This is a genomic window from Plantactinospora sp. CNZ320 (assembly GCF_002846275.1).
This window is the reverse complement of record NZ_PJMP01000001.1, coordinates 1,898,419-2,010,000: the sequence shown is the minus strand read 5'-3', so window position 1 is coordinate 2,010,000 and position 111,582 is coordinate 1,898,419. Positions and strand designations below refer to the sequence as shown.

General features: G+C 70.1%; 84 protein-coding genes, 1 tRNA gene, 2 rRNA genes and 7 pseudogenes (2 of these 94 cut by a window edge). 69 read left to right on the top strand and 25 right to left on the bottom strand.

The annotated features are described in order from the left end of the window. The 4 genes and pseudogenes from CLT71_RS08635 to CLT71_RS08620 form a co-directional block, all read left to right on the top strand. A 23S ribosomal RNA gene (locus CLT71_RS08635) occupies window positions 1-1,848 on the top strand; it begins 1,263 nt to the left of the window's first position. 92 nt (window positions 1,849-1,940) lie between these two features. Continuing rightward, window positions 1,941-2,057: ribosomal RNA gene (rrf, locus tag CLT71_RS08630) — 5S ribosomal RNA — on the top strand. A 1,777-nt stretch (window positions 2,058-3,834) separates the two neighbouring features. Continuing rightward, a pseudogene (locus tag CLT71_RS08625) lies at window positions 3,835-4,537 on the top strand (tetratricopeptide repeat protein); the annotation flags it as partial. 424 nt (window positions 4,538-4,961) lie between these two features. Next, a complete protein-coding gene (locus tag CLT71_RS08620; protein ID WP_101366647.1) occupies window positions 4,962-5,993 on the top strand; it encodes an HAD-IIA family hydrolase in 1,032 nt (343 codons plus the stop codon). A gap of 59 nt (window positions 5,994-6,052) precedes the next feature. Here the strand turns inward: CLT71_RS08620 and CLT71_RS08615 are convergent, their stop codons facing one another. Further along, entirely contained in the window at window positions 6,053-6,391 is a 339-nt protein-coding gene (locus tag CLT71_RS08615) for an alkyl sulfatase C-terminal domain-containing protein (RefSeq protein WP_101366646.1), read from the bottom strand. A 118-nt stretch (window positions 6,392-6,509) separates the two neighbouring features. Between CLT71_RS08615 and CLT71_RS08610 the strand changes: the two genes are divergently transcribed. From CLT71_RS08610 to CLT71_RS08500, 23 genes and pseudogenes are all read left to right on the top strand, one after another. After that, window positions 6,510-7,232 (top strand): histone H1-like repetitive region-containing protein, encoded by a 723-nt coding sequence (locus CLT71_RS08610; RefSeq protein WP_101366645.1) that lies wholly within the window; start codon window positions 6,510-6,512, stop codon window positions 7,230-7,232. Beyond that, on the top strand, window positions 7,229-7,495 hold the full coding sequence (locus tag CLT71_RS08605) for a hypothetical protein (RefSeq protein ID WP_101366644.1): 267 nt from the start codon (window positions 7,229-7,231) through the stop codon (window positions 7,493-7,495). Before CLT71_RS08610 ends, CLT71_RS08605 begins: the two co-directional genes overlap by 4 nt. A 24-nt stretch (window positions 7,496-7,519) precedes the next feature. Further along, window positions 7,520-8,356, top strand: coding sequence for a TlyA family RNA methyltransferase (locus CLT71_RS08600; RefSeq protein WP_101366643.1), 837 nt, complete (start codon window positions 7,520-7,522; stop codon window positions 8,354-8,356). Further along, window positions 8,353-9,237, top strand: a complete 885-nt coding sequence (locus CLT71_RS08595) for an NAD kinase (RefSeq protein WP_101366642.1) — start codon at window positions 8,353-8,355, stop codon at window positions 9,235-9,237. Before CLT71_RS08600 ends, CLT71_RS08595 begins: the two co-directional genes overlap by 4 nt. Before the next feature lie 218 nt (window positions 9,238-9,455). Next, window positions 9,456-11,213 carry a DNA repair protein RecN gene (gene recN, locus CLT71_RS08590; RefSeq protein WP_101366641.1) on the top strand — a complete coding sequence of 586 codons (1,758 nt, stop codon included), beginning with the start codon at window positions 9,456-9,458 and terminating at the stop codon, window positions 11,211-11,213. Window positions 11,214-11,393: 180 nt separating this feature from the next. Continuing rightward, window positions 11,394-12,572, top strand: a complete 1,179-nt coding sequence (steA, locus tag CLT71_RS08585; RefSeq protein ID WP_101366640.1) for a putative cytokinetic ring protein SteA — start codon at window positions 11,394-11,396, stop codon at window positions 12,570-12,572. Between the two features lie 51 nt (window positions 12,573-12,623). Next, window positions 12,624-13,559, top strand: a complete 936-nt coding sequence (locus CLT71_RS08580; protein ID WP_101366639.1) for a copper transporter — start codon at window positions 12,624-12,626, stop codon at window positions 13,557-13,559. After that, window positions 13,556-14,431, top strand: coding sequence for a hypothetical protein (locus CLT71_RS08575; protein WP_101366638.1), 876 nt, complete (start codon window positions 13,556-13,558; stop codon window positions 14,429-14,431). Before CLT71_RS08580 ends, CLT71_RS08575 begins: the two co-directional genes overlap by 4 nt. Before the next feature lies 1 nt (window position 14,432). Next, on the top strand, window positions 14,433-16,172 hold the full coding sequence (murJ, locus tag CLT71_RS08570) for a lipid II flippase MurJ (protein ID WP_101366637.1): 1,740 nt from the start codon (window positions 14,433-14,435) through the stop codon (window positions 16,170-16,172). A 44-nt stretch (window positions 16,173-16,216) separates the two neighbouring features. After that, window positions 16,217-17,341 (top strand): annotated as a pseudogene (locus tag CLT71_RS08565) (glycosyltransferase family 4 protein); the annotation flags it as partial. 143 nt (window positions 17,342-17,484) lie between these two features. After that, complete coding sequence (locus tag CLT71_RS08560; RefSeq protein WP_486483149.1) at window positions 17,485-19,746, top strand: hypothetical protein; 2,262 nt, start codon at window positions 17,485-17,487, stop codon at window positions 19,744-19,746. A 135-nt stretch (window positions 19,747-19,881) separates the two neighbouring features. Beyond that, window positions 19,882-21,615: pseudogene (gene pyrG, locus CLT71_RS08555) on the top strand (CTP synthase); the annotation flags it as partial. A 130-nt stretch (window positions 21,616-21,745) separates the two neighbouring features. Next, window positions 21,746-22,354, top strand: coding sequence for an NUDIX hydrolase (locus CLT71_RS08550; protein WP_486483148.1), 609 nt, complete (start codon window positions 21,746-21,748; stop codon window positions 22,352-22,354). 313 nt (window positions 22,355-22,667) lie between these two features. After that, window positions 22,668-23,783: an alanine dehydrogenase gene (ald, locus tag CLT71_RS08545; protein ID WP_101366635.1), complete on the top strand. Its 1,116-nt coding sequence runs from the start codon at window positions 22,668-22,670 to the stop codon at window positions 23,781-23,783. After that, window positions 23,780-24,787 carry a site-specific tyrosine recombinase XerD gene (locus CLT71_RS08540; protein ID WP_101366634.1) on the top strand — a complete coding sequence of 336 codons (1,008 nt, stop codon included), beginning with the start codon at window positions 23,780-23,782 and terminating at the stop codon, window positions 24,785-24,787. Before ald ends, CLT71_RS08540 begins: the two co-directional genes overlap by 4 nt. Window positions 24,788-25,034: 247 nt before the next feature. Then, window positions 25,035-25,964 carry a ParA family protein gene (locus CLT71_RS08535; protein ID WP_101366633.1) on the top strand — a complete coding sequence of 310 codons (930 nt, stop codon included), beginning with the start codon at window positions 25,035-25,037 and terminating at the stop codon, window positions 25,962-25,964. 93 nt (window positions 25,965-26,057) lie between these two features. Further along, on the top strand, window positions 26,058-27,107 hold the full coding sequence (locus tag CLT71_RS08530; protein ID WP_486483147.1) for a segregation and condensation protein A: 1,050 nt from the start codon (window positions 26,058-26,060) through the stop codon (window positions 27,105-27,107). Further along, a complete protein-coding gene (gene scpB / locus CLT71_RS08525) occupies window positions 27,104-28,123 on the top strand; it encodes an SMC-Scp complex subunit ScpB (protein WP_101366632.1) in 1,020 nt (339 codons plus the stop codon). Before CLT71_RS08530 ends, scpB begins: the two co-directional genes overlap by 4 nt. After that, complete coding sequence (locus CLT71_RS08520) at window positions 28,110-28,859, top strand: pseudouridine synthase (RefSeq protein ID WP_101366631.1); 750 nt, start codon at window positions 28,110-28,112, stop codon at window positions 28,857-28,859. The genes scpB and CLT71_RS08520 overlap by 14 nt, the downstream gene beginning before the upstream one ends. Before the next feature lie 151 nt (window positions 28,860-29,010). Continuing rightward, window positions 29,011-29,694: a (d)CMP kinase gene (cmk, locus tag CLT71_RS08515; protein WP_101366630.1), complete on the top strand. Its 684-nt coding sequence runs from the start codon at window positions 29,011-29,013 to the stop codon at window positions 29,692-29,694. A gap of 103 nt (window positions 29,695-29,797) precedes the next feature. Then, window positions 29,798-31,201 carry a ribosome biogenesis GTPase Der gene (gene der / locus CLT71_RS08510; protein ID WP_101366629.1) on the top strand — a complete coding sequence of 468 codons (1,404 nt, stop codon included), beginning with the start codon at window positions 29,798-29,800 and terminating at the stop codon, window positions 31,199-31,201. 256 nt (window positions 31,202-31,457) lie between these two features. Next, a tRNA-Pro gene (locus CLT71_RS08505) sits at window positions 31,458-31,531 on the top strand. Window positions 31,532-31,647: 116 nt separating this feature from the next. Then, window positions 31,648-32,604: a tyrosine-type recombinase/integrase gene (locus CLT71_RS08500; RefSeq protein WP_143743414.1), complete on the top strand. Its 957-nt coding sequence runs from the start codon at window positions 31,648-31,650 to the stop codon at window positions 32,602-32,604. Between the two features lie 356 nt (window positions 32,605-32,960). Here CLT71_RS08500 and CLT71_RS08495 read toward each other — a convergent pair whose 3' ends face one another. The 6 genes from CLT71_RS08495 to CLT71_RS36415 form a co-directional block, all read right to left on the bottom strand. Beyond that, window positions 32,961-33,416, bottom strand: a complete 456-nt coding sequence (locus CLT71_RS08495; protein ID WP_486483146.1) for a hypothetical protein — start codon at window positions 33,414-33,416, stop codon at window positions 32,961-32,963. An 85-nt stretch (window positions 33,417-33,501) separates the two neighbouring features. After that, window positions 33,502-34,062 (bottom strand): hypothetical protein, encoded by a 561-nt coding sequence (locus CLT71_RS08490; protein ID WP_486483145.1) that lies wholly within the window; start codon window positions 34,060-34,062, stop codon window positions 33,502-33,504. A gap of 329 nt (window positions 34,063-34,391) precedes the next feature. Further along, complete coding sequence (locus CLT71_RS08485; protein ID WP_101366627.1) at window positions 34,392-34,988, bottom strand: helix-turn-helix domain-containing protein; 597 nt, start codon at window positions 34,986-34,988, stop codon at window positions 34,392-34,394. A 248-nt stretch (window positions 34,989-35,236) separates the two neighbouring features. Further along, a complete protein-coding gene (locus CLT71_RS08480) occupies window positions 35,237-38,275 on the bottom strand; it encodes a TIR domain-containing protein (RefSeq protein WP_101366626.1) in 3,039 nt (1,012 codons plus the stop codon). 66 nt (window positions 38,276-38,341) lie between these two features. Next, window positions 38,342-38,932, bottom strand: a complete 591-nt coding sequence (locus CLT71_RS08475) for a hypothetical protein (protein ID WP_101371262.1) — start codon at window positions 38,930-38,932, stop codon at window positions 38,342-38,344. A gap of 4 nt (window positions 38,933-38,936) precedes the next feature. Next, window positions 38,937-39,119, bottom strand: a complete 183-nt coding sequence (locus CLT71_RS36415; RefSeq protein WP_143743413.1) for a hypothetical protein — start codon at window positions 39,117-39,119, stop codon at window positions 38,937-38,939. A gap of 543 nt (window positions 39,120-39,662) precedes the next feature. Between CLT71_RS36415 and CLT71_RS08460 the strand changes: the two genes are divergently transcribed. After that, window positions 39,663-40,538, top strand: coding sequence for an IS5 family transposase (locus CLT71_RS08460; RefSeq protein WP_199187880.1), 876 nt, complete (start codon window positions 39,663-39,665; stop codon window positions 40,536-40,538). A 19-nt stretch (window positions 40,539-40,557) separates the two neighbouring features. Here the strand turns inward: CLT71_RS08460 and CLT71_RS08455 are convergent, their stop codons facing one another. After that, a complete protein-coding gene (locus tag CLT71_RS08455; protein WP_486483144.1) occupies window positions 40,558-40,941 on the bottom strand; it encodes a hypothetical protein in 384 nt (127 codons plus the stop codon). A gap of 19 nt (window positions 40,942-40,960) precedes the next feature. On the opposite strand from CLT71_RS08455, the pseudogene CLT71_RS08450 reads away from it, so the two are divergent. Next, window positions 40,961-42,167, top strand: a pseudogene (locus tag CLT71_RS08450) (IS256 family transposase). 784 nt (window positions 42,168-42,951) lie between these two features. Here CLT71_RS08450 and CLT71_RS08445 read toward each other — a convergent pair. Continuing rightward, window positions 42,952-44,229 (bottom strand): poly(ethylene terephthalate) hydrolase family protein, encoded by a 1,278-nt coding sequence (locus tag CLT71_RS08445; RefSeq protein WP_486483143.1) that lies wholly within the window; start codon window positions 44,227-44,229, stop codon window positions 42,952-42,954. 216 nt (window positions 44,230-44,445) lie between these two features. After that, entirely contained in the window at window positions 44,446-46,884 is a 2,439-nt protein-coding gene (locus tag CLT71_RS08440; protein ID WP_101366622.1) for a non-reducing end alpha-L-arabinofuranosidase family hydrolase, read from the bottom strand. Between the two features lie 779 nt (window positions 46,885-47,663). Here CLT71_RS08440 and CLT71_RS08430 point away from each other — a divergent pair. Both CLT71_RS08430 and CLT71_RS08425 read left to right on the top strand, forming a co-directional pair. Continuing rightward, a complete protein-coding gene (locus CLT71_RS08430; RefSeq protein ID WP_101366621.1) occupies window positions 47,664-48,044 on the top strand; it encodes a PPOX class F420-dependent oxidoreductase in 381 nt (126 codons plus the stop codon). Window positions 48,045-48,486: 442 nt separating this feature from the next. After that, window positions 48,487-50,727 (top strand): S8 family peptidase, encoded by a 2,241-nt coding sequence (locus tag CLT71_RS08425; RefSeq protein ID WP_101366620.1) that lies wholly within the window; start codon window positions 48,487-48,489, stop codon window positions 50,725-50,727. A 418-nt stretch (window positions 50,728-51,145) separates the two neighbouring features. Here CLT71_RS08425 and CLT71_RS08415 read toward each other — a convergent pair whose 3' ends face one another. Next, window positions 51,146-51,478, bottom strand: a complete 333-nt coding sequence (locus CLT71_RS08415; protein WP_101366618.1) for a winged helix-turn-helix transcriptional regulator — start codon at window positions 51,476-51,478, stop codon at window positions 51,146-51,148. 133 nt (window positions 51,479-51,611) lie between these two features. Between CLT71_RS08415 and CLT71_RS08410 the strand changes: the two genes are divergently transcribed. Both CLT71_RS08410 and CLT71_RS08405 read left to right on the top strand, forming a co-directional pair. Next, window positions 51,612-52,481 carry an MBL fold metallo-hydrolase gene (locus CLT71_RS08410; protein WP_101366617.1) on the top strand — a complete coding sequence of 290 codons (870 nt, stop codon included), beginning with the start codon at window positions 51,612-51,614 and terminating at the stop codon, window positions 52,479-52,481. Continuing rightward, window positions 52,478-53,362 (top strand): alpha/beta hydrolase, encoded by an 885-nt coding sequence (locus CLT71_RS08405; protein ID WP_101366616.1) that lies wholly within the window; start codon window positions 52,478-52,480, stop codon window positions 53,360-53,362. The genes CLT71_RS08410 and CLT71_RS08405 overlap by 4 nt, the downstream gene beginning before the upstream one ends. A gap of 251 nt (window positions 53,363-53,613) precedes the next feature. Here CLT71_RS08405 and CLT71_RS08400 read toward each other — a convergent pair whose 3' ends face one another. Together CLT71_RS08400 and icmF are read right to left on the bottom strand one after the other, a co-directional pair. Beyond that, the gene (locus CLT71_RS08400; protein ID WP_101366615.1) at window positions 53,614-54,771 is read right to left on the bottom strand and encodes an acyl-CoA dehydrogenase family protein; all 1,158 of its coding nucleotides are present in this window, start codon (window positions 54,769-54,771) and stop codon (window positions 53,614-53,616) included. A 217-nt stretch (window positions 54,772-54,988) separates the two neighbouring features. Further along, the gene (icmF, locus tag CLT71_RS08390) at window positions 54,989-58,207 is read right to left on the bottom strand and encodes a fused isobutyryl-CoA mutase/GTPase IcmF (RefSeq protein WP_101366613.1); all 3,219 of its coding nucleotides are present in this window, start codon (window positions 58,205-58,207) and stop codon (window positions 54,989-54,991) included. A 67-nt stretch (window positions 58,208-58,274) separates the two neighbouring features. On the opposite strand from icmF, the gene CLT71_RS08385 reads away from it, so the two are divergent. Next, window positions 58,275-58,772 carry a MarR family winged helix-turn-helix transcriptional regulator gene (locus CLT71_RS08385; RefSeq protein WP_486483142.1) on the top strand — a complete coding sequence of 166 codons (498 nt, stop codon included), beginning with the start codon at window positions 58,275-58,277 and terminating at the stop codon, window positions 58,770-58,772. 43 nt (window positions 58,773-58,815) lie between these two features. On the opposite strand, the gene CLT71_RS08380 is transcribed toward CLT71_RS08385, so the two are convergent. From CLT71_RS08380 to CLT71_RS37880, 3 genes and pseudogenes are all read right to left on the bottom strand, one after another. Further along, a complete protein-coding gene (locus CLT71_RS08380; protein ID WP_101366611.1) occupies window positions 58,816-60,444 on the bottom strand; it encodes a thiamine pyrophosphate-binding protein in 1,629 nt (542 codons plus the stop codon). A 3-nt stretch (window positions 60,445-60,447) separates the two neighbouring features. After that, window positions 60,448-61,221, bottom strand: a complete 774-nt coding sequence (locus tag CLT71_RS08375) for a TRAP transporter large permease subunit (protein WP_101366610.1) — start codon at window positions 61,219-61,221, stop codon at window positions 60,448-60,450. A 58-nt stretch (window positions 61,222-61,279) separates the two neighbouring features. Then, window positions 61,280-61,732, bottom strand: a pseudogene (locus CLT71_RS37880) (alpha/beta hydrolase fold domain-containing protein); the annotation flags it as partial. Between CLT71_RS37880 and CLT71_RS37875 the strand changes: the two are divergent. The 21 genes and pseudogenes from CLT71_RS37875 to CLT71_RS08270 all read left to right on the top strand — a co-directional run. Next, complete coding sequence (locus CLT71_RS37875; protein ID WP_486483141.1) at window positions 61,673-61,981, top strand: hypothetical protein; 309 nt, start codon at window positions 61,673-61,675, stop codon at window positions 61,979-61,981. The pseudogene CLT71_RS37880 and the gene CLT71_RS37875 overlap by 60 nt on opposite strands. 867 nt (window positions 61,982-62,848) lie before the next feature. Next, a complete protein-coding gene (locus CLT71_RS08365; protein WP_101366609.1) occupies window positions 62,849-63,547 on the top strand; it encodes a GntR family transcriptional regulator in 699 nt (232 codons plus the stop codon). Window positions 63,548-64,165: 618 nt separating this feature from the next. Then, the gene (locus CLT71_RS08360) at window positions 64,166-65,281 is read left to right on the top strand and encodes a hypothetical protein (protein ID WP_101366608.1); all 1,116 of its coding nucleotides are present in this window, start codon (window positions 64,166-64,168) and stop codon (window positions 65,279-65,281) included. A gap of 13 nt (window positions 65,282-65,294) precedes the next feature. Then, entirely contained in the window at window positions 65,295-65,843 is a 549-nt protein-coding gene (locus CLT71_RS08355) for a UGSC family (seleno)protein (RefSeq protein WP_101366607.1), read from the top strand. A gap of 63 nt (window positions 65,844-65,906) precedes the next feature. Beyond that, on the top strand, window positions 65,907-68,378 hold the full coding sequence (locus CLT71_RS08350; RefSeq protein ID WP_143743411.1) for a CoA transferase: 2,472 nt from the start codon (window positions 65,907-65,909) through the stop codon (window positions 68,376-68,378). Continuing rightward, complete coding sequence (locus tag CLT71_RS08345; RefSeq protein WP_101366605.1) at window positions 68,375-69,976, top strand: AMP-binding protein; 1,602 nt, start codon at window positions 68,375-68,377, stop codon at window positions 69,974-69,976. The genes CLT71_RS08350 and CLT71_RS08345 overlap by 4 nt, the downstream gene beginning before the upstream one ends. Next, on the top strand, window positions 69,973-70,377 hold the full coding sequence (locus CLT71_RS08340; protein WP_101366604.1) for a Zn-ribbon domain-containing OB-fold protein: 405 nt from the start codon (window positions 69,973-69,975) through the stop codon (window positions 70,375-70,377). Before CLT71_RS08345 ends, CLT71_RS08340 begins: the two co-directional genes overlap by 4 nt. Then, on the top strand, window positions 70,374-71,627 hold the full coding sequence (locus CLT71_RS08335) for a thiolase family protein (RefSeq protein WP_101366603.1): 1,254 nt from the start codon (window positions 70,374-70,376) through the stop codon (window positions 71,625-71,627). The genes CLT71_RS08340 and CLT71_RS08335 overlap by 4 nt, the downstream gene beginning before the upstream one ends. 52 nt (window positions 71,628-71,679) lie before the next feature. Then, window positions 71,680-72,900 carry a TRAP transporter substrate-binding protein DctP gene (gene dctP, locus CLT71_RS08330; RefSeq protein ID WP_101366602.1) on the top strand — a complete coding sequence of 407 codons (1,221 nt, stop codon included), beginning with the start codon at window positions 71,680-71,682 and terminating at the stop codon, window positions 72,898-72,900. Between the two features lie 66 nt (window positions 72,901-72,966). Next, window positions 72,967-73,497 (top strand): TRAP transporter small permease, encoded by a 531-nt coding sequence (locus tag CLT71_RS08325; RefSeq protein ID WP_101366601.1) that lies wholly within the window; start codon window positions 72,967-72,969, stop codon window positions 73,495-73,497. Further along, window positions 73,490-74,977 carry a TRAP transporter large permease gene (locus CLT71_RS08320; RefSeq protein WP_101366600.1) on the top strand — a complete coding sequence of 496 codons (1,488 nt, stop codon included), beginning with the start codon at window positions 73,490-73,492 and terminating at the stop codon, window positions 74,975-74,977. Before CLT71_RS08325 ends, CLT71_RS08320 begins: the two co-directional genes overlap by 8 nt. A 67-nt stretch (window positions 74,978-75,044) precedes the next feature. Further along, complete coding sequence (locus CLT71_RS08315; RefSeq protein WP_101366599.1) at window positions 75,045-76,184, top strand: amidohydrolase family protein; 1,140 nt, start codon at window positions 75,045-75,047, stop codon at window positions 76,182-76,184. Next, window positions 76,181-76,564: an iron-sulfur cluster assembly protein gene (locus CLT71_RS08310; RefSeq protein ID WP_101366598.1), complete on the top strand. Its 384-nt coding sequence runs from the start codon at window positions 76,181-76,183 to the stop codon at window positions 76,562-76,564. Before CLT71_RS08315 ends, CLT71_RS08310 begins: the two co-directional genes overlap by 4 nt. Before the next feature lie 2 nt (window positions 76,565-76,566). Further along, a complete protein-coding gene (locus tag CLT71_RS08305) occupies window positions 76,567-77,358 on the top strand; it encodes an N-acyl homoserine lactonase family protein (protein ID WP_199187556.1) in 792 nt (263 codons plus the stop codon). 1 nt (window position 77,359) lies between these two features. Then, entirely contained in the window at window positions 77,360-78,586 is a 1,227-nt protein-coding gene (locus tag CLT71_RS08300; RefSeq protein WP_101366597.1) for a CoA transferase, read from the top strand. A gap of 38 nt (window positions 78,587-78,624) precedes the next feature. Then, complete coding sequence (locus tag CLT71_RS08295; RefSeq protein WP_101366596.1) at window positions 78,625-79,500, top strand: HpcH/HpaI aldolase/citrate lyase family protein; 876 nt, start codon at window positions 78,625-78,627, stop codon at window positions 79,498-79,500. A gap of 1 nt (window position 79,501) precedes the next feature. Then, entirely contained in the window at window positions 79,502-79,933 is a 432-nt protein-coding gene (locus CLT71_RS08290) for a hypothetical protein (protein WP_101366595.1), read from the top strand. Further along, window positions 79,933-80,265 (top strand): FmdB family zinc ribbon protein, encoded by a 333-nt coding sequence (locus tag CLT71_RS08285; RefSeq protein ID WP_101366594.1) that lies wholly within the window; start codon window positions 79,933-79,935, stop codon window positions 80,263-80,265. The genes CLT71_RS08290 and CLT71_RS08285 overlap by 1 nt, the downstream gene beginning before the upstream one ends. Window positions 80,266-80,594: 329 nt before the next feature. Continuing rightward, the gene (locus tag CLT71_RS36405) at window positions 80,595-82,328 is read left to right on the top strand and encodes a cellulose binding domain-containing protein (protein WP_143743410.1); all 1,734 of its coding nucleotides are present in this window, start codon (window positions 80,595-80,597) and stop codon (window positions 82,326-82,328) included. Between the two features lie 25 nt (window positions 82,329-82,353). Beyond that, window positions 82,354-82,579, top strand: a pseudogene (locus CLT71_RS08275) (YgaP-like transmembrane domain); the annotation flags it as partial. Further along, window positions 82,576-83,404, top strand: a pseudogene (locus CLT71_RS08270) (sulfite exporter TauE/SafE family protein); the annotation flags it as partial. The pseudogenes CLT71_RS08275 and CLT71_RS08270, both read left to right, overlap by 4 nt. Before the next feature lie 267 nt (window positions 83,405-83,671). Here the strand turns inward: CLT71_RS08270 and CLT71_RS08265 are convergent. After that, a complete protein-coding gene (locus CLT71_RS08265) occupies window positions 83,672-84,943 on the bottom strand; it encodes a cellulose binding domain-containing protein (RefSeq protein ID WP_101366593.1) in 1,272 nt (423 codons plus the stop codon). 1,115 nt (window positions 84,944-86,058) lie between these two features. On the opposite strand from CLT71_RS08265, the gene CLT71_RS08260 reads away from it, so the two are divergent. Then, window positions 86,059-87,432, top strand: coding sequence for an extracellular catalytic domain type 1 short-chain-length polyhydroxyalkanoate depolymerase (locus CLT71_RS08260; protein WP_486483140.1), 1,374 nt, complete (start codon window positions 86,059-86,061; stop codon window positions 87,430-87,432). A gap of 48 nt (window positions 87,433-87,480) precedes the next feature. Here CLT71_RS08260 and CLT71_RS08255 read toward each other — a convergent pair whose 3' ends face one another. From CLT71_RS08255 to CLT71_RS08230, 6 genes are all read right to left on the bottom strand, one after another. Then, window positions 87,481-88,266: a MaoC/PaaZ C-terminal domain-containing protein gene (locus CLT71_RS08255; RefSeq protein WP_101366592.1), complete on the bottom strand. Its 786-nt coding sequence runs from the start codon at window positions 88,264-88,266 to the stop codon at window positions 87,481-87,483. Continuing rightward, entirely contained in the window at window positions 88,266-89,555 is a 1,290-nt protein-coding gene (locus tag CLT71_RS08250; RefSeq protein WP_199187555.1) for a thiolase family protein, read from the bottom strand. Before CLT71_RS08250 ends, CLT71_RS08255 begins: the two co-directional genes overlap by 1 nt. After that, window positions 89,489-90,316: an SDR family oxidoreductase gene (locus CLT71_RS08245; protein ID WP_101366591.1), complete on the bottom strand. Its 828-nt coding sequence runs from the start codon at window positions 90,314-90,316 to the stop codon at window positions 89,489-89,491. Before CLT71_RS08245 ends, CLT71_RS08250 begins: the two co-directional genes overlap by 67 nt. Further along, window positions 90,313-91,950, bottom strand: coding sequence for a long-chain-fatty-acid--CoA ligase (locus tag CLT71_RS08240; RefSeq protein ID WP_101366590.1), 1,638 nt, complete (start codon window positions 91,948-91,950; stop codon window positions 90,313-90,315). The genes CLT71_RS08245 and CLT71_RS08240 overlap by 4 nt, the downstream gene beginning before the upstream one ends. A 3-nt stretch (window positions 91,951-91,953) precedes the next feature. Continuing rightward, complete coding sequence (locus CLT71_RS08235; RefSeq protein ID WP_101366589.1) at window positions 91,954-92,364, bottom strand: acyl-CoA thioesterase; 411 nt, start codon at window positions 92,362-92,364, stop codon at window positions 91,954-91,956. A gap of 114 nt (window positions 92,365-92,478) precedes the next feature. After that, entirely contained in the window at window positions 92,479-93,393 is a 915-nt protein-coding gene (locus CLT71_RS08230) for a PaaX family transcriptional regulator C-terminal domain-containing protein (protein WP_199187554.1), read from the bottom strand. A 258-nt stretch (window positions 93,394-93,651) separates the two neighbouring features. Here CLT71_RS08230 and CLT71_RS08225 point away from each other — a divergent pair, with 258 nt between their 5' ends. The 6 genes from CLT71_RS08225 (at window position 93,652) to CLT71_RS08200 (ending at window position 99,856) form a co-directional block, all read left to right on the top strand. Then, window positions 93,652-94,842, top strand: coding sequence for an ABC transporter substrate-binding protein (locus CLT71_RS08225; protein ID WP_486483139.1), 1,191 nt, complete (start codon window positions 93,652-93,654; stop codon window positions 94,840-94,842). After that, on the top strand, window positions 94,839-95,612 hold the full coding sequence (locus CLT71_RS08220; RefSeq protein ID WP_486483138.1) for an ABC transporter ATP-binding protein: 774 nt from the start codon (window positions 94,839-94,841) through the stop codon (window positions 95,610-95,612). The genes CLT71_RS08225 and CLT71_RS08220 overlap by 4 nt, the downstream gene beginning before the upstream one ends. Continuing rightward, window positions 95,609-96,265 carry an ABC transporter ATP-binding protein gene (locus CLT71_RS08215; protein ID WP_101366587.1) on the top strand — a complete coding sequence of 219 codons (657 nt, stop codon included), beginning with the start codon at window positions 95,609-95,611 and terminating at the stop codon, window positions 96,263-96,265. The genes CLT71_RS08220 and CLT71_RS08215 overlap by 4 nt, the downstream gene beginning before the upstream one ends. Beyond that, on the top strand, window positions 96,262-97,122 hold the full coding sequence (locus CLT71_RS08210) for a branched-chain amino acid ABC transporter permease (RefSeq protein WP_101366586.1): 861 nt from the start codon (window positions 96,262-96,264) through the stop codon (window positions 97,120-97,122). The genes CLT71_RS08215 and CLT71_RS08210 overlap by 4 nt, the downstream gene beginning before the upstream one ends. Then, complete coding sequence (locus CLT71_RS08205; RefSeq protein ID WP_101366585.1) at window positions 97,122-98,102, top strand: branched-chain amino acid ABC transporter permease; 981 nt, start codon at window positions 97,122-97,124, stop codon at window positions 98,100-98,102. Before CLT71_RS08210 ends, CLT71_RS08205 begins: the two co-directional genes overlap by 1 nt. A gap of 374 nt (window positions 98,103-98,476) precedes the next feature. Next, window positions 98,477-99,856 carry an RICIN domain-containing protein gene (locus tag CLT71_RS08200; RefSeq protein ID WP_101366584.1) on the top strand — a complete coding sequence of 460 codons (1,380 nt, stop codon included), beginning with the start codon at window positions 98,477-98,479 and terminating at the stop codon, window positions 99,854-99,856. A gap of 164 nt (window positions 99,857-100,020) precedes the next feature. On the opposite strand, the gene CLT71_RS08195 is transcribed toward CLT71_RS08200, so the two are convergent. Continuing rightward, complete coding sequence (locus CLT71_RS08195) at window positions 100,021-100,767, bottom strand: FadR/GntR family transcriptional regulator (protein WP_486483137.1); 747 nt, start codon at window positions 100,765-100,767, stop codon at window positions 100,021-100,023. A gap of 181 nt (window positions 100,768-100,948) precedes the next feature. On the opposite strand from CLT71_RS08195, the gene CLT71_RS08190 reads away from it, so the two are divergent. The 6 genes from CLT71_RS08190 to CLT71_RS08165 all read left to right on the top strand — a co-directional run bounded on the left by CLT71_RS08190 (window position 100,949) and on the right by CLT71_RS08165 (window position 107,098). Beyond that, entirely contained in the window at window positions 100,949-102,214 is a 1,266-nt protein-coding gene (locus CLT71_RS08190) for an extracellular solute-binding protein (RefSeq protein WP_101366582.1), read from the top strand. Between the two features lie 4 nt (window positions 102,215-102,218). Then, window positions 102,219-103,169 (top strand): carbohydrate ABC transporter permease, encoded by a 951-nt coding sequence (locus tag CLT71_RS08185; protein WP_101366581.1) that lies wholly within the window; start codon window positions 102,219-102,221, stop codon window positions 103,167-103,169. After that, window positions 103,169-103,996 (top strand): carbohydrate ABC transporter permease, encoded by an 828-nt coding sequence (locus CLT71_RS08180; protein ID WP_101366580.1) that lies wholly within the window; start codon window positions 103,169-103,171, stop codon window positions 103,994-103,996. Before CLT71_RS08185 ends, CLT71_RS08180 begins: the two co-directional genes overlap by 1 nt. Before the next feature lies 1 nt (window position 103,997). Further along, window positions 103,998-105,215: a mandelate racemase/muconate lactonizing enzyme family protein gene (locus tag CLT71_RS08175; RefSeq protein WP_101366579.1), complete on the top strand. Its 1,218-nt coding sequence runs from the start codon at window positions 103,998-104,000 to the stop codon at window positions 105,213-105,215. 96 nt (window positions 105,216-105,311) lie between these two features. After that, window positions 105,312-106,340 (top strand): alcohol dehydrogenase catalytic domain-containing protein, encoded by a 1,029-nt coding sequence (locus CLT71_RS08170; RefSeq protein ID WP_101366578.1) that lies wholly within the window; start codon window positions 105,312-105,314, stop codon window positions 106,338-106,340. Further along, window positions 106,337-107,098, top strand: a complete 762-nt coding sequence (locus CLT71_RS08165) for an SDR family oxidoreductase (protein ID WP_101366577.1) — start codon at window positions 106,337-106,339, stop codon at window positions 107,096-107,098. The genes CLT71_RS08170 and CLT71_RS08165 overlap by 4 nt, the downstream gene beginning before the upstream one ends. A 168-nt stretch (window positions 107,099-107,266) precedes the next feature. Here CLT71_RS08165 and CLT71_RS08160 read toward each other — a convergent pair whose 3' ends face one another. Further along, window positions 107,267-110,812, bottom strand: a complete 3,546-nt coding sequence (locus tag CLT71_RS08160) for a ThuA domain-containing protein (protein ID WP_101366576.1) — start codon at window positions 110,810-110,812, stop codon at window positions 107,267-107,269. A 522-nt stretch (window positions 110,813-111,334) separates the two neighbouring features. Here CLT71_RS08160 and CLT71_RS08155 point away from each other — a divergent pair. Next, window positions 111,335-111,582: the beginning of a sugar ABC transporter ATP-binding protein gene (locus CLT71_RS08155; protein ID WP_101366575.1), read on the top strand. The gene runs 1,264 nt beyond the window's last position; only the first 248 of its 1,512 coding nucleotides appear in the window; it begins with the start codon at window positions 111,335-111,337; the stop codon falls past the right edge of the window.

Genomic DNA, 111,582 nt, shown 5'->3' with positions numbered 1-111,582 from the left:
TTCGTGTAGGTCTTTCGGGATTTGCATGCAGGTGTGTGGATGGGTAGGGGAGCGTCGTGCCGGGGGTGAAGCAGCGGGGTGACCCAGTTGTGGACGCGGCACGAGTGAGAATGCAGGCATGAGTAGCGAAAGAAGGGTGAGAAACCCTTCCGCCGGATGACCAAGGGTTCCAGGGCCAGGTTAATCCGCCCTGGGTGAGTCGGGGCCTAAGGCGAGGCCGAGAGGCGTAGTCGATGGATAACGGGTTGATATTCCCGTACCCGTGTAGGAGCGCCCGTGATGAACCTCGTTGTGCTAACCACCCGAACCTGTGGCGGTCTTCGGACCTCTGTGGGGGAGCGTGGGAACCTGGCGGGTAGTAGTCAAGCGATGGGGTGACGCAGGAAGGTAGCTGAGCCCGGCCGGTGGTTGTGCCGGGGTAAGCGTGTAGGCCGGTGTGTAGGCAAATCCGCACGCCATGTGGCTGAGACGTGATGCCGAGCCGATTCAGGTGAAGTCAGTGATCCTATGCTGCCGAGAAAAGCCTCTAGCGAGTTCCGAGCGGCCCGTACCCTAAACCGACACAGGTGGTCAGGTAGAGAATACCGAGGCGATCGGGTGAACTGTGGTTAAGGAACTCGGCAAATTGCCCCCGTAACTTAGGGAGAAGGGGGGCCGGAGACGTGAAGCCACTTGCTGGTGGAGCGTTGTATGGCCGCAGAGAGCAGGGGGAAGCGACTGTTTACTAAAAACACAGGTCCATGCGAAGAAGTAATTCGATGTATATGGACTGACGCCTGCCCGGTGCTGGAACGTTAAGGGGACCGGTTAGTCTTTCGGGGCGAAGCTGAGAACTTAAGCGCCAGTAAACGGCGGTGGTAACTATAACCATCCTAAGGTAGCGAAATTCCTTGTCGGGTAAGTTCCGACCTGCACGAATGGCGTAACGACTTCCCCACTGTCTCAACCACAGGCCCGGCGAAATTGCAGTACGAGTAAAGATGCTCGTTACGCGCGGCAGGACGGAAAGACCCCGGGACCTTTACTATAGCTTGACATTGGTATCTGAATTAGCTTGTGTAGGATAGGTGGGAGCCGGTGAAGTCCATACGCCAGTATGGGTGGAGGCAATCTTGAAATACCACTCTGGTTGGTTTGGGTATCTAACTTCGGGCCCTTATCGGGTTCAGGGACAGTGTCTGGTGGGTAGTTTAACTGGGGCGGTTGCCTCCTAAAATGTAACGGAGGCGCCCAAAGGTTCCCTCAGCCTGGTTGGCAATCAGGTGTTGAGTGTAAGTGTATAAGGGAGCTTGACTGTGAGACTGACGGGTCGAGCAGGGACGAAAGTCGGGACTAGTGATCCGGCACTTGCGTGTGGAAGCGGTGTCGCTCAACGGATAAAAGGTACCCCGGGGATAACAGGCTGATCTTCCCCAAGAGTCCATATCGACGGGATGGTTTGGCACCTCGATGTCGGCTCGTCGCATCCTGGGGCTGTAGCAGGTCCCAAGGGTTGGGCTGTTCGCCCATTAAAGCGGTACGCGAGCTGGGTTTAGAACGTCGTGAGACAGTTCGGTCCCTATCCGCCGTGCGCGTAGGATACTTGAGAAGGGCTGTCCCTAGTACGAGAGGACCGGGACGGACGAACCTCTGGTGTGCCAGTTGTCCCGCCAGGGGCACGGCTGGTTGGCTACGTTCGGGAGGGATAACCGCTGAAAGCATCTAAGCGGGAAGCCTGCTTCAAGATGAGGTATCCCACCCCGTAAAGGGGGTAAGGCTCCCAGTGAGACGACTGGGTTGATAGGCCGGAGATGTAAGCCAGGTAACTGGTTCAGTTGACCGGTACTAATAGGCCGAGGACTTGACTACGAAGCTGCTACGCGTCCACTGTGTGATTCACAGCAAACGAACAACGGTTCCCGCGTGTGGGTGGGATGTGTTGTTTGTGTTGTTGATAGGGTTACGGCGGTTATGGCGGAGGGGAAACGCCCGGTTACATTCCGAACCCGGAAGCTAAGCCTTCCAGCGCTGATGGTACTGCACTCGGGAGGGTGTGGGAGAGTAAGACGCCGCCGGACATCTTAGTTTGCAGGGCCACCCCGGTCGGGGTGGCCCTGCACTGCGTGTTGCGGCGATCTCGCCATAAGGAAGGATGTACCCGTGAGTTCAGGAGCGCACGGCGGAGACCGTCCGCGCCGTCGAGACGACCGTCCGGATCGCCAAGGCGGCCGTGACGCCTCTACGCGCCGGGACGGCCGTCAGCAGCCCTATCGCGGGGACCGCGATTCCTCCGGCGCCTCTGGCGATCGGGGCGGCTACTCGGGTGGCGGCGGACGTCGGACCGAGGGTCGTGCGGGTGACCGCCGCGACCGCCCAGCTCCGCGCGACGGCGCCGGCCAGCGGGACGGTCGCCCGGGTGGCGGCTACCGGTCCGGTGCTGACGACCGGCGTGGCGGCGGCTTCCGGGACGACCGGGAATCCCGGGGAGGTCGCGACTTTCGCGGCGATCGCCCCAGCGGCGGTGCGCGTTTCGGCGACGACCGGCGCTCCGGGGGCTACCGGGACTCCGGCGGTGACGGGACCAGGGGCGGCGGTTACCGCGGCTACGGGTCCCGGGACGGCGATGCGGCCTCGCGGCCCGGTGGCGGCGGCTACCAGCGCGGCGGTGACGCCCGGCAAGGTGGCTACCAACGCGGTGGCGACGATCGGCAGGGCGGCGGCTACCGTGGCGGCGGCCGTCGAGACGACTTCGGCCGGGGTGGGGAACGCCAGGGCTACCGTTCGGCCGGAACCGGCCCGCGTGGCGGCGATCGGGACGCCGGCTACCGCGAGGGCGGGTTCCAGTCCGGCGGACGGGACAGCTCCGGCCGTGGCGACCGTGACCGTGGACCTCGTAACGACTACGGCCGGGGCGGTGACTTCCGGGGCGACCGGCGGGGCGACCGTGACTCCGGCGGTGGTGGTTACCGTGACGACGCCCGGCGCGGCGACGACCGACGTACCGGCGGCTACCGGGGCGGGGGCTCCGACGGTGACGACCGGCGCGGCGGCTACCAGGGCCGGAGCGGGGGCTCCGGTGGCGACGACCGACGTACCGGCGGTTACCAGGGCCGGAGCGGAGGCTCCGGTGGCGACGATCGGCGCGGCGGTTTCCGGGGCGACAGCGGTGGTTTCCGGGGCGGTTCCCGGTCCGGCTTCGGCGGCGACCGACGCACTGATCGGGACTCGCGTACCGGTGGCTACCGTGCCGACACCTCGCGTCCCGGTGGCTATCGGGACGGCGCGCGGGGCGGTGACGACCGGCGGGACGGCGGTCACCGGGGCGACAGCGGCGGTTACCAGGGTCGTCCAGCTGGGGGTTCAGGTGGCGACGCCGGGCGCGGCGGTGGCTACCGGGGTGGATCGTCGGGCGGCGGCGACCAGCGCGGCGCAGGCCGGGACAGCGGGCGACGCTTCGGCGACGACGCGGGTCGCCCCGGCTTCGACGGCAGCCGCCGGGAAGGCTTCCGGGGTTCGGGTCGCGACGGTACCCGTGACGGCGATCGTGGCGGTTTCCGCCGGCCGGATCGCGATGCTCGCGGCGGTGGCGGGCGGGAGGGCTTCCGGTCGGGCGGCGATCGCACCGACCGTGGCCGGGCAGACGAGGGCCGGCGGGACTGGAAGTCCCGGCAGGAGACTGGTGGCCGGTCCGGCCGGGAGGGTGCCGGCGCGGGAGCGGGTGGCTACAACCGCTCCGAGGGTACGGATCGACGCGACCGCTCCGGGCGGCCGGGCGACCCCGCCCGGGAAGCCTCCGGTCCAGCTCTGCCGGAGGAGATCGTCGCCACTGATCTCGACAGCGCGGTACGGGCCGAACTGCTCTCGCTGGCCAAGCCCGTCGCGGAGACGGTCGCCCGGCATCTCGTCGCGACCGGAACGCTTATCGACGACGATCCGGAGCTGGCGCTGAAGCACGCGCTCGCGGCCCGGAGCCTGGCGGCCCGGATCGCGCCGGTACGGGAGGCGGTCGGGCTGGCGGCGTACCGGGCGGGTGAGTGGCAGACCGCACTCGCCGAGCTGCGGACGTACCACCGGATGAGCGGGCGGCAGACCCACCTGGCGGTGCTCGCCGACTGTGAGCGGGCGCTCGGGCGCCCTGAGCGGGCGATCGACCTCTATCGGGGCGCCGATCGTGAGTCGCTGGACCCGGCCGGAGCGGTGGAGTTGCTGATCGTGGCGGCTGGAGCCCGTGGCGACATGGGCCAGCGCGACGCCGCGGTGGCGATGCTCCAGGTACGCGAGCTGACCGCCGCGCCGGCCGAACCGTGGACCGCTCGGCTGCGTTACGCGTACGCCGACGCGCTGCTCGCGGTGGACCGGCGGGAAGAGGCCCGGGAGTGGTTCGCCCGCGCCGCCGAGGTGGACGAGTTCGGTGAGACCGATGCCGCCGAGCGGTTGTTGGAACTCGACGGCGTCGTCCTGGAGGGCGACGAGGGCGAGGACGACGAGACCGTCGAGGGCGGTTCGGACGAATCCGAGCCGGTGGCGGACGCCGATGTCGACGCTCCGGAGGACGAGCCCGATCCGGAGGACGACGAGGACGGGTACAACGACGAGGTCGCCCGTACGGATCGTGACGAGGACGAGTTCGACGACCCCGACGAGTACGACGACGCGGACGACGAGGACGCGGACGAGCCGCTGGCGGCCGTCGAGGTGACCGCGGTGGACGCCGAGGCGGGAGTCGACACGGACGAGGACGCCGGGACAGAGGCGGCCGAGACGGAGGCGGTCGAGGACGCGAAGCCCGATTCGGCTGACGCCGAGGCGCTCGAGAGCGAGCCGGCCGGTGCGGCGGAAGCTGCCGAGACGGCGGCACCGGAGGCGGCGGCTCCCGAGACCGGGTCTTCCGGGCCGGAAGCTGTTGCGGCCGAGGGTGCTGCGGCTGATGCTCCCGGGGCCGAGGCCGAGCCGGGTACCCGCCCGGAGCGTGGCGCCGAGTCGTGACCGAGTCCTCGGCGGGTGACCGGCTGGTCGACGCGTACGACCTGGTGATCTTCGATCTGGACGGCGTGGTGTACCTCGTCGACCGGCCGATCGAGACGGCGGTCGCGGCGATCGGCCGGCTGCACGCCGAGGGCAAGCCGCTGGCGTACGCGACAAACAACGCCTCCCGGCGCGCGGACGAGGTTGCCGCGCTGCTCACCGGGATGGGGCTCGCTGTGCGGCCGCAGGAGGTGCTCACCTCCGCGGCCGCCGCGGCGGAACTGCTGGCGCACCGCTTTCCGCCGGACTCCCCGGTGCTGGTGGTGGGTGCGGAGGCGCTCCGGAACGAGATACGTGACGTCGGGCTGCGCCCGGTCTCCCGGCTCGAGGACGAGCCGATCGCGGTGGTCCAGGGCTATGGGCCGGAGGTCGGCTGGGCGGATCTCGCCGAGGCGGCGCTGGCGGTACGGGCCGGTGCCGACTGGTTCGTCACCAACACCGACCGGACGTTGCCGACCGCCCGTGGTCCGGTACCCGGGAACGGTTCACTTGTCGCGGCGGTGCGTACCGCACTGGCGCGGGACCCCGACGTGGTGGTCGGCAAGCCGGAGCCGGCCCTGTTCACCGCCGCCGCGCGGCGGTTCGGTGCGGCCCGCCCACTCGCGGTCGGCGACCGGCTGGACACCGACATCGAGGGTGCGGTCCGGGCGGGAATGGACAGTCTGCTGGTGCTGACCGGGGTGTCGGCACCGATCGACCTGCTGCACGCGGCGCCGTCCGCCCGCCCGAACTTCGTGGCGAGCGATCTGGGCGGGCTCTTCGATCCGGCCCGGGTCGCCCGGTTGACCGCCGAACGCGCCGGCAGCGCCGGTGCGGGCTGGCAGGTGGCCGACGGCGGTGGCCGGACGGTGCTCACCGGGGAGGGGTCGAGCCTCGCCGCGCTGGCCGCGCTCTCTGCGGCGATCTGGTCGGGAGCATCGGTCGACGGCATCGAGCCGGGCTCCGAGGCGGCCCGGAAGGCCCTCGAAGAACTCGACCTGCTGCGCTGACCCGCCGCGCAAACGGTTCGGACGCCTCGCCGACGAGAGCGGGCCGACCGTCCGCGTGCTCAGAGCATCTTGCGGAGCTTGAGCAGGTCGAACGGGTTGGCGTTGATCGACATCTGCCGGGAGGCGAGTGCCTTCGGCACGTCCAGTTCGCCCCGCACGAGACGGATCAGGTCGTCGCTGGTGGTGCTGAGTGCGATCTTCGCGTTGGGGTCGTCACCGTCGGCCAGGTCGACCAGCCGTCCGCCGGTCAACCGGCCGTGGAAGGCGGTCTCCAGATCGGTGATCCGGCACGCCAGCGTGCGGTCGAGATCGACCTGCTTGCGCACCTTGTCGGCGTTGGCGTCCATTCGGGCCGCCAAATCGTGCAACGCCTGCCGGCACTCGTCCACGGTCGCCATAGTCGTGCCCCCTCGCATCACGCCACGCCCGTCCCCGGGCACCGTACCGCACTGGGCGGGTCGGGGCGCCCGGTAGCGTGACAACCTGAACAGTCAGCACGCGCGAAAGGACCGAGGTATGCAGGATGCGTGGCGGGCCTACCTTGAGCTGGCCCTCGGGCTGACGGAGGCGTCGAAGAAGCGCGCTCAGGCCGCTGCCAGGAAACTGGTCGGCTCCAGCGGCGCCACCGCCGGCCAACTGCAGACCATGGCCGAGGAACTGGTCTCCACAGGCATGGCCAACCGGGAGGCGCTGATCCGGATCATCCGCGTCGAGATCGACCGTACCCTGGCCGCCCTCGGACTGGCGACGGCGGACGAGGTCACCGCGCTGACCGACCGGATCGCCCGGCTGGAGCGGGAACTCGCCGCGGCTCGGACGGGCACGTCGGGCGGCGCCGCTGGCCCGGCGACCGCCGGTGCTGCCGACGGCGTACGGCCTCCGGCGGCGGACGGGCCGGCCGGGACCGCCGCGCCGGTCAAGAAGGCCGTCGTCAAGAAGGCCGTCGCGAGGACGACGGTCAGCGAGACGACGGTCGGCGAGACGACGGTCGCCAAGAAGGCCGTCGCCAAGAAGGCCGTCGCGACGAAGGCGGTTGCCAAGAAGACGGTGGCGAGGAAGGCCGCTGCGCCCGAGGCGGTCGGCAGCCAACCGGTCGCCAAGCAGGTGGCGAAGAAGACTGTCGCGAAGAAGGCGGTCGCGAAGAAGACCGTGGCCGGCAAGGCGGTGGCCACCAGGAAGTCGACTCCGGGCAAGGCCGTGGCCAAGCGGTCGGCGGCGCCGGGCGGCGATGCGGCATGAGCCAGGTACCCGTACCGGGGCCGTTCCGGCCGGCTCCACCCCCCTCGGCGGCGGCCCGGCCCGTTCCTGGCCCGGCAACCGCAGGCGGATCGAGCGGGCCGACCGGCCCGGGCGACGGCGGCGGCTCCGGCCATCCCGCCGTGGACGCGGTACTCCAGGCGATGGCGAACGCCGCGAACCTGGCGCCGGCCGACCAGATCGCCCAGTACGAGGCGGCGCACCAGACGCTGCGGGAAACCCTCGCCACCATCGACCAGGCGTGAGCCCACCCCTCTCGGAGAACTGCGATGGCACGTCGTACCCGGCTCGACGCCGAACTCGTCCGCCGCGGCCTGGCCCGGTCCCGGGAACAGGCCGCCGCGCTGGTCGAGGCCGGGCGGGTGCAGGTCCGCGGGGTACGGGCCCAGAAGGTCGCCGCCATGGTCGACCCCGCGGACCCGGTGCGGGTACTCGGTGACGACCCGAACACCGAGTACGTCTCCCGGGGCGGCCACAAGTTGGCCGGCGCGCTGGCGGCGTTCACCCCCGAGGGGCTGGACGTCGCCGGCCGGCGTTGCCTGGACGCCGGGGCGTCCACCGGCGGCTTCACCGACGTGCTGCTCCGAGCCGGGGCAGCCGAGGTGGTGGCGGTGGACGTCGGCTACGGCCAGTTGGCCTGGCCGATCCGTACCGACGAGCGGGTCCGGGTATTCGAGCGCACGAATGTGCGTACCCTGACGCCCGACACCATCGGCGGCACCGTGACCCTCACCGTCGCGGACCTGTCGTTCATCTCGCTCCGTCTGGTGCTGCCGGCGCTGGCCGGCTGCACCGCGCCGGACGGCGACCTGGTGTTGATGGTCAAGCCGCAGTTCGAGGTCGGAAAGGAACGGGTGGGCAGTGGCGGGGTGGTGCGCGATCCGCAGGCGCGGGTCGAGGCGGTGCTCGCGGTGACCGGGGCGGCCGCCGAACTCGGGCTCGGCCTGGCCGGCGTGGTGGCGAGCCCGCTGCCGGGGCCGAGCGGCAACGTGGAGTTCTTCGTCTGGCTGCGCGCCGGGGCGCCGCCGCCGGACGAGGCGGCGGTGGCGGCGGTGGTGACGGCCGGGCCGACCGGTCCGGCCGTGGCGCGGGAGGGAGCCCGATGACCCGGACGGCGCTGCTGGTCACGCACACCGGACGGCGGCGGAGCACCGAGCACGCCCGTACCGTCGCGGCGGACCTGATCCAGGCCGGTTTCGAGGTACGGGTGGTGGCCGAGGAGGCCGACGACCTGGAACTGCCCGGGGTCACCCCGGTGGGCCTGCTCGGGGCGGCCGAGGGCGCGGAGATCGTCTTCGCGCTCGGCGGTGACGGCACCTTCCTGCGCGCCGCCGACCTGGCCCGGCCGGCGAAGGCTCCGCTGCTCGGCATCAACCTCGGCAAGGTCGGCTTCCTCGCCGAGGCCGAGATCGACGACCTGGACGTGGCGGTCCGGGACGTGGTGGACCGGAACTACACAGTGGACGAGCGGCTCACCCTCGACGTGCGTGCCGAGTTCGAGGGCGGGCCGGTGATCGAGTCGTGGGCGCTCAACGAGGTGAGCGTGGAGAAGGGCGAGCGGGCCCAGATGCTCGAGCTGCTCGTCGACGTCGAGGGCCGGCCGCTGTCCCGGTACGGCTGTGACGGTGTGGTCTGCGCGACTCCGACCGGCTCCACCGCGTACGCCTTCTCGGCCGGTGGGCCGGTGGTCTGGCCGGAGGTGGAGGCGCTGCTGCTGGTGCCGATCAGCGCACACGCGCTGTTCAGCCGGCCGCTCGTCACCGCGCCGACGTCGACCTTCACCATCACGGTGGACCCGTTCACCACCCTGGCTGTGCTCTGCTGCGACGGCCGCCGGGTCTACGACCTGCCGCCCGGTGCCAGGGTCACGGTGCAGCGGGGTGCCCTGCCGGTCCGGGTGGTACGGCTGCGCGCCCGGCACTTCACCGACCGGCTGGTGGCCAAGTTCGGCCTGCCGGTACACGGCTGGCGAGGCAACCGCCGCTGACCGCGATCGGCGCCGCCAGTTGACCGCGACCAGCGCCGCAGTTGACCGCGCCGGCCTGCGGGTCGGGCAGGTGGTCGGGGTCCACCTGGCCGGCCGCCGACGGTCGACCGCTACCGGTGTCGACGGTGTCGGGGAGTGCCCGGGGCGTGTGCCGGATACCGATCAGGTCGCGTGCCCGGGTGGTCAAGTGTCGGGGCCCGCTACTACTGTCGGTGGCTGTGCTGGAAGAGCTGCGCATCACCGGACTGGGCGTCATCGAGGACACGACGCTGCCGCTGACCGGCGGCATGAACGTCATCACGGGCGAGACCGGCGCTGGCAAGACGATGGTGGTGACCGGGCTCGGCCTGCTCTTCGGCGGGCGGGCCGACGCCGGCCGGGTGCGGGCCGATCCCGGCCGGGCCGTGGTCGAGGGACGGCTGCGGTTGACCGGCGCCGCCGCGACGGCGGTGCACGCCCGGGTGGTCGACGCTGGCGGTGAGCCGGACGACGACGGTTCGGTGCTGCTCAGCCGTACGGTCACCGTGGAGGGGCGGTCACGGGCGCATGTGGCCGGCCGCAGCATGCCGGTGTCGATGCTGGGCGAGGTGGGCGAGCAGGTGTTGGCCGTGCACGGCCAGTCCGACCAGCTCCGGCTGCTCCGACCGGCCGAGCAGCGGGCCGCGCTGGACCGGTTCGGCGGGCCGGAGCACGAGAAGCTGCTGGAGAGCCTGCGCGAGTCGTACACCCGGTGGCGGCGGGTCTGCGACGACCTCGCCGACCGGCGACGCAACGCGCGGGAGCGCAACCAGGAGGCCGACCTGCTGCGGCTCGGCCTGGACGAGATCACCCGGGTCGATCCGCAGCCGGGGGAGGACGAGGAGCTGAAGGCCGAGGCGCAGCGGCTGGAACACGCCGAAGGCCTGCGTACGGCGGCACAGACGGCCCAGCTCTGCGTGGCGGGCGCGGCCGAGCCGACCGACGAGATGGCCGACGTGACGACGCTGCTCGGGCACGCCCGCCGGACGTTGGAGGCGCAGGCCGGCGTGGACCGGACCCTCGGCGATCTCGCGGTGCGGCTGGAGGAGGTCGCCACGCTTGTCGGCGACGTCGCGGCCGAGCTGTCCGGCTATCTCGCCGCGCTGGACGCCGATCCGGCCCGGTTGCAGGTCATCTACGAGCGTCGGGCGGCACTGCGTGGCCTGACCCGCAAGTACGCCGACGACGTCGACGGGGTGATCGCCTGGGCGGACCGGGCCCGGACCCGGCTGGCCGAGCTGGACAACTCCGACGAGCTTCTCGACGAGCTGGACCGGGAGCGGCAGCGGCTGGCCGGCGAGGTGGCCGAGCTGGCGGGCCGGCTCTCGGCGGCCCGTCGCGAGGCGGCCACCCGGTTCGCCGAGCAGGTGACTGTGGAGCTGGCCGGACTGGCGATGCCGCACGCCCGGATCGAGGTGGCGGTGCTGCCCCGGCCGGTCGGCAGGGCCGAGCCGTCGCTCACCGTCGACGGGGTCGAGGTGGGGGTCGGTCCGGACGGGGCGGACGAGGTGGAGCTGCGGCTGCTGGCCCATCCGGGTGCACCGTCGCTGCCGCTGCAACGCGGCGCCTCGGGTGGTGAGCTGTCCCGGGTGATGCTCGCCATCGAGGTGGTCTTCGCCGGTTCCGGCGGCCCGCCCACGCTGGTCTTCGACGAGGTCGACGCCGGGGTCGGCGGGCAGGCGGCGGTGGAGATCGGCCGCCGGCTGGCCCGGCTGGCCCGTAGCCACCAGGTGTTGGTGGTGACCCACCTGCCCCAGGTGGCGGCCTTCGCCGACCGGCATCTGGTGGTGGCCAAGGACACCGGGGGGGCGGTGACGACCAGCGGGGTGCGGGTGGTGGAGGACACCGACCGGGCCCGGGAGCTGGCCCGGATGCTCGCCGGTTTGCCGGATTCCGATCTGGGTATCGCCCATGCGGAGGAACTCCTGGCGGTGGCTGCCCGGGAACGCTACTCCTGAGCTGCGGCGGCGCCGCGTACGCAGCGGAGCGTGACCCCGACGGCCACGATCCGTGGTACCGAATCGACGGTGTGACGCCGACCACACCCGGCCGGGCATCCATGTGGTTCCCTTGGGGTGGCGGCCCTGCTCAGGCATGTCGCGACAGAAAGCTCTGCCTCACATGCCAGGATGGTTGGGATGCGTTTACCCACGTTGCGTCGGGCCCGGAGCGCGGAACCGGGCAAAGTCGTCGGCACCGCGCGCCTCGACCGCCGGACGAAGCGCCTGGTCAGCCGGCTGCGTCCAGGTGACATCGCGGTGATCGACCATGTCGATCTGGACCGGGTGGCGGCCGACTCGCTGGTCGCGGTCGGCGTCGCCGCGGTGCTCAACGCCAAGCCGTCGGTCTCCGGCCGCTATCCGAACCTCGGCCCCGAGGTGTTGATCAAGGCGGGCATCCCCCTCGTCGACGACCTGGGCGAGGGCATTTTCCAACAGATCCGGGAGGGCGACACCGTCCGGATCGACGGCAACACCGTGCTGCTCGGCGACGAACCGGTCGGGCACGGCAGCCGCCAGGACGCCGAGTCGGTGGCGAAGGCGATGTCGGACGCCCGGGAAGGGCTGTCGGTGCAGTTGGAGGCGTTCGCCGCCAACACCATGGAATACCTCAAGCAGGAGCGGGAGCTGCTGCTCGACGGTGTCGGTGTGCCGGACGTCGAGACGCCGATCCGGGGCCGGCACTGCCTGATCGTGGTCCGGGGCTACGACTACAAGGCCGACCTCGACGTGCTGCGCCCGTACATCCGGGAGTTCAAGCCGGTGCTGATCGGCGTGGACGGCGGCGCGGACGCGCTGGTGGAGGCGGGCTACACCCCCGATCTGATCATCGGCGACATGGACTCGGTCACCGACGACGTACTGCGGTGCGGGGCCGAGGTGATCGTGCACGCCTACCCGGACGGGCGGGCGCCGGGACTGGCCCGGGTGAACGGGCTCGGGGTGACCGCGCAGACCTTCCCGGCCGCGGCCACCAGCGAGGACCTGGCGATGCTGCTCGCCGACGGCAAGGGCGCGTCGTTGATCGTCGCGGTCGGCACCCACGCCACCCTTGTCGAGTTCCTGGACAAGGGGCGCGGCGGCATGGCCTCCACCTTCCTGACCCGGCTCAAGGTCGGCGGCAAGCTGGTCGACGCCAAGGGGGTGAGCCGGCTCTACCGGCAGAGCATCTCCGGGTCGTCGCTGTTGCTGCTGGTGCTCTCCGCGCTGGCCGCGATGGCGTCGGCGGTCGCGGTCTCCACCGTCGGAAAGGCTTACCTCGGGGTCGCCTCCGAGTGGTGGGACAATGTCGTATTCCAGCTTGGACAGCTCTTCTAGCCCCGTGCTGCTGTCCTACCGGCCCCGAATGATGATCAAGAGGCTCTTGTCGTGATCAATTTCCGGTACCACGTGGTCTCGCTGACCGCGGTGTTCCTCGCCCTGGCGATCGGTCTGGTCGTGGGTACCGCGGCGCTGAACGGTCCGGTCGCCGACTCGCTGAAGGATCGGGTCAACGCGCTGGGCAAGCACAACGAGCAGCTCCGCGAGTCGGTGAACAACCTGGAGACCGAGGTCCAGCGCGAGGAGGACTTCGTCCGGGAGGCGGCGCCGCACATGCTCAAGGGCACCCTCGCCGGCCGGCGCGTGCTGGTCCTGGTGCTGCCGAGCGGGCAGGACCAGGTCGACGGGGTGGTCGAGATGCTCCGGCTGGGCGGCGCCTCGGTCACCGGGCGGATCGACGTACAGGAGAAGTTCCTCGATCCGGACAGCAGCGTCCTGCTACTGGGCGTAGCGGCCAAGGCGGCCAGACCCACCGTCCCGGACGTCGGGCTGCCCAGCAGCGAGGGCGTGGAGAAGTCCAGCGCACTGCTGGCCAGCGCACTGCTCGACCGTCCGGAGGGCGGCTCGCCGGTGACCGACGCCGACCGCCGCTCGGTGCTCGACGACTACAGCGAAGAGGGCTACCTGAAGGTGCCCGACAAGATCACCGGCTCCGCCGAGGCGGTGGTGGTGGTCAGCGGGCAGCCGTACGTCGACCGGGACGCCACCCGCAAGGACCGCTCGGTGGTGCAGCTCGCCGAGCAGTTCGACAAGGCCGGGGCGATCGTGGTCGCCGGCAACGGCAGCAGCGGCGGGAACCTGGTCGCCGAGGTACGCCGCGATCCGGCACTCTCCAAGACCATCTCCACCGTCGACAACGCCAACACGGTGCAGGGGCAGCTCGTCACCGCGCTGGCGCTGATCCGGCAGATCACCGAGAAGCAGGCCGGGGCGTACGGCGTCGGTGCGGGTGCCGAATCGCTGCTGCCGGAAATGCCCGAGTGACCGCCCGACCCAGGGGCGCCCGGGTCCGGGCGCTCGGCGTCGGCGTACTGCTCGCCGGTGTCGCGCTGCGTGGCGTACTCGCCGGTCCGTGGGCCGCCGGGCTGCGCCGTACCAACTTCCGGGGCCGCACCGTCACCCTCGCCGCAGGCCCGGCGCTCGCCGTCGGAGCCGCCGCCGGTGCCGCCGCGGGCGCGCCGAGCCGGCCGGCCGGGGGCGCCGCCCTGGTCGCCGGGCTGGCCTGCGGGGCGGTAGGGCTCTACGACGACGTGGTCGGGGCCCGGCCGGAACAGAAGACCGCCAAGGGCTTCGCCGGACACCTCGCCGCGCTCCGCCAGGGGCGGGTGACCAGCGGTGTCGTCAAGATCGCCGGGGTCGGCGCCGCTGGCCTGGCCGCCGCCGCCCTGCTCGCCGCCGACCCGACGGTCCGGTCCCACCCCGGCCGCGGCCGCACCGGACGCGCCGCCGGCACCCTCGACCTGCTGCTCGGCGCGGGCGTCATCGCCGGTACCGCGAACCTGGTCAACCTGCTCGACCTGCGACCGGGGCGTGCGCTCAAGTCCGGCGTACTGCTCGGCGCGCCGCTGCTGCCCGGCCCGACAGGTGGACTCGCCGCCGGACCGATCGGTGCCGCCGCTGCACTGCTTCCGGCCGACCTCGACGAGCGCGTCATGCTCGGCGACAGCGGTGCGAACGCCCTCGGCGCGCTGCTCGGCGTCGCGCTGGCCGCCCGTACCGGGCCGGTGGGACGAGCCGGGACACTCGCCGTGATCGCCGCGCTCACCGCCGCCAGCGAGAAGGTCAGCTTCACCCAGGTGATCCAGAACACTCCGGGCCTGCGCGAACTGGACGCCCTGGGCCGGCGACACTCCTGAGGTGGGCAGGCCGGCACCCCTCGCCGGCGCCGGGCGGGTGGCCGGCGCCGCTACGCTGATCGCCGTACTCACCGTGGCGAGTCGACTTGCCGGGTTCGGCCGTACCGGCGTCTTCACCTGGATGATGGGGGACGCAAGCGACCTCGGCGGCATGTACGTGGTGGCGAACAGCGTTCCGAACATCGTCTTCGAGATCGTCGCCGGTGGGGCGCTGGCCAGCCTCGTCGTACCCCTGCTGGCCGGTGCGGTCGCCACGGGTGACCGGGCGGCGGTGGCGGCCACCACCGGGGCGCTGCTGACCTGGACGGTGAGCCTGCTGGTGCCGCTCGCGGTCGCGGTGGCGCTGCTCGCCGAACCGATCGTCGGGCTGATCTCCGACCACCGCAGCGCCGCCGAGATCGAGGCCGGGGCGCGGATGCTCCGGGTCTTCGCCCCGCAACTGCCGCTCTACGGCATCGGCATCGTGCTGACCGGGGTCCTCCAGTCCTACCGGCGGTTCGCCTGGCCGGTGATCGCCCCGCTGCTCTCCAGCGTGACCGTGATCGGGGTCTACCTGGCGTTCGCGGCCGTCGAGGGGGTGCACCCGACCATCGCCGAGGTCGGCCGGGGCGGCGAGTTGATCCTCTCCGCCGGTACCACCCTCGGGGTGGTGGTGCTCTCGCTGTCGCTGCTGATCCCGCTGCGCCGGCTGCACCTGCGGCCCCGGCTCGGGTACGGCTTCGCCGCCGACGCCCGGGCCAGGCTCGGCGGGCTCGCGCTGGCCGGCGCGGTGACGGTACTCGGCCAGCAGGTGGCGCTGCTGGTCAGCCTGCGCCAGCTCAGCGGCGGACCGACCGGTGCGGAGATCGTGTTCAACCTGGCCCAGACGGTGTACCTGCTGCCCTGGGCGGTGCTCGCCGTACCGCTCGCGATCGCGGCTTACCCGACGCTGGCCGCCGCGCACGCCACCGGCGACGAGTCGGGGTACCGCCGGACGCTGGCCCCGACCGTCCGCCGGGTGCTGCTGTTCAGCTGCCTCGGCGCGGCGGCGCTGGTCGGCACCGCCGAACCGGTGGCCCGGTTCTTCTGGCCCGGCAGCGGGGCACCCCAGGTCGCCGCCGTCGCCGGGTTCGCGCCGGGGCTGCTCGGCTACGGCCTCTTCGCGGTGCTCACCCGGGCCCTCTACGCGCGCGGCGCCACCCGCCGGGCCGCCACCGCCACCCTGGCCGGCTGGCTCGTCGTGCCGTTCGCCGCCGTCGGCTTCTCCGCCGCCTTCCCGGTGGACTATCGGGTGTTCGCGGTCGCGGCGGCGAACTCGGTCGGCATGCTGGTGTTGGGGGTCCTGCTGGTCCTCGCGGTCCGGCGCAGCGCCGGCCCGGCCGGGCTGACCGGATTGACCAGGGCAGCCCTGGTCGGGCTGCTTGCCGGGGCGGTCGCGGCGGCGATCGGCGCGGCCTGCGCACACTGGCTGCCCGGCCTCGGTGGTGGTACCCCGGCGCGAGTCGACGCACTCGTGCAGGGCATGCTGTCCGGAGTCGCCGTGGGCGCGGCCTTCGTCGCGGTCGCCTACCCGCTGGACCGGCACGACCTCCGGCCGCTGCTGGCGACGCTGCCCGGACGGCTGCGCGGAATGCTGGCCCGCCGCGGTGGGCCGGCGGCGTCGCGGCGACGGGACGCAACGGAGACGGAGACGGGACGCGCGGACCGGCCGGACGCGGCCGACCCGGGCGAGGACGACGGGAAGGAACGGGTGTCGCGGTGAGCGAGCTTGGGCCGGCTCGACCGGGGGACCGCGCCGAACCGGACGTGCCGGAGCCGACGGCCGCCGTCGGGCGTACCAGGGCGGTGGCCCTGGTGCTCGCCTCCAGTACCGGCGGCGTCGGTCAGCACGTCTCCTCGCTGGTCCGGGGACTTGTCGGTACCGGGCTGGCGGTCACCGTCTGCGGTCCGAGCGCCACCGAGGAACAGTTCGGCTTCACCGCCGCCGGTGCCCGGTTCGTGCCGGTGGAGATCCCGGCCAACCCCACCCCGGCCGACGCGCGGGCGGTCACCGTACTGCGCCGGACACTGGCCGGGGCACCGGTCGACGTCGTACACGCGCACGGACTGCGGGCCGGCCTGGTGGCGGTACTCGCCCGTCCGGCCGCCCCGGTCGTGGTGACCTGGCACAACGCGGTACTCGTCGGCGGGCTGCGCGGGCGGCTCTCCCGGCTGGTCGAGCGGATTGTCGCCCGGGGGGCCCGGGTCAGCCTCGGTGCCTCCGCCGACCTGGTCGAGCGGGCCGTCGCCCTCGGTGCCCGGGACGCCCGGCTCGCCCCGGTTGCCGCACCCACCCTGCCGGCACCCCGCCGCAGCCGCTCGGCGGTACGGGCCGAGTTCGGCGTCGCCCCGGACCAGCCGCTGATCCTCTCGGTCGGCCGGCTGCACCCACAGAAGCGGTACGACGTGCTGATCGACGCCGCCGCGCGGTGGCGTGAACTGGAACCGCCGCCCGCGGTGGTGATCGCCGGCAGTGGCCCGAGCTATCTGCCGCTGGCCGCGCGGATCTCGGCCGCCCGGGCCCCGGTGACGCTGCTCGGGCACCGGACCGACGTGGCAGACCTGCTGGCCGGAGCCGACCTGGCCGTGGTCACCAGCGACTGGGAGGCACGGCAACTTTTCGCGCAGGAGGCGTTGCGGGCCGGCGTACCGCTTGTGGCGACAGCCGTCGGCGGGGTCCCGGAACTGGTCGGCGAGGCGGCCGTACTGGTTCCGCCGGACGACGTGGACGCGGTGGACGAGGCGGTACGGGCACTGCTCGACGATCCCGACCGGCGGGCCGCCCTGGCCGGGCTGGCCACGGTACGGGCGGCGCAGTGGCCGACCGAGCCGGAGACCGTCGCCGCCGTCGCCGCCCTCTACGCCGAACTCGGCGCGGCGCGGCCCACCCCGGCCCGACCCGTGGAGCAGGTGGCCGACGCCGCCGATCCGGGTTCGGCGGGGTCCGGCGCGACAGCGGAGGAGTCCGACCGGTCCGGTGGCTCCCGACCGCCCTCCGCCGGCCGGGAGACGGGCTCGTCGGCGGGGCGCGGCTGATGCTGCGCCGGCTGGTGCCCGCCCTGTTGACCGTGGCGGTGGTGGCTCTCGGAGTCACCGCGCTCGTCGTCCGGCCGGCCGCCCGGACGCCGGCGCAGACCGCCGACTACGTGCTGCTGGCCGGGGTACCCGGACTGCGCTGGGACGATGTCGATCCGCAGACCACCCCGACGCTGTGGCGGATGGCCGAGGGCGGTGCCATCGGCTCGCTGTCGGTGCGGTCGGCCCGGCAGCCGACCTGTCCGGTCGACGGCTGGCAGACCCTCGGCGCCGGCAACTTCGCCGCCTGGGACGCCAGGGTCGTCGCCGAGGAGTGCCCGCCGCTGGACGTCACCGTCGAGCAGCCGGACGCGATCAGCGCCAACCTGCCCGACCAGCGGGCGACTGTCACCCACAACCAGGACAGGTTGCGCTGGGGCACCGTCCCCGGGGCGCTTGCCGAATCGGTCCGCTGCACCGTGGCGGTCGGCCCGGGAGCGGCGGTCGCCGCCGCCAGGCCGTTCGGGCGGGTCGACAGGTACGCCGCGGAACTGCCGCCGGATCCGACCGGGCTGCTCGACGACTGCGTACTCGGCATCATCGACCTCGGTACCGTCAGCGGCGACGATCCCGCCGTCCGGGCCGCCGCCGCCCGCCGCGCCGACGCCGCCCTGGCCCGGGTGCTGGCCGCCAGACCCGAACGTTCCCTGGTGGTGGTGGCCGGGCTCGCCGACACCGACCGGTCGTCCCGGCTGCACGTCGTGGTGGCGGACGGTCCGGGCTGGGGACGTGGCTGGCTGACCTCGCGCAGCACCGGCCGGGACGGCTACCTGCAACTGGTCGACCTGGCACCCACGGCGCTGGCGGCGCTGGGCAGGCCGGCGCCCGAGCGGCTCTTCATCGGCCAGCCGGCGGCGGTGGTCGAGGGCCGCCCGGCCGACCTGCCCACGGCGATCGCCGCCCCCGCCGACGCCGACCGGGAGGCCCGGGCGCAGCAGCAGGTGGCGAAGTGGTTCTTCCTGCTGCTGGCCGGCCTCCAGTGCCTGCTCGCGGTCGCCGTGCTGCCCCTGCTGCGGCGGGCGCGACGCGACGCCGGTCCCGCCGGACCGGCCCCGGCGCCCCGGCGGGTGGTCGCGACGGTCGAGGTACTGCTGATCGCCGCCGCCCTGGCGATCCCGGCCGCGCTCGTCGCGGACGCCGTCCCGTGGTGGCGGGGTGAGCACGCCGGCGTCTACTTCGGGCTGGTCACGGCGATGTTGCTCGGCCTGGCCACCGCCGCGGTGCGACTCGCCCGGGCCTACCAGCGCACCCTCTGGCCGCTGGGCAGCGTGGCCGCGCTGGCCGCGTTGGTCGTCGGGGTCGACGTGGTCACCGGGGCGCGCCTCCAGCTCAACGGGGTGACCGGATACTCGGCCCTGGAGGGCGGCCGGTACGCCGGCCTCGGCACCGTCGGGCTCGGGGTCTTCATCGCCGGCACCCTGCTCGCGGCGGCCTGGCTGGCCCAGCGGGTACGCCGCAGCTGGCGGCCGGCCGTGGTGGTGCTGGTCGGCGTCCTCGGGGTGATCGTGGTCGGCAGTCCCTACCTGGGTGCCGACGCGGTCGGTGCGGTCGCGCTGACCGCCGGGGTGAGCATCGCCGCCGCGATCAGCACCGGTGGCTGGCTCAGCCTCGGCCGGCTCGCCTGGGCCACCGTCGCCGGCCTGGCGGTGACCATCGGGTTCGTGGTGATGGACCTGCGCCAGCCGATCGACCAGCGGGGCAGCCTCGGCCGGTTCCTCACCGCCGTCGGCGACGGCACCAGCGGGCTGACCGTGCACCGCTCCGGTGCGGCGAACCTGGCCGCCCTGGCCGGAAGCCCGCTCACCGTCCTCGCGCTGCTCGGCGCGGTGCTTGTGTGGTTCGCCCTGCTCCGGCCGTGGGGTGGGCTCAAGCGGCTCTTCGGGATCTACCCCGCCATGCGGGGCGCGATGGCGGGTATCCCGGTGGCCGCGGTGATCGCCGGCCTGCTCGGCGGCTCCGCCCTGAACGTCGCGGGTGCGGCGGCGGCGCTGGCCGTGCCGATGGCCGCGCTCGCCGCGCTGCGGGTGCTCGACCACGCCACCGACCGGACCATGCCGGCGACCGCGCCCTGCCCGGACGAGCCGACCGAGCCGGCCCCGACCACCGCCGGCACGGATCCGGCACCCGACCCCGCCGGTGGCGCCGCGCCGCTCTCCGTCACCGTCCGCAGCGGGGTGGAATCCGGGCCGGCGCGGCCGTCCGCCGAGGTACCGGCGGGCTGACCGGCACCGGAAGCGGGTGCCCCCGGCAGCCCGGCCGGGGTTGGTGTTACCGTGGAATCCCGTGGATCGCGTGGATCACTCAACTGGTCCGAAACCGGTTCGCACGACCGCGACAGACGACCACGGGAGCAGGCCTTGGCCCCTTCAGTTCGGACGACCAGGCATATTTTCGTCACCGGTGGGGTTGCCTCCTCACTCGGTAAGGGCCTGACCGCCTCCAGCCTCGGAAACCTCCTCACGGCGCGGGGCCTTCGGGTCGTGATGCAGAAGCTCGACCCCTACCTGAACGTCGACCCCGGCACCATGAACCCGTTCCAGCACGGTGAGGTCTTCGTCACCGACGACGGCGCCGAGACCGACCTCGACGTGGGGCACTACGAGCGGTTCCTCGACCGCGCCCTCTCCGGCAAGGCGAACGTCACCACCGGGCAGATCTACTCGGAGGTGATCGCCAAGGAGCGCCGGGGGGAATACCTGGGGGACACCGTGCAGGTGATCCCGCACATCACCAACGAGATCAAGTCCCGGATCCTGGCCATGGCCGACCCGGACGAGGACGGCCGTACCCCGGACGTGGTGATCACCGAGGTCGGCGGCACGGTCGGCGACATCGAGTCGTTGCCGTTCCTGGAGGCGATCCGGCAGGTACGCCACCACCTGGGCCGGGACAACTGCTTCTACCTGCACGTCTCGCTGGTGCCGTACCTGGCGCCGTCGGGGGAGTTGAAGACGAAGCCGACCCAGCACTCGGTGGCCCAACTGCGCAACATCGGTATCCAGCCGGACGCCATCGTCTGCCGGTCGGACCGGGAGATTCCGGACAAGCTCAAGCACAAGCTGTCGCTCTACTGCGACGTGGACCGGGAGGCGGTGATCGCCGCCCCGGACGCGCCGAGCATCTACGACATCCCGAAGGTGCTGCACCGGGAGGGCCTGGACGCCTACGTGGTGCGCCGGCTCGGGCTGTCGTTCCGGGACGTCGCCTGGTCCAGCTGGGACGACCTGCTGGAGCGGGTGCACCACCCGCACCACACCGTCCGGGTCGCGCTGGTTGGCAAGTACGTCGACCTGCCCGACGCGTACCTGTCGGTGAGCGAGGCGATCCGGGCCGCCGGGTTCGGCCACCGGGCCCGGGTGGAGCTGCACTGGGTACCGAGCGACGAGTGTGTCACCGCCTCCGGAGCGGCGGCAGCGCTGGCCGGGGTCGACGGCATCGTCATCCCGGGCGGGTTCGGGGTACGCGGCATCGAGGGCAAGATCGGTGCCGCCCGGTACGCCCGGGAGAACAGCATCCCGATCCTCGGGCTCTGCCTCGGGCTGCAGTGCATGACAATCGAGGTGGCCCGGCACCTCGCCGGACTCGACGGGGCCAACTCGCTTGAGTTCGACGAGAAGGCGAAGCACCCGGTGATCGCCACCATGGCCGACCAGGAGGACATCGTCGCCGGCCGGGGTGACCTGGGCGGCACCATGCGGCTGGGCGCGTACCCGGCGCGGCTGACCGAGGGCTCGCTGGTCGCGCAGGCGTACGGCGGCACCGAGGTCAGCGAGCGGCACCGGCACCGGTACGAGGTGAACAACGCCTACCGGGACGCGCTGACAAAGGCCGGCCTGCACATCTCGGGTACCTCCCCGGACGGTCGGCTGGTCGAGTTCGTCGAACTGGACCGGTCGCTGCACCCGTTCTTCGTGGCGACCCAGGCGCATCCGGAGCTGAAGAGCCGGCCGACCCGGCCGCATCCGCTCTTCGCCGCGTTCGTCGGCGCCGTCGTGAAGTACTCGGCCGCGGACCAGTTGCCGGTGGAGCTGGCACCGGCCGCCACAGGTGCCTCCGCCGCGGGCAGCGCCGGCAAGCCGGCCACGGATGCGCCCGAGCCCGCCGGGGCGACGGATGCCGCCGAGTCGACCGACTCGGCCGGGCGCAACGGGCAGGTCCGGTCGGCGAAGGCGGGTTCCTCGTCGTGATCGTTGGCAGTCGGGCCGGCACGGCGGTGCGGGCGTGAACGGTCGGGCCGGCGGGCACGGCTACGAGGTACGTGAACGGCGGGAACGGTTCCGGGGCAAGGTCTTCTCGGTGGTGACCGACCAGGTCGCGATGCCGGGCGGCCGGGTGGTGCCCCGGGACTACGTACGGCACGTCGGGGCGGTCGCCGTGCTCGCCCTGGACGAGCGGGGGCGGGCGGTGCTGATCCGGCAGTACCGCCACCCGCTGCGCCGGGTGCTCTGGGAGCTGCCCGCCGGGTTGACCGACGTCGCGGGTGAGGCGCTGCCGGCGGGCGCGCTACGAGAGTTGGCCGAGGAGGTGGATCTCGTCGCGGGCCGGCTCGACCTGCTGGCGGATGTGCACACCTCACCCGGGTACTCCGACGAGCTGATCCGGATCTTCCTCGCTCGGGACCTCTCCGAGGTGCCGGTGGAGCAGCGGCACGAGCGGCGCGACGAGGAGGCCGGGCTGGAGGTGGTCCGGGTCGACCTGGACGAGGCCGTCTCGATGGTCCTGGCGGGCGAGATCACCAACGTGGCCTGTGTCGCCGGGGTGCTCGCGGCGGCCCGCGCCCGGGACGGGGGCTGGGCCGGGCTCCGCCCCGCCGACTCGCCGCTGCCCTGACCGCCGCCCACCCGATGCCGCCCGCCCGACGTCCCGCCTGTGCGGTGCTGCCCGCCCGTGCGGTGCCGTTCGCCTGGCAGTCCGCCCGTGCGGTGCCGCCGGTTCGGCGGTTCCGGTCCGGTCCGCCGATTCGCCGGTCCGGCGTGGCTGACATACCGTCAAGGTTGCCGGTTACCCGCTGTCACAATGCTGGCTGCCGGTGCACCGCCCCGGTCCTAGACTTCCGCGGGCGGGACGGTGGACCGCGGTGGCAACGGAGCCACCGCGCGTCGCGCGGCCGGGGTGGACAGCCCCGGAGGAAGGTGTCGGAATAGTGAAGGTCGGAATTCCGCGCGAGGTCAAGAACCGCGAGTACCGGGTGGCCATCACCCCGGCCGGGGTGCACGAGTTCGTCCGTGCCGGTCACGAGGTGTACGTGGAGTCCGGCGCCGGGGCTGGCTCCTCGATCACCGACGCCGAGTTCGCCGCCGCCGGGGCCACCATCCTCGGTGACGCCGACGAGGTCTGGGGCGTCGCCGAACTCGTTCTGAAGGTGAAGGAGCCGGTCGCCGAGGAGTACCACCGGATGCGCGAGGGGCAGGTGCTCTTCACCTACCTGCACCTGGCCGCCTCGAAGGAGTGCACCGACGCGCTGCTCGACCGCAAGGTGACCGGGATCGCATACGAGACCGTCGAGTTGCCCGACCGGTCGCTGCCGCTGCTCGCCCCGATGTCCGAGGTGGCCGGTCGGCTCGCCCCGCAGGTGGGCGCGTACCACCTGATGCGCTCCGGCGGCGGTCGCGGCGTGCTGATGGGCGGCGTCTCCGGGGTGTACGCCGCCAAGACCGTGGTGATCGGCGCCGGGGTCTCCGGCCGTAACGCCGCCGCGATCGCGCTCGGTCTGCAGGCCGAGGTGCTGTTGCTGGACCGGGCGGTCGGCCAGCTCCGCCAGGCCGACGCGATCTACCGGGGGCACCTCCAGACGGTCGCCTCGAACACCTACGAGATCGAGCGCGCCGTCCTCGACGCCGACCTGGTGATCGGTGCGGTGCTGGTACCCGGTGCCAAGGCGCCGACCCTGATCAGCAACGAACTCGTCTCCCGGATGAAGCCCGGCAGCGTGCTCGTGGACATCTCGATCGACCAGGGCGGCTGCTTCGAGGACTCCCGGCCGACCACCCACGACGATCCGGTCTACCCGGTGCACAACTCGCTCTTCTACTGCGTGGCGAACATGCCCGGTGCGGTGCCGCACACCAGCACGTACGCGCTGACGAACGTCACCCTGCCGTACGCCCTCGAACTGGCCAACCACGGCTGGCGGGAGGCGCTGCGCCGCGACCAGGCGCTCGCGCTCGGCCTGAACACCCATGCCGGCCAGGTCACCTACGGCCCGGTGGCCGAGGCGCACGGCATGGGCACCCTGTCGCTGGCCGACGTTCTCGACTGAGGGGAACCGGCCTGAGCGGACAGCCGCAGCCGGCCGGTGACGGGCCCGAACCGTCACCGGCACTGCGTCGTGCGGTGCGCGGCTACCTCGACCACCTCACCGTCGAGCGCGGGCTGTCGGCGAACACGCTCACCTCGTACCGGCGGGATCTGGAACGGTATCTGGCGACGCTGGCCGCCGGCGGCGTCGAGGACCTCGCGGCGGTCGGGCCGGCCGAGATCGCGGCGCACGTGGCCCGGCTCCGGGCCGGCGCGGACGGCCACCCGCCGCTGGCGGCGGCGTCGGCGGCCCGGGCCGCCAGCGCGGTCCGTGGCCTGCACCGGTTCGCGGTCCGGGAGGGGCTGGTCGGCCAGGACGCGAGCCGGGACGTACGCCCGCCGGTCCCGCCCCGGCGGCTGCCCCGGGCGCTGGAGGTCACCGAGGTGGTCAAGCTGCTGGAGACCGTCGGCTCGGTCGACGCCACCGGCCCCCGGGCCGCGCTGGAGTTGCGGGACCGGGCCCTGCTGGAATTCCTCTACGGCACCGGCGCGCGGATCTCCGAGGCGGTCGGCGCGGCGGTCGACGACCTCGACCTGACCGACGGGTCGGTGCTGCTGCACGGCAAGGGCGGCCGGAGCCGGCTGGTACCCGTCGGCGGGTACGCCGCCGAGGCGGTGCGGGCCTATCTGGTCCGGGCCCGGCCGACGCTCGCCGCCGCCGGCCGGGGCGTGCCGACGGTCTTCCTCAACGCCCGGGGCGGGCCGCTGTCGAGGCAGAGCGCCTGGACGATCCTGCGCCGGGCCGCCGCCCGGGCCGGACTGCCGGTTGACGGCCCACGGGCGGTCTCCCCGCACACACTGCGGCACTCGTACGCCACCCACCTGCTCGACGGTGGCGCCGACGTACGGGTGGTGCAGGAACTGCTCGGGCACGCCTCGGTGACCACCACCCAGGTGTACACGTTGGTCACCGTCGACCGGCTCCGCGAGGTGTACGCCACCGCGCACCCCCGGGCGCGCGGCTGACCGGTGCGATCCCGGTCCCGCCACCGGCGGGGTACTGTCGGGCGGGCGGGTGCGCTTCCGGTCCGCCCGTGGTGGTCAGCGGCCGGTTCGACACGCCGAGACGGTGCCCACTACGGTGCTGCGACGTGGCGTAGAGTCGGGTTCTGGCGCGGCCTCGTGGGGCGGCAATCGAGGTTCGCGGCGGCGCCGCACAGGACACCGTTCGGCTCCGACGCCGGGCAGTCGTCGGGAGGGGGCGTACGAGGACATGGCTGGAAACGCTGACCGTGCCGAGGCGTGGACCTCTAGCCTGCGCGAGCAGCAGTCCGCCCTCGACCTCGGCGCCGAACTGGGGCCGGCCGACCCGGCCGCGTACACGATCCGTAAGCCGATCCCGGAACCGATGCCGACCGACCAGCACGGGCCGGCCCGGATCATCGCGATGGCCAACCAGAAGGGCGGGGTGGGCAAGACCACCACGACCATCAACCTCGGCGCCGCCCTGGCGGAGTACGGCCGTCGCGTGCTGCTCGTCGACTTCGACCCCCAGGGTGCGCTCTCGGTCGGTCTCGGTGTCAACCCGCACAACCTCGACCTGTCGGTCTACAACCTGCTGATGCAGGACGACGTCACCGCCGAGGATGTGCTGATCAAGACGGATGTCGCCGGGCTGCACCTGCTGCCGGCCAACATCGACCTGTCGGCCGCCGAGATCCAGCTGGTGAACGAGGTCGCCCGGGAGATGGCGCTGGCCCGGGTGCTCAGGTCGATCCGCAAGGAATACGACTACGTCCTGATCGACTGCCAGCCGTCGCTGGGCCTGCTCGCCATCAACGCCCTCACCGTGGCGGACGGCGTGCTGATCCCGCTGGAGTGCGAGTTCTTCAGCCTGCGTGGCGTCGCCCTGCTGCTGGACACCATCGACAAGGTCCGGGAGCGGCTCAACTTCGACCTGGAGCTGGAGGGCATCCTCGCCACCATGTACGACAGCCGCACCACGCACTGTCGGCAGGTGCTCCAGCGGGTGGTGGAGGCGTTCGGCGACAAGGTCTACCAGACCGTGATCACCAAGACGGTCAAGTTCCCCGAGTCCACGGTCGCGGGTGCGCCGATCACCACGCTCGATCCGGCCTCCTCCGGAGCCCGCAACTACCGCCAGCTCGCCCGAGAGGTGATCGCCGCGCAGGCCGAGCGGTAACCAGGTGGGCGGTTCCGGCCGACGACGTTCGGCGGTCTCGCGTTTCGTTTGTCCGGGCCCGGTTCTGGAGCCCGCCGGGTCGAGGATCATCGGGTGAGTGACGGTACCGGGGCGACGCTGACGGCTGACGGTCCGGAACCCGTGGACTACGGTCGTCGGGTGAGTTCCCCGCCCACCTCCCCGGTCACGCCGGACCCGGTGCCCGCCGCCTCCGGTCCACCGCCGTCCGGTTCACCGCCATCCGGTCCAGCGCCGTCTGTGGCCGATGCCGCGCCCGCCGAGGGCGAGGCCGGGGCCGAGGCGGCGGCTGGCTTCACCGTACGGCTGGCGAACTTCACCGGCCCGTTCGATCTGCTGCTGCAACTCATCGGCAAGCACAAGCTCGACGTGACAGAGGTCGCCCTGCACCGGGTCACCGACGAGTTCATCGCGTACATCCGGGCGATGGGGGACGACTGGGACCTGGACGAGGCGAGCGAGTTCCTGGTCGTCGCCGCGACCCTGCTCGATCTCAAAGCCGCCCGGCTGCTGCCGGCCGCCCAGGTCGAGGACGAGGAGGATCTGGCCCTGCTGGAGGCCCGGGACCTGCTCTTCGCCCGGCTGTTGCAGTACAAGGCGTTCAAGGAGGCGTCGGGGCACATCGCCGAACTGGAGGCGGTCGGCTCCCGCCGCTACCCCCGGGCCGTCGCCCTGGAGCCGAGGTACGCCGAGGCGTTGCCGGACCTGGTGCTCGGGATCGGACCGGACCGGCTAGCCGCGCTGGCGGTCAAGGCGATGACCCCGAAGAAGGCACCGGTGGTCTCCATCGACCACGTGCACATGGTCCGGGTGAGTGTCCGGGAACACGCGGCGGTGCTACGCGACCGGCTCCGTCGGGCCGGTATCGCCACCTTCCGGGTCCTCTGCGCGGACTGCGAGTCGACGCTGGAGGTGGTGGCCCGGTTCCTGGCCCTGCTGGAGCTCTACCGGGAGGGTCTGGTCGGCTTCGCCCAGGTGGAGGCGCTCGGCGAGCTGACCGTACGGTGGACCGGTCCCGAGGACGGCGGCGCCGAACTCGACATCGACGAGTACGCGGGCGCGCCGGCACCACCGGAGCCTCCCGTGGGCACCACCGGGGACGAGACACAGGAGGAGACGCGGTGACCAGCGACATGCGACCCGACTCGCTGGCCGAGCAGGCGGCGGCCTGGGTGCCACCGTGGGAGCGGCCGACCGGGACCGCGTCGCCGGAGACTTCCACCGATTCCGCCAGCGGGTCCGCCGTTTCTTCCGGGGCGGTCCAGGAGCCTTCGGCTCGGGACGAGCCGGCCGAGGAGCAGCCGTCGGGTGAGCAGCCGTCGGGTGAGCAGGCGTCAGGTGAGCAGCCGTCGGGTGAGCAGCCGTCGGGTGAGCAGGCGTCAGGTGAGCTGTCGTCGGGTGAGCTGCCGGGGCGGGTCGAGGACGGTTCGGTCACCGATCAGACCGGACCGGACACCGGCGCCGGGGAACGCGGGCCGGAGCCGGGCGAGGCGGTGGGCGTACCCGAGGATGTCGCAGCGGAGCCGGAGGGTGTGCCGGCGGCGGCGCCGGTGCCCGGCGGGGCCGGCCGGCGGGCCGCGACGCTCGCCCTGATCGACGAGGACGAGCTGCGCGGAGCCCTGGAGGCCATCCTGCTGGTGGTGGACGAGCCGGTCACCGAGATCCTGCTGGCCCAGGTGCTGGAACAGCCGACCGAGCGGGTCGCGACCATGCTGGAGCGGCTGTCCGCCGACTACACGGCGGCCGGACACGGCTTCGAGCTGCGCCGGGCCGCAGGTGGCTGGCGGCTCTACACCCGGCCGGAATACGCGGCCTACGTCGAGCGGTTCGTGCTGGACGGGCAGTCCGTCCGGCTGACCCAGGCGGCGCTGGAAACACTGGCTGTGGTCGCATACAAACAACCGGTGACCCGGTCGCGGATCTCGGCCATCCGGGGTGTCAACTGCGACGGGGTGATCCGTACCCTGGTCACTCGCGGGCTGGTGGAGGAGTGCGGCACCGAACCGGAGAGCGGAGCGTTCCTGTACCGGACGACGACGCTGTTCCTGGAGAAACTCGGCCTGGACACCGTCGCCCAGCTGCCGCCGCTGGCCCCGTTCCTGCCCGACGACGTGGAAGAGATAGCCGATGCCCCGCGATGACAGTTCCGATGCCCCAGGCGTGGAGCGCCTCCAGAAGGTGCTCGCCGCCGCCGGTGTCGGCTCCCGCCGTGCCTGCGAGGACCTGATCTTCCGGCGCCGGGTCACCGTCGACGGGCGGGTAGCGCAGCTCGGCGACAAGGTCGACCCGGCCACCGCCGTGATCCACGTCGACGGTGAGCGGCTCGTCACCGACACCCGGCTGGTCTACCTGGCGATGAACAAGCCGCGTGGCGTGGTCTCGACGATGGCGGACGAGAAGGGGCGCACCGCGCTCGCCGACTTCCTCGGTCGGGTGGAGGAACGCGTCTACCACGTCGGTCGGCTCGACGCCGACAGCGAGGGACTACTGCTGCTCACCAACGACGGCACGCTGGCACACCGGCTGATGCACCCGTCGTACGGGGTGCAGAAGACCTATCTGTGCGAGGTGGCGGGGCCGCTGTCCCGCAACGCCGGGCGGCGGTTGAAGGCCGGTGTGGAACTGTCCGACGGCATCGCCCGGGTGGACGAGTTCCGGCTGGTGGACACGCTGGGGCGTACCGCCCAGGTGGAGCTGACCCTGCACGAGGGGCGCAAGCACATCGTCCGGCGGCTGCTGGAGGAGGTCGGGCATCCGGTGTCCCGGCTGATCCGTACCGCCATCGGACCGATCCGGCTCGGCGACCTGCGGCCCGGTCGTAACCGCCGGCTGACCAACGCCGAGATCGCCGCACTCTTCAAGGCGGTGGGGGACTGACCCCGGTCGCCTGGCTCTGATGTCGGACGCGGGCCGGTCCGGCGGACGGGGCATGATGGACAACGACACGCGGCGGGGCCGCCACGGCCGGCTGCCCGCAGAATCCGGCAGTGCCGGGCGTATCGCCCAAGGGATCGGTGAAGGAGGAACGGTGGCGGAAAAGGTACGGACCGGGCGATGTGTGGTTGCCGTGGACGGCCCGTCCGGTTCGGGGAAGTCCACCGTCTCCCGTCGACTGGCCAACGCGCTCGGCGCCCGATACCTCGACACCGGTGCGATGTACCGGGCCGTCACCTGGGCGGTACTCCGCTCCGGGGTCGACCCGCAGGACTCCGAGGCGGTGGCGAAGGTGGCGGGGGAGACCGACCTGAAGATCGGGGTGGACCCCGAGGCGCCGAGCGTGACAGCCGACGGTGTCGCCGTCGACCGGGAGATCCGGGGCGCCGAGGTGACCGCGGCGGTCTCGGCGGTGTCGGCCGTACCCGCCGTCCGGAAGCTGCTCGTCGCGCAGCAGCGCGAGATGATCGCCGCAGCCGGCCGGATCGTGGTGGAGGGCCGGGACATCGGCTCGGTGGTGGCGCCCGACGCCGACCTCAAGGTCTACCTGACCGCCTCGGCCGAGGCGCGGGCGCTGCGGCGCAGCACGGAGAACGCCGCCGATCTCACCGCCACCGCCGCCGACCTGGCCCGGCGGGACCAGTTCGACTCCACCCGGGCCGCGGACCCGCTGCGGCAGGCCCCGGACGCCGTGGTGCTGGACACCACCGCCCTGGGCATCGACGAGGTCGTCGCCCGGCTACACGACCTGCTCACCGACCGGCGGTCCGACCAGTGACCCGGCGAAGCGGCGGGACCGGTGGGTTGGTGGACGACCGGGGTAGCACCCGGCGGGGCGACACCGTCATGGTTCGCCCCGGTGCTGCACTTGAGGAGGCGGCGTGAGCGCGGGGGATGGTTGGATCGAACTGCGGGAGCCGGACGTCGAGGAGGGTGAGCCGACCGGTCCGGTGCCGGTGGTGGCCGTGGTCGGGCGGCCCAACGTCGGCAAGTCGACGCTCGTGAACCGGATCATCGGCCGCCGGCAGGCGGTGGTGGAGGACACGCCCGGGGTCACCCGAGACCGGGTCCCGTACGACGCGCAGTGGTCGGGACGGCAGTTCACGGTGGTCGACACCGGCGGCTGGGAGCCGGACGCGAAGGACCGGGCCGCCGCCATCGCCGCCCAGGCCGAGAACGCCGTCGCCACCGCCGACGTGGTGCTCTTCGTGGTCGACGCCACGGTCGGGGCGACCGACGTGGACGAGGCCGCCGTACGCATGCTCCGGCGCAGCGCCAAGCCGGTGCTGCTGATCGCCAACAAGGCCGACAACACGGCCGTGGAGCTGGAGGCCACCTCGTTGTGGTCGCTCGGGCTGGGCGAGCCGAGGCCGGTCTCCGCGCTGCACGGCCGGGGTGCCGGCGACCTGCTCGACGCGATCCTGGAGGCGCTGCCGGACGCGCCGCCGATCAGCGAGGGTGGCCCGCGCGGGCCGCGTCGGGTGGCCCTGGTCGGCCGCCCCAACGTCGGCAAGTCCAGCCTGCTCAACCGGCTTGCCAAGGAGGAGCGGGCGGTCGTCGACCCGGTCGCCGGCACCACAGTCGACCCGGTCGACAGCCTGGTCGAGATCGGCGGCGAGGTCTGGCAACTGGTGGACACCGCCGGGCTGCGCAAGCGGGTCGGCAAGGCCAGCGGCACGGAGTACTACGCGAGTCTGCGTACCGCTGCGGCGATCGAGGCCGCCGAGGTGGCAGTGGTGCTGCTCGACGCCAGCGAGCCGATCAGCGAGCAGGACCAGCGGATCCTCACCACGGTGACCGAGACCGGCCGGGCCCTGGTGATCGCCTTCAACAAGTGGGACCTGGTCGACGCGGACCGCCGCTACTACCTGGACAAGGAGATCGAGCGGGAGCTGCGGCGTATTCCCTGGGCGATCCGGATCAACGTCTCGGCGAAGACCGGACGGGCGGTGGACAAGCTCGCCCCTGCGTTGCGTACCGCCCTGGCCAGCTGGGAGACCCGGATCCCGACCGGGCAACTGAACCAGTGGCTCACCGCACTGGTGCAGGCGACGCCACACCCGGTGCGGGGCGGCCGGGCACCCCGGGTGCTCTTCGCCACCCAGGCGGGTACCTGCCCGCCGCGGTTCGTACTCTTCACCACCGGCCCGCTGGACGCCGGGTACCAGCGCTTCGTCGAGCGGAAGCTCCGCGAGGAGTTCGGCTTCGAGGGCAGTCCGGTGGAGGTTTCGGTACGTCCCCGTAAGAAGATCGGTGCCGGCGGGCGGGGCAAGGCGCACGGCTGAGCGCCCGACGTCAGGTGGGCCGCCCTCGATGAGCTTCGCCTGTCCTGTTCCGTCCTGTTCCGTTCCATCCCGTTCCGGTCTACCGGAGCGGCATGGCTCCCGCTCCAGTTAATGACCTATCTTCCTAGGATGGATTAGGGAGTATGACAGGTGTGGCAACGTGAAGCGGGCGGCAGGGGACGGTGGGCCGCTGCACGTACGAAACCGGCCTGCGCTACGCTGTACCGGCCGTCGCGCGGCGCAGGCCGGGCGAGGGCGGGACGTGGCGCAGTTTGGTAGCGCACTTGACTGGGGGTCAAGGGGTCGTCGGTTCGAATCCGGCCGTCCCGACAGCGAGAGGGTTTCCACAGGTCAGAGCCTGTGGAAACCCTCTTTTTTGTGTTCACGGTGGTTCGTCGAGGTCGAGCACGCCGCTTATCGACCCCTTGACTCGACGGGTGACCGACATGGCTCTACTGGACCTCACCAAGCTCACCACCGACCTGTCCTCGACCTGGGCGGGATACCTACGCGACTGGGACCGGACGCTGCGGGCGGGCAACTACCCGGAGACGACCCGGTACAACTACCTTCTCGCCGCGGCGCAACTGGCCCGCTATCTGGCGGAGCACTCGCCGGACCCTGATGCCGCCGACGCCGCGGAGGACCCCACCGAGGTGACCCGGGGGCACGCGGAGGCGTTTCAGGCATGGATGATCGAGACCCGGTCCGCGTCGACCGCGCTGAACAAGCACAAAGGTCTGCAGCAGTTCTTCAAGTGGTTGCTGGTCGAGGAGGACATCGACCGGTCGCCGATGGATCGGGTCCGACAGCCCAAGACGCCACAGAAGCTGATCCCGATCATCCGGGACGAGGACACGAAGAAGCTCCTCGACGCCTGCAAGGGCAAGACCTTTCCGCACCTGCGCGACGAGGCGATCATCCGCCTGTACTACAACACCGGTGCGCGGCTGTCGGAGGTCGGCAACCTACTGCTCGATGATGTTGACCTGAACACGGAGTCGGTGCACTACCACGGCAAGGGTGCCAAGGACCGCCGGGTGCGGTTCGGGCCGAAGACGGCCCGGGCCATCAGCCGCTACCTACGCGCGCGAGGCAAGCACAAGGGATCGGAACTGCCGGATCTGTGGCTCGCCGACCGCGGCGGGCGGAGGTTGGCGGCCAACGGCATCAAGATTCGCCTGAAGCGATTGGGTCTCGCCGCTGGCGTGGCGAACGTGCACGCCCACCGCTGGCGGCACAACTTCGCTCACGAGTGGAAGCGCGCCGGCGGGAACACGGGCGACCTGATGCTGCTGTTGGGTTGGACCTCGGAGGACATGCCCCGGCACTACGGCGCGAGCGCGGCGGCCGAACGCGCCCAGGAGATTCAGGTGCAACTGGGCATCGGGGAAGGGGTGTAGACGTCGGCAACGCTGTCGGCCGGTCCGAGTACCTTGGCCGACCGCGTTGCTCTCGTCGTCGATCGGCGGGCCCGAGTCGAGTCAGGCTGGATTCGGCTCACTGGCTCCGGTGCAGATTTCGGTACGACCGGTTGTACACAGCAGCATCCGAGTAGCCGGCCTAATGCTGATCGGCATCCATGACGCCTGTAGGACCGGCCGACGGTCCGATTGCTGACGTTGCATAAGGGTGACCTACCAGTGACGGGCGGCTCGGCGTTCGGATCTGCCGAATTGAGTGTGTGTCACCAAACGACCCCTCTGGGCTGGCCTCGTGGCCGAGGTTAGCCAGAAGCGCAAGGCCCGGGCTCATGCCATCAATCGAGGCAGTGGACGTGGACGACGATGTGCTGTGGCTGACCGCCCGTGTCTCGGTGTAGGACCTCAAGCTCGACTCGGTGCCGGTCCTCTGAGACGGGGTCGCCCTTCTCGCCGGCCAGGCAGGTTGGATAGGTACCGTCGCCGTGCAGTGTCCCGCTCACGTCCTGCCAGCTTTCGGCGATCACTGAATAGATCGTGTCGCCATCGAGAGGGCCCCGTCGGGCCCCGTCTTCCTCAAAGGCGACGGACCTGGTCTGCTCGTTCGACCAGGTGACGGTCCCAACGAGCAGCTCCGGCTTGGCGGTGTGCGGATCGTCGGCAAGCTTGGCCGCCACGAAGCCGCCGACCAGCCCTACGGCGACCAGCGCTAGGGAGAAGGCAATTGTTGCGAGGCGACGATTTGGCGGGGTAGCTACCGCAGCTTGCAGCGCGTCGGCGGATGCCACTGGCATGCCTGCAAGGTACGCGATTGGCGTCCACAGGGCTGGCCCCAAAGCGCACTCTTCTGCCGCGAAGTGCTCGTGTCATGGACCTACGTCAGAGGCGAATGGCCGGCACGCGATTGTCGGCTGGCCGCCGCACCTGGTCAACGGTGCCGCCGCGGACACCGAGGCTGCCTCGCGCGGCGCGGTAGAAGCCGTCACGAGTCTCATCGGCGCGCCGAACCAGTTCGGTAAGGTCATCGGGCGGGTCCGGTAAGGAACGCGCGGCCTGCTCCAGAGCCCGCACCGCGTGACGCCATGCGGAGGCCGCCCCTACGGTGACCTCATCACCGAGCAGCAGAACCGCCTCCCATGTCAGTGTGTGCCGCACATCCGCCTCAGCCAACCGCGCCAACCCCTCCTCGCCGTCAAGTGCAGGGGTACGGGCGCCGGGCCGGTGGGCGCTGAGCATTCCCAGCGCCAGCAAGTGGATCTCCTTCACGGCACGCGTGAATTCGGCATAGGCGTCCAGCCGCCGCTCGTCCCATCGCACCATTTGACTGCGCCGCCACCGAGCCCGCTCGGCCACTGTCGTGGCAATGATCGTGCCGACAGTGCCGACCACCACGCCGATCAGCGCCGCTACCTGCGGCATCATCGTCTCCAGCAGTCTCATCGACGTCCCCTCGCCGTGGTTGGACCCAGCCCGTCAGCCATGACTTGCACTACCGTCAGTTGCCATGCCGGCGGCGCCGGCCGCGCTGCCGGTGGCATCCACGCCGGCCGACTGACGAATCCGGTGACAGTGGGCCCCTGTTGTTGTCGCGATTGTCTCCGTTGGAGGGACCATCGTGGTGGAGTGCTTCACCGGCGCGCCGCTTCGTTCAGGCGTCGCTGCCGAGGAGGATCTCCCACCGCGCCGATGGGAAGCGCGACGCTACAGTGTCGCGCGCGTCGGAGACCGGATCCCGCTCGGTCACGGTGTCTCATGCTGTGTCCGGCGACCTACACCCAGCCTTGTTCCCGCGCGAGCAGCATCGCCTCGGTACGCCCGCCAACGCCCAGCCGAGCGTAGAGGTCCCGCAGCAGCCGGAACATCATCCGTTCGGAATAGCCGGATGCAGCCGCCACCCTTGCCACCGTCGCTCCGCCCGCGAGCATCCGCAGCCAGCCCAATTCGCGGTCGTCGAGGTGCACGTCGTCGTCCCAGCGGGCGGCGTGGCGCAGCAGTTCGCGGACGGTCGCGGCGGGCAGCACGGATTCGTCGCGGCGGACCGCCCGGCAAGCTTCGAGCAGACGTTCTGCGGTCACGTCACGGGGGAGCACTGCGGTGGCGCCGGCCCGGACGGCCCGTGTGGCGGCGGCCGCATCTGGCAGTAGGGCGACGATTCTCGCCGCCGGACGGGACCGGCCGAGGTCGCTGAGCAGCTCCCACTGAGCCGGAGTGGTCAGGCCGATGACGACGAGGACCGGTGCCTCGTCGGCGCACCAGGCCAGCAGGTCGGCGGGTTCGTCGACCGGATGGCCGTCCCGGCGAAGGGCGGCTGCGATGCCGGTGCGCAGCAGTGGAAGCGGATCGGAGATTGCTGCCCGCACCATCATCGGCAAACTGTGCCGCAGTCTTCGAGGGTCGTCGCGCAGGCGCGCCTGATCTGGCGTCAGACCCTGCCACGGCAGGCTGGGCGCGGTACCGATGCGTCATGGACCGCTTGCGAGCCGCTGTTTACCGTCGGGTCGGAGGAGGGCTGATGACCGACGAGACCAACATTCCGCCGAAATCTAAGGTCCGCCTGCCCAAAACGATCAAGAAGTTGCGCAAGCGGCTGCGGGGCCGCAAGAAGAAGGGCACCTCAGTCGGCAAGAAGTGAGGCGGCCGCTGCCCTGGCGCGGTCGACCACTGGCGATGGCAACGCTGGCGCAACCTGGTCGATCAGGAGCTGTACCCGGCCCACCGCGCCGGATGCGCTGGTCAGGCGACGCGCGTTCTGAAAGGCCTCGATCATGCGCTCCTCGTAGGTGAGCGGATCGTCGATCGCACGCACCAGCAGCACGATGCCGAGTAGGTCGTGGACCTCGAAGCTCTGCTTTTCGAGGCGTAGGTAGTCGTCCGCCAACCGATAGGCCTTGTCGAGGCTGGCGTCGGCGTTCGGGTCGCCCAGGCGGTACTCGACCAGTCCCCGTAGCGTGAACGCCGGCAGCCCGGTGTGCCGCTGCTCGACAGTGGTGGCGAAGCGCGCCTCTTCGAGGGCGGGTGCCAACTCGTTGCGGCAGAGCAGCGCGAGAACGATGCGATTCTTCGCCTCACGCAGCACGCGATTGTCGTTGCGCAGCGCCGCGCAGTCGATCGCCCGCTGGGCTGCAACGTAAGCGGCGTCGAATCGGCGAAGGTCAAGGTCTCGGGCGGACTGGGCGCAGTAGGTCCAACCCAGCAGAGTCGTGTCGCGATGCCGCCCGTCGCGGCTGATCTTCCGGGCGGCCATGTAGCAGCTCTCGGCGGCGTCGGTGTCGCCCTCAAACCCCCGCAGCCACGCCTCGTTCAGCCACAGCTCCCCGGATAGCAGGGACTCGCCGTCATGGTGCTTGATCAGCAGGTCGCGGGCAGCACGGATGTGACTGCCGGCGCCCGGAAGGTCGCCCGTGCGAGTGGCGCAGATGGCGAGTCCCGACCGCGCCTTGACGGCCTCGTGCCATTGGTCGTCGCGGGTGGTGTGGGCGAACGCGTCGGCATAGTGACCGGCGGCCGCCTCAACTCTCTTGTGCTGGTAGTTGATGCTGCCCGCCTGGAGGTGGAACTCAACGACGCGATCGACCGGCAACGACTGCACCAGCTCGGCCGCCGTGCCGATGCGGCTCGTCGCCTCGGCGAACTCGCCCAGCTGGAGGTGTCCGTTAGCCAGCATGGACAGCACTGGCACCTGCATCTCAGGCTCGGTGAACCCTCCTTCCAGCCGGCGCAGCCACGGTGCGAGCAGGTAGGTCTGCCCCCATCCGAAGAGCCATCCGTCGTCCATAGCCTCGATCGACTGCACCGCGCCCCGCAGATCACCGGCCTGGATCCGCAGCTCGACCTCGCTGAACTGCGGCCCCAAATCCTCGACGCGCTGCGGATCCTCCCGCGCCACCGAGATCTGATACTCGGCCGCCCAGACGCTGAGGTCGAGCAAAGTCCAGTGAAACGACTCCTCGTCGTACTCGTCGATGTCCCCGGCCGGGATGCCGCCCAACACGATAGCGGCGTCGTCCGCGGATGGGACGAAGTACCGGTCACCGTCGGCACGTATGACGCGTCGCGCGCTAAGCAGCTGCAATGTGCTGGCGCTGCGGACCTTGGGGCGGTAAGGGCCGAGCAGGAAGTCGACCGCCACCGCGGGGACCGGCTGGCCGAAGACGGCGAGCGCGGTGAGGACCATGCGGTCCAGGTCCGGCAGGACGTCGAGGATCCGGTCCATCAGGTACGCCGCGGGCGTCGCGTCGCCCAGCTCGGTCTCGAGCGACTCGATCAGCGACGCAACCGTGCATTGGGCATCGCTATGTAGCAGGGCGGTCACGAGCTCCAGCGTGCGTGGGTGCCCCTGCGCGAGGTAGGAGAGGAATCGGCGTTCGGCATTCGTGGCGGTGCCGAGCCCGCGGCGGTCCTGCGCGTCCATCGCCCTGAGGAGTTCCGCGCCGAAGATGTCGTCCAGGCCGACATCGAGTTCGATCCGAGCGGCCGGCGACCGGCGGAGCGGCAGCTCGATCGGACGCGACGAGGCGAGCACCAGGACGATGGACTGCTGTTCGCGGCGGTGGATGGTTTCGATGAGTCGTCCCAGCTCGGTGTCGGTCAGCCGTCCCTCGGTGTCGACGATCCGCTCCACGTTGTCGAGTACCAGCACCACGCGGCCGGGCCGGAGGCGATCCAGGATTTCGCCGGCCGCGCTGCGCCAGCTGACGTCGCCGTCTCGCAGCATCTCCTGACAGCGGCCGTCCTCACGGTCGTCGTCTGCCATACGGGCGAGCGCACCCAGCACCGTCGCGGGCGACACCCCCAGCTGGCCGAACGCCGGCAGGTAGGCGAACCACCGCACCTCGTCGTCCGAACCGTCCAAAGCGTCCGCCAGCTTGGACAGCATCGCCGTCTTGCCGCTGCCGGCCTTACCGGTGAGCAGGACGACGAGCGGGCTCTTGGCGTCCCGGACGGCGTCCAACAGCGCGGCCCGCTCGGTCACGCGATCTTGGAACTCGCTCGGCGGCACAGCCGGCGGCCTACTCAGAAAGCGGGTTCCCGGTCCGGATGTGCTGCGTGGTCGGCGCCGGGCCGCGCGTTCGGCGGCCAGCTCGGTTTCGAGTTCGGCGTCGTCGTCGGCGGCGTCGAGCTCGAGACGGCGCTGCTCGTCGGCGATCTGCCGGTCGGCGAGCTCGAAGAAGTCGTCATCGCCGGGGTGGTGCCGCGCCCAGAGTTCGCGTTCCCTCAGGAGCTGGGTGCGCTGATACTCAGGCGATGAGAGCTGCGTTAGCTGCTCAAGCAGAGCGGCCCAGTCGGGTGCGCGGGCTGTGGAGAGATCGAGCCGAGTGATCTGACTCAGTTGCAACGGCGTCGCGGCCTTTGGTGTCATCCGCAGGGGGATGACCGGCCGATTCAGCTCCCGGGCCTTTCCGACCTCCTGCGCGCAGACAACGCTGGTATCCGCCGCGTAGCCCGGAGTCATCAAGGCGAGCAGGACGTTGCACTCGCGGATCGCCCGCTGGATGACGGTGGGAAAGTGCTCACCCGGCGGCCGCTCGGTAAAGAGGAACGGGCTCGCGTTCATCGTGGTGCGCAGCCAATGCGCCAGCCGGGCGGCGTGCGGCTTGCCGTCGCGGCTTGAGAATGAGACGAAGACCTTCAGGTGGTCGACCGGTGGAGACACGGCGACCTCCCCACGCCGGAATCACATCCTGTGCTCAGGCAGTTTCGCAGTGCGACCATGGCGGGGTCAAGACACCGATGGCATGGTCCCGCCGGCCTTGCCGCCGAGCAGGCGGGCCTGCTCCTTCTTGAGCGTCGCGAAGCCGTCCCCCACGTACGTGACGAACGGCTCGCCCGGGTGCGCGATCAACGCCCGCCGCGGCGGCGACCCCGCCGGCCGGGCCAGATGCACCTCATAGGACGCCACGTGCGCGCAAAAGTCCTGTAACGGCACGGGCACGTCATCCTCGGCGATTAGGTCGGCGTGCTTGACGATGAGGTCCCGCATCTGCTTGTTCGCCGGCATCAGCCCTTGCTGCAGCCACCGGGTCCACTGTTCGGACTCGTCGACCGTCATCGCGCCGGCGTGCCGATCTTCCCGCTCCGGCAGGTGTGATGCTCGCATGGTGCGCCATAGATGCTCGTTCACCGACACGAGTGCGTACAGCGGCCCATACAGCTCACGCAACTGATCGCTGACCCGGGTCAGGCGCGCTTTGCGCCGCTCGTTACGCAGGGACGCGAGCTGGTTCGCGACGAAGACGATCACCGCGATCACGACGCTCGCCGAGGCGGTGATGACGGCTGGTTCGATGCTCTGTGTCCCGGTGGCGGCCATGGCGTCATCGTCGCCGAGCGGCGAATCGCCGGTCAATCGCCGGTTTGCCGCCTGTGGATTCGGCCAGCGAACGACCAGAGTGGAACCCACCACCGAGGCGAGCGGGGATGCGCGAAGGTGGCGCGGTGCGGCCGTTGATCCAGACGCCGACGAGATGCACGTCGCTGGTGAAGAGCTCTTTTGCCATGCCGATCCCTGTAAGTCACGGCGTACCTGCCTATCCACTCGGATCTGTACGCCGACGGCGGGACTTGCGGGACCGTTCCGCCAGCTGCAACATGTATGCCGTCCTGGCGTGTCGTGCCATTTCCGCGCGTACATCTGGGTCGAGCAGTCCCTCGGGATCGACCTGTCGTTCGAAGCGATCGAGGAAGCCCTGCGTCCCAGCTGCCGTGCGGGCGCGACGGTCGGTCGTCTTGGCCCAGGATGCGTGGGCAGCTATGCGTGCCCGGCGTCGACGTTGCTCCGGTGTCAGCCCCGTCGACCCGGCTGTCCGTTTTTCGGGCTCAGACACGCTCACCGATCCCGACACGGGATTGGCTTTCCTGGGCGCGTTCGGCGGCTGCGCTGGCGCCGTAGTGCCGGGGCATGTCGTCTGAGAGCCTGGTAAATAAGGGCTTCGGAGGCTGGCGAGGGTGACGATCATGGAGTGCGGCGTGGCGTCGTGACATAGGGATGGGCCTTCGGTACGAGCGAAGGTGACTAAACCAGCACGACCGAAGGCCCAACCCTGTCTGTATACCTTGTCGCCGGTGTCGCCTCGTACGCCACCCCGGCCACCCTCGATGCGCACCTGCCCACCGCCCGGCCACGGCACTACCCGTCGGACACCACCGACGCGGAATGGGCCGTCATCGCCCCGCACGTTCCGGCCGGGACCGGACGCGGCCGCCCGATCGCCTACCCGCGGCGCGATGTCGTGGACGCGATCCGTTACCTCGATCGGACCGGCTGCCAGTGGGCCGCGTTACCGGCGGACTTCCCGCACCACAAGTTGGTCTACCACTACTTCAAGACCTGGACCGCGGACGGGACGTTGAATCGGATGCACAATAGCCTGCGCGAACAGGTCCGCACCCAGATCGAGCACCGGGACCGGCAACCGACGGCCGCGTTGATCGACTCCCAGTCGGTACGCGGTGCGGAGACCGTCGGGCGACCGAGCCGCGGCTACGACGCGGGGAAGAGGATCAACGGCCGCAAGCGGCACATCGCCGTGGACACCTGCGGTCTGCTCCTGGCCGTCCTGGTCACCGGCGCAGGCGTCCAGGACCGCGACGCCGCCCGACCACTGCTGTGGGCACTACGCGCGTGCTTACCCGGCATCAGCCTGGTCTGGGCCGACAGCGGCTACACCGGCAAGGTCGTCACCTGGGCCGCGACCCACCTCGCCATGACCGTGCAGATCGTGGCCAAACTCGCCGGACAGACCACCTTCGTCGTCCTACACCGCAGATGGGCGGTCGAACGGACCTTCTCCTGGATCAACCGGTGCCGCCGCACCGTCCGTGACTACAAACGCCTAACCGAACACCACGCCGCGATGGTCCAATGGGCCATGGTCATCGTGATGGCCCGCCGCCTCGCCCGCCACCAACACCCCTGAACCCCTTATTTACCAGGCTCTAAGGGTTACCGCCGCTGACGTTGTCCTTGTGGTAGTGGTCGGGCGCGACGGGCAGTAGGAATGGCACGTGCTGCTCTTCTCGCCACGCCTCGATCTCTTCCGCGAAGTACTTGCGGATGTCGCTGTCCGGGTAGCGGGAACCCGACAGCTCCAGCACGAGCGGGTCAGCGGCTGCTGAGCTGGGCCATTGCGGGTGCGTCCCGACCAGCCATACGTCGCCCACGATGCGGATCCACGACGACAGCACCATCGGGAGAGGACCGAGACGCTGTTCGGGACTGTACAAATAACGGCTGATCGACCGATCAAGGGAGAGACGCCAGATGACGACCGAGACCACCGTGGGACAGGAGCCGGCCGGCGGGCCGGTGGGTGCGGTCACGGATGAGCAGTTGATCGCGATGCTGGTCGATAGGGCTCGTGGTGACGGGCTGCAGCTGACCGGTGAGGGCGGGCTGTTGCAGCAGCTGACCAAGCGGGTCCTGGAGTCGGCGTTGGATGGTGAGATCACCGATCACGTCGGCTACGACAAGCACGACCCGGCGGGTCGGGGCAGCGGGAACACGCGTAACGGCAGCCGCACCAAGACGGTGCTGACCGACGTCGGCCGGGTCGAGGTTCGGGTCCCGCGCGACGCGGCGGGCACGTTCGAGCCGCAGATCGTGCGGAAGCGGCAGCGGCGCCTGTCCGGGGTCGATGACATGGTGTTGTCGTTGTCGGCAAAGGGGTTGACGCACGGCGAGATCGCCGCCCATCTGGCCGAGGTGTATGGCGCCGAGGTGTCCAAGCAGACCATCTCCACCATCACCGACAAGGTCATGGACGGCATGGCCGAGTGGCAGAACCGGCCGCTGGACCGGGTGTATCCGGTCGTCTTCATCGATGCCATCAACGTCAAGATCCGTGATGGTCAGGTCGCGAACCGGCCGATCTACATCGTCATGGCGGTCACCGTCGACGGGCACCGCGACATCCTCGGGATTTGGGCCGGCGACGGTGGCGAGGGCGCGAAGCACTGGCTGCACGTACTCACCGAGCTGAAGAACCGCGGCGTTCAGGACGTGTTGATGCTCGTCTGCAACGGGCTCAAGGGCCTGCCGGACGCCGTCGCGACGGTCTGGCCACTCACGATCGTGCAAACGTGTGTAGTTCACCTGCTACGCAACTCGTTCCGCTACGCCGCGAGGCAGGACTGGGACAAGATCGCGAAAGCGCTCAAGCCGGTCTACACCGCTGCGACCGAGGACGCCGCGACCGAACGGTTCCTCGAGTTCGCTGAGGCCTGGGGACGTAAGTACCCGGCGATCGTCAGGCTGTGGGAGAACGCCTGGGCCGAGTTCGTGCCCTTCCTCGCCTTCGACGTCGAGATCCGCAAGGTCATCTGCTCCACGAACGCGATCGAGTCGGTCAACGCCCGCATCCGCAAGGCCGTCCGCGCCCGCGGACACTTCCCGAACGAGGCCGCAGCACTCAAGTGCGTCTACATGGCCTTGATGAGCCTCGACCCCACCGGCGAGGGACGCCGCCGATGGACCATGCGCTGGAAGGCACCCCTTGAACGCGTTCCAGATCGCCTTCGAGGGCCGGCTCACCCCGGCCAACGACTGACCACCTCAACAACCAAGATCAGCCGTTAACTTGACACTCCCCGATCGAATGGCTGGAGGAGCCACACGCGGTGCGCAGGCAAGGAGTTCGTCCGGACTGCCCGGCATGGCAGGCGCTTGACGATCCGCGGTAACAAGCCCGGTAACAGAGGAGGTCGCAACGGGCGGATGTGGCGGTGAGCCACGGCATGGACCGGCATTTGAGAACGTCGTTCTTGCCCGTTTCTATGGACGTTTCATCCTATCCTGGCACTGCGTGACAGAATCGTTGTAAAACTGGGGGTCAAGGGGTCGTCGGTTCGAATCCGGCCGTCCCGACAGCGAGAGGGTTGCCGCGGGTCAGAGACTTGCGGGAACCCTCTTTTCATGGCTTGAAATGAATGTTCGGTCTAGCGCGTCGCTGTTGGACTCCTCGACTCGGGCAGGTTGCCATATGCCACTATTGGATCTTCAAAAGCTCACCCGCGACTTGACCGTTTCTCCAGCGGACGCTGCGGATGCTGAACTCGGACACGAAGCGCCACCGGCGCTACGCGTCGCTGCGGTGTTCAGCGAGCTCGCCCGAGCGATCTGATTTCCGACCGGCAGACGCGGTTCGACGTCTCTACCGATTCGGGAACGCAACAGCCCACTCCTGGTGCCGATGCTTCCGCTGGGTCTGCCCCCGCATTCGCAGGAGACGAACGCGGTCTACGTCGCACGACGGTGACGGACGGGAGTCACGAGTCTCTCCGGTCGGGTGGCACTTGATCAGCGATCAGACCCAACCCGACCGGAGAGCAGCGCTATCTCGACACGAGCCTGAATTGCTGGTTGGTCTGTCCGTGGCAGTCGTACAACTGGACCTGGGCCCCGTTGGCTGTGCTCCAGACGTCCAGGCACCGCCCGGACTGCACACCACTGATGGTGCCGTTGGAGTTGACGTTCCACTGCTGGTTGGTCTGACTGTGGCAGCTGTAGATCTGGACCGCCGCGCCGTTACCGGAACCCGCCGCATCGAGACACATGTTGCCGGACACCTGGAGTTGCTTACCCGAGGTGTACGTCCACAACTGGTTGGACTGCCTGTTGCAGTCGTAGAGCTGCACCCGGGTGCCGTTGTTACGTGAGGGCGCGTCGATACACCGGTTCGACTGAGCGCCGACGATCTCACTGGCGGAACCGGGCGGAGCGGTGGGGGTGGACGGAGGCGTGGTCGGCGGGGTCGTCGGGTTGCCGGAGGGGGTCGGCGTCGGCGTGCCGGTCGCCGGCGGGGGCAGCAACGGGCACGTGCTGCGGTAGGTGACCACGCCGCTGGAGTCCAGCAGCGGGCAGAGGAACTGGCTGTACCGGGCATCGTTGTCGATGAACATCTTGACGAACGGCAGCATGGTCCGGATCATCACCGGGTTCGACCGACCGACCATGAAGCCATGATCCGCACCGGCGACCTCCAGGTAGACGCTCTCCGTCGTGGCCGGGAGGCTGTTGTACAGGCCGGTGGCGTAGGACGGGGTGACCACCGTGTCCGCCTGCCCAGAGAAGATCATCGTGGGCACCCGATCGTTGGCCAGGTTCGACGACGGCGAGTACGGCGCGATGCCGACCACTGCCTTCAACGACGAGCGCCGGATGGCTGCGCTCAACGCCCCACCGCCGCCCATGGAGTGACCGGACACGGCGAGCCGGTTCGGGTCCACCCGGTCGCGCACCGGGCTCTGCTGGGTCAGGTAGTCCAACGCGGCGAGCAACTGGGTTCCTCGGGCCGTGTCGAAGTCGTTACGGCTGTTGGTCTCGATGCCGATCACGACGAAGCCGTGCGAGGCCAGCCACGGCCCCATCCAGGCCAGCTCGGCCGAGAACAACGCGGTGTAACCCGGCGAGATCGCGATGGCCCCGAAGGTGCCCTGGCTGGTGTCGGTCGGGTAGTAGATCCTGCCGCCGTTGAAGCCGTACCCGGTCGGGACGCTGACCGACGTGTTGGCGAAGGGGCCCCTTTCGGCCGTGACACTGGTGCGGGTGGGGTCCGGGCCCCGCTGGTACGGGTTGTCGGCGGCCGACGCTGACCCGGTCGTCACCACCATGGCGAACAACCCGACGGCGGCTACGATCCCGGCCGCGGTGAGCGTGAACAGCCTTCCCCGAAAGCCGGGGGACCTTCGGTCAGCATGGGTGTCCCCCGATGGCGTGGGGTGGGGTGTGTGTCCTCGCACTGTCGGTACCTCCTGGTGATGGGGTAGGTGAGGAGCGGGCGGGCTCGGTACCGTGCCCAGCCCGCCCGCTCCGGCGTTCTCCGATCGTTAGCGCTGGAGGGTCAGCAGACCCGGTCGGTAGGGCAGGAGGCCGTAGTCGCCGCCGGAGTTGGGGGAACGCCCCTGGTAGAGCAGTTGCAGGTTGCAGGCGTTCACGGTCATGGTCTGGTCGGCGTTGCTGCGGATGAGTTCGCCATGGCTGATGTCGTTGGTCCAGGTGGCGCCGCTGTTGGCCTTGCCGGCGAACGGGTTGCTCTCACTCGTCGCCTGCGGCGTCCAGGAACCACCCAGGCTGGTGGCGGTGAACGAGCGGAAGTAGCGCCCGTTCGCGCCGATCGCCTCGACGAGCATCAGGTACCGGTTCTCGCCCTGGAGCTTGTAGACCTGGACGCCCTCGAACAGGTTGTTGGTCGAGTCGGTCATGATCGTCGTGTAGTTCGAGCCGAAGCTGCCGGGGAAGTTCCCGATCGGCATGCTGGACCGGTAGATCCGGCCGTTGTCTCCGGCGAAGAACAGGTACATGTTCTGGTCGTCGCCGATCAGTGCCTGGTCGATCGGACCGGTGCCGGAGTCGGAGATGCTCGCGGTGGAGAGGGTCTGCTGCGCCGACCATCCGTTCGCGTTGGTGGGGTTGCTCGACGTGCGGTAGGAGAACGCGGTCCCACCCCACTGGTAGGCGAGCACCCAGATGTTGCGCGGCGCGAAGTAGAACAGCGACGGTGCGACGGTACTCGACGACATCGCGTTCTGGCTGGCCGAGCCCATCTGGGACCAGTCCGAGAAGAGGCCGAAGTTCATCGAGCCCCACGTCGTTCCGGTGTCGTGCGTCGTGGCGTAGACGAGGTGCTGGCCGTTGTACGGGGCGTAGGTGAAGTCTTTCAGCGACACCCATCCCGACCTCGGCTGCGCCAGCGCGCCGGTCGACGACCAACGGTACGTCGACGGAAGCTGGCAGTTGGCGCCCGTCGGCGTGGGCGTGGGCGTCGTACTGGCCGTCGGCGTCGGCGTAGGCTGCTGGGTGGGACCGCCGAGCGAGACGAGCCTGAATTGCTGGTTGGTCTGTCCGTGGCAGTCGTACAACTGGACCTGGGCCCCGTTGGCTGTGCTCCAGACGTCCAGGCACCGCCCGGACTGCACACCACTGATGGTGCCGTTGGAGTTGACGTTCCACTGCTGGTTGGTCTGACTGTGGCAGCTGTAGATCTGGACCGCCGCGCCGTTACCGGAACCCGCCGCATCGAGACACATGTTGCCGGACACCTGGAGTTGCTTACCCGAGGTGTACGTCCACAACTGGTTGGACTGCCTGTTGCAGTCGTAGAGCTGCACCCGGGTGCCGTTGTTACGTGAGGGCGCGTCGATACACCGGTTCGACTGAGCGCCGACGATCTCGCTCGCGGAGCCGGGCGGAGCGGTGGGCCCCGGCGTGGTCGGGTTCGGCCCCGGCGTGGTCGGGTTGGGGGTTGCGCTGTTCAGCGCGGCGAGCACCGCGTCGTACGCCGACTTCTTCTGGCCACTTCCGTTGAACAGCAGCGGGTTTTCGCTGGAGCGCCACGAGTCCGAGTCGCGGATGCCCCACACCGTGATGCCCGTGCACCGGGAGACGGCAAGGCAGTCGTTGGTCACGTTGCGGTACGCGTCGACCGGCGCGTTACGGATGTCCAACTCGGTGACCTGCACGTCCACGCCGAGGGCGGCGAAGCTGGACAGCGTGGTGCGGTAGTTACTCGGGTAGTTCGACCCGCCGGTGAAGTGCGTCTGGAAACCGACGCAGTCAATCGGCACGCCGCGCTGCTTGAAGTCACGCACCATGTTGTAGACACCCTGGGTCTTGGCGTCGTTCCAGTTGTCGGTGTTGTAGTCGTTGTAGCAGAGCTTGACGTTGGGGTCGGCGGCGTCGGCGGTGCGGAACGCCACCTCGATCCAGTCGTTGCCGGTGCGCTGGAGGTTGGAGTCACGCCGGCCTCCGCCACCGCCGTCGGCGTAGGCCTCGTTGACGACGTCCCAGGAGTCCAGCTGGCCCCGGTAGTGGGTGACCACGTTGGTGATGTGGTCGATCATCGCCTGCCGCAGCGCGCTACCGGACAGCGACTGCATCCAGCCCGGCTGCTGCGCGTGCCAGGCCAGGGTGTGTCCCTTGACCTTCATGCCCCGGGAACGGGCGTGGCTGACCAGCCGGTCGCCGTTGGTGTAGTTGAACTGTCCCCGGTTCGGCTGAAGCGCGTCGGGCTTCATCTCGTTCTCAGCCGTGACCTGGTTGAACTCACGGTTCAAAATTGTCGTGTAAGCACTGTCGTTCAGCTTGTTCACGGCAACGGCGGTACCGAAGTAGCGACCCGACTGGGCCGCGGCCGCGCCCAGGGTGGCCTCGGCGGCATGAGCGAGATTGGGTAGCAGGGAGACGGTGAGAGCCACGGCGACCGCGGCGGTCCCGACAACCGACAGCGTTCGAAGTCGACGCCCGGCGGGACGGGTTCGGGAGACCATACGGATCCTCCAACGATCGAAATGAGACTTTCTAGTGCGGTACGGGCGAAGCGGAACTTGCGATGAGTGGTCCAGTCGCCCGGCCGGCAGGGTGGTGGCTAAGGGTGCTGGGCCGTCCAGTTAGTCGACGCGCGCACCTCCCGGTGGTTGGGGATGATCGTTGCGGGCGCACACCGCCTCGGTTCAGGGGTTGGTTGGCATGCGCGGGTGTCAACGATGGGCTTGAGGCTTCTGTGGGCGACCTGACGGGTTCATCGACAGTGTTAACGCTCACACTCTTCGATGGATCCAGGCTTACAGGAAGTTGCGGGTTTATCAAGCGATAGTTTCGGGCGTTGACCGATAGTTTCGGGATCGTGGCAGAGCGAAGGCTCGAGCCCGATCGGCGCATACCGGCTCAGAGCAGACGGCCCGGCCGGGTGCGGCGAGATCTCACCGCACCGGGCCGGGCCGTGATCCTCCGTCACCTTGTGCCTGCCGAAAACGTCGTCCGGGCAGGTCAAGCGGCATGCTCGTACTCGCGGAAGGGCAGCATTCGCGGCCGGTCGGCATCACGGGCGATGCGTCGGTGAAGATGCCTTCCTTGCTCCAGGCGACGAAGTAGCCGTAGACCGTGGCGTGGGGTGGGAAGTCGTGGGGCAGGTAGCGCCATGTGAACCAGACACGATTGCGGGGCGAAATGCGCCATTTCGCCGGGCTGTTCCAGCGGCGCCGGATCCGTCGATCTCGGCTACATCCAACTGTCCTGACGCGGCTCTGCTGCCAGCTACGCTGACACGATGACCGCGGCCGACGAGATCTTCCGTAGCCGGTACGTCAGTCTGACCACCTACCGCAAGGACGGCACCCCGGTGGCCACGCCGGTCTGGCATGTACCGCACGGTGCTGAACTCTGGATCGTGACCGAAGTGGGTTCGGGCAAGGTCAAGCGGATCCGGAACAACCCGCACGTGTGTGTGCAGCCGTGCTCCTTCCGCGGGACGGTGGCGCCGGATGCGCCGAGCGTGACGGGAACGGCCCGGTTGCTGGACGGCGATGGGACGGTGCAGGCCCGCCAACTGCTGGCCCGCCGATACGTCATGTCACGGGCGGGGAACTGGTTCGCTCGCATGCTGCGACTACGCCGCCCCCCGATGGTCGGCGTTATCGTGTCGTTCTGATCAACCAGGATTTCAACCGGAACGCCTGTCAGCTCCGCCTCCATCCAGGTTGTCTTACCCCCACGTAGGGACGCCGCAGTCCTGCCAGTACTCCTGGTGGCCAGCCCGTCAGGCGGCGATCGAATCGTGCCCTCAGTCTCAGCCCGAGCGTGATCGCGGTCCACGTCGCCGAGCCGGCTGACATGCGCCCGCTACCCCCGACGACCGCAGGAGTGACCGGGCGGATCGAATCGCGGATTTTGTTGACAGCGAAAAATTCCCCGACGCATCATATCGACATAGGTCACTCTGTTGTCCGGGATGGACCACCGTCGGCCGACGGGTCACCACCTCCCATGCCGGGCCAGCTGGCCAGCGATTTCGGTGGTCGTCCGCAGAGCAGCGTCGGGGAGTCCAGCTCGGTCGGTCCCGGGCGTGTCGCTCTCGTCAGGAAGGAAGCCCCATGACATCGACAGGATTAGGCAGACTTGCCCTGTTCCGGTCCGGCATCGTTGCCGCGGCAGCAGTGCTGGCGCTCACCGCGAGCACCATGCCCGCGCTGGCCGCCCCGGCCGAGGGTGAGATCCTCGCCGCCGGCGGCCGGACCGCCGTGGCCGGCTCCTACATCGTCGTGTTGCGGGACTCCGTCGTCACAGCCACCACCGTGGACAGCACCGCACGATCTCTCGCCTCGCGGCAGAGTGGCGGTGTCGGCCTGGTCTACCGGCACGCCCTGCGCGGCTTCGAGGCCCGCCTCTCCGAGCGGGGTGCCCGCCGGCTCGCCGCCAACCCGGCCGTGGCGTCGGTGACGCAGAATCACACGGTGTCGGTGACGGACGTGCAGAGCCCGACCCCGTCGTGGGGCCTGGACCGGATCGACCAGCGGACGCTGCCACTGGACAACTCGTTCACCTACCCCCGCGTGTCACCCGGCGTGAAGGCCTACATCATCGACTCCGGCATCAACCTGAGCCACAGCGAGTTCGCCGGGCGGGCGGTATCCGGCTGGGACTTCATCGACAACGACGCCAACGCCTCCGACTGCTACGGCCACGGCACCCACGTGGCCGGCACGGTCGGCGGCACCACCTACGGAGTGGCCAAGAACGTGCAACTGGTGGCCGTGCGGGTGCTCGGCTGCAACGGCGGCGGCAACATCGCCCAGGTGATCGGCGGGATCGACTGGGTGACCGGCGATCACGACCCTGGTGAGGTGGCCGTCGCGAACATGAGCCTCGGTGGCGGGGTGTGGCCGCCCCACGTCGAGGCCGTGAGGCGGTCGATCGCCGACGGCGTCACCTACGTGGTGGCGGCGGGCAACGAAAACGGCGCCGACGCGTGCAACTACAGTCCGGCCGGTGTCCCGGAGGCGATCACGGTCGCCGCCACCGACGCCAACGACGCACGTGCATCCTTCTCCAACATCGGTACGTGTGTGGACATCTTCGCGCCGGGCGTCGACATCACCTCGGCGTACGTCGGCAGTGACACGGCTACCCGCACCGCCTCCGGAACGTCGATGGCTACCCCGCACGTCACCGGGGCGGCCGCGCTGATCCTGGCCAACAACCCCACCTACACCCCGGCGCAGGTGACCCAGGCGATCTTGGCCGACGCCACACCCGGCGTGGTGACCAATCCGGGCGCCGGCTCACCGAACCGGCTGCTCCACGTTGACCCCACCACCCCCGACAACGACTTCATCCTGACCACCACCCCGAGCGATGGCACCGTCACCGTCGGCGGCAGCATCTCCACCATCGTCACCGGCACCGTCACCAGCGGCGCGGTTCAACCGGTCTCGCTGACGGCCATCGGCGCGCCCGACGGCGTTACGGCCACCTTCACGCCGGCGAACATCTCCTCCAACGGCAGCTCCACGCTGACCATCAACATTGGCCCGGCAACGCTGGCCGGCGACTACACCATCACGGTGATCGGCACCGGGACCGAGGCCACCCGCCCGGCGGCGTTCCAGTTTCGCGTCAACGACGTGCCCGGCTGTGTCGGCACCAACGGCACCGACACGTCGCTCTCCCGAGACGGTGGCGTCGAGATCCCCATCACGATCACCGACTGCCCCGGCGCCGCCGCCAGCAACAGCACCGTCGAGGTACACATCGACCACACCGGCATCGAGGACCTCGACATCAGGCTGACCGCACCCGACGGCACCTGGTACTACCTGCTGTTCCGTACCGGCTACGGTAATCATCACATCGGCTACACCTTCACCTACAACCTGTCGTCGAAGACGGCGAACGGCACCTGGAAGCTGTACGTCAGCGACGCCGGCCCCATGGGCTACGGAACCCTGGACTCCTGGCGGCTCAATCTGGCCGGCGCCAATCTGCCGGCACCGGCCTGCGGTGGTATCGCCACCGCCGACGTACCCATCCCGGATTCCGGCGTAGCCACCTCACCGATCAACGTGGCCGACTGCGGCCGGGCGCCGTCCACCCTCAGCTATGTCGAAGTCCACGTCCGTCACGGGTGGGCCCCGAGCCTCCACCTTTCCCTGATCGCACCCGACGGGCAGACATACCTGCTCCAGGACTTCCTCTGGATGGGGGTCGCGAACGCCTACCGGACCTTCATCGTGGACCTGTCCGGAAAGCCGAGCGGCGGCACCTGGCGGCTGCGGGCCGAGGACAACAGTTGGGGCAACGAGGGCCTGATCGAAGGCTGGAAGCTGACCCTCTGACAGTGATGATGTGGGAGCGGGTCACCCGGCCCGTTTGACTCACCCTCTGACTGACCGCGGTGTCTTCTAGGGGATTCGTCGGCGTGTCCGGGTGACCCGTTCCTGCACTCACCCGCTGGGCGTTCGTGACCTGATAGGAGCCTGTGCAAGAGGTCCCGTCACTGTCCTGTCCGCCCGTCCCGGCGGTGCGTGCCGACCCTGTTCGGCGCAAGCGAAAGGGACGACGGTTCCAGCACGGCAGCCAAGAAGCGTCAGGTCACAGGGTGTCGACACCCACGGCAAGACCCATCACGCCGCCGCCGTCGACGGTGCCAGCCGGGTCCTGGGTGACCAGGAGTTCCCCGCCTCGGCGGCGGGCTACCGACACTCCATCCCCAAACCCACACGTACGTCCAACCACGGCTGACGAATGGCCCAGTCAGGTCGTGTTGTTCTCCGTCGCCCAGGCACAGATGGCGGCCAGCGGTTCCTCGAGCGTCCTGCCCAGGGCGGTGAGCGCATACTCGATGTGCTGCGGCGGTGTCGCCTTCAGTACCCGTCGTTCCACCAACCCGTCACGCTCCATGTCGCGCAGCGTCTCGGTCAGGACCTTCTGGGTGATTCCCGCGATTCGACGGCGCAACTCGGCGTGCCGCTGAGGGCCGGCGAGCAGCGCGTAGATGAGCAGGACCCGCCACTTCGAGGCGAGCCGCTCGATCGCCTGCCGCGTCGTGCAGCCCTCCTCCAGCACGTCCGGAACCACGAGCGCCATCGAGTTACCTCCTGAAATCGACAGCACGGTCCGGGCCCGTCGAAAGGGCACCGCGAAGTGCCTTCTGTCCGTCCGCCGGTGTGCGACCTAGCGTCGAGGCCCAACAGTAAACGTTGAGAGGAACACCGCCGAGATGGCCGAGCGTACGTCCGAGTACCGTGTCCACACCTATACCGCCGCCGAAGCCGGCCTGCTCGTCAACAGCTACCTCGTGGAGGCGGACGAGGGCGTCGTACTCGTCGACGCGAGCCTGCTGCTCTCCGATGCGCGCGCTCTGGCCGCCCGTATCGCGGCGCTGCGCAAACCGTTGCTCGGCGTTTTCGTCACGCACGCTCACCCGGACCACTTCAACGGATTGCCTGTGCTCGCCGGCGACGATGTACCGGTGTTCGCGGCGGCCGATGTGGCCGACACGATCGCGCGGATCGCTGAGGAGAAGCGTGCGCAGTGGCAGCCGGTGTACGGCGACGAGTGGCCCGACCGGCACCGGGTCCCGGACCGGCGACTGAGCGCAGGAAGCGTGGTGGAGCTGGCCGGGCTACGTTTCACAATGCACGCCGTCGGCGCCGCGGAGAGCCACGCCGACTCCTACCTCACCCTCGACGACCGAGCGTTCATCGGCGACCTGGCATTTCACGGCACCCACCCGTACACCGCGGATGGGCACACCGGCAGCTGGCTCACCGTGTTGGACACGCTCACCACCGCGCTCGACGGCACCGTCCTCTACCCAGGGCACGGCGGGCCGGGCGACGTCGGCATGCTGGCCGACCAGCGGCGCTACCTCATGATGTGCCGCGAGACGGTGCGCCGCCTCGCGGCCGGGGCGTCGGTGCTGACCGACCCGCAGCGCGCGGAGCTGACCGACGTTATGACCCGGTTCCTGCCCGGTGCGCCGCTGACCTGGATGATCGGCCTCGGCGCGGACGCGGTCGCCGCGGAGTTGGCCGCCGAACCGGCGCATCGGGCAGGCGCGGTGCCGGACGAGGCGGTGGCGGCGTGAACACCCAGCGCGTGACGTTCACCGCCGACGGGGTCACGTTGGTCGGCAACCTCGCCGTGGCCGGCGACGGGGCGCCGGCCGTCGTGCTGACCGGGCCGTTCACCGGGGTCAAGGAGCAGGTCACCGGCACGTACGCCCAGCGGCTGCACGAGCGTGGGCTGACCACACTCGCCTTCGACCACCGCGGCTTCGGGGAGAGCGGCGGGCGTCGCGGACACGAGGACAGTCAGGGCAAGCTCGCCGACCTCCGCGCGGCGGTGAGCCTGCTCGGCGCGCATCCGGCTGTGCACCCCGCCCGTGTTGCCATCGTCGGTATCTGCATCGGTGGCGGTTACGCGGTCCGCGCCGCCGCCACGGATCCGAGAATATGCGCGGCGGTGGGCATCGCCGGCGGGTACAACAGCCCGACCCGGTTCAGTGCGGGTGACCCGGACGGTTATCGCCAGACCCTCGTTTCCTTCATCGAGCGCTACGACGAGGAACTGCCGGCGGTCGCGCGGGACGGTGCGACCGCGGCGATGGGTGGCGACGAGCCGTTCGCCTACTACGGCAGCCGGCGTTCCGTCGCAAGACACTGGGAGAACCGGGTCACCTACGGGTCCTTGCACACACTCATGACCTTCGACGCACTCGGTGCGGCGCCGTTGCTGGCGGCCACTCCACTGCTGGTCGTGCACGGTCGCACCGACGACTACTGCGCGCCCGCGCTCGCCGAGGCGCTCTACGCCGACGCCACAGGTCCGAAGGAGCTTGTCTGGCTCGACGCGGCGCGACACATCGACCTCTACGACGTCGAGCCTTACGTGACGCAGGCCGCCGAGGCCGCCGCGACCTTCCTGCACCGTCACGCCGCACGGCCAACCTCGCGGCAAGCGCGGTAGCACCGGGCTGAGCCCAGCAACATCCGTCCCGCCGAAGCCGCTGTACGGCGGCGAAGTACAGCAACCGATCCCTGGGTATCGAGGGGGCATCGGTCCGCATCCGGCCGTCCCGACATCGAGAGGGCTTCCGCAAGCCAGAGACTTGCGGAAGCCCTTCTTACTGCCAGAAATGAACGCCGGTCTGGTCCGTCGCTGTCGGACTCCTTGACTCGGGCACGGGTTGCACCCCAACTACCGGGTCCAGGTCCGGCTCAGCCGGCGGCGAGGATCTGGCGGGCCATGACCACCCGTTGGACCTGGTTGGTGCCCTCGTAGATCTGGGTGATCTTCGCATCCCGCATCATCCGCTCCAACGGGAATTCGCGGCTGTAGCCGTATCCACCGAGCAGCTGCACCGCGTCGGTGGTGATGTCCATCGCCGCGTCGGACGCAAAGCACTTGGCCGCCGCGCCCGCATAGGTGAGGCCGGCATCGTCGCGTTCGGACATTCCCGCCGCCGCGTACGTCAACTGGCGGGCCGCGGCCAACCGCATGCTCATGTCGGCGATCATGAACTGGATGCCCTGGAAGTCGGCGATCGGCCGGCCGAACTGGTGTCGCTGTTTGACGTACCCGAGTGCGTGGTCCAGCGCACCCTGGGCTATGCCGAGCGCCTGCGCCGCGATCGTCACCCGGGTGTGGTCGAGGGTCCGCATCGCGGTGGCGAAGCCGGTACCGGGCGCACCGATCATGCGGGTGGCCGGGATCCGCACGTTGTCGAGGTAGACCTCGCGGGTGGGCGAACCCTTGATGCCGAGCTTCTTCTCCGGCGGGCCGAAGCTGACACCGGCGTCGTCCCGGGACACGACGAAGGCCGATATACCGCTGGCGCGTCGGCCCGGCTCGGTGACGGCGAAGACCGTGTAGAACCGTGACTCGCCCGCGTTGCTGATCCACCGCTTGACCCCGTTTAGCAGGTACCCGTCGCCGGTCGCCTCCGCGCGTGAGGTGAGCGCGACCGCGTCGCTGCCCGCCTCGGGCTCGGAGAGGCAGTACGAGAACATCGCCTCGCCGGCCGCCACCGGTGGCAGGAACTCCCGCTTCAACTCCTCCGAGCCGGCCAGCAGCAGCGGCAGGGTGCCGAGCTTGTTGACCGCTGGGATCAGCGACGACGCGGCGCAGGCCCGGGCCACCTCCTCGATCACGATTGCGGTGGCGAGCGCGTCCGCGCCAGCGCCACCGTACTCCTCGGGGATGTGCGGCGCGTGGAAGTCGGCCGCCCGCAGCGCCTCGTACGACGCGGTCGGGAACTGGGCGGACTCGTCCGCAGCGGCCGCATTCGGGGCCACCCGGGCGTCGCAGACCTGGCGGACCGCGGCGCGGATCGCCTCGTGCTCCGCCGATAGCCGAGCGATGTCGGTGATGTTCACGCGGCACCACCGCTACGCCGGGAGTCGAGGCTCCCGGCCGTGGCCCGGTCGCGGCCGAGCCTCTCGACGAGAGTTGCCGCGGCGTGGGTGCACGGCGCCGCGATGGTTGTCGCGGCGTGGGCGCGCGGCGCTGCGATGGCGGTGCCAATGACACCCCAGCCCGTCACCCCGACGCTGTCGATCACAGTGGACCTTCCTGATCCGGTCATCGCCACCCCTACACGTTCCGTCGGTACTGACCGCCGACCTCGAAGAAGGCGTCGCTGATCTGGCCGAGAGTGCAGTGCCGGACGGCGTCCATCAGGGCGTCGAAGACGTTCCCCCCGCTGACGGTCGCGTCCTTGAGCCGGGTGAGCGCCGCTTGGGCCTCCCCGGCGTGCCGGGCCTTGAAGTCGGCCAGCCGGTCGATCTGCGATCGCTTCTCGTCCTCGGTTGCGCGGGCCAGTTCCAGCTTGGCCGGCGGTTCGTCCTCGTTCGTCGGCTCGGCGAGGAAGGTGTTGACGCCGATGAGCGGCAGTGACCTGTCGTGCTTGCGCTGCTCGTAGAGCATCGACTCGTCCTGGATCCGGCCCCGCTGATAGCCGGTCTCCATCGCGCCGAGCACCCCGCCGCGCTCGGAGATCCGGTCGAACTCCGCGAGTACGGCCTCCTCGACGAGCTCGGTCAGCGTGTCGATGATGTACGAGCCCTGTAGGACGTTCTCCGTCGCGGACAGGCCCCACTCCTGATCAATGATCATCTGGATGGCCAGTGCGCGGCGTACCGAGTTCGCCGACGGCGTCGTCACCGCTTCGTCGTACGCGTTCGTGTGCAGGCTGTTCGCGTTGTCGTAAATGGCGCAGAGCGCCTGCAGGGTGGTGCGGATGTCGTTGAAGTCCATCTCCTGCGCGTGCAACGACCGGCCGGACGTCTGGACGTGGTACTTCAACTTCTGCGCCCGGTCGTCGGCGCCGTACCGGTCCCGCATGGCGATCGCCCAGATCCGGCGGGCGACCCGGCCGATGACCGTGTACTCGGCATCCATCCCGTTCGAGAAGAAGAACGACAGGTTCGGCGCGAACGCGTTCACGTCCATGCCCCGAGCCAGGTACGTCTCGACGTAGGTGAATCCGTTCGCGAGCGTGAACGCGAGCTGGCTTATCGGGTTGGCGCCCGCCTCGGCGATGTGGTAGCCGCTGATGCTCACCGAGTAGAAGTTGCGCACCCGGTTGGCGATGAACCACTCCTGGATGTCCGCCATGCAGCGCAGCGCGAACTCGGTCGAGAAGATGCAGGTGTTCTGGCCCTGGTCCTCCTTGAGGATGTCCGCCTGCACCGTGCCTCGGACGGTGGACAGGGTCCTGGCCCGGATCTCGTCGCGCTCGGCATCGTCGGGAGTCCGGCCGGACGCGGCGGTGAACGCCGCGATCTGCTGGTCGACAGCCACGTTGAGGAACATCGCCAGAATGGTCGGGGCCGGGCCGTTGATGGTCATCGACACAGACGTGCTGGGATCACAGAGATCGAAGCCGGCGTAGAGCTCGCGCATGTCGTCGATGGTCGCGATGGACACCCCGGAAGTGCCGACCTTGCCGTAGATGTCCGGCCGCCGGTCGGGGTCACGGCCGTAGAGCGTTACCGAGTCGAACGCGGTCGACAGGCGGGTTGCCGGCTGTCCCGCGCTGAGCAGGTGGAACCGGCGGTTGGTGCGGAACGCGTCGCCCTCCCCGGCGAACATCCGCGCCGGGGCCTCGCCGGCCCGCTTGAACGGGAAGACGCCTGCCGTGTAGGGAAAGGAGCCCGGAAGATTCTCCGACCGGAGGTAACGTACCAACTCACCATCGTCGCCGTCGCGCGGCAACGCGACCCGTGGCACCCGGATGCCGGAGAGGGTCTCCCGGGTCAGCGGTGCCCGGATCTCCCTGTCCCGGACCCGGTAGACCAGATTGTCGCCCGCGTACGCGTCCCGGGTCGCTGGCCACCTGGCCAACTGGTCGCGTACGTCCTCGTCGAGTTCGCCGTCTGCCTCGGCAAGCAGATCGGCGACCGCCGCGTCGTCGGGGAGCAGGTCGCGCGTGGTGGCCAGGTGCTGGCGCCGCCGGGCAACCGCACTCTGGGCGGCGGTTCTCGTGTGGTAGCCCCGGATGGTGTCGGCGATCTCGGAGAGGTACCGTTCGCGTCCTTTCGGCAGGGCCGAGGTCAACCCGGTGGAGACCCGGCCGGCCACCGGCGCGAGCACGCTCGGGAAATCGGGCAGTCCACGAGCGATCAGCTCCGCCTTGAGGTGGTGGTAGAGCGCGGTGACGCCGTCGTCGCCGTACCGGGCCGCGCTGGTGCCGAAGACCGGCATCTCCGACCACGGCCGGCCGAACTCCTCGCGGTTGCGGACCAGTTGACGGGCCACGTCGCGGCGGGCGTCCTCCCCGCCCCGGCGCTCGAACTTGTTGATCGCCACCACATCGGCCAGGTCGAGCATGTCGATCTTTTCGAGCTGGCTGGCCGAGCCGAACTCCGGGGTCATCACATAGAGCGACAAATCGGCGTGATCAGCTATCGCCGCGTCGCCCTGCCCGATGCCCGGGGTCTCGACGATCACCAGGTCGTTGCCGGCGGCGCGGCAGGCGGCGACGATCTCGGTCAGATGGACGGGCACGGTGCCGTCCTGCCGCCGAGTGGCCAGGGATCGGAAATAGACCAGCCCCGGGGCGATGCTGTTCATCCGGATCCGGTCGCCGAGCAGGGCGCCTCCGCCGCGGCGCCGGGTCGGGTCGATGGCGATGACCGCCACCCGTAGCTTGTCCTCGCCGTCCCGGCGCAGCCGGCGGACGAGTTCGTCGGTGAGGGAGGACTTGCCGGACCCACCCGTGCCGGTGATGCCCAGCACCGGCACAGGTCGCCGGGCGGCCGCCTCGGTGACCGCGGCGGCCAGCGCGTCGTCGGCGCCGGCCTGCAGCACCGTGATGGCCCGCGCCAGCGCCGTCTCGTCGCCGCTCAGGAGCGCGTCGAGGTCGACCCGGGTGGCGTCGGCGAGGTCGGTGTCGCAGTTCCGGATCAGCTCGTTGATCATTCCCGGCAGGCCGAGTCGTTGGCCGTCGTCCGGGCTGAATATCCGGACGCCGCGCTCGGCGAGCAGGCCCACCTCGCTCGGGACGATCGTGCCGCCGCCTCCTCCGTACACCCGGACGTGCCCGGCGCCCCGTTCGGCGAGGCGCTCCACCAGGTAGGAGAAGTATTCGACGTGTCCGCCCTGGTAGGAGGAGACGGCCACGCCCTGGACGTCCTCCTGGACGGCGGCGGTCACCACGTCGTCGACGGAGCGGTCATGGCCCAGATGCACCACCTCGGCGCCCTGCGCCTGCAGCAGCCGCCGCATCACATTGATCGCCGCGTCGTGACCGTCGAACAGGCTCGCCGCGGTGACGAATCGGACCGGGTGAACCGGAACGTGGAGGCTCATGGGGGAGACACTAGGACGCCCAACTATCGGATGTCCATCATCCGTCCTGCCGATTACAATGACTGCCGTGCCCGGCCTGCCACTCGACCCGATCGCCGAGGCCCGTCGCCTCTGGACGGAGCACGGCTGGGGCGACGCGGCCGCCGGCATGGCCGCCGTGACGTCACTCATGCGGGCGCACCAGATCGCCCTCGCCCGGGTCGAGGCGGCGCTGCGGCCGCACGGCATCACCTTTGCCCGCTACGAGGTGCTGATGCTGCTCCGGTTCAGCCGCAAGGGCTCGTTGCCGATGGCGATGATCGGTGAGCGGCTACAGGTCCATCCGACAAGCGTGACCAACGCAGTCGACCGGCTGGAGGCGGCCGGCCTGGTCCGGCGTACGCCACACCCGGCCGACCGTCGCTCGACCGTGGTCGAGTTGCAGCCGGCCGGCCGGGCGGTCGCCGACGCTGCCACCATCGACCTCAACAACCGGGTGTTCGCCGCACCGGGCATCAACGAGGACGAGGCCGACACCCTGATCGCGATCCTCACCGAGATGCGGCGGGCCGCCGGGGACTTCTGACCGACCGCTCTCATCGGGCTCAGCCGAGCATCCGTGCAGCGAATCAGCCGAGCATCCGTGCGGCGAACCAGTCGGCGACCTCGTCGAACGGCAGCCGGACGTCGACCAGCAGCGGGCCGTCCCGGGCCAGGTCGTACCCGGCAAGCCGGCGCAGTCCGTCGAAGGGAGCCTGCGCCCGTACCGCCCGGATGCCGAGCGCTTCGGCAAGCAGAGTGAAGTCCGGATTGTCGAACAGGGCTGTCTGCGCTGGCCAGCCCCGATGACGGAGCAGATGCACCTCGGCGCCGTACGCCCCATCGTTGAGGACGACTACGAGAACGGGCAACCGGTACCGGCCGATCGTCTCCAGCTCGGGGAGGCCCATCGACAGCCCACCGTCTCCGACGAGCAGGACCGTCGGTCGGTCCGGGCGGGCGTAGGCGGCGCCGACTGCCGCGCCCAGCCCCAACCCGATCGAGCCGAAGTCCGCTGTCCACACGAAGAAGTCGGGTGCGGGAACGGCGAGCGACGTGCTGGCGTACCCCATGAAGTGCCCCGCGTCCAGGACGAGGGTCCGGTCCCGGGGCAGGACCTCGTCGAGTATGGCCAGCGCGCGTTGCGCGGTCGACCGCGTGCCGGCCGGCCAGCTGTCGGCCAACGATCGGGCCACCGCCGCCTCGATCTCCGCCCGGCCGGGCCGCGCGCCGGTATCGACGCGGATGACGGCGTCCAGCAACGCCTCGGCGACCACCCTGGCGTCCCCGACGAGCGCCGTGTCGACGGTCGTGTTCGTGCCGATCGCGGAGGCGGCGAGGTCGCAGTGGGCGAGCCAAGCCTGGGGAAAGAGCCTGCCGTCCATCATGGTGGCCGCGTTGAGCCCTGCCCCGAACGCGACCAGGCAGTCCGCCCCACCGAGCATCGCCCGGACCGGCGGCGCCGCGAAGCCGCCGGCTATACCCGCGTTCAACGGGTGCCCGAGGAACAGGTCCTTGGCCTTGAGCGAAGTCACCAGGACGGCGCCGAGGTGCTCGGCGAGCAGCGTGATGGCCGCGCGCGCACCCGACCGGACGGCACCCCGGCCAGCCAGCAGGACCGGTCGCCGGGCGTCGACGAGTCGCTCGGCGACCTCGCGAACCGCCGCGTCGTCCAGGGACACGTCCGCCGCAGGCGGCGGGGTGACGCGGGTGACGGCGTGCCAGGGTGATCGCTGCACGTCCGTACCGGCGTTGAGCACGACGGGGCGCCCTCGGACCCGGATGGCCTGGTCCAGTGCTGTCCGGGCGTCCGTGGCGGAGTCGAGGTCGACGAAGAGCGCACCGGACGGGGCGATGACACCGGGCTGGTCGACGGCCTGCTCGTCGTGCCGGCGCCGGCCGACCGGGACATCGCCACTGATCAGGATGATGCTGGCCCTCGCCTTCGCGGCCGTGGTCAAGGCGGTCAGGGCGTTGGTGAGCCCCGGGCCCTGGGTGACGGTGCAGGCGCCTGGTCCGGCCGTCACCGACGCGTACGCGGACGCCATCGCCACGGCACCCGACTCGTGCCGTGCAGCCACGTATCGCAAGGCCCGGTCGTGGGTCCAATGGCCGATCAGATCCATGTTGCCGTCGCCCATCACCCCGAAGAGGGTGTCGATGCCCGCGTCCACCAGTGCCGAGGCGATGGCTTCGTAGCCGAACTGCACCCTGGACACGGGTCAGCCCAGCCCGGCTTGTCGCGGCAGCCAGGTGACGATGTCGGGTACGGCGAACAGCAGCGCGGTGAACGCGATGTCGAGCAGGATGAACGGCACCACCTTGCGAAACACGGACTGCACGGGCAGTCCGACGATGCCGGCGATGATGTAGACGTTGATGCCCACCGGTGGCGTGATCAGGCCGATCTCGATCATCTTGATCATCAGGATCCCGAACCACACCCCGTCGAAGCCGAGTTCGACGACGATGGGTACGACGATCGGCGCGGTCAACAGCAGGATGGACAGGCCGTCGAGAAACATCCCCATCGGCAACAGGATCAGCAGGAACAGCGCGACCAGCAGGGTCGGCGGGACGGGCAGATCCACCACCCACTCGGTGATCGCGATGGGGACACCGGCCGAGGCCACGAAGTAGGTGAAGATCGCGCCACCTATGATCAACAGGAAGATCATGCTTGTCACGTCGGTCGCTTCGCGCAGGGACGCGACGAAGATCTTGGGGATCGACCGGCGCCCGGTACGGCTGATGATCACCGCGATCACCAGGGCCGCGAACGCGCCCACGGCACCCGCCTCGGTCGCCGTGAAGATCCCGCCGTACAGCCCACCGACGACGATCGCGAACAGGATCCCGGGGTACGCCAGACCGACGAACTCGTGCCGGGCCGACATCCGCCTGCCGGTCGGCGGCATCGGTGTCGCCCCGGCAGTCGCCTCCTGACCGGCCAGCGCGACGGCGCCCGGGTCCTCCTTCGACGGCGGGTACACCATCGCCGACCGCAACGAACGCCGGTGGCAGCCCGGACAGGTCGACGGCCCGGGCCGGCGCCGCGTATGGCGACACCGCGTCCGCCCCTGCCTGCCCGGCGAGGTAGCAACCCCAGCCGATGGCGTTCAGTTCCCGGTTCCAGAGTTGGGGCTCGGTAACCATCTGACTGGACGGGGTCGCCGCCCGGTCATCGATCATCGGATAGACGAGTAGCTGATAGCAGATTGCCACCTCGCCGCGGTCACGGGCGAGCAGCGCGAGGCCGGCAGCCAGCCCGCCGCCGCCGCTCTCCCCGCCCACCGCGATCCGGGAGCGGTCGATGCCGAGTTGCTCCGCGTGCTTGAACATCCAGACGAGCCCGGAGTAGCAGTCGTCCATCGGTGCCGGAAACGGGTGCTCGGGCGGCAGGCGCCAGTCGACCGACGCGACCACGCAACCTACCGTCCGGACGAAGTGCTCCGCCATCAGATCGGTCTGATCGACGGAACCGAGGCAGTGGCCACCACCGTGTATCCAGTAGAGCCCCGGGCGGGCGCCGACGTGATCGCGGTGGTGGTATGTGCGGACCCGGACCTGCGGCGCACCGTGTGCGCCAGGGACCAGGTGATCCTGGCGCATGATCAACGGATCGGGAGTCAGGTAGGAGTTCTTCTCTTCGAGCATCGCGAGCATGACCTGGCGGGCCTGCGGAATGTCACTGAGGTCGAGCACTGTCAGGCCCGGGAAGGCGGCTGCCAGTTCGGGATCCATGCGACTGACTAGGTCCACGGCGTGACCTCGTTTCTCGACCGGAGGGGCCAGCCGGACGCCATCTCAGCCGTACTGCAATACTTGATACTCTATCGAGTATTGCCTGCGCTGCCTGACGTTATATCACCGCTGGTGGGGGGCGGGTGCTGGCCGATCGGGTGATCTTCGCCGGCCCAATCGGCATCTGGCCGGTGGTGGAAGCGCGGCGCCGGGCCGATCCGTCGGGCGGATCCCCCGACGGCGCCGGCGAACAGCGCCCGTCAACGCGCGTCGGGGTGGCACCGGTCCCGACCAGGCAACTTGACACTCTATCGACTATCGAGCATCCTGGCCCTTGGACGCGCAGCGCGAGAGGCGGCGCGACCGCTTACAAGGTGGCCGCGGCCCCGGCGAGGTCCGGCGGCCGGTGGTGCGACGCCGCCTTGTCCGCTGGACCGGGCAGCCCAAACGCGAGCGCCAATGCCGATCGGTGCTCTCGGGATGTCGGACGACGAGTTGGCCATGCTCGGTGCAAAGGGCGTGGTCTGGTGCGCGTGAAGGAGGGGCGGTAAGGCCCGTACAGAGCTGCGGGCTGCTGCGCGACCTCGTGGCCGCCGGCCTGACCTACGGCCGATCACGTACGTCCGTCGACGGGCTGGGATACGAGTCCTGGCGGTAGGACGGATCGGTGGCGGCGGGCGTGCAGGGTGTGGTGCCGGCGAAGGCCGAGTCGCCGGGACAACTCGCAGGGTTGGCGGCTGAACTGACCGCTGTGCCGCGAGAGCATGGGGCCAAGGGAGGTCGACCGCGGTCATCGCGACACCGAGTCGGCCAGCGGGCGCTGCGCCGTTCGGCTCGTCGTTACACTCTATCTACTATCCGATCCCATAAGGACGTCCCATGGCCTCGCCTGCCCCACCCAACCTGCGGGTGATCACTCACCAGACCAAGACCGAAGCGGCGGTCGGAGCGTTGCGCGATGCGCTGCTGCGCGGTGAGATCCAGCCGGGGGAACGCGTGCTGGCTGCGAGTATGGCTCGGGAACTCGGAATGAGTGCGACGCCGGTCCGGGAGGCGATCCGCATCCTGCAGACCGAAGGCCTGCTGACGATGGAGCCGCACCGCCCCGGCATGGTCGCCACGCTCGACCCCTCGGAGGTCGAGGAGTTGTACCTACTGCGGTCGCTGCTCGAGGGCAAGGCCACCGAAATGGCCACCCGGTCCGCCAGCCCACGACAGATCCAGGATCTGGAAGCCATGCACCAGGCGCTGGTGAGGTCGCTGGCAAAGGGGGGCAACAAGCGGTTCACGACCATCAACGCGGATTGGCACTTCGCCATCTACACGATGTCGAACACGCGTTGGTTGCGCGAGTTCATCGTCCGGCTGTGGATCCGGGTGCCGTGGAACCAGATCTACGTCGCGCCCGGGCGGTGTGAGGTTTCGGTCAGGGAACACGAGACGATTCTCGAAGCGATGCGTGCGGGCGACGCCGAACGAGCCGGGCAATTGATGAGCGATCATGTCGGCAGTGGACTGCGGACGCTGGAGCAGCTGCTCGGTACGGAGTCCGGCTACAGCGCTGACCTTGATCGGTGAGGTTCCCGAAGACCGGACGCCCAGATCTCGTGCGGTGAGGGTCGCGCTCGGGAGCCGCAAGTCAGCGCCTTCGTTCTCTCCTCTGCTGGCAACGGCTGCTGGCAGCGGCGCCCCGGGCGTAGTACCGGATTCGAACCGGTAGCCGATTCCCTTCGGTCTCCCGGTCGTCGTCAGGCCGTACGGCATCAACACCGCTCGTGACCTCTGCGCTGGGTGACCCCGACCGGCCGGAACCTGGTCGTCTCCCTGCCGCTCTGTGCCGCCATCACGGTGCCGGCCGGCACCATGGCGATTCGCCCCCCGGGCGGGGGTAGTGGGAGTCGACGTGGTGCGAACGTGAGCCGGCGCCGCTGTATCGCGCGCCGTGGCGGTGCCCACCCGATGTGCATGTGACCGCTGGAAGCGCCATGGCGCCGCTGGCGCGACATCCCCTCGATGCCGGTGATGGTGCCCCGGCTCAAGGGGCCAGGTGGTCCCTTTCGAGTATCCGCGTCCCTGCCCGACGAACGGGATGACGATCTCGGTACTTGACACTCTATCGAGTATCGAGCATCCTGTGTCGGACTCGCCAGACCGCGCTTGACCTGCGCGGACAGGCCATCCCGGGCAGGGGGTTCCATGCCGAAACTGATCACGCTGGATGAGACGACCGCCCTGGAACACTTCTTCGACGAGGGCTGGACCGATGGCCTTCCTATCACCCTCCCGACTCCCGAGCGGGTGACCGCGATGATCGGCGACTCCGGCTACGACCCGTCGGACGTACTCGGCGGGATCGCCGTACGGCGGGTCGAGGTGACCGCCGAGGACGCGGCCGTCGCCGCGGTGATGGCAGGTTGTCGACCGGTGCACTACCCGCTGGTGGTCGCCGCCGTGTCGGCGATGCTGGACCCGCGGTTCAACCTCGCCGCCGTGCTCACCAGCACCGGTGGAGCGGCGATCGTCGCGCTCGTCAGCGGCCCGATGGCGGAGACCGCAGAGATGAACGCCCGGGGCAACGTCTTCGGTCCCGGCAACCGGGCCAACATGACGATCGGACGGGCGCTGCGACTGCTCTGCATCAACGTGTTGGGCAGCCGGCCGGGGGAGACCGACCTGTCCTCGTTCGGGCATCCGGGCCGGCTGTCGTTCTGCTTCGCAGAGGATTCGCCGCGCGGCTGGGACCCGATCCGGATCGATCTTGGCTACGCCGCGGAGGACACTACCGTCACGGTCCTACCGGGAGAGTCGCCACGGCAGGTGGCGAACCACCTCACCGACGACCCCGAGCTGATCCTGCGGACCATCGCCTCGGCGCTCGCCGGCCCGTGGCACTTTCCGGTGGGCAAGGGCTTCCAGGCGTACGTCGTGCTGGGGCCGGAGCATGCGGACGCGGTGATCGGCGCCGGCTGGAGCCGTCGCGACGTGCAGACGTTCCTCTTCGAGGCCAGCCGTGTCACGCAGGACGACATCACCCGTTGGGGCGTGCTGATCGAGACCGGCGGACTGCACGACATGACCCCGGGACCGGACGGCAAGCTGCCGTCACTGGCCACGGCCGACGACGTCGTGGTGGTCACCGCGGGCGGCGCCGGTCCGGGTTGGTCGGCGGTCATTCCCTGCTGGGGTACGAAGCACCAGCGGGCACACATCGTCACGCGCCGGGTACGGCCGCCAGGGGAGGCGTTGCCGGAGTGCGGCCCGGACGGCTGCTCCATCGCCCACCGGCACACCTACCTGCAGCACCAGCACTGAGGAGGGCCTCCGGATGACCGACATCGTCGTGCACTGCCCCGTGCCGGATCGGCCGGTGGCCAACTCGCGCCCGGTCGCGCCACGCCGCGCCGTCCCCACCGGTGGCGGGCGGCTGGTGCTGGTGGACAACGGCAAGCCCAAGGCCAAGGAACTGTTGCGGTTGCTGGGCGACGCCCTCACCGAGCGGCTGGAACTGGCCGAGGTGGTGCTGGTGTCCAAGGCGTCGACCGCCGTCCCGCTGAGCGACGACGAGGCGACCGGGCTCGCCACCGCGTACGACCTGGTCCTCACCGGGCTCGGTGACTGCGGTGCGTGCAGCTCCGGCAGCGTGGAGGATGCGCTGGTGATGGAGTCGCTCGGGGTTCCCGCGGTGGCGGTGGTGAGCGAGCCGTTCCAGGGTCTGGCGGCGGCCGTCTGCCGGCGGATGGGCTTCCCGGGCCAGCATTTCGTGGTGGTCCGGCATCCGGTGTCCACCCTGGACGACAAGCGGTTGGCGGCCCTGGCCGACGACGCGGTCGATTCCGTGGTGACCCAGCTCGCCGGCGGTCCCGCCACCGACTGAGCACCCCCCGTGGCCGGGCGGATCCCGGCCGGACCAGACGTGGTTAGTCGATAGACTATAGAGTTGGGAGAAGCAGTCATGGGCCCACTGGCCGGGGTACGCGTCGCGGACTTCAGCGTGCGTTCGACGCCGGCCGCCCTGGCCACGATGCTGCTCACCGATCTCGGCGCTGACGTGCTCCGGATACAGCCGCCTGATGGCGATCCGCTGAGCGCGCTGCCGGGCACCGCCGTCTGGTGGCGCGGACAGCGGATCGTCAGCCGGCTCGACGCCCCACCCCCGTCGACGTTCGATGTGCTGATCGACACGGCGCACGCCCGGCACGACCCGCCGGAGTGGAACGACCGGCCACCTCGGCAGATACGGGCGCTGATCACCGCCACACCCTGGTCTCCGGTCGACCACCCGGCGCCGACCGGTACCGGAGCCGTCTACGGCGAACTCGCCGAAGCCTACTGGGGGCTGCTGCACCTGCAGGACGGAGTCCGGCCCGGGCCGGTGTTCCTCGGCTGGCCGCACGCCGGCTTCGGCGCGGGCTGGCTGGCCGCCATCGGCATCGTGGCGGCGCTCTACGAACGGGAGCGGTCCGGTCTCGGCCAGGTGGTCACCACCTCGCTCGTCGACGGACTCGCCATCCACAGCACCTCCCGCTGGATCGGCGGCGACCGCCTCGACCGGCTCGACCAGCCCCGCAGCACGATCGGCCGGATGGGTGACGAGCGCGCGATCATCTCGCTCTTCCAGTGTGCCGACGGCGGGTGGATCCACGTGCATACCGGACCACGCGGCGCCTTCGACCGGCTGATGGCCCTCCTCGACCTGGCCGACCTGGTGCCGCCGGCCGCCGGTGCCGGCCTGTTCGGCCGACCGCTCCCGACCGACCTGGCGGACCGGATGTGGGCGGAGGTCACCGCCACGTTCCGCAGCCGACCGGTGCAGGACTGGGTCGAGCTGCTCTCCGCCGCCGAAATCTGTGTCATGCCGATCCTGGCGCCCGGCGAGGCGCTCGGGCTGGCACAGGTGCGGGCCAATGAGCTGGCGGCCACCACGGACGGCGGGATCGAACGGCTGCACCGTTGGGCGCTGTTCGACCGGACCCCGATCCGGTCGACCGCAGGTCTCGACAGGTCACCAGCCGCAGGTCTCGACAGGTCGCCGGCCGCCGTGCCGGACCCGTCGTCGACCGCGACGCCCAGCCCGCCTCCGGCCACGATTCCCGACAGCCGCCGTCCGGCCGAGCCCGTACCCGCAGCCCACTCGGGACCGCTGGCCGGGGTGACCGTACTCGACCTGGGCATCTTCATGGCCGGCCCGTTCACCACCCGGATCCTGGCCGACCTCGGAGCCCGGGTGATCAAGGTGGAGGAGCCGGCCGGCGATCCGATGCGTCACCCGCTCGGCGCGTTCTCCGGGGTGCAGCGGGGCAAGGAGAGCATCGCGCTCGACCTGAAGTCCGACGCCGGCAGGGCGACCATGGGCCGGCTGCTCGACACCGCCGACGTACTGGTCAGCAACCTGCGGCAGGGCGCGCTGGCCCGGCTCGGCCTCGACCCCGCCACCGCCGCCGCCCGCAACGACCGCCTCGTCTACTGCCACACCACCGGGTACGGCAACCGGGGCCCGTGGCGGGACCTGCCCGCGTTCGAGCCGCTGCACTCGGCTCTCTGCGGGCTGCTCGGCCGTGCCGGCGGCCCCGGCAACCCGCCCGCCCACTATCTGTCCCACATGGATTTCGGCTGTGGCCTCACCGCCGCCACCGCGATCCTCGCGGCACTCTACGAGCGCGAGCGCTCCGGCCTCGGGCAGCACGTGGAAGTGCCGCAACTCGCCGCCGGTCTGATCGCGATGTCCGATGTGCACCGCCGCGACGGCGTCACGTACGACTCCTTCGCGCTCGACCGGGAACTGCGCGGGCACGCCCCGACCAACGGCCTGTACCGGCTTGCCGACGGCTGGATCGTGATCGCCTGCGGCGACGACACCGAGTGGAACGGACTGCGTGCCGCGCTCGACCTGACCGGTGTCGACTGGCCGGCCTACGCCACCGCGCGGCTCGCCGGGCGCGGGGCGGCACCGGCCGCCGCGATCCAGTCCCGGCTGGCAGGGCTCACCGTCGAGGCGGCCGGACCGTTGCTCGACGCCCACCGGGTGCCGTGGGCGCTGCCCCGGCCGGTCGAGTCGGCCCGGGTCGACCGGGAGCCTGGCCTCACCGGCCCAGGAATCGTGGTGACGACAACGCATCCGACGGCCGGCGAGATCTTCGAGGTCGGCCACACCGTCCGGTTCTCCCGCACCGTGGCGTGGCACCGCCGCCCGGCGCCGACGCTCGACCAGCACCGCGCCGCGATCCTCGCCGGCCTTGCCGACACGACCAGCGCTGCCGGGCTCACCGATTCGACCAGCGCTGCCGGTCTTGTCGATTCGACCGGCGCTGCCGGTCTTGCCGACTCGACCAGCGCTGCCGGGCTCACCGATACGACAGGCACCGCCGGCCGCACCGGCAGCGCCACCGACGACGGGAGGAGGGCCGGATGACCGCGAGCGGCTGGGATTCCGTACGGCCGAGCCGGGCGGACTACGCGTTCCCTGATATCCCGCGCACCGAGCGGACCGTGCCCGCGGTGTGGCGTCGGGCGCTGCGCTGGGGACCTGACCGGCCGTTCGTCTCGTTCGAGGGCGGCGACTACCTCAGTTACGGCCAGGTCGACGCCCAGGCGCGGTACTGGTCCGCCGTGCTCCGCGGCCGAGGGCTCGGCGCGGGGAGCCGGGTCGCGGTCATGCTGCCCAACACCGCCGAGCACCTCGCGATCTTTCTCGGCGCGCTGCGTGCCTCGATCGTGGTCGTCCCGGTCAATCTCGCCTTCCGGGGGGAGATGCTCCGGCACATCCTCGTCGACAGCGGGGCGACGGTGTTCGTGACCACCGCCGAATTCGCCGACCGGATCGCCGGCTGGAACCTGCCGGACCTCGCCGAGGTGGTGCTGGTCGACGATGCCCCACCGGCCGTCGGAGCCGTGGTGGAGGCCGTGACCGAGCCCGGTCCGGACGACATCGCGGCGGTGCTCTACACCAGCGGCACCACGGGCCCGTCCAAGGGCGCCCTCGTCAGCCACCAGTACTTCGTCTACTTCTCCTGGGGCTTCGCGCACGCACACGACGACACCGCCGACGACGTGCTGTTCACGGTGCTGCCGATGTTCCACGTCAACCCGTACGTCTGCACGCTGGTGCCGGCCATGATGACCGGTGCTCGGGCGGTGGTACATCGCCGGTTCAGCGCCTCGCGGTTCTGGGACCAGATCGCCGACTCCGGTGCGACGCACTTCGTCGGGATGGGCTCGATGGGCAACATCCTGATGAAGCGGCCGGAGAGCGAGTACCGGCCCGACCACCAGCTGCGGATGTGCCAGGTGGTGCCGGCCCCGGACGACCTGCGGGACTTCGAGGAACGGTTCCGGGTCCCGGTCGTGTACGCGATGTACGGGATGACCGAAGGGCTGATGGTGATGCCCAGCCGGGACGGGACGCACCGGCCGGGACTGATCGGCCGGGCACACCCGTACCACGAGGTGGCCGTGGTGGACGACGACGACCTGCCGGTCCCGCCGGGCGTCGCGGGGGAGCTGGTGGTCCGACCGCTGCTGCCCGGCCTGATGTTCAGCGGCTACCTGGGGCGGCCCGACGCCACGGTGGCGGCGTTCCGGAACCTGTGGTTCCACACCGGTGACCTCGGTATGCGCGACGCCGACGGCGACCTGTGGTTCCTCGGCCGCAAGAAGGACGCGATCCGCCGTCGCGGCGAGAACGTGTCCGCCTTCGAGGTCGAACGGGAGGCACTGCGGTTCCCCGCGCTGGCCGAGGCCGCGGCCGTCGGCGTCGCGGCCGAACTGGGCGAGGAGGAGGTGCTGCTCTGTGTGGTGGCACGGCCCGGCGAGACCGTCGACCCGGCCGCGCTGTACGCCCACTGCGCTGCCGGCCTGCCCGAATTCATGGTCCCGCGCTACATCGACGTCCGGGACGAACTGCCGAAGAACCAGAGCCAGCGGGTGCTCAAGCGGGATCTGCGCGCGGAAGGGCTGCGGCCCGGCGTCTGGGAAGCCCCCACCGTAACTGCAAGAGGGAGTAGTCGATGACCACAGCCACCCGTCCGGTTCCACGGCCGACGGCCCTCTCCGGGCCGTTCTGGGATGCCGCCAGGAACGGGGAACTCGTGATCCAGCGCTGCGCGACCTGTCGCGGGTACGAGTGGACGCCACAGGTCGGCTGCTCCCGGTGCTACACCGAGACGCTTGAGTGGACCCGGGTCAGCGGCCGGGGCACCGTCTACACCTACTCGGTGGTTTACCGGCCGCCGACGCCCGCCTTCGACACCCCGTTCGTGGTGGCGATCGTGGAGCTGGTCGAGGGCGTCCGGATGTTGACGGACCTGGTCGAGATCGATCCGGGCGAGGTGCGGATCGGAATGCCGGTCGAGGTCGCGTTCGACCGGGAACTGCCGATGCCGCTGTACCACTTCCGGCCGGTGACGGCATGACCGCCGCGCTGGTCCGGACCGCACGCCGGCGCCGGCACCCGCTGGCCCAGGCCCGGATCGTCGGGGTCGGCACCACCGAACAGGCTCGGGACCTGTCGCACCGGTCCGGCATGTCGCTGGCCCTGGAGGCGCTGCGGCTCGCCGCCGACGACGCCGGGATCGACATCGCCGAGATCGACGGGATCTCCTCGGTGGTCTCCGGCTACCCGTACGGGGCGGACGACGAGAACCTCCAGCTCTCTCAGGAGATGTACTGGATGCGGCAGCTCGGCCACCCGCTGCGCTGGATCGCGCCGCAGCGTGGCATCCCGGCCATCCTCGACGCCGCGATGGCGATCGACCGGGGCCTGGCGTCGACGGTGGCCATCGTGGTGGGGATGTCGCGCCCGGCCGACCCGACGAACACGGCCGCCTGGTCCCGCCCGGCGAACGAGTTCACCGGCTGGACCGGCTCGTTCACGGCCGTCCAGTTCGCCCTGGCCGGGCAGCGTTACCTGCACGAGTACGGCGACAAGGCGCTGCACGCGATGGCCAGGTCGTCGGCGACCATCCGCAACTACGGGCACCTCAACCCGGCGGCCGTCTACTCCGGGCGGGGGCCGTTCACGGCGCGGGACGTGCTGGACAGTCGGCCCATCGCCACCCCGCTCACGCTGCTGATGTGTTCCACGGTGAACGACGGCGGCTGCGCGCTGATCGTCACCAGCAGGGATCGTGCCCGGGACACCCGCAAGCGCCCGATCAGCATCGTCGCCGGTGGCGACCAGCAGCCGTATCCGCCCTACGTGGAGGCGCCGGTGCTGCACGGCGTACCGGACGAGGGCGCGTTCGCCCGGACGGCGATGGACCGGGCCGGCATCACGCTTAACGACATCGACATCGTCGAGCTGTACGACCACTTCGCGATCGGCGTGCTGATGGAGTTCGAGATGTTCGGCTTCTGCGGGCGCGGCGAGGCGGCCGACTTCGTCGAGTCCGGCGTGATGGAGCTGGACGGCAGGTATCCGACCTGCACCGACGGGGGCAACCAGGCCTACAGCCACAACGGTTTCCCGGCGATCTTCCGGCCGATCGAGGCGGTCCGGCAGCTCCGCCGCGAGGTGGCCGACCCGTGCACCGCTGACGGGACCGGCCGCCACTGCCACACACCCGGCCAGTGTCGCGCGGTCCGCGACCCGAAGCTCGCCTTCGTCACAAATCCCGGCCCGCCGACGGGCGGCGCGTCGTTCATGGTCCTGGGCCGCGACTGACCCGGACGGAACCAACAGTTTCTTCATTGACGAAGAAGTAGGTGAGAATTCGATGAAACCGTCCAATCGCCGTTTCCTTGCGGTGGGCGCCGCGGCCCTGGTGCTGGCGTCGTCCGCGTGCGGTTCCGGAAGCGACGTCGAAGCCAGCACGGACACCGCGTCGCTCAAACCGATCACCATCCGCTACGCCGATTTCGCCGACGACAAGAACAACACCGCCGAGGGGATGCGCCGGTTCAGTGAGGCGGTCTCCAAGGCGTCCGATGGGAAGATCACTTTCGAGTACTTCTACTCCGGCGCCCTGCTCGGCGCGAACGACATGGCGGAGGGTGTCGGCAACAGCATCGCCGACATGGGCATCGTCAACTCCACGTACAGCCCGCAACTGTTGCCGATCGGCAACTGGGCGAGCGCGCTGGGGTCCTTGCCGTCCAAGAGCTTCCCGGTCGGCACGCTGCAGGGTTCGGCGGCGACTGCCGACTTCGCGCTCAACAACGCCGAAATGGCCAAGGAGGCGGCCGACAAGAACCTGTTCATGCTCGGCCCGCTGTACGCGATCCAGCAGTTCGACCTGCTCTGCACCAAGCCGGTGACCACGCTGGAGGAGGCCAAGGGGGTACGGGTCCGGACCGGCGGCCAGACCTGGTCGAAGGAGGCCGAGGCGGTTGGCATGACGCCGGTGCCGCTGACCGGGGCCGAGCTGTTCGAGGGCTTCCAGCGCGGCATCGTGGACTGCGCGATGGTGCACCCGCCGGCGTACATCGGCTTCAATCTGTGGGAGATCGGCGACTACTACACGCCGACCCGGTTCTCCGGGTGGAACGCCTTCAACCTGGCGATGAACAAGGAGTTCTGGGATGGGCTCCCGCTCGTCGCCCGGCAGATCCTGTGGGACGCGACACCGCAGTTCCTGGCTGGCTTCCACGCCAAGAACTTCGGCTTCTACAAGCAGTTCGGCGACGAGGCCGGCTCCAAGGGGATCAAGTTCCAGCAGGTGAACCAGGGGCTCAGCGACGCGATCTCGGCGTACCAGAAGACCCAGATCGAGGCGATGACCGGCAACGCCCCCGCGGGCGTGGCCGACCCGGCGAAGTTCGTCCAGGAATACACCGCGGCGATCGAACGGTGGCGCGAACCGATCGTGGCCAAGGGTTACCCCGAGCGGGGTGACTCGCCGAGCGACTGGCAGCAGGCGTTCCAGACGGAGTACGACCTGCAGGCCTGGATCGACCTGATCAAGACAGAGATCTACGACAAGCGTCGTCCCAGCTGACCGGGCGGGCCGGCCGCGCGGGGGCGACCCCGCGCGGCCGGCCCGGACCGGGGATCCGGAGTATCCATGTCCGAGCAGACCGCCGAGCGTGGCGGACCTCTCGACCGGGCGTCCCGGCTGTTGGCCAACGGGTTGAGCCTGGTGAGCATCGTCGCGGTACTGGCGATGATGCTGCACGTCCTGGCCGACGTGACGATGCGCTACCTGAGCGACGCGCCCGTCGGCGGCACGATCGAGGTCGTCTCGTTCTGGTACATGCCGATGATCGGCTTCCTGTCGCTGGCCCTCTGCCAGCGGTTCGGCCAGCACGTCGACATCCAGATGCTGGTGGGTGCCCTGCCGGCCCGGCTCAGTGCGGCGTTCTCCGCGATCTCCACCCTGGTGGGTCTGGCCGTCGTGCTGGCGATCGGCTGGTTCGGGTGGGTCAACGCCCAGGCGCAGACGGCGATGCGGGAGACCGCGCTGGGAGCGGTGTCGGTGCCGATCTGGCCGCTGCGCTTCCTGGTGCCGCTCGGCTGCGCGGCGCTGGCGTTGCAACTCGTCGTGGAACTGGCCCGACAGGGTCGGACGATGCTCCGGGGGAGGGACGATGACTGACGTCGCAGCCGCCCGCGACACCGGGCTGCCCACCGAGGCGGAACTCGCCGACGAGCCGTCGCCGGAGGTCTCGCCGGGGCGGGTCCGGCTGCTGACCGCGACCGCCCTGCTCTGCCTTGCGGCGGCCGTCGGCTGCGTGGTGGCGATGTTCACCCTTACCGACCGGGTGGCGGTCGGCGCCGTCGCGATGGTGCTGATGCTGCTGTTGATGGTGCTGCGGGTCCCGGTGTCGATCAGCATGATCGCGACCGGGCTGCTCGGCATCTACGTCCTCGCCGGCGAACGGGCGTTGACCTCCTCGCTGCGGGACTATCCGTTCCGGACGATGGCGGACTGGCAGCTCAGCGTGCTGCCGATGTTCATCCTGATGGGCCTGGTGATGTGGCGCTCCGGGATCACCGCGCAGGTGTTCCGGGCCGCCGAGAAGTGGTTTGCCCGGCTGCCCGGCGGGCTCGGCGTGGCGACCAACTTCGCAGGTGCCGGGATGGCCTCGGTCAGCGGCTCCACGCTGGGCATCACGTACGCGCTGGGCCGGATCGCCATCCCCGAGATGCTCCGCGCCGGCTACGACAAGCGGCTCGCCACCGGGGTGGTGACGATGGCGGGGACGCTCGGCCAGCTCATCCCGCCGAGCATCCTGCTGGTGGTGTACGCCGGCGTGGCGCAGGTGCCGATCGGTGACCAGTTGCTGGCGGCGATCGTGCCGGGGCTGATCCTGGCGGTGGCGTACGCCGTCACAATCATCGCGCACGCGACACTGAAGCCGTCCAGCGCGCCCCGGGTGAACCGTCAGGTGACCTGGACGGAGAAGTTCAGCAGCCTGGGCGGGGTCTGGCCGTTGCCGTTGCTGCTGCTGGTCATCCTCGGCGGGCTCTACAGCGGTGTCTTCACGGCCACCGAGGCGGGCGCCTGCGCGGCGGCGCTGGCGTGTGTCGCCGCGATCCTGGTCAGCCGCAGGAAGTTCTGGAAGCACCTCTACCAGTCGTCCCGGGACACCGTCATTTCGACGGCGGCGATCCTGTTCCTGCTGATCGGGGTGGGCATCCTCAACCGGTTCCTGGCGCTCAGCGGGGTGGCCACCGCGTTCGCCGACCTGATCGAGGGGCTGCCGTTCGGCCGGATCGGGTTCCTGCTGGTGCTGGTGCTGTTCTACCTGGTGCTCGGCACCTTCATGGAGCCGCTCGGGATGATCCTGCTGACCGTACCGGTGTTCGCACCGACGTTGGCGGCGCTCGACATCAACCTGCTGTGGTTCGGCGTCTTCCTGGTCATCATGGGCGAGATCGCGATCATCTCGCCGCCGGTCGGCGTGCTGCTGTTCATCGTCTACCAGATGGCCAGGGACCCCGAGGTCAACGTGGGGCACGACGTCCGGATGGGCGACGTGTTGCGGGGCACGCTGCCGTTCCTCGCCGCGGCGCTGGTGGTGGTCGGAATTCTCATCGTCGCCCCGGACCTGACGACACTGCTGACGCCATGATCACCTCAGGTTCGTCATACTGTATAGTCTATAGAGATGGCCGGAGGCCATCCTCGTGGAGGTTGAGATGACCCATCAGGGCGTGTTCGTCGCCGACGCGGTGGTGCACTGCTACAACTGGCTACGCGAAAACCACAGGATCGCGCTGGCGCAGGATTTCGCCGAGGCGAGCTACCGGTTGCACAGCCGGATGTCCGACGACCGGCATCGGCTCACCCAGGACGAGTACATCTCCGACTGGCAGCCGGAGCAGCTCGCCGAGCTGATGTTCGCCGAATCCGACACCGACTTCGCCGTCTACCACGCGGTCCCGCTCGACGACTACTACAAGGACGGCCTGATCTCCATCGACAAGGGGATCCGGTTCCGGGCGGACAACCCGCACCGCAGCGCGCTCTACGGCAACATCAACCCGCTCGACACGGTGCGCGCAACGGAGCTGGTCGAGTACTACGGCCAGGAGCTGAAGGTCGACGGGATAAAGCTCTACCCGGTCCGCTACCACAGTGGCCGGAGCCTGCAGATCGCGCTGGACGACCGCAAGCTGGTCTTCCCGTTCATCGAAGCGGCCGCCGCACAGGGGATCCGGACGGTCGCCGTGCACAAGGCGATCCCCTTCGGGCGCACCGCGCAGAGCTACTACCGGGTCGACGACATCGACGAGGCCGCCGCGGCCTTCCCGGAACTCAACTTCGAGGTGGTGCACGCCGGGATGGCGTTCACCGAGGAGACCGCGTTCCTGTTGGCGCGGCACCCCAACGTCTACGCCAATCTCGAGGTCACCTCCACGCTGATCGTCAACCAGCCACGCAGGTTCGCCGAGGTTCTGGGCCAACTGCTCTACTGGGGCGGCCCCGACCGGATCCTGTTCGCCACCGGGGCGCACTTCGTCCACCCGCAGCCGGTGATCGAGGCGTTCTGGAACTTCCAGTTCCCCGAGGAGTTCATCACCGGATACGGCTTCCCCCGGCTCACCGACGAGATCAAGGCGAAGATCCTCGGCGCCAACCTGATGCGGATGCTCGGCCGCGACATCGGCGAGGTGCAGGCCAGGTCCGCCGGGGACCGGTGGGACCAGCGACGTGCCGGCGGGCTGGACGAGCCGTGGACCTCCCGGCGGGGCGTCCGCGTCCAGGAACCTTCGCCGGATGGCCGGGCCGCTCCCGTGCCCGTTGACGACGGGTCGACCCTGGGAGCGCCGGCATGAGCGCCGAGTGGGTCAGCCGGGTCGAGGCCGTGCTTGCCGACGTCGTCGACCCGTGCAGCTGCATGGCCTCGGCACCGGTGAACATCGTGGAGCTGGGGCTGGTGTCCCGGGTAACGGTGGACGACACAGTGGACGTGACGCTGACCCTGACAGACCCGATGTGCTTGTACTTCATCGACATGGCCGAGGAGATCCAGCGCAGGGTCGGCGAGGCCGGCTGGACCGGCGAGGTCCGGGTGCGCTACGACGCCGACGGCGACTGGACCCCCGACCGGATCAGCCCGGCCGCCCAGCGCCGACTCGATGACCAACGCGCCCAGCGTGCGCGGCTCCTGCGGATCACCCCGTACTCCTACCAATCATCCCCAGCGGAGGTGTAATCGTGATATCCACTGGCGTGGGAGCCGCGAAGCGGCTCTGGGCCCTCGACTGTCCGACGTTCACGATGGACCGTGGAATCCTCATGGTCGGCGGCAGCGGCACGGTCGTCGTGCCGATCCCGTCGTTCGTCATCCAGCACGAGAAGGGGCTCGTGCTGTTCGACACCGGCATCGTGCCCGAGGCCGCCACCGACCCGTCCGGGGTCTACGGCGAGATGGCCGAGTGGCTGCAGATGAAGTTCTCCCCTGAGCAGCGGCTCGACAGGCAACTCGCCAAACTGGGCTTCGGCGTCGGGGACGTCACCCACGTGGTGCTCTCACACGCGCACAACGACCACAGCGGCGGGCTGTCGATGTTCCCGCACGCCAAGTTCTACGCGGGCTACGGCGAGCTGGCGCACGCGTACTGGCCCGCGCCGGTGGCGCGGGGACTGTACCGGGTGGAGGACCTGCTGCCCACCCGGGCGTTCAACTGGCACGAGCCCGGCTCCGACTTCGACCTGTTCGGCGACGGCAGCGTGGTGCTGCTGTTCACCCCGGGGCACACCCCCGGCGAGTTGAGCCTCTTCGTCCGGCTGCACAACCGCAGCTTCATCCTCACCGGTGACACCGTGCACGTACGTGAGGCACTCGACACCGGGGCGCACGGGCCGTACGACGCCAACTCGGTCGAGGCGGCCCGCTCGGTCGAGCGGCTCCGGATGCTGCGCGACAGCACCGGCGCGACGATCTGGATCAGTCACGATCCCGACGACTGGGCCGAGTTCACCAAGTCCACCGACGGGTTCGACTGAGATGTCCGCAGAACGGGGAACCGAGGCCGGTAGCCCGGTGCCGTTGCCGCTGCGGGGCATCAAGGTCGTCGACATCGCGACCCTGTTCGCCGGGCCGCTCGCCGCCACTCTGCTGGGCGACTACGGCGCCGACGTGATCAAGGTGGAGCACCCGCGTCTCGGTGACGCGGCGCGGGTGCACGGCGAGACCAAGAACGGCGTCGGCCTGTGGTGGAAGATGCTCGCCCGCAACAAGCGGCCGATCACGCTCTATCTCGGTGCGCCGGAGGGCCGCGAGCTGTTCCTGCGGCTGATCCGCGACGTCGACGTGGTGGTCGAGAGCTTCCGCCCCGGCACGCTGGAACGCTGGGGGCTCGGCTGGGACGTGCTCGCCGCCACCAACCCGCGCCTGGTGCTGGCCCGGGTCAGCGGTTTCGGCCAGGTCGGCCCGATGGCCAGCCGCCCTGGTTACGGCACGCTGGCCGAGGCGATGAGCGGTTTCGCCCACGTCACCGGCCAGCCGGACGGGCCGCCGACACTACCGCCGTTCGGGCTGGCCGACGGGGTGGCGGCGGTGACAACGGCGTTCTCCATCCTGACCGCGCTGCGCGGACGGGACATCACCGGTGTCGGCCAGCAGGTCGACGTGGCACTTATCGAGCCACTGCTGACCGTCCTCGGCCCCCAGGCGACCGTCTACGACCAGCTCGGCATCATCCAGCAGCGCACCGGCAACCGCACCATGTCCAATGCCCCCCGTAACACCTACCTCAGCGCGGACGGCGTCTGGCTGGCCGTGTCGGCCAGTTCGCTGGCCATTGCCGAGCGGGTGATGCGGCTGGTCGGACGGCCGGACCTCTGCGAGCACGACTGGTTCCGGTCCGGCTTCGAACGGGCCAGGCACGGCGACGAGATCGACGCCGCGGTCGGTGCCTGGATCGCCGAACGGGCCGCCGACAAGGTCCTCGAGGAGTTCGAACGGGCCGAGGCGGCGATCGCGCCGGTGCTGGACATCGCCGGCATCATGTCGCATCCGCAGTACCGGGCGCTCGGTTCGATCGTCCACGTCGACGACGACGAACTCGGCGGGCCGGTGGCGATGCAGAACCTCATCGCCCGGATGTCCGGCACGCCGGGGGCGATCCGGTGGACCGGCCGTCCCCGGGGCAGCGCCAACGCCGAGGTCTATGGCGCGCTCGGGCTGTCCACCGAGGAGCTGTCGACGCTGGCCGCCAAGGGCGTCGTCTGAGCAGGACCGTCGTGCAACCCCGATCGAGAGGCACCGTCATGGAGTTGGTCCGAAGTTGGATGTTCGTCCCGGCGAGCCAGGAACGCTTCCTGCGCAAGTTGCCGTCGTTGCCGGTGGACGGTGTCTTCCTCGACCTGGAGGACGGCGTGCCACAGAGTGAGAAGGAGAAGGGCAGGAAACTGCTGGCGACGTTCGTCGAGGCCGGGCTTCCTGAGCGCCCGATCAGCTACGTCCGGATCAACAGCCCGGGGTACGACGGTTGGCGCGACGACATCGCCGCCGCGATCGGTGTCGTCGGCGTCGTGGTCCCCAAGGTCGAGTCGGCCGACGACATCGGGCAGGTCGACACCGTGCTTGCCGCAGCGGAGGCGGCAGCCGGTCGGCCGGTCGGTTCCACCGCGATCATCGCCGCGATCGAGTCGGCCGAGGGGCTGGCGAACGCGGCGGCGATCGCCAAGGCGAACCCCCGGCTCGCCGGGCTGCTGTTCGGCGCCGAGGACTACGCGCTGGACCTGGGGCTCCCGGCCAACCGGACCGGCCTCGCCGGGGAGCTGATCTACGCACGTTCGGCGATCGTCAACGCCGCACGGGCAGCCGGCATCATGGTGATCGACGGTGTCTACCCGGTGCTGGACGACGAGCCGGCCCTGCGGGCACACACCCAACAGGCACGTGACCTTGGGTTCACCGGCAAATCGCTGTTCCATCCACAGCAGATCGACATGATCAACGAGGTCTTCAGCCCGAGCCCGGACGAAATCGAGTACTCCCAGGAGGTGGTCCGGGAGTTCGAGATCGCGCACGCCAACGGCGCCGGAGCGGTGGCCGTCCGGGGACAACTCGTGGACCTGCCGATCGTCGAGCGCGCCCGGCGGACCCTCGCCTTCGCCGACGCGCTGGGGCGGACCGGCTGAGATGGAACTGGACGGACTGCTGCTGTCTCTCGACATCGACGGCACCCTCGACTGCGGCGACCCGAGGGGCCCGCTGGGCCGCGCGGACGTGCTCGCCGCGGTCGAGGCGGGGGCGCTGATCGGCAGCGCCTCCGACCGTACGCGGTCCGACCAGTTCCGGCTCTGGGCAGGCTGGCGAGTGACTCCGACGTTCGTCGTACCGAAACATGGTCTCGCTGAGGTGGCCGCCCGGTTTCCCGGGCGGCCCCGGCTGCACGTCGGTGACGGCTTCGTCGACTGGCTGGAGGCGACCCGTGCCGGGTTCGACTTCCTGAACGTGGCCGACCTCGCCGCCGCGCCGTGGTCGCTGCCCGCCGCGCTGCAACCCTGGTACGAGCACCACGACCGGTCGGGCCGCCCCGGCTCGCCGCCTCCGCTGCGGAGAGGAATCTGATGCCCAGCTACGGTTTTCGATGTGAGCGGTGCGCCCAGGAGCGCGACGTGGTCGCCCCGCTTTCCGGACCACCCCCGGTGACCTGCGACTGCGGTACGCCGATGCGGCGGATCTTCACCCCGGTCGGGATCATCGGCGCCGCGTCCTCCCGGTCCCGTCCGCCAGGGCAGCCGTCCGGTCCGGACGCCGGACACGACCCGTCGGTGATCGGCGGCTGCGTGATCCGACCCGAGTTGGCGGCGGCGTGGTCGGCGAAGAACCGGGGGGACGGTGCCGCGCTCGACAGGAGCATCGGAGTCCTCGAGTCGAAGGGCATGGCCGTACCCTTCTGACCGGCCGGCCCTGGCTAAACACCACCGATCGGTGGGCTTGACCCGATCCGACGGGCAGGGTCGGCAGGCTGCTCTCACGCGGTCGCGAGCCGTCGCGGTTGGATTGCCGGCTCCGCCGGCGGTTTCATCGACTACTGTTTATGTATGTCGCGCGCTGGCCGGTTGCTCCCTTGGAGGCGAGCGTCGCCGGCGCGTAGAAGCCACGTGACACCCCGGCGATGGTCCGACGTCGAGATCGATCAGTTGACCGGGTGGGCCGGCGGCGATCGGGAGCCCAGTCTGCCCATCGACCCGCAGGGCTGTCACCGCATGAGCCAGTGGAGTAGCCCGTGAAGAAGTCCCAGATCCTGGTGGTGGCCGCGGCGACCGCGGTGGTCACCGTGGCGGGAGTGCTGACCGCCCCGCCGCTGTTGGCCGCGACGCCTGACCTCACCGTGAACAGTGCCACGTCGTATCAGGTGATCGATGGTTTCGGTGCTGCGACGCCGATCTTTGGTGGTTCCGGGAGTCCGTGGACGACGGCGGAGACGCAGACGCTTGTCGGGTTGGGTCAGGGTCAGCTCGGTCTGTCGATCGTCAGGACCGTGGTGTCGCCGGTGTCGAGTGAGTGGGGGCTTTACGCGAGCAGCCTCCAGGCGGCGAAGGCCTACGGCTCTGACGTGAAGATCCTTGCTTCGCCGTGGACGGCTCCGGCGAGTTTCAAGACGAACAACAGCAGGATCAACGGGGGAAAGCTCCGGACCGACTACTACGACGACTATGCCGAGCATTTGAACGGTTACGTGCAGTACATGAAGGGTCAGGGTGTCACGATCGATGTGACCTCGGTGCAGAACGAGCCGGACTGGCATCCTGACTACGACTCGATGGACTGGACCGGCACGGAGTTGCGGAACTGGGTTCGTGACCAGGGTGCCAAGGTGAGGGACACCAGGCTCATGGTCGGCGAGTCGCTGCGGTTCAACCGCGCGTACTCCGACCCGACGCTTCAGGACGCGACCGCACGCGACAACATCGGGTACGTCGGTGGGCACCTCTACGATGCCGAGAACAGTGGCAACCTGTCCCCGTATCCGTTGGCGAACCAGTATGGCAAGAACCAGTGGATGACCGAGTGGAACCTGCACGCCGCCGACGGCAGCGGGTCGAACATCTGGGGCAACCCCAGCAACGCGGCGGTGTGGAACGAGAGCCTCGACGACATCATGCGGACGGTGCACAGGTCGATGGAGGCGGGTTGGAGTGCGTACGTCTGGTGGTACGGGCGGCGTTTCTACTCGTTCATCGGTGACGGCGACGGGCAGTACGGCACGACGAAGGGTGCGGTGCTGCGGCGTGGTCAGGCGTTCTCCCAGTACGCGAAGTACGTCCGGCCTGGTGATCGGCGGATCGCGGTGACGAAGAGTTCGAGGACCTCCGGTCTGGAGGTCACCGCCTACCAGGGCAGGGGGAAGACCACGCTTGTCATCCTCAACCGCTCGAACAGTGCGGTCGACAACGCCGTCGTCCAGACACCGCGGAGCATCTCGACCGCCGAGTACACCGTCACCTCACAGAGCCTCGGCGCCGCGACCCAGCCGGTGAACCTCAGCGATGGCCAGGCGATGGTCAACATCCCGGCGCGGAGCATCTCCACCATCACCGTCACCGAGGGGTCCACCCCGACCACCCCACCCACGGGCACACCGACCACCATCCCGCCGACCACCGCCCCGCCGACCACTCCACCCACCACGCCGCCTACCAGCGGCGGAGCCTGCCGGGTGACAAATTCGGTCAGCTCCTGGAACAACGGCCTGGTCGACAACATCACCATCACCAACACCGGCACGAGCACCGTCAACGGCTGGTCACTGAGATTCACCCTCGGCTCCGGACAGACCATCACCTCCGGATGGAACGCCAGCTACACGCCGAGCAGTGGCCAGGTGACCGCGACGAATGTGAGCCACAACGCAACGATTCCACCAGGCGGCTCCACGAGTATCGGCTTCCAGGCCAGCCACACCGGCAACGACGCCCCGCCGGGCGGCTTCAGTCTCAACGGCGCCGCCTGTAGCTGAGTACCCACCGTTCGCGGCCGGGCCCCGGCTGGCTCCGGGCCCGGCCGTGCTGGTCAGCATCCTGGCCTCGGTCTTCGTCCCCGGCCTGAGGTGGGGTCGCCGGCTTCATCGGTGCCGGTCTCACCTTCGCCGCCCTGACCAACACCTGTGCCATGGGCATGCTGCTCGGCAAGCTGCCCTACAACTGCGGTGCCCGCTGCGACCTGACGAGCATCGTCGGCCAGCTACGCGACACCGGTCGCCGGACATGAGTGGGAGTCTGCTGCTGATCGTCGGGCTGGCCGTGCTGATCGGGATCAGCCTCGGCCTCCTCGGGGGTGGCGGCTCCATTCTCGCCGTACCGCTGCTGGTCTACGTCGCCGATATGCCCGCGAAGGAAGCCATCGCCACGTCACTGCTCGTCGTCGGCCCGACCAGCGCGGTCGGGGCCCTCCGACACGCCCGGGCAGGTCGGGTCCGTTGGCGTACCGGTCTGATCTTCGGCCTGGCCGGCATGGCGGGCGCCTACGCCGGTGGTCGGCTGGCCGAGTTCATCCCGGTCGTGTACCTGCTCACCGGTTTCGCGATCATGATGCTGGCCACCGCGATCTCGATGATCCGCGGCCGGCGCGCTGCCGAGGGCAGGTCCGCGCCGCACGAACTGCCGGTGTTCCGGGTGATCCTCGACGGCGTCGTGGTCGGCTTGGTCACCGGCCTGGTCGGGGCCGGCGGCGGCTTCCTGGTGGTGCCTGCGCTGGCCCCTGCTCGGCGGCCTGCCGATGCCGGTCGCGGTCGGCACCTCGCTGGTGGTCATCGCGATGAAGTCCTTCGCCGGCCTGGCCGGGTATCTGTCGAGCGTCAGCATCGACTGGGGGCTCGCGGCTCTCGTCGCCGCTGCTGCCATCGCGGGCAGCCTGCTCGGCGGGAGGCTTGCCGGGAAGATCCCGGCCGATGTGCTGCGCAGGTCGTTCGGCTGGTTCATGGTGCCGATGGGTGTCTTCGTGCTCGCCCAGCAGTTTCCCGCGGAGCTGCGAGGTAACCCGCTGCTCTGGCTGGGCCTGGCCGTCGCCGCTGCGGCCGTTGTCGCGATTGCCGTACCGCTCGATCGGCGAACGCCGGGGAAGCACGACGAGTCGGCGAGCCTGCGCGAGGATTCAGCGAGCCTGCATGGTGAGCCAGCGGGGCTGCACGGCGACTCGACAAGGCCGCATGGTGAGTCGGCCGATGGGGAGCCGAGCGGGTCGCTGAGGGTGCGCGGCGGGTCGGCCGGTCGGGAGTCGCGCGGGTCCGCGTCCCTCCGCTGACCTTAGTGCCGGAACTGGGGTGGAGCTGGGTCAAGGCTCCACCCCAGTGCTCCCGCGTGGTCAGCCGAGCGCGCAGGCCGTGCCGTTGAGGGTGAAAGCGGTCGGCCCGGCGGTGTTGCCGGTGTGGGTGGCTTGGAAGCCGAAGTTGACCGATGCGTCACGTGCGATGGTGGCGTTGTAGGAGACGTTCCTGGCCGTCACCTGGCCGGAGGAAGGCGAGTAGCTGGCGTTCCAGCTCGAGGTGATGTTCTGGCCGCTCGGGAGGGTGAAGACCAGGGACCAGCCGTTGATCGCGGTCGTACCCGTGTTGGTGATGGTGATGCTCGCGGTCAGGCCGGTGTTCCACGCGTTGATGGTGCTGGCGACCCGGCAGGCGCCGGTGGACGGCGTCGGCGTGGTTGGCCCCGGCGTCGGAGTCGTCGGCCCAGGTGTCGGATTGGTCGGCCCCGGCGTCGGCGTCGTCGGTCCCGGCGTCGGTGTGCTCTGGAACTGCGTGAAGAACTCCCATGTTTCCTGGGGGAGCCATTGGGTGTTGGAGCCGGCGTCCTGCGGTGTGGGGGTGTGCCCGCCGTCGAACGCGTACCAGGCGACCGGATGCCCGGCGGAGCATCCCGAGTAGTGGAACTCGGTGTGCCTGCCGCTACCCTGTGCCGGCTCGGGCGGGTTCGCCGCGGTGCAGCCGTTGTTCCTGACGAACCTGTCGCGCATCGATCGTCCGCCGGAGATGCTGAGCACGTTGTCACTGAGCCCGTGTGCCTGTAGGTAGGCGATTGGCTGGTTCCCGCCGTTGCACCCGCTGATCACGCCTCCGGAGTAGATCGCGACCGCGCGGAAGACGTCTGCCCGGGCGCACGCCAACGCGTAACTCATCCCGCCGCCGTAGCTGAACCCCAGGGAGAACAACTGCGACGTGTCGACACAGAGGGCGTTTCCGATCGTCTGGATCATGTTGTCGGTGAAGGTCACGTCCTCACCGCCGGAGTTGGCCCAGCCGGCGTTGAGGCCCTCCGGGGCGACGAAGATCGTGCTGTTGTTCGACAGCGGCAGCAGTCCGTAGTAGTTCCCGCTCACGACGGAGTTGGCGTTGCCGTTCAACCAGTGGAATCCGAACACCAGCCGGTAGGGGCGGCTGTTGTTGTAGTTGTCAGGAACCCTCAGGACGAAGCTGCGGGTCTTCCCGCCGCTCTGTATCGAATGTCTGCCGCTTGTCAGGGTTGGTGCCCGGCCGCAACCGGCGGTGGACGCGAGGACGCCGACGCCGGTGTCCGACGCGGCGACCTCCGTCGCACCTGGCACGGCCGCGCCCGACGGCAGCGCGGTCGCTACCAGCATCGCGACGCCTGCGGCGGCTACGGCCCCGGACAGCGACAGGAGCGTCGCGCGACCTCGGCGAGCTGCTCTGTCAAACACACTTCCTCCTTCAGTCGCATTCTGATCGCGGTGTGCGCGCATGTGGGCTGACCGGGCCTGAGCGGCGGACGCCGGCCGGGTCCGATCGCCGCTACCGCACGGTTACGAGGCCCCGACTGATCGCTTCGGTGGCCGCGGTCCGCCGGTGTGTGACCTCTGACAGCCGCTTCCGCGCGACGGGGTCGGCGTGCACCGACCCCGTCGCCCCACCTCGCCCCCGTGTCCACTTACAGTGGCCATCGTCAATATACGATCGGGTATGACGGTCGTCAATGTATATGTTGAGCTTCGACTCGGAGCGGTCGAGGTCGTGACCCGCCCGCTACCTCACCCGGCCAAGCGAACTCGCGAACCCCCCGAACGCCCCACACGCGGCGGCGAACGCGCGGGTGCGCGGTGGGTTCGCGAGCGCAGCGAGATCGGGGGTACGGCGAACTCACCCGGTACGCCAGAGTGGCCCGCCGTTCCGACTTGCGGATCAGTCGCGTCCTCCGGGCGGCGGTGCGGACGGAGATCCCACCGGCCTGCCGCTCCGGCCACCTTCTCGGCGACCTGCCCGCCACTGCTGCGTTCGACCTGCGGACGGCTGGCTCTCCGCCCGTCCGGCACCACGCCGGTGGCCCGGCTGTCACCCTGCCTCGGTACGCCGACGGTCGCGCCTCGCCCGCGGTGCTGCCGCAGCCGGATCTCGCCAGTAGTGCTGCCGCAGCCGATGCCCCGCGCCGGTGGTGGTCGATGAGTCGACCTGTACGCCTCGGTTGCCCGAGTCCGACCGGGCAGCACCGGTCGTGGGCGAACTGACCGCCGGTCCGCCCCGCCACGAATGTGCTGGGACCGGAGAACCCCTGCATCCACCTCGTCGGCGACCGCCCCGTGATCGACACGCCTGCACTCGCCGGGGACGCTGGGGCCTGCCGGCCCCGTTCGAGTGGCCGGCGGGGGCCGCTGCGGGTGCCGCCACCTTCGACCTGTCGACCCGCGCGCCAGTCCTGAGACATTTTATTGACGACCGTCACCTAAGTTGCTAGCTTACGGCAATGATGTCTATCAATGAAAGGGTTCGACGTCGACTACGGGTGGCGCTCGTCGGGTTGGCTTCCGGGGCGCTCGCGGCGACCGCCGGGATCGTGCTCGCCACACCGGCCACTGCGGCCTCACTTGTCGAGGTGGCCAACTTCGGTGACAACCCGGGCGGCATGCGGATGCACGTCTACGTTCCGGACTCCCGGCCCGCCAACCCGGCGATAGTGGTGGCGATGCACGGCTGCGGCGGTTCGGGTCCGGGCTTCTACTCCGGCAGCGAGTTCGCCTCGCAGGCCGATCGGTACGGGTTCATCGTGATCTATCCGACCGCGACCCAGCAGGCGGGCTTCGGCAACTGCTTCGACGTCTGGTCTGCGGCGTCCAAGCGCCGGGGCGGCGGCAGTGACCCGGTGTCGATCATGTCGATGGTGACGTACGTCCAACGGCAGTATTCCGGTGACCCGAACCGGGTCTTCGCGACAGGCAGTTCGTCCGGCGGCATGATGACCAACGCCATGCTCGCGCTCTATCCGGACGTCTTCAAGGCTGGCGCGGCGTTCATGGGCGTGCCCTTCAACTGCTTCGCCAACGCCGCCGACTTCCCGCCGCAGAACAGCCAGTGCGTCAACGGGCGGATGGACCGTACGCCCCAGCAGTGGGGTGACGCCGTCCGCCAGGCGTACCCGGGCTACACCGGCGCCCGCCCCCGAGTCCAGTTGTGGCACGGCACCAACGACACGCTCGTGCCGTTCCAACTGCTCCAGGAGGCGGTCGACCAGTGGACAAACGTCCTCGGGCTGAGCCTCACGCCGACCTCCACGGACACGCCGCAGCCGAACTGGAACCGGCGGCGCTGGACCAGCGGCGGCGCCACGGTTCTCGAGGCGATAAGTGTCAACGGTGCCGGCCACAGCCTGCCGATGAGCGGGATGGCCCAGGCGGCGGTGCAGTTCTTCGGCCTCACCGGTGGTACGCCGACCGTGCCGCCGACGACCACGTCCTCGCCGACCGTGCCACCGACGACCACGCCGTCACCGACCGTGCCACCGACGACCACCCCACCGCCGTCGACGGGTGCCTGTCGGGTCGGTTACACGGCGAACAGCTGGACCGGCGGCTTCACCGCCAACGTGACGGTCACCAACACCTCGAACACCGCCGTCAACGGCTGGACCGTGCAGTGGAGCTGGCCGGGCAACCAGCAGGTGACGAACGCCTGGAACGCCACGGTCAGCCAGTCCGGCGCGCAGGTGTCGGCGCGCAACGTCTCGTACAACTCCACGATCGGGGCCTCGGCGAGCGTCACGTTCGGCTTCCAGGGCACCTACAGCGGGACGAACCAGGCGCCGACCCAGTTCACCCTCAACGGCACGGCGTGCAGTCAGTGACGGCGCGCGGAGCGCGGACGGCGACCCCCACCGTCAGATGACCGAGGATCAGGGGAGTTCGACCAGGCCGGCGCCGAGTACCACGGTGCCGGCCTGGTCAACGCTCTCGAACCGGTAACCCGCCGGATCTGCCCAGACCCGGGTGCTGAGGCTGTCGCCGGGCGCGATCGGCCGGGTGAAGCGGCAGCTCAGCCGCGCCGGCTCGGCGCCGTCGGCCAGCACGGTGTGGCTGGCGATGGCGAGACTGGCCAGGCCGTGCACGATCACGCCGGGCAGCCCGGCGGCGCGGGCGAACTCCTCGTCGAGGTGGATCGGGTTGTGGTCGCCGGAGGCGTCGGCGTAGCGACGTGGCAGGTCGAGCGGCAGGGGTACGGTCCCGGTACGCAGCGGCGGACCGCCGGGCGGCTCGGTCGGCAGGGTGGGGGAGGGGGTCCCCAGGCTCAGGTCGGTCGGCACGCCCCGGTAGAACTCGGTGACGTACTGCTCGTTCAGCAGCGCGCCCTCGTCGTCGTACGTCCGCACCCCGATCGTGGCGACGGTGCCGCTGCGCTTGCCGTGCAGCCCGAGCACGGCGGCGCGGACGGTGACCGTCTCGCCGACCGGAAGCCGGCGGTGGAGGAAGATGTCCTGCTGGCCGTGCACGACCCTGGCGCGCAGCTCGGCCGGGGCGGCGGTGCCGGCGACCGCGAGGACCAGCGCCATGGCCGGGACGACGGCGTAGACCGGTGAGGGTCCGCCGACGGCCTCGGCGTAGGCAGCCAGGCCGGCCGGGGCGACGTCGAACCGGCGGGGCTCGCTCCAGCGGCCGACGACGGACCCGTCGAACGACTCCATCAGTCGGTCACCTCCAGCACCACGGCGCCGGCGGTGTCGCCCGCCGCGCACCCGGTGAACAGGCCGCGTCCGCCACCCCGGGCGTGCAGCGCGGCGACGAGTTCGGCGATCGCCCGCAGGCCGGTCGGTCCCTGCGGGTGCCCGTAGACCAGGCTGCAGCCGTACGGGTTCATCCGGTCCAGCGCGAAGCCGGTCTGCCGGGCGAAGTAGATGTCGTTGACGGCGAACGGGTTGTGCGTGGTCACCACGTCGATGTCGGTGATGTCGAGGCCGGCGTCGGCGAGCGCGGCCCGGGCGGCCGGCACCGGCGCCTTCGGCATCCGGGCCCGGTCGGTGCGGGCGAAGCCGACCGCGAGCAGTCGGGCGACCCCGGTGCCGCCGCTGAGTTCGCGAGCCCGGTCGACAGTGCTGAGCACCGCCGCTGCGGTGCCGTCGCCGGGATGGGTCTGCGACCCGTACGTCACGAGGCCGCCGGGCTGGACCGGAGAGAGCGCGGCGAGCCCGTCGGCCGTGGTGTCGTGTACGCCGTGGTCGTCGTCGACCACCACGTTGCCGCGCCGGCCGGGTACGTGCACCTCCACCAGGCGACCGGCGCGGTGCGCGGCGGATGCGCGGTACTGCTCGTGGCGCAGCAGCGTGACGGCGTCGATCTCGGCGCGGGAGTACCCCTCCTCGGCGGCCACCCGCTCGGCGGTGTCGAGCATGGACTGGCCGGTGTTCGGGTCGTGCCGCATCGGGTCCAGCACCCAGTGCTCGGTCCGGGGGGCCGCACCCGGACTGCGCTGTGCCGACCAGACCAGCAGCGGACCGTTGCTGGTGCGGTCGGTGGCGAGTGCGAGCACTGTGCGGTGGGCGCCGAGTTCCACCTGGACGGCGGCGGCCTGCACCACCGCCACCGAGGTGGCGCAGGCCTGCGCGATTGCCGGGCCGGTGACGGTGTCGAGCCCGAGCCGGGGGTGATGGTGGTGGCGCCGTAGAAGGACGTCGGCTGCGGCACGGTGCTGCCGAGGGCGACCTGACCGATCTCGGCGGCCGGTATTCCGCCCCTGGCCAGCGCCCGCGCGGTGACGTCGACGGCGAGGTCCACGCTGGACATCTCCGCGAGTGGGCCCTGCCAGCGGCAGAACGGCGAGGACCAGACCAGGTTGACCGGTATCGCCACGTCGGAGAGGCGCATCACGCGTTCCTGGCGAGGTCGGCGGGCTGCCCGGTGGATCGCATCTCAGCTCATCCCCTCGGCCTGCCCACCGGCGACGGTGAGCACCTGGCCGTGCACGAAGTTCGACCACGGCGAGCAGAGCAGGAAGATGCCGCCGGCCGCCTCCGCCGGGGTGGCGGGCCGGCCCAGCGGGATGCGCGCGGCGGCCTGTTCCCGGACGGTACCGGGGATGCCCAGCCGGATCTGGTGGTCGCCGTGGGCGAAGGTGCCAGCCTCGGCGGCGTCGGCGGTCAGCCGGGTCTGCACGAATCCGAACGCCACCGCGTTGACGTTGATCCTCAACGGCCCCCACTCCTTGGCGAGCGTCCTGGTGAGGCCGGTCAGGGCAGCCTTGGCGGCGGCGTAGTTGGCCTGGCCGACGTTGCCCATCGTGCCGGCGATCGAGGTCACGTTGACCACCTTGCGGAAGATCTCGCGGCCCTGCGCGGCGTCGCGCTTGGCGGCCTCCCGCAGCACCGGCGCGGCGGCGCGCAGCAGCCGGAACGGCGCCGTGAGGTGGATGTCGAGCATCGCGGCCAGCTGCTCGTCGGTCATCTTGTGGAAGATGCCGTCCCAGGTGTAGCCGGCGTTGTTGACCACGATGTCGAGCCGGCCGTACTCGTCGACGGCGCGGGCGACGACCTCGGCCGGTGCCGCCGGCACGGTCAGGTCGGCCGCGACCGCGACCCCACGACCGCCGAGCGACTCGACGGTACGGTCGAGGGCCTCGCGGTCCAGGTCGGCGCAGACCACCCGGGCACCGTGCTCGGCGAGCAGTTCGGCGGTGGCCCTGCCGATCCCGCGCGCCGCTCCGGTGACCACCGCGACCCGGTCCGCCAACAATCCACTCACGGATGTCCCTCCGTCGCCGAGGCGAGCTCGGCCGCCAACACGTCCTGCCAGGTCCGGCGGGCCGTCAACTTGTCGAACTTGCCGGTTGCCGTCGTCGGCAGCTCGTCGACGAACCGGACGACGTCGGGCAGCCACCAGCCCGCCACCCGGGGTCGCAGGTGCGCGAGGAGCGCGTCGGCCGAGACCTCGGCGCACGCGACGACGAGCGCGGCGGGCCGTTCGCCCCAGATCGGATGCGGTACGGCGATGACCATGGCCTGGGCCACCGCCGGGTGGTCCATGAGGTGGTTCTCCAGTTCGATCGAGCTGATCCATTCGCCGCCCGACTTGATCAGATCCTTCGCCCGGTCGAGCAGGTGGAGGTAGCCGTTGTCGTCGACGGTGCCGATGTCGCCGGTACGCAGCCAGCCGTCCCGGAACCGGGTGGTGTTGGCGTCGTCCTCCGGCTGGTGGTACGACTCGGTGACCCACGGCCCGCGTACCTCGATCTCGCCGGAGGAGCGCCCGTCGTGCGGCAGCACCACCCCGTCCGGGTCGACCACCCGCAGCTCCACCCCGGCTGTCGGTACGCCCTGGGTGGCGTGCAGTGCCTGCCGGTCCTGTTCCGACCGGTCCTCCAGATGCCGGCGGACCATCGTCAGGTTGCCCGACGGCGACATCTCGGTCATTCCCCAGCCCTGCCGCAGGGCGACTCCGCGCCGTTCGTAGCGCTGGATCAGCTCCAGCGGGACCGCCGAGCCGCCACAGAGGATCCGGTCCAGGCTGGCCAGATCCTCCGGGCTCGGTGCGAGCTGGTCGACGGCGAGCCAGAAGGTCGGCACCCCGGCCGCCACCGTCACCCGCTCGTCCCGGACGAGGCGTACGACGGTGGCCGGGCTGGTGTCCGCACCGGCGAGGACCAGACCTGCCCCGGCCAGCGCCGCCGAGTACGGCATGCCCCAGGAGAGGGCGTGGAAGAGCGGGGTGAGCGGGAGCACGATGTCGCGTTCCCGGATGGCGAACGAGTCGACGAACAGGCCGCTCATCGCGTGCAGGGTCAGCGACCGGTGCGAGTAGACGACGCCCTTCGGACGGCCGGTGGTGCCACCGGTGTAGCAGAGGCAGGCGGCGCTCCACTCGTCCACCTCCGCCGGCTCGTCCTCCGGCGCGCTCGCCAGCAGCTGCTCGTAGTCGGTCGCGTCGGCGAAGTCCGGGTGGGTGGTGCCGCCGTCCGGCACCACGACGTAGTGCCGTACGCCGGGAAGTCGGCTCCGGATCGGCGCGAACTGCCCGGTCAGGGACGCCGTAACGAAGATCACCCGGTCCTCGGCGTGCGTGGCGATCGCCGCCACCTGGTCCGGGTGCAGCCGGATGTTCAGCGGTTGCAGCACCGCGCCGGCAAGTGGCACGCCGTAACACAACTCCAGGTGCGCAAGGCCGTTGCAGGAGTACGTGCCGACCCGGTCGCCGGGTTTGACGCCGAGCGTGGCCAGCGCGTTGGCCAGCCGACGTGCCCGGCCGGCCAGTTCGGGCCAACCGTACGCAGCCCGGCCGGCCTCGGTGTGTCCGACCAGCCGGGCGTGCGGGCCCAGCGCGGCGGCCCGGCGCAGCATCATCCCGACCGACAGCGGCATCGAGCCCATGGTGCTCCGCACGTGTCAGCCCTCCGTCGCCCCGGCTCCGGTCAGCAGTGCGCGGAGCCGATCAGGCCACGGGCTGCTCAGACCCGTGTCGGCGTCGATCCACACCACGGTCAGTGTTCCCCGGGCCAGCGTCGTGCCGTCCCGGGCCACCGTGAAGGCGTAGCGCAGCGAGGCGCGCCCGACGTGCTCCACCGCAAGGGTGGTCTCGGCGATCTCGCCGAAGTGCAGGGGGGCCAGGTAGTCCACCGTGAGGTTCACCCGGGGCATCCAGCGGGCGTCCTCCGCCGTGACGCCGAGCTGGTCCTGCAACTCCTTCTCGGCGCTCTCCACGAAGCGCAGGACAACCCCGTAGTGCCACCGGTCCGCCGGGTCGGTGTCCGACCACTCGAGGCGGCGGCGCACGACGATCGACGCTGGCTCGGCCATCCCGGTCTCCCCGCCTGGTCCGGTAGCTGGTGTCGTCCGGTGCGGACACGCGGCCCGGGGTCCCCGAGCCTGGACCGAGTCTGACCATCTATGTGTCTATCGTCAAGACTAGTGTCACATATCGCCTGCCCGACTGGTGTGGGTGCGCACCAGTGCGGCGAGGGCGGGGTCGTGTCCGGCGACCACCTGGACCACGCGTTGTTCGGCGAGTCCGGTCAGCCCGTCGTACAGCTCGACGAAGAGCGCCCGGGCCGCCGCCCGGGGCCAGCGCGCCGGCAGCAGTTCGGTCGGCAGTTCCGGGTCGAGGCTCGGCATGGTGCGCCAGTCGTCCATCAGGGCGGTCCGCGCGACGAGGGCCTCGGCGGTGCCGATCCGGCCGCTGCGCCACCGGCGCCGGACCGGCTCGTACGCGGCGAGGATCCGCTCGTACTCGGCACGCAGGGCGGCCAGGTCCCAGGCGTTGATCGGGTGGCCGCCGGTCGGCCCGCCCTCGGCCAGCTCGGCGGTGAAGACGGTGGCCCGGTCAATGTCGAGTTCGGCCAGGATCGTCGTCACCTCGGTGACCCGTTCGTGCGGCGAGACCCAGAGACCGTCGTAGAGCGGTGCGAAGCCGTGCCAGCCCAGCCGGGTGCGCAGGGCGTGCCGGCGGGACCTGTCGTCCTCGGGTACCGAGAAGGCGGCCACGGTCCACCGGCCGGTCCACGGTGTCCGCTCGGTGCCGAACGACAGGATGTGCCCCCGGCCCTCGGCGAGTACCCCGGCGGCCCGCTCGCTGAGCGCGTACGAGGTGCGCCGGCCGGACTTCGACTGCTCCAGCAGCCCACGTCGGGCCAGTCGGCTCAGTGCGGCGCGTGCGCTGACCTCGGTGATACCGAACTCGCCGAGCAGTGCGACCAGGGCCGCCGAGGGCAGCGGGGCACGCTGGCCGTACCAGTAGTCGCCGAGCAACGTCAGCAGCAGGTGTTGCGGGCTGCCGCCGGCCTGCACACGGGGCAGGTCGGCTTGGGGCGACGCGGACTGCATCGACATGCGGCAGACTTTACCGATTCAGTGTCGGCGTGCGGCCGGTCGGCCTGCGTCGAGCCGGTGTCGAGAGCCTGGCCGGCCCGGCTCCCGTGCTGCCCGCTGCGGCCCTGGGACCGCCGGGTCGAGCCGGCCGACGCAGGCCGGAGCCGCCGTCCCGCATCGAGCGCCGGGCATGAATAACGTTAGGCATGAATGTTGACCGGCGTGCGATAGATGTCTAGCGTCTCCGTGACAGGCTTTCCCTCGTGGTGGGAGGCAACCGTGCGACGTACCGCCGTATTCGCCGTCGCGCTCGTCGTGGCGGTCGCCACGGCCGGCTGCGGCGACGACCCGTCCGCAGGTGACGGCGACGGCCCGATCCGGGTCGGCCAGATCGTCTCCCTGACCGGCAACTACGCACCCCTCGGCACCGAGAACGAGAAATCCGTGGCGCTCGCGGTCGAGCAGATCAACGCGGCCGGGGGAGTGCTCGGCCGCACCGTGGAGCTCATAGTCCGCGACGACAAGAGCCAGCCCGACCAGTCGGTGCTGGCCTTCAACGACCTCCGTGGCCGGGACGTCGCGGCCGTGATCGGCTCGCCCTTCTCCAACTCCGCTCTGGCCACCATCCCGCTGGTCGACCGGGAGAAGATCCCGTACATCTCGCTCACCCCGGCCGACGAGCAGGTCGACCCGGTGCATCCGTACGTCTTCGTCGTGCCGGCCACCTCGGCGACCTATGCGGACCGGATCCTGCAGTACCTCAAGGCACAGAACATCACCCGGATCGCCGTGGCGTACGACGGCCGCAGCTCCTACGCCAAGGCCGGCTTCGACGGCACCCGGGAGAAGGCGCCCGGCCACGGCGTCACTCTCACCGCCACCCCGGAATTCCAGACCACCACCACCGAGTTCTCGGCCGTCTTCAACCAGGTGCGCTCCTCGGGGGCACAGGCACTCGTGGTCTGGGCGACGGGCGCTCCGGGCGTGGCGCTGGCCAAGCAGTACGCCACCGCCGGACTCGACGTGCCGGTGGTCTTCACCGGTGCCCAGGCCAGCAAGCTCTGGCTGGACCCGGTCGGTCCGGCAGCCGAGGGTGCGGTGGTGGCCAGCTCGATCGGCGTGGTCGGCGACACCCTTCCCGACGGCGCACAGAAGCAGGCGATCAACGAACTGGCCGGCGCGTTCCGGGACAAGTACGGGTACCCGCCACCCCAGTTCGCCCAGGACGGCTACAGCGGGGTACGGCTGCTCGTCGCCGCCATCGAGAAGGCCGGCGGTACCGACCGGGAGAAGATCCGGGACGCGCTGGAGGGGCTGACGGTGACCACTCCGAACGGCACCTACACCTACAGCGCCACCGACCACGCCGGCCTCAAGGCCGACTACATCTCGGTCAACACGGTGCAGGGCGGCGCGTTCGTCCCCACCGACTGGGCGCGGGAGCAACTCGCCTCGGTGGCGGGCAGGTGACCGAGCCGCTGTTGCGGGTCGCCGGTGTCTCGCACGCCTTCGGCGGCGTGTACGCGGTGCGAGAGGTCGACATCGACGTCGGGTACGGGGAGTTGCGTGCCGTCATCGGGCCGAACGGTGCCGGCAAGTCCACGCTGTTCAATCTGATCGGCGGCCAGTTGGCGGTGCGTACGGGCACGGTCGAGCTGGCCGGCACCCGGCTGGACCGGCTGCCGGCGCACCGCCGGGCTCGGCTCGGCATCGGGGTGGTCTTCCAGGGCGCCCGGATCTTTCGGGGAATGACGGCGCTGGAGAACGCGATGGTCGGCGCGCACGCCGTCACACGAGTGGGTTTCGCCGGAGCGGTGTTCCGGCTCCCCGGGCACCGCCGGGAGGAGCGGGAGATCCGGCACAGCGCCCGGGAGGCGTTGACCCGGGTCGGCCTCGACGACTGGGCCGACCGGCCGGCGGAGTCGCTGCCGCTGGGGCAGCAGCGGGCACTCCAGGTGGCCCGCGCGCTCTGCGGCCGCCCTCGCCTGCTGCTGCTCGACGAGCCGGCGGCCGGTCTGCGGGCGGCCGAGCGGGACGCACTGGCCGGGCTCTTCGAGGAGCTGAAGGCGGACGGTCTGTCCATGGTGGTCATCGAGCACGACGTCGCCTTCGTGACCCGGCTGGCGGACCGGGTGACCGTACTCGACCTCGGTCGGGTGATCGCCGAGGGCACTCCCGCCGAGATCCGGGCCGATCCGGCGGTCGTCGCCGCGTACCTCGGGACGGTGGCGTCCGCGTGATCGACGTTGTCGACCTCACCGTCCGGTACGGCGTCGCGGTCGCGCTGCACGAGGTCAACCTCACCGTGGCGGCCGGGGAGATGGTGGCGCTGATCGGCCCCAACGGCGCGGGGAAGTCCACACTTGTCGACACACTCTCCGGAATCCGCCGACCCGCCGGCGGTACGGTGACGATCTCCGGCCGGCTGGCCCACGTACCCGAGGGGCGTCAGGTCTTTCCCGACCTCACCGTCGACGACAACCTCCGGCTCGGCGGCTGGCGCATCCGCAACCGCGACACCGGCCCGATCTACCAGATCCTGCCCGGCCTGGCCCCGCTGCGCCGCCGCCGCGCCGGTCAGCTCTCCGGCGGGGAACAGCAGATGGTGGCCGTCGGCCGGGCGCTGATGGCCCGGCCGGACGTGCTGGCGGTTGACGAGCTCTCGCTCGGCCTCGCCCCGCTCGTCGTCGCCGATCTGGTGCGGCACCTGCGCCAACTGAACGCCGAACACGGTCTCGCCGTGCTGCTCATCGAGCAGAACGCCCGGCTCGCCCTCGACCTGTGCGGCCGGGGGTACGTCCTGGAGGCGGGGCGGGTCGTCGCCGCCGGTACCGCGGCGGAACTGGCCGCCAGCCCACGGGTGGCCGACGCCTATCTGGGAGTGGCCGGGTGACGGAGTTCCTCCAGTACCTGATCACCGGTGTCGGCGGGGGCTGCGCGTTCGCGCTCGTCGGCAGCGGTCTCGTGGTCGTGCACCGGGTCACCCGGGTGGTGAACTTCGCCCAGGGCTCGTTCGCGGTGATCGCCGCGATGACCGCGTCGACACTGCTGGCCAGCGGGCTTCCGCACGGCCTGGCCGAGGGGTCCGCCGTGGCGGTAGGTGCCGGTGCCGGGCTGCTGGTCGGGCTGGTAGCGATCGGCCGGCCGGGTACGCCGCCCGGTGCGTCACTGATCATCACGCTCGGGCTGGCCGTCTTCGCGTACGCGGTCGAGGTGTTGATCTGGGGTGACCAGCCCCGGTCGTTCGCCGGGGTTCCCGGTGCGGTCGACCTCGCCGGCGTCCGCTTCCAGGCACACTACCTGCTCATCATCGGTGTGACGGCGGTCGTCTTCGCCGGCACGGCCGCGCTCTTCGCGCGCACCGACATCGGCCGGGCGCTCTCGGCCTGTGCCTCCAACCCCTACGCGGCCAGGGTCGTCGGCATCGACGTCCGCCGGATGGGGTTGCTGGCCTTCGGTATCGGCGGTGCGCTCGGCGGGCTCGCCGGGGTGCTCGTCACGCCGATCCAGCTCGTCACCTTCGACTACGACGTCACGTTGATCATCGGTGGTTTCGCCGCCGCCGTCTTCGGTGGACTGATGCGACCGTTGCACGCCCTCGTCGGCGGACTGCTGCTGGGCGTGGCGCAGTCCTTCGCCGCCGGTTACGGCAACGCCGCGTACCAGATGGAGGTGGCGCTGGTGCTGCTGCTCGCGGTGATGCTGAGGCAGGCCGTGCGGACGCCGGTGGCCGAGCGGGAGCCGGCCTGATGGCGCGGCGGCTGCCGGCCGTGGCGCCGGTCGTGGCGGTGGCGGTGGGCACGCTCGCCCTGCCGCCGCTGCTCTCCGGCAGCCACCTGACCGTCTACATCCTGCTCGGCCTTGCCGTGATGGTCACCGTCGGGCTGTCGTTGCTGATGGGGTACGCCGGCCAGATCTCGCTGGGGCAGGCGTCCTTCTACGCGATCGGCGGCTACACCGCCGGCCTGCTCAGCGTGCACAGCCTGCCACCGGTGCTCGGCCTGCTCGCCGCGCCACTGGTCTCCGCCGCCTTCGCGGTCGTCGTGGGGGTACCGCTGCTGCGGCTGCGCGGTCACCACCTCGCCTTCGCCACCCTCGCCATGCAACTGATCCTGTTGTCGCTGGTCGCCCGGGCGGACTGGGCGGGCGGGGCCATCGGACTACAGGGCATCCCACGGCTGTCGGTCGGCGGTTACGAGTTCGCCGACGACATCTCCTACGCCTATCTGGTCTGGGGCGCCGTCGTGTTCACCCTGCTGGTGGCCCGCAACATCGTCGCCTCCCGGCCCGGCCGTGGCCTGCACGCCCTGGCCAGCAGCGAGACCGCCGCAGCGGCCTGTGGCGTGCCGGTGGGGCGCTACCGGCTCACCGTCTTCGCGCTCTCCGCCGCGTTCGCCGGCCTGGCCGGCGGCATCTACGCCTTCTATCTCGGCTATCTCGCGCCGGGCTCGTTCCCGGTGCTGCTCTCCATCGAGTACGTGGTGATGGCCGTTGTCGGCGGGCTCGGCACGCTCTGGGGCGCCCTCGTCGGCGCCACCGCGATCATCCTGCTCGTCCAGGTGCTCAACACGCTCGGCACCCAGCCCGGCATGCCCGGCTACGCGCCGAGCGTGCTCTCCTACGCCGTCTACGCGATCCTGCTCGTGCTGGTGGTGATGTTCCTGCCGCACGGCATCGTGCCGGCGGTACGCGACCGGCTGGCCCGCAGGGTGCCGAACGGCACCGGGTAACCGACCGCGCGACGTGCCCGGGGCGGCTGCCGTCCCGACGCTGCCCCCGGTCGTTCCCGGCCGGTTCGTCGGTGCCGGCGCAAAGGGATGGGGATCGACAACAATCGTTTGACGTATGACGATGTGAGCGCTAACTTGAATCTCGCGGGAAGGCTGCCGGGCGGCCAGGGCTGCCGGGAGCCCTGGCCCAGCAGCGCGATTCGCGCCGGTCCGCCACGATCGCCGGCCGCTGGCACGCCGGCCATCCTGGCGGCGGTTACCCCGTCGATCCCCCCGGACCATCAATCGTGCCGACACCACCACCCGACAGCGGCACATCCCCCGGGCGCCCGCGTGCGTTCTGCTCGCGTGCGCCCCGAGCGAAGGAGCGGAACATGAAGGCCACAACGGCTCGTCCCGGCTCTGCACACAGACATCGCTGGCGGTCAGGGCTGGCCGTCGCCGCGGCGGCAATCGTCGCGGCCGGCACGCTCGTGGCGGTGAACGCCGCGCCCGCGTCGGCGGCGACAGTGGACACCAACGCCTGGTACGTCCTGGTGAACCGGAACAGCGGCAGAGCACTGGACCTGTACGCCTCGGCCACCAACGACGGTGCGCGGATCACCCAGTGGAGCCGGAACAACGGCACCAACCAGCAGTGGCAGTTCGTGGACTCGGGTGGGGGCTACTACCGGCTGAAGTCCCGACACTCGGGCAAGGTGCTCGACGTAAACAACTGGTCGACCGCAGACGGTGCCGCGATCGTGCAGTGGTCCGACCTCAACGCGGCAAACCAGCAGTTCCGGCTGGCCGACTCCGACGGGGGGTACGTGCGGTTGATCAGCCGGCACAGCGGCAAGGTGGCCGAGGTGCAGGGCGCATCCACGGCGGATGGCGGAAACGTCGTGCAGTACGCCGACTGGAACGGCGCGAACCAGCAGTGGCAGCTCGCCCGGGTCGACGGCGGCAACCCGCCGCCGGATGGTACCGGCTGTGGCAGGGCCCCGACGATGTCGAGCGGCACCTACACGATCCAGAGCAACGGCAAGAGCCGCTCCTTCATCCTGCGGGTGCCGGCCAACTACAACAACGCCAACCCGTACCGGCTGATCTTCGCTTTCCACTGGCGGGGCGGCACCATGCAGGAGATCTCCTCGGGCGGCACCAGCGGCACGGCCTGGTCCTACTACGGCCAGCAGGAGCAGTCGAACAACAGCGCGATCCTGGTCGCGCCGCAAGGGCTGGGCAACGGCTGGGGCAATGCCGGCGGCGAGGACGTGACCTTCGTCGACGACATGATCCAGCGGATCGAGAGTGCCCTCTGCGTCAACCCGAGGCAGCGCTTCGCCCTGGGCTTCAGCTGGGGCGGCGGCATGAGCTACGCGCTCGCCTGCGCGCGGGCGAATATGTTCCGGGCGGTCGCGGTCATCGCCGGAGCACAGATCAGCGGGTGCAGCGGCGGTACCCAGCCGATCGCGTACTTCGGGCTGCACGGCATCTCGGACAACGTCCTCAACATCTCGCAGGGCCGGTCGCTGCGGGACACCTTCGTCCGGAACAACGGTTGCACCGCCCAGAGCCCACCGGAGCCGGCGGCGGGCAGCCGGGCGCACATCACCACCACCTACTCGGGCTGCCGGTCCGGGTATCCGGTGCAGTGGGCCGCGTTCGACAACGGTCACATGCCCGGGCCGGTGGACGGGACCTACGCCGAGAGCGGCATCACCACCTGGACCAAGGGTGAGATCTGGCGGTTCTTCGCGCAGTTCTCCTGACCGAGTGCAGTCTCCGGATCGAGCGCAGTTCTCCTGAGGCGAGCTGGCTTCTCCTGACGGAAGCGCAGTTGCCCTCCGCGAGCTGCGGCGGCCCGCCGGGCGGGCTCGCGAGGCGCAGGGTGCCGGCACCCCGTTGTGCGCCGCGAGCCCGCCCGGGCGGGATGTCACCGCTGGAGACGACTGGGGCTGCTCGTTCCGCCGCGCCGGACGAGCCAGGCCTCGGTGATGTGCGTGAACATCGCCTCGGCGGCGCCGTCCGGATCCTGCGCGGCGATGCGTTCGTAGATGCGCCGGTGACCCTGGTTGGACGCGACACAGAGCGCACGCTCGGTCCGGCCCATGTACCTGGCGGTGTTGACGACCTGACTCTCCAACGCGCGTACGACGCCGCGGGCGATGCGGTTGCCGGAGGCCTGCATGATCGTGTCGTGGAAGGCGCGGTCGTGCTCGTGATAGGTGATGGTGTCGTCGACGACCTCGTCCATCCGCTGCACAAGTGCGCGTAACTGCTCGACGGTCTCCTGGTCGGCCAGCCGGGCGGCGACGTTCGCCATGTCCGACTCCAGCACCCGGCGGGTGACGACGAGGTCGTCGAGAATGGCCAGGCTGTCGTCCTCGGCGATGGTGGCCCCGAGTACGAGTTCGTCGAGCATGTCCCACGACGACGGCGGGGTGACCATGGTGCCGGCGCCCTGGCGGACCTGCACCAGTCCCTTCTCCTGAAGGATCTTGACCGCCTCCCGGACGACGGTCCGGCTGACCGAGAAGGTCTCGCAGAGCACCGGCTCGGGGGGCAGTGACGTCCCCGACGGGTGCGCGCCACGCACGATCCGCTCCACCAGCTCGGCGGTGACGGCGTGCGCGAGGTTGGTCGGTCGACGTGTCCAGGCCGGGGGCGTCGAAGCATTCACGGCGGTTTCCTGCGATGGCGTCATGTCCCCCTCCGGGTGGGCTGACCGCGCGATGGCCGCTGCCCGTGCGCCAGTGTACGGGTGACCGTTGACGGCAGACATCATACGAGTTACGTTTCCGATCAATATTGACGCCTGGACGGTCGGCGCGCCGACCACCCACGTTCAAAGGGTGACAACGATGAAACAACGAGCAATGTGGTCGGCCGTCCTCGTTGTGGGACTGGCGTTGGCCGGCTGTGGAAGTGCCACCGGAACGGACTCGTCGCCCGGCGGGTCGGAGGGCCGGCTGGTGGTGTGGGACTGGAAGTCCGGCGAGCCCTCCGCCAAAGCCTATGTCGAGAAGGCGAAGGCGGAGTTCGCGAAGAAGCACCCGGGCGTGACCGTCGAGTTCGTCGCCCAGCCCTTCGACCAGTACTACACGCTGCTCGGTGCGGCGATCCAGTCCGGCAAGGGCCCGGACGTCATCCTGTTCAACGGGGGCGGCCAGATTCGTGACCGGGTGGACGCCCTGGTGCCGCTGGACGAGTACGTGGCCGAGGACCGGCAGCGGCTGGCCGGCTGGGACGCGTTCACCAAGGACGGCAAGGTCTACGCCGGCCCGGTGACGCTACAGGGCCATCCCATCTACTACAACAAGGCGCTCTACCAGAAGGCCGGACTCGATCCGGCGAACCCGGCCAGGACGTGGAGCGAGTTCGTCGCCGACTGCGCCGCCATCACCAAGGCCGGGGCCAAGTGCTTCGCGCTCGGCAACAAGGAGGGGGCCGGGATCCAGTTCTGGCTCTCCGGCCTGGGGTCGGGCATCCTCACCGCGCAGGAGTACGACGACTGGATCGCCGGCAAGCGCGACTGGAACTCGCCCAACGTCAAGCGGGTCTTCCAACTCTGGAAGGAGGCCGGCGACGCGGGCCTGAACAACGACGGGGCGAACTCGACCGCGATGTTCAACGACTCCTTCGCGCTCTTCCAGTCCGGCAAAGCCGCTCACGTCATCGGGCTGATGTCGGACGTCGGGCACTGGAAGGACTTCAACGAGTTCCTGACGGCCGACGGACTCGGCGTGATGGACGCACCGGTCGTCACCGCCGGCACCACCCCGAGCCTTCCGTACGACGGCGGTATCGGCTACGGGGTCGCCCGCTGGACGAAGGACCCGAAGGTCGCCGCCGACCTGGTACGGGCACTGACCTCGACCGACGCGCTGAAGGCCTTCTACGCCGAGGCCGGTGCGATCGCCGCCGACACCACAATCGACGTGTCGCAGGGCGGCCCGGCCGTCGCGACGCTCGTCTCGGAGATCAGCGGCGGCAAGCCGGCGCTGCACGTGGCGCTCTCCTCGAAGACGCTGGACCTGATGGGTCGGCTCTCCCAGCAGTTGCTCGGCGGCTCGATCACCGTCGACGAGGCGGTGAAGCAGTTGGCCGCTTCCGACCAGGCGGGCTGAGCCGGTGCCGATCGGAAACGTACCGTCGGTCCGACCGGCCCGTGCCGGTCGGACCGACCCGGCGGCGGGGACCGCCACCCGCCGCGCCGGTGGCCTGCGGGGCGAACGCCTCGCTCCCTACGTACTGCTGGCTCCGGCTGTCCTGATCATCGTGCTGCTGCGGCTCTATCCGCTGCTTCTCGGGGTCAACTTCTCCTTCACCGGCGACGGCGTGCGGAACGGGGTGGCGGTCGGCCTCGACAACTACCTGGAACTGTTCCGCGATCCGCTGTTCCGCACCGCGTTGCGCAACGTGGGACTGCTGGTGCTGCTGCTGCCGGTGGCGGTGGCGGTGCCGGGGCTGCTCGCGACGTTCATCTACCTCCGGGTGCCAGGTCACCGGCTCTACCGCAGCGTCTACTTCTTTCCGGCGGTGCTCTCTCCGGTCATCGTCGGGGCGATCTTCAACCTGCTGCTCGCCTTCGACGGTCCGCTCAACACCGCCCTCGGGTCGGTGGGCGTCGGCTCGGTGGACTGGCTCGGGGACCCGGACGTCGCGATGTTCGTGGTGGTCGGCGTACACGTCTGGGCGACCTTCGGAATGGCCCTTGTGGTGTTCCTCGCCGGGTTCGCCACCCTGGACGCCGCGCTGCTGGACGCGGCCCGGGTGGACGGGGCGTCGCTGCCCCAGGTCATCTGGCACGTGATCATCCCAGCGCTGTCCCGCACCATCCAGTTCGTCTTCGTGACCACGATGATCGGGATGCTGACCTCCATGTTCGGCCTGCTCTACGTCATGACCAGCGGCGGTCCGGAGGGGTCGACCTACCTGCCGGAGTACTACATCTGGATCCAGCAGGGGCAGCTGAGCCGGCCCGCCCTCGCCTCGGCCGCGTCGACGGTGCTCTTCGTGATCATGCTTGTCATCGGGCTACTCCAGATCAAGCTGCTCAGTCGGGCGGGAAGGGAAGAGTGATGTCTCGGATCCGGCTGGGCCGGTGGCTGGTCGCCATCCCGATGGCGCTGCTCGCGATGGCGACGATCTATCCGCTGCTCTTCACCGCCAACGTCGCGATGAAGACCCGACGGGACTACATCCTCGACCGGTTCTCCCTGGCCGACGCCGTGCGTTGGGAGAACATCGCCACGGCGTGGACAAGCGTCGGGATGGGCCGCTATCTCGTCAACTCGCTGCTCGTGGTGACCTCGTCGGTGGTCCTGCTGCTGCTCTTCGGCTCGATGGCCGGGTTCGCCCTGAGCCAGTTGCGGTTCCGTGGTTCGACGGCGCTGTTCCTCGGCTGCCTCGCGGGACTCTTCGTGCCATTCCAGGTGATCATGGTGCCGCTCGCCCGGATCATGGCGGACAGCGGGCTTCTCGACACTTACCCCGGGCTGGTCCTCGTGTACGTGGCCCAGTTCCTGCCCTTCACCGTCTTCCTGATGACGAGCTACTACCGGACCATACCGCCGGAGATCATCGACGCGGCCCGGATCGACGGCAACAGCGTGTACGGCGTCTACCGCCGGATCATGTTGCCGCTGGGTACCCCGGCACTGCTCTCGGTCGGCATCCTCAACGCCCTGTTCTGCTGGAACGACGTCCTCATGGCGCTGGTGATGATGCCCTCGGCCGAACACCGGACCCTGATGGTCGGCGTGACCTCGTTGCGGGGGCAGTACTCCGACGACATTCCCACCTTCGCCTCCGGGGTCCTGATCGCCGCGCTTCCCGTCCTGGTGGTCTACCTGTTCTTCCAGCGCCAGATCGCCGACGGCGTCGCCGCCGGTTCCACGAAGGGCTGACATGCGGATCACCGGATATCGGACACTCGCCACGGTGCAGGAATGGGGGCGGCCGGTCGGTGACGCCAACGGCGTCTTCGCCGACGGGGTGGTGCCGGTGGAGATCGTTCTCGTCGAGACCGACGAGGGCATCTCGGGGGTCGGCCTCGGGCCGCACGTCGAGATCGAGCGGATCTTCGCGGCCATCCACGGCGAGGACCCACGCGCCGTGACGACCCTCTACGACCGCATGCTGCGGCACACCTTCAAGGCGGGGCACGCCGGCCCGGTGTTCGGCACCATCGGCGCGCTCGACACCGCCCTGTGGGACATCAAGGCACAGCTGGCCGGCGAGCCACTGTGGCGGTTGTTGGGTGGACGCGACCGGCGGGTTCCGGCCTACGCGTCCGGCCTGGACATCGGGCTGACCGACGACGAACTCGTCTCGACGTACGAGGGCTACGCCCGGTACGGCCTGCGCGCGGCCAAGCTCAAGGGCGGCCTCGACATCGCGCGCGACAGGCATCGCCTCTGCCTGGTCCGGGATGTGCTGGCCGAGGCCGGGCACGGGCTGCGGCCGGGCCTGATGCTCGACGTTAACGAGGCCTGGACCCGTAAGCAGGCCGTCCGGCACGTCTGCGAACTGGAACGCACCCTCGACCTCATCTGGATCGAGGAGCCGGTCCGGCGCTGGGACGCCGAGGGTCTCGCCGCGGTCGGTCGGGGAATCCGCGCCTCGGTCGCCACCGGGGAGAACCTCACCGGGCTGGAGCAGTACCGCCCACTGATCGCCGCCGGTGCGGTCGACATCGTGCAGACGGCCGCCGTCTGGGGGGTCACCCACTTCCTGCGGGCGTCCGCCCTGGCACACGCCCACGACCTGCCGGTCAGCCCGATCGGTAACAGCCCGGTCGGGCTGCTGCACGCCGCGACCTCGGTGCCGAACCACCTGACCAGCGAGTTGCAGGACCTGACACCACCGGTCGGCGTCTCCATCGACCTGCACGTCGAAGACGGTGCCTTCGTGCTCGGTGACTCGCCCGGCCTGGGCGTACGGGTCGACGAGGAGCGGATCCGGCAGATCACCCACCCGTCGGCGCAGACGTCCGACGGCCCCCACGTCCGGCCCGAGCGGGCCGGACGGCGACTGCTGGCGGGGATCGACGGCGTCGCTGCGGTACGCCGGTTCTCCGGCGCACCGCACTCCCACAACGACGTGTCGCCGACCGCACGTCACTGAAGACGTGTCGCCGACCGCACGCCACTGGACCAGCGACCGCCGGACGATTGTCGTGGACGGGCCGAGCGACGTAGCGAACACCGAGACGGAGGATCGATGAGGGCAGTCGTCTATCGAGGGGCGGGCAACCTCAGGGTCGAGGATCGTGACCCGGAGCCGCCGGGTCGTGGCCAGTTGGGCATCGCGGTGGCCTACACCGGGATCTGCGGCACCGACCTGCACATCTTCCACGGCGACATGGATGCCCGGGTCGGCACCTCGGCAGTTATCGGACACGAGATGTCCGGCCGGATCGCGGCAGTCGGGGCGGAGACCACCGGCTGGTCGGTCGGCCAGGCCGTCACGGTGATGCCGACCCGCTCCTGCGGCGAGTGCGCCGCGTGCCGGCGGGGCAACTCCCACATCTGCCACGCCATGGACTTCCTCGGCATCGACTCGCCGGGCGCCATGCAGTCGTTCTGGAACGTCCCGGCGAACCTGGTTCTGCCGCTGCCCGAGGAACTGCCGCTCGACCACGCGGCACTCGTCGAACCGGTCGCGGTCGCGGTGCACGACGTCCGGCGGGGGAGGGTGACCGCCGACGACCAGGTGGTCGTGATCGGCGGCGGGCCGGTCGGGGTACTCGTCGCCACCGTCGCGAGGCGCTGCGGCGGGCGGGTGCTTCTCGTCGAGCCGGACCCGTTCCGGCGTGCCGCCGCAGCCGGGATGGGGATCGAGGCCGTCGACCCGGGTACGACGGATGTCGTGGCGCTGGTGCACGACCGCACCGACGGCGCGGGCGCCGACATCGCCTTCGAGGTCTCCGGCTCGGCGGCCGGCGTCACCACCGCGGTCGACGTGCTGACCACCCGGGGCCGGCTGGTGATGGTGGCGATCCATCCCCGGCCCCGGGAGGTCAACCTGCACCGGTTCTTCTGGCGCGAGCTGGAGCTGTTCGGCGCCCGCCTCTACCAACAGGCCGACATGGCGGAGGCGATCCGGTTGGTCGCGTCCGGCGCGATTCCGGCGCGACAACTCATCTCCCGGATCGAACCCGTCGAGTCCGTGAACGCCGCGTTCACGGCCCTGGAGGCTGGCGGCGGTGTGCTGAAGGTGCTGCTCGACTGGCGGGAGGAAGCCCGGTGAGCACCCCGTTCGACCTGTCCGGCCGGACCGCGGTGGTGACCGGCGCCCGGCGCGGCATCGGCCTGGCCATGGCCGAGGCCCTGGCCCTGGCCGGCGCCGACGTCGTAGGCGTCTCGGCCAGCATGGAGGCGGCGGGCAGCGAGGTGGAACGCCGGGTACGGGCGGCCGGCCGGCGGTTCACCGCGCTGCGGGCCGATCTCGCCGACCGGGCGGCGGTACACCGGTTGGCCCGGGACCTCATCGCACTCGGGCCGATCGACATCCTGGTGAACAACGGCGGCACTATCGCGCGTACCCCGGCCGCCGAGCACCCGGACGAGATGTGGGACCACGTCATCGAGGTGAACCTGAGCAGCCAGTTCGTGCTGAGCCGGGAGATCGGCCGGACGATGGTCGAGCGCGGTCGCGGAAAGATCATCTTCACCGCGTCGCTACTGAGTTTCCAGGGCGGCATCACCGTACCGGGTTACGCCGCGTCGAAGTCGGGGGTGGCCGGGCTGACCAGGGCACTGGCGAACGAGTGGGCGCCCCGGGGGGTGAACGTCAACGCCATCGCACCCGGTTACATCGCCACCGACAACACCCGGGCCCTGCGCGACGACCCCGATCGTGACAGTGCCATTCTCGCGCGTATCCCGGCGGGTCGGTGGGGTCGTGCCGACGACCTCGGCGGAGCCACCGTGTTCCTGGCGTCGGCGGCCTCGGACTACGTCAACGGGATCGTGCTGCCCGTCGACGGGGGCTGGCTGGGCCGATGACGGGCGAGTAGCCGCCCCGGGACGTCCGGACTGGTCGAGATCGACCGGCTGCGGACGGCAGGCGGGGTGACCGGACCGACGTCGACGGTCCGGTCGGGACCGGCTCCTGTTCGCCAGGCCGGTCCCGACCGATCGCCCCTGGCTACCGCGGCACAGCCGCGACCGGCCTCACACCGCGTTGAGCCGCCACTGCTGGTTGGTGCTGTTCTGGCAGTTCCACTGCAACAGCCGGGCTCCGTCGCTGGTGGCAGCGCCGTTGACGTCCACGCAGAGCCCGCTCGGCACGCTCTTCAGCGTGTACGTTCCGGCGGACCCGGTCGGTGTGGCGGTGAACTTCTGCTGGTTGCCGTTGTTGCAGGTGGCCTGCTGGAGGAAGGCTCCCGGCGCGGTGGAGCCGCCGGTGACCTCGGCGCACTTGCCGCTGTGCACGGCCTTCAGGTAGACCGCACCGCCACCGGCGTCGACGGCCTGCCACTTCTGGTTGTTGCCGCCGGTGGCCGCCCACTGGTGGATCTGGGCGCCGTCGGCGGTGGAGACGCCACTGACGTCCATCAGCTTGCCGCTGTGTTGCGCGGTGAGCGTCCAGGACCGCCCCGCTATGCCGCCGGTGGCGGGGACCCCGACACCGTTGCCGCCGAAGGTGTGCGAGTCGAGGTCGAACCAGTTGTTCGCGCTGCCCTTGAACACCAGGTAGAGCGGGTGCGACCCGGCCAGGGCGGTGAGGTTCACCGGCGGGGTGGACTGGTAGTTGTCCCAGCCGCCCGTGCTCGGCACCGGGGTGGTGGCCAGCAGGGTGCCGGTCGGCGAATCGGCGCGCAACTCGATGGAGCCGCCGCCGGACGGCGACGAGAGTCGGTAACTGACGTTCGTGATGCCCGACAGGCTCATCGGGGTGAACGCCACCCAGTCGTTGTTGGAGATGTCCCCGACCCGCTTGCCGCTCTCCGCGCCGGCCTGGTCGACGATCCGGGTGCCGGACTGGCTGGTGTGGTACTCGGCCTGCTTGTGCTTGGGTTGCAGGATCGCCTGCCCGTGACCGGTGAGCGGGGCCGCACCGCCGGCTCCGCCGTTGTCGGTGTACTTCGCGTTGAGTACGTAGAACAGGTTGGCGCCGTCGGGGTGCCCGCCGAGCAGGTCGGTGGAGATGGTGCCCGAGCAGCCGGGGTACTCCGTGGTCTCGTGCGCGTGGTCGTCGTGGCCGAGGGCCGGGTTGAGGACCACGCGCGTGCAGTCGACCGGAGTGCCGTCAGGGTCGGAGACACTGATCTGGTACGGCACCCTGTCGCCGAAGTCGAGCATGCCGCCGTTGGCCGGGACGGTGATGGTGACCACCGGGGCGGTGTTTCCGACGGTGATCTGGACGTTCGCGAAGCCGGACTTTCCGGTGCTGTCGGTGACCTTCAGTTGGGCCGTGTAGTTGCCGTTGCCGGTGTAGACGTGCGACGGGTTGGCCGCGGTCGAGGTGGTGCCGTCGCCGAAGGTCCACTCGTGGCGCAGCGTGTCGCCCGGGTCGGGGTCGACGGTGCCAGCGCTGCTGAACTGGACGGTGAGTGGCGCGTTTCCGCTGGTGGGGGTGGCGGTTGCCTTGGCGATCGGCGATCGTCCACCCTGGATGTAGTCGATCCGGTAGAGCCCGGAGTCGCTGTTCCCGCCACCGAAGTTGGTGCCCCACTCCAGCAGGTAGAGCGAGCCGTCCCGGCCGAACTCCAGGTCCATCGGCTTGTTGAAGTTGCCGCCCGGCAGGAACGGGTTGGTCCGGGTGACCGTCGTGGCCGAGTCGAAGTGCACCTCCTTGATGTAATTGCGCGACCACTCGTAGAAGAAGTGCACGCCGTCGTAGTAGGGCGGGAACTTCGTCGCGGACGGATTCGCCGGGTCGTACCGGTAGACGGGGCCGCCCATCGGCGCGGAGCCGCCGGAGCCGAGTTCCGGGAAGGTCGGCGAGCTGCCGTAGCCGTACCAGATCTGGGGCGCGACGACGGGCCGGAGGCTGGTCAGCCCGGTGTTGTTGGGCGAGTTGTTGACCGGCGCGGCGCAGTTGAACTTGGCGCCGACGACGCCGGTGTCCGGGTTGTACGGGGCGTACGGCTGGTTGTTGCCGTGGCAGAACGGCCAGCCGTAGTTGCCGGCCGACTTGATCACGTTGAGTTCGACAAGCCCTTCCGGGCCGCGGTTGGTGGTCGGGGGGTTCCGGTCGGGCCCGTAGTCGGCCAGGTAGACCCAGCCGTTGGCCGGGTCGATCGAGAAGCGGAACGGGTTGCGGAAGCCCATCGCGTAGATCTCCGGTCGAGTCTGCGCCGTGCCCTGCGGGTAGAGGTTGCCCGTCGGGACGGTGTAGCCGCCGCTCGCCGAGGGCCGGATGCGGAGCAGCTTGCCACGCAGGTCGTTGGTGTTGCCGGCGCTCCGGGCGGCGTCGAGGTTGGCCTTGCCGGACCGCCAGTCCAGCGGGGCGTAGCCCTGCCAGTTCGGGTCGAGGTTCGGCGGCGTGTCGTCACCGGTGCCGATGTAGAGGTTGCCGTCCGGGCCGAACTCGATGTACCCGCCGGTGTGGCCGGGCTCGGGGAAGGTGCGGTCCCGGTAGGCGGGGATGTCGATGATCCGGGCCTCGCTTCCGAGGTTCAGTGTGTCGCCGGTGAGCGTGTAACGGGAGACCCGGTTGACGTCGGTCGTGCTGTTCGCCGGCGAGTGGTACAGGTACACGTGGCCGTTGCTGGCGAAGTTCGGGTCGAGCGCCAGCCCGGTGAGGCCGTCCTCGCCGCCGGTGTAGACGCTGAGCGTGCCGGCGGTGACGGTGGTGTTGGTGGACGGCTTGAAGATCTTCACCTGCCCACCCCGCTGGACGTAGAGCACCCGTCCGTCGGGCGCCACCGCCAGTGCCATCGGGTCGACGGTGTTGTCGTCGAGGGCGCGCTTCTCGAAGTTGCCCCAGACGGTGCCGCCGCAGTCGCCGGGCTCGTTGCCGGCGGCCCACTTGACGCCGCCGAGGACGTGGTTGCGGAAGTTGGTCTCGCTGTAGGACTCGGCGGCGTGTCCCATCGCGGTGGCCCAGAGCCGGCCGCCGCTGACGTTGCGGCACCAGGAGATCGGGTGGTCCGGTCCCATCGCCCGGGAGCCCGGGTTGTAGGTCCGCTCGTCGGCGGTGACCAGGACGTGGACGTCACCGCGCGGGTTCCGGTCGAAGTTGTACCACTCTTCGCTGCGGTTCCACCGGTCCGGAAGGCTGGCCGTGGAGGGATGCTTCTTGTCGGCGACGATGGCGGTGCCGGGCAGCACGCCGGGGGAGTGCTCCGGCATGTGGGCACCGGCGTTCACGGTTTGGTCCCACCACGGGTACTCGCCCTCGATGCCCATGTCCGTGGCGTTGTGGACGGCGACGATCCCCTTGCCGCTGGCGAGGTACCCCTCCACCGCCTGGCGCTGGGCCGCCGAGGTCCACACCATGCCCGAGGTCTGGAACATGATGAGGACGTCGAAGGTCGCGAGGTTGGCCGGGGTGAAGACGTTCGCGTCCTCGCTGTGTACCAGTTCGAAGTTGTTCGCCGCCGCCTGTTGCTGGAACATCGAGATCCCGGCGGGGATCGAGTCGTGCCGGTAGCCGGTGGTCTTGGTGAAGAGCAGGGCGCGGAAGGCGGGTGCCGCCGACGCCGGGGGAACGAGCGCGAGCGACAGTAACAGGCCGGCGAGCACTCCGATGAGCATTGTCTTGCGACGCATGCCGTCTCCTAGTTCGGGCGGGAACGGGATTGCGGCCACGGCCCGGCGACGCGCCAGGGTCGTTCCTGGACACGCGTGGGGGCACGGGTGTGCTGGTCGCGTCGTGCCGTCCGCCGCAACGGCAGTCAGCCCCGAGGGTCGTCACAGAGCGTGACGTGGGGTGGGTCCTCGTTCCGTGGTCTGCAGGGTGTCGGGATGCGCCCCTCGAATCCAGCGTTATCGATCAGGGTGGTGGCGTCTCGCGTCGTCCCGAGGTGGGGGCAGCCGTGTCCGGCCACTCGGTACGGCGCCGCTGCCGATCGAGTGGTGGGTCCCCGTAACCGCCTCAGGTCGAGGATTGCGGAGTCGCATCCAAACATCTATCTTCATACGTGTGATGTTTCGTTCGTGTCAAGCGAATGTTTGCCACGCAAGAACGTAAGCCCCGGCTCCCCGTCCGAAAGTTCGTCGCTGTGCGAACAGAACGTCGGGGTTGCGGTGAACTCGCCTTATTGGTCACTACTTTCTGTAAGGGCCCCTGTGATGTCAGATCCACCACCGGTGCCGCTGCTCGTCCTGCGTGGCATCGGCAAGTCGTTCCTCGGGGTACGCGTCCTCGACGGTGTCGACCTCGACGTCCGGCCGGGCGAGGTGCACGCCGTCGTCGGTGAGAACGGCGCCGGAAAGTCCACCCTGATGAAGATCGTGTCGGGCGGATACCTCCCGGACGGGGGCACCATCGAGTTCGCCGGTGCAGCACGCGCCTTCCGCGGTCCGCGCGACGCACAGCG

Coding starts and splice junctions, on each gene's coding strand:
- CLT71_RS08615 (WP_101366646.1), bottom strand. CDS start 6,391: ATGGCGACCGTGGACGAGTGCCGGCAGGCGTTGCACGATTTGGCGGCC.
- CLT71_RS08610 (WP_101366645.1), top strand. CDS start 6,510: ATGCAGGATGCGTGGCGGGCCTACCTTGAGCTGGCCCTCGGGCTGACG.
- CLT71_RS08605 (WP_101366644.1), top strand. CDS start 7,229: ATGAGCCAGGTACCCGTACCGGGGCCGTTCCGGCCGGCTCCACCCCCC.
- CLT71_RS08600 (WP_101366643.1), top strand. CDS start 7,520: ATGGCACGTCGTACCCGGCTCGACGCCGAACTCGTCCGCCGCGGCCTG.
- CLT71_RS08595 (WP_101366642.1), top strand. CDS start 8,353: ATGACCCGGACGGCGCTGCTGGTCACGCACACCGGACGGCGGCGGAGC.
- steA (WP_101366640.1), top strand. CDS start 11,394: ATGCGTTTACCCACGTTGCGTCGGGCCCGGAGCGCGGAACCGGGCAAA.
- CLT71_RS08560 (WP_486483149.1), top strand. CDS start 17,485: ATGCTGCGCCGGCTGGTGCCCGCCCTGTTGACCGTGGCGGTGGTGGCT.
- CLT71_RS08535 (WP_101366633.1), top strand. CDS start 25,035: ATGGCTGGAAACGCTGACCGTGCCGAGGCGTGGACCTCTAGCCTGCGC.
- CLT71_RS08520 (WP_101366631.1), top strand. CDS start 28,110: ATGCCCCGCGATGACAGTTCCGATGCCCCAGGCGTGGAGCGCCTCCAG.
- CLT71_RS08500 (WP_143743414.1), top strand. CDS start 31,648: ATGGCTCTACTGGACCTCACCAAGCTCACCACCGACCTGTCCTCGACC.
- CLT71_RS08495 (WP_486483146.1), bottom strand. CDS start 33,416: ATGCCAGTGGCATCCGCCGACGCGCTGCAAGCTGCGGTAGCTACCCCG.
- CLT71_RS08490 (WP_486483145.1), bottom strand. CDS start 34,062: ATGAGACTGCTGGAGACGATGATGCCGCAGGTAGCGGCGCTGATCGGC.
- CLT71_RS08485 (WP_101366627.1), bottom strand. CDS start 34,988: ATGATGGTGCGGGCAGCAATCTCCGATCCGCTTCCACTGCTGCGCACC.
- CLT71_RS08475 (WP_101371262.1), bottom strand. CDS start 38,932: ATGGCCGCCACCGGGACACAGAGCATCGAACCAGCCGTCATCACCGCC.
- CLT71_RS36415 (WP_143743413.1), bottom strand. CDS start 39,119: ATGGCAAAAGAGCTCTTCACCAGCGACGTGCATCTCGTCGGCGTCTGG.
- CLT71_RS08445 (WP_486483143.1), bottom strand. CDS start 44,229: ATGGTGGTGACGACCGGGTCAGCGTCGGCCGCCGACAACCCGTACCAG.
- CLT71_RS08440 (WP_101366622.1), bottom strand. CDS start 46,884: ATGGTCTCCCGAACCCGTCCCGCCGGGCGTCGACTTCGAACGCTGTCG.
- CLT71_RS08430 (WP_101366621.1), top strand. CDS start 47,664: ATGACCGCGGCCGACGAGATCTTCCGTAGCCGGTACGTCAGTCTGACC.
- CLT71_RS08425 (WP_101366620.1), top strand. CDS start 48,487: ATGACATCGACAGGATTAGGCAGACTTGCCCTGTTCCGGTCCGGCATC.
- CLT71_RS08415 (WP_101366618.1), bottom strand. CDS start 51,478: ATGGCGCTCGTGGTTCCGGACGTGCTGGAGGAGGGCTGCACGACGCGG.
- CLT71_RS08410 (WP_101366617.1), top strand. CDS start 51,612: ATGGCCGAGCGTACGTCCGAGTACCGTGTCCACACCTATACCGCCGCC.
- icmF (WP_101366613.1), bottom strand. CDS start 58,207: ATGAGCCTCCACGTTCCGGTTCACCCGGTCCGATTCGTCACCGCGGCG.
- CLT71_RS08375 (WP_101366610.1), bottom strand. CDS start 61,221: ATGGTGTACCCGCCGTCGAAGGAGGACCCGGGCGCCGTCGCGCTGGCC.
- CLT71_RS08365 (WP_101366609.1), top strand. CDS start 62,849: ATGGCCTCGCCTGCCCCACCCAACCTGCGGGTGATCACTCACCAGACC.
- CLT71_RS08360 (WP_101366608.1), top strand. CDS start 64,166: ATGCCGAAACTGATCACGCTGGATGAGACGACCGCCCTGGAACACTTC.
- CLT71_RS08355 (WP_101366607.1), top strand. CDS start 65,295: ATGACCGACATCGTCGTGCACTGCCCCGTGCCGGATCGGCCGGTGGCC.
- CLT71_RS08345 (WP_101366605.1), top strand. CDS start 68,375: ATGACCGCGAGCGGCTGGGATTCCGTACGGCCGAGCCGGGCGGACTAC.
- CLT71_RS08340 (WP_101366604.1), top strand. CDS start 69,973: ATGACCACAGCCACCCGTCCGGTTCCACGGCCGACGGCCCTCTCCGGG.
- CLT71_RS08335 (WP_101366603.1), top strand. CDS start 70,374: ATGACCGCCGCGCTGGTCCGGACCGCACGCCGGCGCCGGCACCCGCTG.
- dctP (WP_101366602.1), top strand. CDS start 71,680: ATGAAACCGTCCAATCGCCGTTTCCTTGCGGTGGGCGCCGCGGCCCTG.
- CLT71_RS08325 (WP_101366601.1), top strand. CDS start 72,967: ATGTCCGAGCAGACCGCCGAGCGTGGCGGACCTCTCGACCGGGCGTCC.
- CLT71_RS08320 (WP_101366600.1), top strand. CDS start 73,490: ATGACTGACGTCGCAGCCGCCCGCGACACCGGGCTGCCCACCGAGGCG.
- CLT71_RS08315 (WP_101366599.1), top strand. CDS start 75,045: ATGACCCATCAGGGCGTGTTCGTCGCCGACGCGGTGGTGCACTGCTAC.
- CLT71_RS08310 (WP_101366598.1), top strand. CDS start 76,181: ATGAGCGCCGAGTGGGTCAGCCGGGTCGAGGCCGTGCTTGCCGACGTC.
- CLT71_RS08300 (WP_101366597.1), top strand. CDS start 77,360: ATGTCCGCAGAACGGGGAACCGAGGCCGGTAGCCCGGTGCCGTTGCCG.
- CLT71_RS08295 (WP_101366596.1), top strand. CDS start 78,625: ATGGAGTTGGTCCGAAGTTGGATGTTCGTCCCGGCGAGCCAGGAACGC.
- CLT71_RS08290 (WP_101366595.1), top strand. CDS start 79,502: ATGGAACTGGACGGACTGCTGCTGTCTCTCGACATCGACGGCACCCTC.
- CLT71_RS08285 (WP_101366594.1), top strand. CDS start 79,933: ATGCCCAGCTACGGTTTTCGATGTGAGCGGTGCGCCCAGGAGCGCGAC.
- CLT71_RS08265 (WP_101366593.1), bottom strand. CDS start 84,943: ATGCTGGTAGCGACCGCGCTGCCGTCGGGCGCGGCCGTGCCAGGTGCG.
- CLT71_RS08260 (WP_486483140.1), top strand. CDS start 86,059: ATGATGTCTATCAATGAAAGGGTTCGACGTCGACTACGGGTGGCGCTC.
- CLT71_RS08255 (WP_101366592.1), bottom strand. CDS start 88,266: ATGGAGTCGTTCGACGGGTCCGTCGTCGGCCGCTGGAGCGAGCCCCGC.
- CLT71_RS08235 (WP_101366589.1), bottom strand. CDS start 92,364: ATGGCCGAGCCAGCGTCGATCGTCGTGCGCCGCCGCCTCGAGTGGTCG.
- CLT71_RS08230 (WP_199187554.1), bottom strand. CDS start 93,393: ATGTCGATGCAGTCCGCGTCGCCCCAAGCCGACCTGCCCCGTGTGCAG.
- CLT71_RS08205 (WP_101366585.1), top strand. CDS start 97,122: ATGGCGCGGCGGCTGCCGGCCGTGGCGCCGGTCGTGGCGGTGGCGGTG.
- CLT71_RS08200 (WP_101366584.1), top strand. CDS start 98,477: ATGAAGGCCACAACGGCTCGTCCCGGCTCTGCACACAGACATCGCTGG.
- CLT71_RS08190 (WP_101366582.1), top strand. CDS start 100,949: ATGAAACAACGAGCAATGTGGTCGGCCGTCCTCGTTGTGGGACTGGCG.
- CLT71_RS08180 (WP_101366580.1), top strand. CDS start 103,169: ATGTCTCGGATCCGGCTGGGCCGGTGGCTGGTCGCCATCCCGATGGCG.
- CLT71_RS08175 (WP_101366579.1), top strand. CDS start 103,998: ATGCGGATCACCGGATATCGGACACTCGCCACGGTGCAGGAATGGGGG.
- CLT71_RS08170 (WP_101366578.1), top strand. CDS start 105,312: ATGAGGGCAGTCGTCTATCGAGGGGCGGGCAACCTCAGGGTCGAGGAT.
- CLT71_RS08160 (WP_101366576.1), bottom strand. CDS start 110,812: ATGCGTCGCAAGACAATGCTCATCGGAGTGCTCGCCGGCCTGTTACTG.